A 111,480-nucleotide genomic window follows, 5' to 3' on the forward strand; every position below is an offset into this window, starting at 1 on the left:
TCAATCACCAAAATCCGCGCTTCACCTTGCGGGTGGGCCACATGCTCGCAGCCCACGCCGGCGTGGAAGATATCGCCGGCCTGCAGCAGGGCTTGCTTTTCTTCTCCCGCCTCGCGCCAGTGCATGACGACCATGCCTTGCATCACCGCAAAGACTTCCTCTCCGTCGTTGACATGCCAGATATAGGGCTGGTCCGTCCAGTGCAAACGAACGCTGGTGCCGTTCATCTGGGCAATGTCCTGGGCGCCCCAGGGGCGCTGAGCGGTGAAGTCCTGGCTGCGGATGATGCGTTGCATGGTGTCCTGGCACATAGGCCGCTCAGGCCGTCGCGTTCAGCTCCTGGCTGATCGCCTCGATCTGCTCGGACAGCTCCAGCCAGCGCTCTTCGAGCTGCTCGATCTCGCCATTGACGGCGCTCAGCTGCTTGCCAGCCTCAACGATGTCTGCACCCGGCAAACCCGGGGTGGCGAGCTTGGTCTCCAGCGCATCCCGCTGCGCGTTGAGCTGGGGCAGCTTCTTGTCGATCTGTTCGAGCTCTTTTTTGAAGGGCTTGGTCTTGTCGGCCAGCTGCTGGCGGGCCGCAGCGGCCAGGCGGCGGGCTTCCTTGGGGTCGCCCACGGGCTCGGCCTTGGCGGGCGCAGGCGCAGGGGCTGGCGCGGGTGCCGCAACCGGTGCCGCGATGGGCGCAGCCTCGGCTGCGGGTGCCGGCGCTGCATCCTTGCTGCGCGATTGCATATCGGCCTGGCGCGCTTCCTCGCGCAGGCGCTTGGATTCGTCCAGCAGGTAGCGCTGGTAGTCGTCCAGGTCGCCATCGAAGGGGCCGACCTGGCCGCGACCGACCATCCAGAAGTCCTCACAGACGGCGCGCAGCAGATGGCGGTCATGGCTGACCAGCATGACGGTGCCGTCAAAGTCGTTCAGTGCCATCGCCAGCGCTTCGCGAGTTGCCAGGTCCAGGTGGTTGGTGGGCTCGTCGAGCAGCAGCAGGTTGGGGCGCTGCCAGACGATCATCGCCAGCACCAGGCGGGCTTTTTCGCCACCGCTCATGCTGCCCACGGACTGCTTGACCATGTCGCCGCTGAAGTTGAAGGTGCCCAGGAAGTTGCGCAGGTCCTGCTCACGCGCGCTGTTGCCTTCGCTGCCTATTTCCTTGGCCAGGCGGATCATGTGCTCGAGCGGGTTTTCGCTCGGGCGCAAAACGTCCAGCTCCTGCTGGGCAAAGTAGCCGATATTGAGGCCCTTGCCTTCGGTCACGGTGCCGGCCAGGGCCTTCATCTCACGGGCAATGGTCTTGACCAGGGTCGATTTACCCTGGCCATTGGCGCCCAGAATGCCGATGCGCTGGCCTGCCAGCACCGAGCGGTTGACGCCTTGCAAGATCGTGGTCTGCTTGCCGTCTTCGTCCTCATAGCCAAAGGCGGCATCGGTGATCGCCAGCATTGGATTGGGCAGGTTGGCTGGCTCCTTGAACTCGAAGGTGAACTCGGCCTCGGCCAGCACGGGCGCAATTTTCTCCATGCGGTCGAGCTGCTTGACCCGGCTTTGCGCCTGCTTGGCCTTGCTGGCCTTGGCCTTGAAGCGGTCAATGAACTTTTGCAGATGCGCCATCTTCTCTTGCTGCTTGGCAAAGCTGGCCTGCTGCAGCTCCAGCTGCTGGGCACGCAGCTCTTCGAAGCGGCTGTAGTTGCCGCCGTAGCGTGTCAGTTGCCCGCCCTGGATCTGCAGGGTCACATTGGTGATCGCGTCGAGAAATTCGCGGTCATGGCTGATGGTGATCAGGGTGCCGGGGTAGCGCTTGAGCCAGGCTTCGAGCCAGACGAGGGCGTCCAGATCCAAGTGGTTGGTCGGTTCGTCGAGCAGCAGTAGATCGCTGGGGCACATCAGCGCGCGGGCCAGCTGCAGGCGCATGCGCCAGCCGCCCGAGAAGCTGTTGACCGGGTGCTCCAGCTCCTGGACCTTGAAGCCCAGGCCCAGGATCAACGCCTGCGCGCGCGGCACGGCATCGTGGGCGCCAGCATCGGCCAGGTCGGCATAGGCCTGGGCGAGGGCCATGCCGTCGCCGGACGCCTCGGCAGCCTCGAGCTGGGCCTGTACTTCAACCAGGCGGGTGTCGCCCTCCAGCACGAACTGGGTGGCCGATTCCTCGGTTTCGGGCATGTGCTGGGCGACCTGGCCCATGCGCCACTGTGCGGGAATGTGGAAATCGCCACCGTCTTCCGTCAGCGAGCCGTTGAGCAGTGCAAACAACGTGGACTTGCCAGCGCCGTTGCGGCCAACCAGGCCCACCGATTCGCCTGGGTTGATGGTGGTGGTGACGCCGTCAAGCAGCACTTTGGTGCCGCGGCGCAGGGTGATATTTTTCAGCGTAATCATGAATGGCCTCGATTATCGCCGCCCTGGGCTTGGCACAGCGCTATGCGGGGCATAGCGGACAGGGGTTGACTGTGCGCAGTGCATGCGCAAGGCGCTGTTGCAGGCCCAGGTAGGCCAATGCCGCATGCCCTTGTAGGAGGTAACAGGTGTTGAACGCTGTCACCAGCCTGGGCCTACCCAAGCATGGGCCGCAGCGCCATACTGCGGTCTGCAAACGCCATATGTCAGAGATGGCAACCACAAGGACAGTGCTATGACAACAGCCTCTGAAATGCATGGACGGCCTGGTATCGACCGCCAGTCAGGCACCAGCCAGGATGCTGGCGCTGCACCGCCGGCGCGGTCCCATTGGCAGCTGGCCGACATTCCCTATGCGCAGATCGACCATGGCGCGGTGGCGAACGACGAGGACATGTTCTATTTGCTGATGAGCGCCTCCTTTGTCGAGACCGGCTCGGACACCTATGCCACCAATCTGGGCGCGCACTACGCCCAGTACCCAGATATCCAGCATTGGCTGGAAGCGCGCTGGGAGCATGAGGAGCTGCAGCATGGCGCATCGCTGCGGCGCTATGTGGAAACCGTCTGGCCCAGCTTTGACTGGCAAAAGGCCTATGACAGCTTCTTCGCCGAGTACTCGCTGCTGTGCACGCAAGAGGCTTTACTGGAGGACCCGCGCCTGGAGATGGTGGCGCGCTGCGTGGTGGAGACCGGCACCACGGCCTACTACCACACCTTGCGCGGGCTCAGCCAGGAGCCGGTGCTCACCGAGCTGCTGGGCCATATCCGCAATGACGAGGTCGGCCACTTCAAGCATTTCTTGAGCTACTTCAAAAGCCTGCAGGCCCAGGAGCCCGTTGGCCGGCTGCGCATTGCGAAGGCGCTGTACAGCCGCTTGAAAGAATTGCGCGAGAGTGATTCCGATGTGGCGCTGCGCCATGTGTTCGCCAACAAGGGCGATCTGTTTGCCGACCGGCAGCGCAGCTTTGACGATGTCGCCCAGCGCATCTACCACCTGATCAGCACCGGATTGCCGGCCCAACTGGCAGTGCAGATGCTGCTCAAACCCTTGCTGCTGCCGCCCAAGCTGGAGTCCTGTCTGCACCGGCCGATCAGCCGGCTGGCCTGCAAAATGCTGGCCTACTGATGCAAGCCGAGCTGGGCCTTCAGAGCTGCGTAGGCTGTTCCTGCGTCCAGTGCATCAGCGCTTCGCGGGTCAGCAGCAGCACCTGGTCGTCGCCGGCGCTGGTGTCCATCCAGAACACCGGCAGGCCAGGGAAGGCGGCTTCAAAGTAGGCGCGCTCGTTGCCAATCTCCAGCACCAGCACACCGTCTTCGCTCAGGCGCTGGGGCAGCTCCAGAATCAGGCCGCGCACAAAGTCCATGCCGTCCTGGCCACCAGCCAGCGCCAGCACCGGCTCGGCCTGGTATTCCAGCGGCAGGCTGGCCATGCTCTGGGCGTTGACATAGGGTGGATTGCAGAGAATCAGGTCCCAGGGGCCGCGGGCGTTGGCCATGCCGTCTGATTGAACCAGCTGCACGCGCTCTTGCAGGCCATGCTGGTCCACATTGATGCGGGCCACGGCCAGCGCATCGGCAGACAGATCAGCGCCGGTGACCTGCACATCGGGGTAGGCCATGGCGGCCAGGCATGCGAGGCTGCCGTTGCCGGTACACAGGTCCAGCACCTGGCGCGTCTTGTCGCTCAGCCAGTCGTCAATGCTGCCATCGGCCAGCAGCTCGGCAATCAGGCTGCGCGGCACGATGGAGCGCTCGTCGATGTAGAAGGGGACACCTTGCAGCCAGGCCTGCTGGGTCAGATAAGCGGCTGGCTTGCGGCTGCGGATGCGCTCGGCGATCAGTTGCTCGAGTTTGCTGCGCTGCACGTCACTCACCGATTGGCTTGCGACTGAGTCTGCGCCATCCGGGCTGGTGTCGCTGTCCACCGGCAGACCCAGTGACCACAGCACCAGCCAGCTCGCTTCGTCCTGCGCATTGGTCGTTCCATGGCCAAAATGCACACCGGCAGCGCTGAGCGCTGCTGCGCTGTCATCAATCAGGGTGCGGATGGTGGTCATGGCTCAACTCAGGCAAAAATCAAAGACCGCCATTGTAGGCTTGATGACAGCTGCGTGGCACCAGGCAAGGCTGCCGCCAGGGCTATCTGGGTATTGGCTTTGAACAGGTTCTTAGCGCGCCAGGTTTTCCAGAATGCGGCGGTAGATATTTTTCAGCGGCTCGATATCGGCCACGGCCACGCACTCGTCGATCTTGTGGATGGTGGCGTTCGATGGACCGATCTCGATGACTTCCGGGCAGATATCGGCGACAAAGCGGCCGTCGCTGGTGCCGCCAGTGGTCGACAAGGTGGTCTCCAGCCCCACTTCGTCGCGGATGGCTTGCTGCACGGCCGTCACCAGCACGCCGGGTGTGGTCAGGAAGGGCTTGCCGCCCAGGGTCCACTTCAGGTCGTACTCAAGCGCATGGCGCTCCAAGGTGGACTTGACGCGGGCCTTGAGGTTCTCGGCCGTCGATTCGGTGCTGAAGCGGAAGTTGAAGTCCACCACCATCTGGCCCGGGATCACATTGCCCGCGCCAGTGCCCGCATGGATATTGCTCATCTGGAAGCTGGTGGGCGGGAAGAAGGCATTGCCCTCGTCCCACAGGGTGCTGGCCAGTTCACCCAGCGCGCCCAGCCCCTGGTGGATGGGGTTGCGGGCCAGCTGCGGGTAGGCGATATGGCCTTGCACGCCATGGACGGTGAGCTTGCCCGTCAGGCTGCCGCGCCGGCCGTTCTTGACCATGTCGCCGAGCTTTTGCACGGCGGTGGGTTCGCCCACCAGGCAGTAGTCCAGCACCTGGCCGCGCTGGCGCAGCTGCTCGACGACGACGGCGGTGCCGTCCACGCTCGGGCCTTCTTCGTCACTGGTCAGCAAGAGCGCGATATCCAGCGGCGCTGCAGCGTTCTGGGCGACAAACTCCTCGGCGGCCACGACAAAGGCAGCGATGGAGGTCTTCATGTCGCTGGCACCGCGCCCGTAGAGCTTGCCATCGCGGTGCGAAGGGGTGAAGGGGTGCGAGTTCCACTGCTCCAGCGGGCCGGTGGGCACCACATCGGTGTGGCCGACAAAGACCACGGTCTTGGCTCCCGCCACGCCGCTGCGGCGCAGTGCCCAGAGGTTGCTCACCCGAAAACTGTCGGGGCCGCTGTCCATGCGCTCGCAGGCAAAACCCAGCGGCTGGAGCAGGTCGGAAACCATGTCCAGACAGCCTTCGTCATTGGGCGTCACGGAAGGACGGGCGATCAGTTGCTCGGTCAGTTGCAGGGTGCGGGACATGGCGTCAAAGAAAGTGGGCGGGGAGGTCAACAACAATGCGGCCCGCAGGCCGCATTCAGGGCATATGGCCACGGCGTCGTGGCGTGCTGCCCGGGGGCAACGGCCGCTATCTTACTCTTGGTTCACATCAAGCACGATTTCGGTGAACGAGGCCGCGTCGTCGAGCTCGGGTTTGGCCGCGACCTGGGCCTTGGCGGCATTGGCCGCCATCTGGAAGTCGTTCTGCAGCCGCCACATCAGGTTGGTTGGCGAGTCGGAGTTGGCAAGGCCTTCCTCGCGGCTGATCTTGCCGCTGTGGATGAGCGCGGCCAGTGCGCCTTCAAAGGTGACCGAGCCTTCGGCCATGGACTTTTCCATCGCCTCGCGCACGGCCGAGAAGTTGCCTTGCTCGATCATCTCGCCCACCAGCTTGGTGTTGAGCATCACCTCGATGGCAGCGGTGCGTTTGCCCGAGACCGTCTTGACCAGACGCTGCGAGACCACGGCGCGCAGCGCCGATGACAGGTCACCCAGCATCGTGGGGCGCACCTCGACCGGGTAGAAGCTCAGGATCCGGTTGAGCGCGTGGTAGCTGTTGTTGCCGTGCAAGGTGGCCAGGCACAGGTGGCCGGACTGCGCGTAGGCAATGGCCGCCGACATGGTCTCGCGGTCGCGGATTTCGCCAATCATGATCACATCGGGCGCCTGGCGCAGCGCGTTCTTCAGCGCGGTCTGCAGTGAGGCGGTGTCGCTGCCCACCTCGCGCTGGTTGATGATCGAGCGCCGGTTGGAAAACTGGTACTCGATCGGGTCTTCCACCGTCAGGATATGGCCGCTTTGCTGGCCGTTGCGGTGGTCGATCATTGCGGCGAGCGACGTGCTCTTGCCCGAGCCGGTGGCGCCGACAAACAGCACCAGGCCGCGCCGGGCCATGATGAGGTCCTGGAAGATCTCGGGCAGCTCCAGCTGCTCCAGGCTGGGGATGTCCTGGGGCACATAGCGGATGACCACGGCGCAGCTGCCGCGCTGGTGCATGGCGCTGACGCGGAAACGGCCCACGCCTTCGAGCGGCACGCCAATGTTGAGCTCCCCGGTTTCGTCCAGCTCTTCGATGCGCTCGGGCGGCACGATCTCGGCGAGCAGGGTACGCGGCGCATCCGGTGTCAAGGTCTGGTTGTTGAGGGGGATGCATTCGCCCTGGATCTTGACCAGCGCAGGCGCATTGGCTGACAGATAGACATCCGAGGCCTTGTTGTCTGCCATCAGGCGCAAGATTCGCTCCATGGTTCCCATGTCCGTTCCCTCCAGTAATTTGTGCAGAGATTGTAGGCTTAGCTACGCAGTCAATAAACGATGTTGCGCCCGCGCTGCAACCCAACCGCAAGCCAAACGGCCACAAAAAAGCCCTGCAGCGCAAAGCTTGCAGGGCTGATGGGTTGCCTGGCGAGGGTTATACAGAGAATCCCTGGGCGGCAGATCAGTCGCGCAGCAGGTCGTTGATGCTGGTCTTGGCGCGGGTCTCGGGCGTCACTTGCTTGACGATCACCGCGCAGTACAGGCTGTGGCTGCCGTCCTTGGCAGGCATGGAGCCGCTGACCACCACCGAACCCGAAGGAACGCGGCCATAAGTGACTTCGCCGGTCATGCGGTTATAGATCTTCGTGGACTGGCTGATGTACACGCCCATCGAGATGACCGAGTTTTCTTCGACGATCACGCCTTCGACGATTTCGGAGCGGGCGCCGATGAAGCAGTTGTCTTCAATGATGGTGGGGTTGGCTTGCAGCGGTTCGAGCACGCCGCCCAGGCCCACGCCGCCCGAGAGGTGGACGTTCTTGCCCACTTGTGCGCAGGAGCCCACGGTGGCCCAGGTGTCAACCATGGTGCCTTCGCCCACATAGGCGCCAATGTTCACGTAGGAAGGCATCAGGATGGCGCCCTTGGCCACATAGCTGCCGCGGCGGGCCACAGCGGGCGGCACCACGCGCACGCCGGTGGCGGCGATATCGGCTTCGGACATGCCCGCGTACTTGGTGGGCACTTTGTCGTAGAAGTTCAGGTCGCCGGCTTGCACCAGCGCGTTGTCCTTCAAGCGGAACGACAGCAACACGGCCTTCTTGATCCACTGGTGCACGGTCCACTGGCCCACGCCGTCACGGGTGGCCACACGCAACTCGCCCTGGTCCAGGGCGTTGATCACATGGTCGACCGCATCGACGATTTCTTTGGGAGCCGAGGCAGGCGAGAGCGTCGTGCGGGCTTCCCAGGCGGATTCGATGATGGTTTGCAGTTGTTGCGTCATGGTTTAGGCTTTTTTCCAGGATTGAATGAATTGGGCAATGCGCTGAGCGGCTTCCAGGCATTCGGCCGTCTGGGCCACCAGGGCCATGCGGATGCGGCCGGCGCCTGGGTTGCTGCCGTTGAAGTCACGGGCCAGATAGCTGCCTGGCAGAACCGTGACATTGTATTGGGCATAGAGTTCGCGTGCGAACTCGGTGTCGGACAAGCCCATCTCTGGAGGCACGCCGGCCCAGAGGTAGAAGCTGGCATCGGGCAACTGCACGTCCATCACGGCCGACAGCACGGGCGTGACTTCGGCAAACTTGCGGCGGTATTGCTCGCGGTTGTCTTCGACATGGCGCTCATCACCCCAGGCCGCAATGCTGGCCGCCTGCACCGGCGGGCTCATCGCGCCGCCCTGGTAGGTGCGGTAGAGCGTGAAGGCCTTGATCAGCTCGGCGTCGCCCGCGACAAAACCGCTGCGCAGGCCCGGCACATTGCTGCGCTTGGACAGGCTGGTGAACGAGACCAGGCGGCGGAAATCGCTGCGGCCCAGTTGCGCTGCTGCCTGCATGCCGCCCAGTGGTGGCTCGTCGCGGAAGTAGATTTCGCTGTAGCACTCGTCAGACGCAATGACAAAGCCATAGCGGTCGGACAGCTCAAACAGCTTTTTCCACTCGTCAAGCGGCATCACGGCGCCGGTGGGGTTGCCCGGCGAGCAGACAAAGATCAGCTGGGTGCGCTGCCAGATGTCCTCGGGCACGCTGGCCCAGTCGACGGCAAAGTTCTTGCTGGCGATGCTGGGCACGTAGTAGGGCGTGGCGCCCGCGAGCAGGGCCGCGCCTTCGTAGATCTGGTAGAAGGGGTTGGGGCAGAGCACGACCGGGCCTGGCTTGCTGCTGTCGACCACCGTCTGCGTGAACGCAAACAGTGCCTCGCGGCTGCCATTGACGGGCAAGGTGTGCTTGTGTCCATCCACCTGCAGGCCGTAGCGCGTGGACAGCCAGGCAGCAAAGGCTTCGCGCAGTGCCGGCGTGCCAGCGGTGGCCGGGTAGACCGACAGGCCGGCCAGGTTGTCCGAGAGCGCCTGCTCGATGAAGGCGGGCGTGGGGTGGCGGGGCTCACCGATACCCAGGCTGATGGGCGACTGGTCTGCGGGCGGCGTGACACCGGCAAACAACTGGCGCAGGCGCTCAAACGGGTAGGGCTGCAGTTTCTGGAGCAAGGGGTTCATAAGCCAGCCATTATGGTGCAGCGGCGCTTGTTTTTTTGCGCCGTTCTGTCATGCCCGGTAGGGGCTTGGCGGCCTTTGTCGGCTACCCAGCGCCGCGCAGCCATTAAGACGAGTGGTTGCCGCCTTGTTGCTGCTTGGCTTTGGCCAAAATGGCGGCCAGGATTGCCTTTTTGTCGGCAGCGGCCGGCGCGGCCAGGTTGGCCTTGCTGGCCGCGGTATTTTGCGATGCTGCTGCGCTGACGGCAGCAGCCTGGGCCGCCTGGGCGCTGAGGGCTGCAGGGGCAGCGTGCGGCGTGCCCGCTGGGCTGGCAGTTGGACTGGGCACCTGCGTGCGGTTGGTGCCGTGCAGGCGCTGCTGGTGCCTGTTGTAGCGCAGCCGGGCCTCATCGGCTTGCGCCGGGCTCCAGGCGGCCCAGCCGGTGGCCTCGCCGCTGGCGTTGTCCAGTTCAATGCAATCGACCGGGCAGACCGGCAGGCACAGCTCGCAGCCGGTGCAGGCCTCGGCAATGACGGTGTGCATGCGCTTGTTCGCGCCCAGGATGGCATCGGTCGGGCAGGCCTTGATGCACAAGGTGCAGCCGATGCACCAGTTCTCATCGATGCGGGCGACAACGCGCACGGCTTCGAGGCCGTTGTGCGGGTTCAGCGGCAGCGCAGGCCGGCCGGTGATGGCCGCCAGCCGCGCCACGCCTTCCTGGCCGCCAGGCGGGCATTGGTTGATCGCGGCCTCGCCCTGGGCAATGGCCTGGGCATAGTGGCGGCAGTCGGGGTAGCCGCAGCGCGTGCATTGGGTCTGCGGCAGGGCCGCATCAATGGCGCCAATGAAAACAGCCAGCGCTGAGGCTGGCTGGTCGCTGGTTTTGTGGGTATCGATCACACCGTGTGCAAAGTATTCTGCTTGGAAGTGGCCGATTTTACGCTGCCTGCAGGGCGATCCTCGATGCGGTTGTTGGCGAGGATGAAGTCCTTGAGCATCGGGTAGACCATGGTGCGCCAGCGCTTGCCGCTGAAGATGCCGTAGTGCCCCGCGCCCTTGACTTCAAAGTGCCGGGTGTCGACCGCCTTGAGGCCGGTGCACAGGTCATGCGCGGCCTGGGTCTGGCCCGAGCCAGAGATGTCATCAAGCTCGCCCTCGACCGTCAGCAGCGCGCTGTGGCGGATGTCCTGGGGCTTGACCAGCTCCAGATTGCCTTCGGGCGAGCGCACCTCCCAGGTGCCCTTGACCAGCGCAAAGTCCTGGAACACGGTCTTGATGGTTTCCAGGTAGTAGGCCGCATCCATGTCGAGCACGGCGTTGTACTCGTCGTAGAACTTGCGGTGGTGTTCGGCGCTGTCTTCGTTGCCCTTGAGCAGGTCCTTGAAGTAGTCGTAATGGCTCATCGCATGGCGGTCAGGGTTCATGCTGACAAAGCCCATGTGCTGCAAAAAGCCGGGGTAGACCAGGCGGCCGGCACCGGGAAAGTTGCCGGGCACCGGATGGATCACGTTCGACTCGAACCACTGCAGATCGTGCGTGGTGGCCAGGTTGTTCACCGTGGTGGGCGATTTGCGCGCATCGATGGGGCCACCCATCATGGTCATCGACAGCGGGGTCTTCTCGCCGCGGCTGGCCATCAGCGAGACGGCGGCGAGCACCGGCACCGTGGGCTGGCAGACGCTCACCACATGGCAGTTGCCGTAGATGCCCTGGATGTGGCGGATGAATTCCTGCACATAGTTGACATAGTCATCGAGGTGGAAGATGCCCTCGGTCTGCGGCACCAGGCGCGCATTGGTCCAGTCGGTGATATAGACCTTGTGGTCGGCCAGCATCGTGCGCACCGTCTCGCGCAGCAGGGTGGCGTAGTGGCCCGACAGCGGGGCCACCACCAGCACCACGGGCTGCTGCTTCATCGCCGCCAGGCTGGTCTGGTCGTCCGAGAAGCGCTTGAAGCGGCGCAGCTCGCAAAAGGGCTTGGTCAGCTCCACGCGCTCGTGGATCGCGATCTCATGGCCGTTGGCCTCGATGGTGGTGATGCCAAAGGCGGGCTTTTCATAGTCCTTGCCCAGCCGGTAGAACAGATCAAAGCCCGCCGAGGCGCGCTGGGCGGTGTTCGTCTGGCTGATCGGCCACAGCGGATTGCTCAGCATCTTCGAGGTGGCGTGGGCGTATTCTGCAAAGGGCTCCATCAGGGCCCGCTGGGTTTCATACAGTTGGTACAGCATCAAAACTCCGTGATTGTTGCATCGCAATATAGCAGCAGCGCGCGTCAGAAAGCATGGCCAGCCATGCTCGTAAACACGGGGAGGGTGCTGGCGCTGGGTTCTGCGCCGCTGCCCACTGTGTGCTACACCGGCCTGCCACCCGCATGGCCGCTGCAATGCAGCCACTCGGATGGGCGTAGTTACAAAGATTGATTTTAACTAATGACTGAGGGTCTTGCTAGACTATTGCTCTGGCCCCATGCCCGCGCTTGCCCTGGGTAGACAGGGCCTGTAGATCAGGGCAGGACGCTATGGCCGCTCAGTCTTCGCTGGTGGTGCTGTTGGCGGGCTGGCGCTGCAACCATTCCTCAAAGGCCTCACGCGCAGAGTTGCGCAGCGTTTTGCGAAAGCGCTGCTTGTCCTCCAGGTAAAGGCAGTGGCGCATCACCGTGAAGGGGTTGAAGCTGCTGGACGGGTAGCGGTGCTGGAAATCGGCCTTGTAGTGGCGCACGGTGGTGACATGCTTTTGCACCACGGCAAACAGCCAGCCGGCGTGGCGCACGGCAAAGTCATGCAGCAACTCGTCCAGGAAGAACTCCACCTTCTGCGGGTCAAACTCATAGCCGGGGAAGTGCTTGTGGCCAAAGGCGACAAAGCTGAAGGCATCGAGCGGCTCGTTGTGGTCGCCCAGTCCATCGCCCAGGGGGCCGTCGACCTCGTCCTCGGCGCGCGAGAGCGCCAGCGCCTGGCTGGTCTCATTGCGGATCTGCAAGAACTCGCGGTCGGCCAGTTCAAACAGCGCCGACAGAATGTTGATGCGGCGTTTGAGGTTGGTCGGGATGGACTTCTTGTACTTGATCTTGTGGTCCAGCTCGCTCCAGGAGTCCTGGATGATGGTGCGGATCTGCAGCTCGAAGGCCTGGTCGGCATAGGCCTGGTGCTCGGTCAGCTGTGCCTGCTGCTGGTTGAGCCGCAGGTCCATATGGATGCCCTTGTAGCCAAACTCGGACTCCGAGTCTTCCATCGGTGAGGTCTTGTCGGTGATCTCGATCACATCGAAATATTCGCGCACCCGGGACATGATGGCCGGTGGCTCGTCCTCATAGAGGCAGACCACGCGCACGCCGATCAGGTCGGTGATGTAGTCCTCGATGGCATAGTCCTCGGACTGGTCCTCGACAAAGTTTCGGTACTTGCGCTTGAACTTGCGCACGCATTCGTCAGCGGTCTTCACCCGGCACTCGAACTTGGCGATGTTGACGCCCTCGAGGTTGCTCAAGATGGCGTGGATCAGCGCATTGAACGAGGCCGCCGCAGCCTTGAGGGTGGGCAACTGGGCGGCGTAGAAATCCAGGAATTCCTGTTTGCGGGATTCAAAATCGCGAGCGGGCATGGGGCAGGGCAGCAAAGAAGGGGCAGGCGCCACGCGCCCGCCAAAAGAAGAAGTTACTTGGCGCTATTGTCTACCTCTGTGGTGTCGCTGATGTGGGCCTGGGGTGCAAAAAGATCCCAGACCGCGATGAACAGCGCGGCAATCAGTGGCCCGATGACAAAGCCGGTAAGCCCGAACAGCGACAGCCCGCCCAGGGTGGAGATGAGGATCAGGTAGTCGGGCATCTTGGTGTCCTTGCCCACCAGGAGCGGGCGCAGCACGTTGTCGACCATGCCCATGATGGCGGCGCCATAGGCGGCCAGCACAATGCCTTCGGTGGTGGAGCCGGTGGCAATGTAATAAATAGCAACTGGCGCCCAGACAATGGCTGCACCCACGGCCGGCAACAGCGACAAAAAGGCCATCACCACGCCCCACAGCAGCGAGGCCTCGATGCCCAGAATCCAGAAGATGATGCCGCCCAGCGCGCCCTGGGTGGCAGCCACGGCCAGGTTGCCCTTGACCGTGGCGCGCACCACGGTGATGAACTTGGCGCCCAGCTTTTTCTTGTGCGCGTCATCGAGCGGCGTGGCGGCCAGGATCTTGCGGATCAAGGTCTTGCCGTCGCGCAGGAAGAAGAACAACAGGTAGAGCATGATGCAAAAGCTCACCAAAAAGCCCATGGTGTTCTGGCCGATGGTCAGCACCTTGGTCGCCACATACTGGCTCGCCTGCACCGAGATGCCGGAGATCTTCTCCTGGATCACCTTGGGGTCGTTCAGGTTGAAGCGGGTCAGCAGGTCCAGCACCCACTGGGGCATGGCGTTGTAGATCTGCTGGAAGTACTGGCCGAAATTCATCTCGCCCGAGTGCACGCTCTCGTAGATGGTGGCCGCCTCCTTGGCCAGCGAGATCGACAGCAGGATCAGCGGCAGGATCACCAGCACCAGGCACAGCACCAGCGTAATCAGGGCCGCAATAGTCGGGTATTTGGGGAGGCGGACCAGGATTTTTTTGTGTAGAGGCGTAAACACAACAGCGAGGATCACGGCCCAGAAAACGGCCCCCTGAAAGGGGAAAAGCACGGCAAAAAAGGCAATGGTGACGCCTATTAGCAGCAAGATGAATGCTTTGTCGTGAAGAGAGTGGTTGTTGAACATCAAGCGCATCGGTGTGAATGGATAGCGCAAATGTATCTGCTTCCGGCATAAACCTACGCTATTTCGGGCACCCATCTGCTGGGGCCAAGGCCATCGAAGGACAAGCCCAGGCGGAAGTGGCACAATACCCGTTGTTCGGCCCTTCCCAGCCACAGTCGCATCCGCCAATCGGTTCAGCCGTGTCGCGGAAGGTTGTTTATATGCACCAGCTAATGCTTTCCAGAGGAAAGCGGAGGTCAGCGGAGAAAATGAGCGATACGAATTCTGTGTATCAAGCCTACCAAGGCAACACCTATCTCTTCGGCGGCAATGCCCCGTATGTCGAAGAGATGTATGAGAACTATCTGGATAACCCAGGCAGCGTACCAGACACCTGGCGCGCTTACTTTGATGCACTGCAAAACGTCCCCGCATTGGACGGCAGCAACGCCAAGGACGTCCCTCATCTTCCCGTCGTCAACGCCTTTGCCGAGCGCGCCAAACAAGGCGTGACCAAGGTGGTGGTAGCGTCTGGTGCTGATTCGGAACTGGGCCGCAAGCGCACCGCCGTGCAGCAGCTGATTGCCGCTTACCGCAATGTGGGCGCACGCTGGGCCGATCTGGACCCGCTGAAGCGCCAAGAACGCCCCGAAATTCCTGAGCTCGATCCAGCCTTCTATGGCTTTACCGATGCGGACCAGGAAACCGTGTTCAACATCAGCAACACGTTCTTCGGCAAGGAATCGATGACCTTGCGCGAGCTGCTCAATGCACTGCGCGAGACCTATTGCGGCACGTTGGGCGCGGAGTACATGTACACCGCCGAGCAAAACCAGAAGCGTTGGTGGCAGCAAAAGCTCGAGAGCATTCGCAGCAAGCCCGCCTTCAACGCCGACCAGAAAAAGCGCATTCTTGACCGCCTGACCGCGGCCGAAGGCCTGGAGCGTTTCCTGCACACCAAGTATGTGGGTCAGAAGCGCTTCTCGCTCGAAGGCGGCGAGTCCTTTATCGTCGCGATGGACCAGCTGATCAATGCCGCTGGCGTGACCGGCGTGCAGGAAATCGTCATCGGCATGGCCCACCGTGGCCGCCTGAACGTGCTGGTCAACACCCTCGGCAAGATGCCCAAGGACCTGTTTGCCGAGTTCGACCACACCGCCCCTGAAGAGCTGACCGCCGGTGACGTGAAGTACCACCAGGGCTTTAGCTCCGATGTGTCGACCACTGGCGGCCCGGTGCACCTGTCGCTGGCCTTCAATCCCTCGCACCTGGAAATCGTCAACCCCGTGGTTGAAGGCTCGGTGCGCTCGCGCATGGACCGCCGCAACGACCCGCAGGGCAAGCAAGTGCTGCCGGTGCTGGTGCACGGTGACGCGGCCTTTGCCGGCCAGGGCGTGAACCAGGAAACGCTGGCGCTGTCCGAAACCCGTGGCTACACCACGGGCGGCACGGTGCACATCATCATCAACAACCAGATTGGTTTCACGACCTCCGATCCTCGCGATCTGCGCTCGACCACGTATTGCACGGACATCGTCAAGATGATCGATTCGCCCGTGCTGCACGTCAACGGTGACGATCCCGAAGCGGTGGCACTGGCCATGCAGATGGCTTTGGACTTCCGTATGGAATTCTCCAAGGACATCGTGGTGGACATCATCTGCTACCGCAAGCTCGGTCACAACGAGCAGGACACGCCTGCACTGACCCAGCCGCTGATGTACAAGAAGATTGCCCAGCACCCCGGCACGCGCAAGCTGTACGCCGACAAGCTGGCCACGCAAGGGCTGGGCGAGACGCTGGGCGACGACATGGTCAAGGCCTACCGCGCGGCCATGGATGCGGGCAAGCACACGGTCGACCCGGTGCTGACCAACTTCAAGAGCCAGTACGCGGTGGATTGGAGCCCCTTCCTCAAGCAGAAGTGGACCGACAGCGCCGACACCGCCATTCCCGTGGCCGAGTGGAAGCGTCTGGCCGAGCGCGTCACGACCCTGCCGGAGTCGGTGAACCCGCACCAGCTGGTCAAGAAGGTCTATGACGACCGCGCAGCGATGGGCCGTGGCGACATCAACGTGGACTGGGGCATGGGTGAGACCATGGCCTACGCCTCGCTGGTGGCCTCGGGTTACCCCATCCGCCTGTCGGGCGAAGACAGCGGCCGCGGCACCTTTACCCACCGCCACTCGGTCGTGCACGACCAAAAGCGTGAGAAGTGGGACGAGGGCACCTACATCCCTCTGCAGAACGTCGCTGACAACCAGGCGCCGTTTACCGTGATCGACTCCATCCTGTCCGAAGAGGCCGTGCTGGGCTTCGAATATGGCTACGCCTCCAACGATCCCAACACCCTGGTGATCTGGGAAGCGCAGTTCGGCGACTTCGCCAACGGCGCGCAAGTGGTGATCGACCAGTTCATCGCCTCCGGTGAAGTCAAGTGGGGCCGTATCAACGGTCTGACCTTGATGCTGCCACACGGCTACGAAGGCCAGGGCCCCGAGCACAGCTCGGCACGCCTGGAGCGCTTCATGCAGCTGTCGGCGGACCAGAACATGCAAGTGACCCAGCCGACCACGGCTGCGCAGATCTTCCACTTGCTGCGTCGCCAGATGGTGCGTCCGCTGCGCAAGCCGCTGATCATCATGACGCCCAAGTCGCTGCTGCGTAACAAGGACGCAACCTCGCCCGTGTCGGAATTCACCTCCGGTGGCTTCCAGACCGTGATCGGTGAGCGCGATGAGGCCATCGTTGCCAAGGCCGACAAGGTCAAGCGCGTGATCGCCTGCTCGGGCAAGGTCTACTACGACCTGGTCAAGAAGCGCACCGAAGAAGGCAGCACCGATGTGGCCATCATCCGTATCGAGCAGCTCTATCCGTTCCCCCACAAGGCTTTTGCCGCTGAACTCAAGAAGTACAGCGCCGCCAAGGAAGTGGTGTGGTGCCAGGACGAGCCGCAAAACCAGGGTGCATGGTTCTTCGTGCAGCACTACATCCACGAGAACATGCTCGACGGCCAAAAGCTGGGCTACTCCGGCCGTGCCGCCTCGGCATCGCCTGCCGTGGGCTATTCGCACCTGCACCAAGAGCAGCAAAAGGCGCTGGTCGAAGGCGCATTCGGCAAGCTCAAGGGCTTTGTGCTGACCAAGTAAGCACGACCTCAGCATTTAACGAATACAGAAAGAATTGTTATGGCAATCGTAGAAGTCAAAGTCCCCCAGCTGTCCGAGTCGGTCGCTGAAGCCACCATGCTCACCTGGAAGAAGAAGGCCGGTGAAGCTGTTGCTGTCGACGAAATCCTGATCGAGATCGAAACCGACAAGGTCGTGCTCGAAGTGCCAGCGCCTGCCGCTGGTGTGCTGACCGAGATCGTGCAAGGCGACGGCGCGACCGTTATCGCTGACCAGCTGATCGCCAAGATCGATACCGAAGCCGTGGCCGGCGCCGCTGCAGCCCCCGCTGCCGCAGCACCTGCGCCAGCTGCTGCCGCTCCCGCCCCCGCTTCTGCGCCTGCAGCTGCCGGTGGCAACAAGGGCGATGTGGCGATGCCAGCTGCAGCCAAGCTGCTGGCGGACAACAACCTGGCAGTCGGCGCTGTGGCCGGCTCGGGCAAGGACGGCCGCGTCACCAAGGGTGATGTGCTGGCCGCTGTGGCCGGTGGCGTCAAGTCCACCGCCGCCGTGATACCCACCGGCGCACCGACCAAGTCGCTGCCCCAGGTGGCGTCGCCCGCCGCTGCCCAAGACCTGGGCGAGCGTCCAGAGCAGCGCGTGCCGATGAGCCGTCTGCGTGCCCGTATCGCCGAGCGTCTGCTGCAGTCGCAGTCGACCAACGCGATCCTGACCACGTTCAACGAAGTGAACATGGCGCCCGTGATGGCGCTGCGCAAGAAGTTCCAGGACGACTTCACCAAGGAACACGGCGTCAAGCTCGGCTTCATGTCCTTCTTCGTGAAGGCGGCCGTGCATGCACTCAAGAAGTACCCCGTGCTGAACGCGTCGGTCGATGGCACCGACATCATCTACCACGGCTACTTCGACATCGGTATCGCCGTGGGCTCGCCACGCGGTCTGGTGGTGCCCATCCTGCGCAATGCAGACCAGATGAGCTTTGCCGACATCGAAAAGAAGATCGCCGAATTCGGCAAGAAGGCTGCTGACGGCAAGCTGGGCATCGAAGACATGACCGGCGGCACGTTCTCCATCTCCAACGGTGGCACCTTCGGCTCGATGATGTCGACCCCGATCATCAACCCGCCCCAATCGGCCATCCTGGGCGTGCACGCGACCAAGGACCGCGCTGTGGTCGAAAACGGCCAGGTGGTGGTGCGTCCGATGAACTACTTCGCGATGTCCTACGACCACCGCATCATCGACGGCCGCGAAGCCGTGCTGGGTCTGGTGGCGATGAAGGATGCGCTGGAAGATCCATCGCGTCTGCTGTTCGACCTGTAATCGGGTCGCCGGGCAGTGATGCTACGCGTTCTGGTGGCTGCAGCGTCCGCACTTGTGCTGGGCGCCTGCGGGACGTTGTCCCGTCCTGCAGCGCAGGATGTCGCCACGCAAAGCTGGAGCGGTGACTATCGCTTCCAGTGGGCAGCAGGCACCCAGGCTGCGCGCCGGGGTCTGCCTGCCCCATCACAGGTTCGCATCCGCCCGGTCACCTCCGCCAAGGAGGTGCCCGGCGCGAAGGCGGACGGCAATGGCCCGCAATGGGCCATTTCGTTTGTCGGCGAGCCCGGCGCGCCGCTGCCGCTCATCCCCTTCAAGGCCCAGGGCTATGAAGAGATGGGCTGGGCGGTGATGCGCGCTGGCGGCAAGATTGCATGCCTGGAGTCCGGCTCCTTCATGTTCGTCTGCCGCACCCATCCCGGCACCACCTTGTCGTTTGGTCGTCAAAACGACGAGCAACTGACCACCAAAACGGGCCTCTTCGGTGTGGCATTGCACCAGGGCAGTTTTGAACTAACACCATTGGATTAATCATGAGCAAGCAATTTGATGTCGTCGTGATCGGCGGCGGCCCCGGCGGCTACGTAGCGGCCATCCGTGCAGCCCAGTTGGGCATGCAAGTGGCCTGTATCGACGAGTGGAAGAACGCCGCTGGCGGCCCAGCCCTGGGCGGCACCTGCACCAACGTGGGCTGCATTCCCTCGAAGGCCCTGCTGCAGTCGTCCGAGCATTTCGAGCATGCCAACCTGCACTTTGCAGACCACGGCATCTCGACTGGCAAGGTCACGATGGATGTGGCCAAGATGATTGCCCGCAAGGACACCGTCGTCAAGCAAAACAACGACGGCATCCAGTACCTGTTCAAGAAGAACAAGGTCACCTTCTTCCACGGCCGTGGCTCCTTCGTGAAGGCCGCTGATGGCGGCTACGAAATCAAGGTCGCGGGCAAGGACGAAGAATCCATCACCGGCAAGCAGATCATTGTGGCCACTGGCTCCAATGCCCGCGCTCTGCCTGGCGTGCCTTTCGACGAAGACAAGATTCTGTCGAACGACGGCGCACTGCGCCTGGGCGCTGCGCCCAAGAAGCTGGCGCTGATCGGTGCTGGCGTGATCGGCCTGGAAATGGGCTCGGTCTGGCGCCGTCTGGGCACCGAAGTGACGGTGCTCGAAGGCATGGACAAGTTCCTGCCCGCCATCGACGAGCAAATCGCCAAGGAAGCCAAGAAGTCCTTTGACAAGCAAGGTCTGAAGATCGAGCTGGGCGTGAAGGTTGGCGATATCAAGGCCGACAAAAAGGGCGTGCAGATCAGCTACACCAATGCCAAGGGTGAAGCCCAGCAGCTGGACGTGGACCGCCTGATCGTGTCCATCGGCCGCGTGGCCAACACCATCGGCCTGAACCCCGAAGCCGTGGGCCTGGCCCTGGACGAGCGTGGTGCCATCGTCGTGGACGAGAACTGCAAGACCAACCTGCCTGGCGTCTGGGCAGTGGGCGACGTCGTGCGTGGCCCGATGCTGGCCCACAAGGCCGAGGAAGAGGGCGTTGCCGTGGCCGAGCGCATTGCGGGCCAGCACGGCCATGTGAACTTTGCGACCATTCCATGGGTGATCTACACCAGCCCCGAAATCGCATGGGTGGGCCGCACCGAGCAGCAGCTCAAGGCCGACGGCGTCGCTTACAAGGCTGGCACCTTCCCGTTCCTGGCCAATGGCCGCGCACGTGCGCTGGGCGATACCACCGGTATGGTCAAGTTCCTGGCCGATGCCACGACCGACGAAATCCTGGGCGTGCACATGGTCGGCCCGATGGTTTCGGAGCTGATCTCCGAAGCCGTGGTGGCGATGGAGTTCAAGGCATCGAGCGAAGACATCGCCCGTATCTGCCACGCCCACCCATCGCTGTCGGAAGCGACCAAGGAAGCGGCCCTGGCCGTGGACAAGCGCACCCTGAACTTCTGATCCTGAAGTTTTAGGCGAAAATGGCCTCTGGTGCAGATTGGTTCTGCGCCAGAGGCTATGTCATTTATAGCAACAAGAGATTGAGACACCCATGGGTACAGCGGTAAGAGATGCATACGAGGCCGAACTCAAGGCCAAGGGTTTTCAAAGTGATCCTGCACAGATGCGTGCGGTGGACGCCTTGCAGCGCTGTGCCGACGAGTGGGAGCAGTACAAGAACAAGCGCTCCAACCCGATCAAGAAGCTGATCAACCACCCCGACATTCCGCGCGGGGTGTACATGTATGGCGGGGTGGGGCGCGGCAAGAGCTTCATCATGGATTGCTTCTTCAACGCCGTGCCGCTGCGCCGCAAGGTGCGTTTGCATTTCCATGAGTTCATGCGCGAGGTGCAGCGCGAGCTGACCCTGCTCAAGGGCACGCAGGACCCGCTCGATGTGCTGGGCGCCAAGATCGCCAAGAAGTACAAGCTGATCTGCTTTGACGAGTTCCATGTGGCGGACATCACCGATGCGATGATCCTCTACCGCTTGCTGCTGGCCCTGTTCAACAACGGCGTGGGCTTTGTCACCACCTCCAACTTCACGCCCGATGGCCTCTACCCCGATGGCCTGCACCGCGACCGCATTCTGCCGGCCATCGACCTGCTCAACGCGCGCATGGATGTGATCAATGTCGACAACGGCACCGACTACCGCCGCCGCGCGCTGGAGCTGGCCCAGCTCTACCATTGCCCGCTGGGCCCTGAGGCGGATGCAGCGATGGAGCAGACCTTTGGCCAGTTGGCCGAGGTGCCTGACGAAAAACCAGTCTTCAAAATTGAGTCGCGCGAGCTCAAGCCGCGCCGCCGCGCAGGGGGCGTGATCTGGTTCGATTTCCATGAACTGTGCGTCAACCCGCGCTCGCAAAATGACTACCTGGAGCTGGCCACCCAGTTCCACACCGTGCTGCTGTCCAATGTGCCGCAGATGTTCGTCAACATGGCCTCGCCCGCACGCCGCTTTACCTGGCTGGTCGATGTGCTCTATGACCGCCGGGTCAAGCTCATCATGTCGGCCGCCGTGCCGCCCGAGCAGCTCTACACCGAAGGGCCGCTGTCCCATGAGTTTCCGCGCACCGTCTCGCGCCTCAACGAGATGCAGTCGCAGGAGTATTTGTCGCTGGAGCGACGCGTGGTCGATACCGCGCTGACCTGAGAAGAGAGGGCCCCTATGCCTCGTTTGAACACTGTCACCGTGCTGGTGCTGCTGGCTGCCACCGGCCTGGCCCATGCGGCCTCCGGCAAAACCTCGAATGCGCAGGAGCGCACGCAGGCGCGTGCCCAGATCACGCTGGAGCGCAAGGACAGCGAAGCGCGCCTGGCCAACAACGAAAAGATCTGCTACCAGCACTTTGCGGTGACCGACTGCCTGCAGAAGGTGCGCCGCCAGTACAACACCGAAGAGCGCGCGCTGCGCCAGCGCGAGCTGGCCATCAATGCGCAGGAACGCGACGAGAAAACCGCCAACCAGCGCGATGCCCGCGCCAACAAGCAAAACGATTTTGAGCGCAAGCACCCGCCGCTCGATGGCGGCGCGCTGAGCCAGCCCGATCTGGAGCAGCGCCAGAAAGAGCACGACGAGCAGGCGGCCCAGCGCAGCAGCCATGCGCCCAAGCGCAATGCCCAGAGCATTGCCGAGCAGCAGCAGCGCCGCGAGCAGGATGCCGCCCGCCGTGCCACCAGCCAGGCTGGCAAGGTGGACAGCAAGCAGCGCACGCTGCAGCGCCACAACGAAGACCGGGCGGACAGCATCAGCGAGGCCCAAGAGGAATACGATGCCAAGCAAGAGGCTGCGCAGCGCAAGCTCGAAGCCCATGAAAAGCGCATGAAGGAGCAGGAAGGCAAGCGCAAGGCGGCGCCACTGCCCGTGCCCCAGTAAACCGCTGGAAGACTACGCATCACGCGCCAGGGGCCCTTGCACAGGCTGCCCTGGTGCTGCGGTTGCGACCAAACCCTATAATGGAAGATTCGCGCCCGCACCGCTTCAGGGGAAGTGGGCAGGCGCCACCACTGCATCACACCATGAGTACACCCACTTTTTCCGTCGCTGAGATCCGCAAGACCTTCTTGGACTTTTTCGCGTCCAAGGGGCACACCATTGTTCCGTCCAGCCCGCTGGTGCCGGGCAACGATCCGACGCTGATGTTCACCAACTCCGGCATGGTGCAGTTCAAGGATGTGTTTCTGGGCACGGACAAGCGCCCCTACACCCGGGCAACGAGCGTGCAGACCTGCCTGCGTGCCGGTGGCAAGCACAACGACCTGGAAAACGTGGGCTATACCGCGCGCCACCACACCTTCTTCGAGATGCTGGGCAACTGGTCCTTTGGCGACTACTTCAAGCGCGAATCGCTCAAGTGGGCCTGGGAGCTGCTCACCGAGGTCTACAAGCTGCCGGCCGAGAAGCTGCTGGCCACCGTCTATGAAGAGGACGACGAGGCCTACGACATCTGGACCAAGGAGATCGGCCTGCCCCCAGAGCGCGTGATCCGCATTGGCGACAACAAGGGCGGCCGCTACAAGAGCGACAACTTCTGGATGATGGCCGACACGGGCCCTTGCGGCCCTTGCTCGGAAATCTTCTACGACCACGGCCCGCATATTGCCGGCGGCCCTCCAGGCTCGCCCGATGAAGACGGTGACCGTTTCATCGAAATCTGGAACAACGTGTTCATGCAGTTCGACATGGCCGAAGACGGCTCGGTCAAGCCGCTGCCAGCCCCCTGCGTCGATACCGGCATGGGCCTGGAACGCCTGGCTGCCATCTTGCAGCATGTGCACAGCAACTACGAGATCGACCTGTTCCAGGCGCTGATCAAGGCCGCTGCACGCGAGACCCATATCGACGATCTGGAAACCCCCTCGCTGAAGGTGATTGCCGACCACATCCGCGCGACCGCCTTCCTGGTGGCCGATGGCGTGATCCCGTCGAATGAAGGCCGCGGCTATGTGCAGCGCCGCATCATCCGCCGCGCCATCCGCCACGGCTACAAGCTGGGCCAGAAGACCCCCTTCTTCCACAAGCTGGTCAAGGACCTGGTCGCCGTGATGGGCGATGCCTATCCCAAGATTCGCGAGCAGGAAGCGCGCATCACCGAGGTGCTCAAGGTCGAGGAAGAGCGCTTCTTCGAGACCCTGGCCCATGGCATGGACATCCTGGACAGCGCACTGGCCGGTGGCGCCAAGGTGCTGCCCGGTGATGTGGCCTTCAAGCTGCATGACACCTACGGCTTTCCGCTGGACCTGTCCAACGACGTGGCGCGCGAACGCGGCCTGAGCGTGGACGAGGCGGGCTTCCATGCCGCGATGGAGCAGCAAAAGAGCCAGGCCCGCGCAGCGGGCAAGTTCAAGATGGACCGCGCACTGGAATACACCGGCGCGGCCAATGCCTTCACCGGTTACACGCAGCTGAGCGAGGCCGCCAAGGTCGTGGCGTTGTATGTCGATGGCAGCAGCGTCAACGCGATCAACGCTGGCCAGACGGCCGTGGTTGTGCTGGACACCACCCCGTTCTACGCCGAGTCGGGTGGCCAGGTGGGCGACCAGGGCGTGATTTCGGCCGGTGCCAACCGCTTTGTCGTGGAAGACACCTTGAAGATCAAGGCCGATGTGTTTGGCCACCACGGCCAGCTCGCTGCGGGCAGCCTCAAGGTGGGCGATGCGGTGCAAGCCGAGGTCGATACCGCCTTGCGCGCCGCCACCATGCGTAACCACTCGGTCACCCACATCATGCACAAGGCGCTGCGTGAAGTGCTGGGCGACCATGTGCAGCAAAAGGGCAGCCTGGTCAATGCGGAACGCACCCGCTTTGACTTTGCCCACAACAGCCCGGTGACCGATGCGCAAAAGCGCGAGATCGAAAAGCGCGTGAATGCCGAGATCCTGGCGAACACCGAAACCGGCGCGCGCGTGATGGACATCGAGAGCGCACAAAAGACCGGCGCGATGATGCTGTTTGGTGAAAAGTACGGCGAGACCGTGCGCGTGCTGGACATTGGATCGAGCCGGGAACTCTGCGGTGGCACCCATGTGCAGCGCACCGGTGACATTGGCCTGTTCAAGGTCGTCGCCGAAGGCGGCGTGGCCGCTGGCGTGCGCCGTATCGAAGCGGTGACCGGCGAGAACGCGCTGGCCTACCTGCAGTCGCTCGAATCGACCGTGGACGAAGCCGCTGCCACCTTGAAGGCCCCAGTGGCTGAGCTGAACCACCGCATCGGTGGTGCGCTCGACCAGATCAAGGCGCTGGAGAAGGAACTGGCCCAGCTCAAGGGCAAGCTGGCGTCGAGCCAGGGCGATGAGCTGGCCGGCCAGGCGGTGGACGTCAAGGGCATCAAGGTGCTGGCTGCCACCCTGGATGGCGCCGATGCGAAAGCGCTGCGCGACACCATGGACAAGCTCAAGGACAAGCTGGGCACCGCTGCCATCGTGTTGGCGGCTATCGACGGCGACAAGGTACAGCTGGCCGCAGGCGTGACCAAGGACAGTATTGGCAAGGTCAAGGCCGGTGAACTGGTGAACTTTGTCGCCCAGCAAGTGGGCGGCAAGGGCGGCGGCAAGCCCGACATGGCGATGGCTGGCGGCACCAACCCAGCGGGCCTGGCGCAAGCGCTGGCGGGCGTTCAGGCCTGGGTGGCCGAGCGGGTCTGATAGCCCCTTAAGCCGCTTCGCATCCCCCAACGAGCCTCCTGCAATGCAGGGGGCTTTTTTGCGTACGCACAGCAGCCAGCACTTCGCCACTCTGACCATTTCGCATGGCGGTACGTAGTCGCACTTAACGAAATTGACCTGTCCGCATGAGAAGATCGCCGCGCTTTGAAATTAACGCGAGACAGAAAGGTGACTATGTCGGTGCAATTGGAAGAGAGCCGCTCGGCGCGGTTTGCGATGCGGTGTGCGGCCTGGGCCGAGAAGTGGTTTCCCGATTCCTGGGTGTTTGCGGTCGTGGGGATTGCGATTGTGGTGGCAGCGGCCCTGGCCATTGGTGTGCCGGTGCAAGAGACGAGCAAGGCTTTTGGCAAGGGCTTTTGGAGCCTGATCCCGTTCACGATGCAAATGGCCTTTGTGGTGATTGGCGGCTATGTGGTGGCCAGCTCCAAGCCCGCGTCGCGCCTGATTGAAGCGCTGGCCAAGGTGCCTGGCAATGGCCGCAGTGCGGTGGCCTGGGTGGCGCTGATCTCGATGGTGGCCTCGCTCCTCAACTGGGGCTTGAGCCTGGTGTTTGGCGGCCTGCTGGTCAAGGCGCTGGCCCGCCGCACCGACCTGAAAATGGACTACCGGGCCGCCGGCGCTGCGGCCTACCTGGGCCTGGGTGCCGTCTGGGCGCTGGGCATTTCCTCGTCGGCCGCGCAGCTGCAGGCCAACCCGGCCAGCCTGCCGCCGTCGATCCTGGCGATTACTGGTGTGATCCCGTTTACCGAGACGATTTTCTTGTGGCAATCGGGCGTGATGCTGCTGGCCCTGGTGCTGATCTCGCTGGTGATTGCCTATGTGACGGCCCCGGGCGCTGCCAACGCCAAGGATGCTGCCGCCTGCCAGGTGGACATCAGCGCCGAGGCGCAGCCGGTGACCAAGCCCACGCGGCCCGGTGAATGGCTGGAGCACAGCCCGCTGCTGATCATTTTTCTGGTGCTGCTGGCAGTCGGCTGGATGGTCGAAGAGTTCTCCAGCAAGCCGGCGATCCAGGCGATCTCGGGCCTCAACACCTACAACCTGATTTTTCTGATGGTGGGCGCGCTGCTGCACTGGCGCCCGCGCAGCTTTTTGGATGCGGTCGCGCGCGCCGTGCCCACCACCACCGGTGTGCTGATCCAGTTCCCGCTGTATGGCTCGATTGCTGCGATCATGACCGAGGTCAAGGGCGTCGATGGCCACACCATTGCGCACTACATCTCGACCTTCTTCACCCAGATCGCCACGCATGACACCTATGCGCTGCTGATGGGCGTGTACTCGGCCATTCTGGGCTTTTTCATTCCGTCGGGCGGCGGCAAGTGGATCATCGAGGCGCCGTATGTGATGCAGGTGGCCAACGACCTGCAGTACCACCTGGGCTGGGCCGTGCAGATCTACAACGCCGCCGAGGCACTGCCCAATCTGATCAACCCCTTCTACATGCTGCCGCTGTTGGGCGTGCTGGGCCTCAAGGCGCGCGACCTGATCGGCTTTACCTTTGTGCAGCTGCTGGTGCACATCCCGGTGGTGCTGTTTCTGCTGTGGTTCCTGGGGCAGACCCTGGCCTATATTCCGCCCGTGATGCCCTGAGCATCGTTAGGTGGCAACCGGCCATGACCCGGGCGAGCTGCGGCTCGCCTTTTTGCTGACTTCGCTTACATGACCGGCAGCCATTTCGGGTTAACCTTGGCCCCCATCGAAGACAACAATGAGGACAGAGCAATGCAAAACACCACATGGAGCGGCGCTGCACTGGGCGCACTGGCACTGGCTTTGGCGGCCATCGCCCCCACCGCACAGGCGCAGTATGGGCGCGACGGCGAGGTGACCTGCGAGAGCCAGGACGGGCGCACGCGCGAATGCCGCACGCCGTTTCGCGATCCGGTGGTGAGCGAGACCTTGTCGAGCGCCTCTTGCGTCGAAGGCCGCAGCTGGGGCCACCGCGGTGGCGGCGTGGTCTGGGTGACCGATGGTTGCCGGGCCCGTTTTGCCGATAGCCGAGGCGGCGGCGGTGGCTGGGGTGGTGGCGGTGGCAGTAACCAGCTGGTGCGCTGCGAGAGCAACGACGGGCGCATGCGCGAATGCGCCATTCCGCGTGGCGCCAGGGTCGAGGTTGCCCGCCAGCTCTCCGACGCTCGCTGCGACGAGGGCCGCAGCTGGGGCCAACGCAGCGATATGGTCTGGGTCAGCCGCGGCTGCCGCGCCGATTTTGCCATCAGCAGCGGTTACGGTGGCGGCTACGGCGGCGGCCGGCCCAATCCTGGATATGGCCAGGGCCGGGAGCTGACCTGCAGCAGCGACGACCGCCGCGACAACAGCTGCGACTGGAATGCGCGCTGGGGCCGTCCGGTGCTGCTGGAGCAGTTGTCCAGCGACAGCTGCCGCGAAGGCTATACCTGGGGTTATGACGACCGCGCGCGCCGCATCTGGGTCACGCGCGGTTGCCGTGGGCGTTTTGGCAGCCGCTGAGCCAGGTAAACCACGACCAAGCGGTCGGCGTTAGCTGGCCGCTTTTTTCATGGCGGTTTCCAGCGGCTGCAGAATCAGCAGTGCGCGAAAATCGTTCACATTGGTGTGCGTGGGGCCGGTCACCACCAGATCGCCCAGTGGGCCAAAAAAGCCATAGCTGTCATTGCGGTCCTGGTAGGCAGAGGGCTTTTGCTGCAAGGCGGCGGCGCGGGCCAGGGTGTCGGGGGTCACCACGGCGCCTGCATTGTCTTCCACGCCATCAATGCCATCGGTATCAGCGGCCAGCGCCCATACGCCAGGCACGGCCTGCAGTGCCTGGGCCAGGCCCAGGCAGAACTCGCCGGCACGGCCGCCCCGGCCACGCGCAGCACCTTCGGCTGGTTGGCGCACCGTCACCGTGGTCTCACCGCCTGACAGAATCACGCAGGGCCGGGCAAAGGGCTGGCCATGCAGCGCCACAGCCCGCGCCAGCGCAGCATGCACTTTGGCCACCTCCCGGGATTCGCCTTCGATCTCGTCGCTCAGCACATGGCAGGCAATGCCCGCGTCACGCGCGGCAGCGGCTGCTGCTTGCAAGGACTGCTGCGGGGTGGCAATCAGCTGCACCTGGTGGCCGGCAAAGCGCGGGTCGCCGGGCTTGGGGGTTTCCAGCAAGCCGCTGTGCAGCGCCTCGCGCACCGGCTCAGGTACCGCAATCGCATAGCGCTCCAGGATTGCCAGCGCATCGGCGCAGGTGCTGGGGTCTGGCACTGTCGGGCCGCTGGCGATGATGGCCGGCGAATCACCCGGCACATCGCTGATCAGCAGGCTGACCACCTGCGCCGGATGGCAGGCTGCGCCCAGGCGCCCGCCCTTGATGCGCGAGAGGTGCTTGCGCACGCAGTTCATCTCGCCAATGTGGGCGCCGCTGTCGAGCAGCTCGCGGTTGATGCGCTGCTTGTCGGCAAGGGTCAGGCCCTCGGCCGGCAGGGTCAGCAATGCCGAGCCGCCGCCCGAGATCAGGCAAATCACCAGGTCATCGGCGCTGAGCCCTTCGGTCAAGGCCAGCATGCGCTGGGCCGCTTGCAGGCCGGCAGCATCGGGCACCGGGTGGGCCGCTTCCACCACCTCGATGCGCTGGACCAGGCCCGGCGGGCGCGGCGGAACATGCCCATAGCGGGTGACGACCAGGCCCGACAGCGGTGCCTGCGCGGGCCAGAGCTGCTCGAGCGCCTGCGCCATCGCCGCGCCGGCCTTGCCCGCGCCAACCACCAAGGTGCGGCCCTTGGGTACGGCTGGCAAATGCTTGCGCAGGCCTTCGAGCGGCAGCGCATCGCGCACGGCAACCCGGTACAGGTGCTGCAAAAACTGCAAGGGCTGCAGATGGGGCTCAGGCACGGGCTGGGCAGCATCGCTGCCATGCACATCGATCAGGTGGGCCGCAAAGGCCGCGGAGGCGGTAGAGGTCATGGGGGGAGCCTGTTCAAAGTCGCTGCAAGCGTCGCAGATATGGCCGGGTTTGCCAAGGCGCAGCTTGTCGCCCCTGCATGGGATGGTCGCTGCGCCCCCCGGGGTATGGGCAAGCAGCGATAATGCTGCCCTATGTCATCCCCCAAAGTGTTGTTCGGCTTCCATGCCGTTGGTGTGCGCATGAAGACTGCGCCCAAATCGATCATCGAAGTCTATTTCGAGTCCACGCGCCGCGACGCGCGCATGCGCCAATTTCTGGAGCGCGCCAAAGAGGCGGGGGTGCGGCTGATCGAGGCGGATGCACCACGCATCGCCAAGCTGGCGGGCTCGCATGGCCACCAGGGTGTGGCCGCGCGCGTCGAAGAGATCAAGGATACTCGCACCCTCGATGAGCTGCTCGACGACCTGGAAGAAGCCGGTGTCACCTCGCCGCTCTTGCTGGTGCTCGACGGTGTGACCGACCCGCACAACTTGGGTGCCTGCCTGCGCGTGGCTGATGGTGCCGGTGCCCATGCGGTGATTGCGCCCAAGGACCATGCAGTCGGCATCAATGCCACCGTGGCCAAGGTCGCCAGTGGCGCTGCCGAGACGGTACCGTACTTCATGGTGACCAACCTGGCGCGTACCTTGAAAGAGCTCAAGGAGCGCAATGTCTGGATCATCGGCACCAGCGACGACGCCCCCAACACGCTGTACCAGGTGGACCTCAAGGGCCCCGTGGCCCTGGTGCTGGGTGCCGAAGGCGATGGCATGCGCCAGCTCACCCGCAAGACCTGTGATGAGCTGATCGGCATCCCGATGATGGGCGCTGTCTCCAGCCTCAACGTGTCGGTGGCCAGCGGCGTGTGTCTGTATGAAGCGCTGCGCCAGCGCACGCCTGCAAAGGCCGGTTAAAACGCTGTTTCCGCTGGCTCACCGCGTGAGGCGCGGGGGCATCGAAAAAAGGCTGGACCCTAGCGGGCTCAGCCTTTTTGTTTTGTGCAGACCGCAGCGCGTGCGCGCAAGGGCGAGGGCGACTTAGTCGTCCAGCTTCTCGCGCAGCACCGCACCGGTTTCAGGGTGGATCTTCAGATCCACGCGGAAACCCTGGGCATTGATCGCATCGGCTTCCCAGATGCCGTCATCGAGCTCCAGGTCGTGGATGTGGGTGTAGCCCGCCTGGGTCAGCAGCTGCTGGATTTGCGCCGCGCTCAAGACCGCGCTGCCGGCCCCCGCGCCCGGCGTGGGAGCAGGCTGGCCGGGTTGGGACAGCACATCCAGGCTTACCGGGTGCAGCACCAGCTTTTGCTTAACGCCGTTGGCGCCGCGCACCTTGGCTTCCCAGAAGCCGTCGTCAAACTCTACTTCCTTGATCTGGCCGTAGCCCAGCGACTGCAGCTTGGCAGCGACCTGGCTGGCGCCGGGGTAGGTGCTGCCCAGCTCGGCCTTGCGCAGGGCCACCAGGCTGCCGTCGGCATCGCTCACCAGCACATAGGCGCGGCTGCCGTCTTGCTGGGTAGCCTTGGCAGTCCAGTAACCGTATTGCTTTTCCAGGTCTTGCGCTGCGACCAGGCCGCTGGCGCTGATGCTGTTGAGCACTTCCTGGGCGTTGTAGGCCTGGGCGGCAAACGGCAGGCTGGCAGCGATGCTGGCGGCACCCAGGATGCAGGCGATGGTGGTCTTCTTCATGGTTCAATCCCTTCAATGTGGTGACATGCAAACCAGCAGTTGGCTGATTCGTCATGGACTGAAGTATTGAAAACCTTGCCTAAACGCAGTGTGAAGCGACCGTTCATGGTCTGTTTAATCGTGCTTGTCATAATGCCTGCCATGGCGCAAATTCCCCCCCGCTTTTCTCGCATCGCTGCCTGGCCCCTGGCCTGCAGCTTGCTGCTGGGGGGCGCCAGCCAAGCGGCCGAGCATGACGCGGTACGTGCGGCGGTGGCCACTGGCCAGTACAAGCCCTTGTCCGCGATCCTGAGCGACATTGCCGCGAGCCAGGCCGGCCGCGTGGTGGATGTCGAGACCAAGCGCGGCCCCAAGGGCGAGCTGCGCTACGAGATCAAGCTGGTGGACAGCCAGGGCCTCAAGCAGGAGCTGCTGATCGACGCGGCCAGTGGCCAGACCGTGCAGCGCGTGGCCAAGGACCGCTCGCAGGCGCTGGGGATGCGGGAGCTGGCCCAGTACCTGGCCAAGCTGGCGCAGCAGCACGCCAGCCGCATCACCGATGTGGAGTTTGAGCGCGACAGCCAGGGCCGGGGCGTCTATGAAATCAAGCTCAGCGCCGACCAGCAAGGCTACCGCAAGCTGGTGATGGAGGCCGCGACCGGCCAAGTGCTGCCCCCCGCCCAGGCCAAGGCACGCAACCCGGCGCCGCTCAAGCGGGCTGACGAGGTATTGCAGGCGCTGGCACCGCGCTTCACGGGCCAGGTGCTCGAAGTGGAGCTGGAGCATGACGAGGGCCAGGGCTCTTATTACGAGATCGAACTGCTGCAGGGCAATGGCAGTACCTTGAAGCTCAAGGTGGATGCACGCAGCCTGCAGGTGCTCCAACAAAAGATGGAGGATTGAGCGCTGATGCGAATTCTGGTGGTCGAAGACGATGCGGAACTGGCCGCGCAAATGCAGCAGGCACTGGCGCGTGCCGGTTTCTCAGTGGATGTGGAAGCCGATGGCGATGCCGCATCGTTTGCCGGCAGCACCGAGCCCTACGACGCAGCCGTGCTGGACCTGGGCCTGCCCCAGCGCGATGGGCTGACGGTGTTGCGCGACTGGCGCGAGGCGGGTTGCCACTGGCCGGTGCTGATCCTGACGGCGCGCAACCGCTGGAGCGACAAGGTGGCCGGCTTTGGCGCCGGAGCTGACGACTACCTGACCAAGCCCTTCATGCTCGACGAGGTGGTGCTGCGCCTGCGTGCCATGCTGCGCCGCAGCACTGGCAGTGCGGCCACCGTGCTGCGCGCGGGCTGCCTGGAATACGACGTAACGGCCGGCCGCTTTTTGCAGGACGGCCAGGGTTTGCAGCTGACGGCGCAGGAGCATAAGATTCTGGCCTATTTGATGCACCACCCCAACCGGGTGCTCACGCGCACCGAGATCAGCGAGCATGTCTATGCCCGAGATCTGGACCCGGACTCCAACACGCTTGATGTGCTGATCGGCCGCATACGGCGCAAGCTGCGCCAGTCCGATCTGCTGGTGACCGAGCGCGGCCAGGGTTTTCGGCTGAACGCGCCCAGCTAGCTGCTGCTGTAGCCCCGCCGCACCATGGCCTTCCCTCCCAGTTCTGTCCACGAGCGGCCGCCCGCGCGGCGCTCACCTGCGCGGCGCTGGTCGCTGGCTGCGCGCATGGCCGCCCTGGTCATCGTGCCCAGTTTGCTGGTGATGGGGCTGGGCGGCTGGTGGCTGCGTTATGAGGTGCATGCCAGCTTGCTGGGCAGCATGTCGCGCAGCCTGGAGGAAAAATCCGAGCGCATCCACGCGCGCCTGGCGCTGCTGCCCGATGGCCGGGTGCAAGAGGCGGCGGGCGGCAGCGACGAGTTCAGCGCCATTTTCTCGGGCTGGTACTGGCAGTTGCAGGGCCAGGCGCGCGCGCCCCTGCGAACAGCCGCAGAGCCGGTGGTGCTGGCGCGCTCCCGCTCGCTGTGGGACCAGCCCGACCTGGTGGTGAGCCCAGCCCGGCTGTGGGGCAGCGAACGCTTGCAGCAGGCCCGGGGCCCGCAGCAGGAGCCGCTTTTGGTACAGCATTTTTCGGTGCAGCTGGCAGCGGGCGCCGCGCCGATGCACTTGCAGGTCTTTGGCCCGGCTCAGCCGCTGATGGCCAGCCTGCGCCGCATTGACCAGATTTTGGGAATCACTAGCGCCATGCTGATCCTGCTGATTGGCGCGCTGGTCTGGCTGCAGCTGCGCGTGGGCCTGGCGCCGCTCAAGCGTCTGGTCGGTGTGATTGCCGGCCTGGACAAGCCGCTGCCAGGCGCTGCGCCCGCCACCGAGCAGATTGCGCAGCTGCCGCTGGGTGCCGATCTGCAGCCCTTGCAGCAGGAGCTGGCCGCCTTGCTCGCGCGCAATACCCAGGTGGTGGAGCGATCACGCTCGCATGCAGCCGACCTCAACCATGCGCTGAAAAAACCCTTGTCGCTGCTGATGGCCCATGCCGGCAGCGGTGCAGCCCTGCCGGCGGACCTGGTGCTGCAGCAGACCACGGCGATGGCGCGGCTGATTGACCGCTACCAGGCCCGTACCTTCAGCGATGCCACCCTGGTGCATGGGCCAAGCGCCGGCTTGCCTGTGGATGTGCTGGCCTGCGCGCGGCAGATGCTGGCGATGCTGCGCCAACTGCACCAGGCCAGCGACCTGGACTGGCAACTGGTGGAGGAGGGTGTCGCGCTGTGGTGGCGGGGCGAGCGCGCCGATCTGGAAGAGCTGCTGGGCAATCTGCTGGACAACGCGGGCAAATGGGCAGCCTCCCAGGTGCGCCTGACGGTGTATGGCAGCGCCACCCAAGGCCTGGTGCTGCAGGTGGAGGACGACGGCCCTGGCATGACGGCCGCACAAATGCAGGCAGCCGGCGCGCGGGGCCAGCGCTTTGATGAGACGGTTGATGGCACGGGCCTGGGCCTGTCGATTACCCAGCAAATCGTGCAAGGCTACGAAGGCCGGTTGCAATGGCGCAAGAGCGAGGCCTTGAAGGGGCTGCTGGTGCGCGTGGAGATGGCCGGCGTAGTGGCCTGATACGGCGCAGCGGCTCTAGGTGGGCTTGGTGGCCTTGGTGGCCTTATCAAGTCCCCAGCTGCACGACCGGCATGAATCCGCCAAAGATCATGCGCTTGGCATCAAACGGCATGTTGGCCGGTTGCATGTCCGCCAGGCGCGGGTCGGCCATCACCGCGGCATTGATGCGGTCGCGCTCGGCGCGCGAGGTGTAGACGATCCAGGAAAAGCAAGCGACCTCGTCCGCCTGTAGCTTGACCGCCATCGGAAACGAGGTGACTTCACCATCGGGCACATCGTCGCCCATACATTCCCAGTACTGCAGTGCGCCGTGCTCCATCCAGACCTTGCCGGCCGCCTCGGCCATGGCTCGGTAGGCGTCGAGCTTGGCGCGGGGCACGGGCAGTACAAATCCATCGACATAAGGCATGGTAGTCTCCTGGGCGCTCGAGCGGCGCTGTTATGGGTGGGCGCTACATCGCAGCGCGAGGACGCAACTACAAGCTGGCAGCCAGCGCCACGAGCTGGTCGGTGGCCACGCCCCAACCGGTGTGGAATCCCATCGCCTCGTGCTGCTTGCGGGTCTCTTCGCTCCAATGGCGCACGGTGGCGGTGTAGCGGGTCAGGCCCGCTTCGGGCTCAAACTCGATGATGGCCGTCATGAACGGTTTGGCGCTGGGCACCCAGCCAGCGGTGTAGGCATCGGTAAAGACCAGCCTGAGGTTGGGTACTACCTCCAGGTACACGCCGGCATTGGGGTACTCGTTGCCTTGCGGGTCGCGCATGACAATCTGGCTGCCGCCGCCCACACGCACATCCACTTGGGCGCTGGCAATGGTCCAGGGCTTGGGTACAAACCACTCGGTGAGCAGGGCGGGCTCGGTCCAGCAGCGGTAGAGCGTGGCGGCGGGGGCATGGATCAGGCGGCTGAGCACCAGATCCTGGGGATGGGGTTGTAGAGACATAGGGTGTGGCTCGGTGCAGGTGGTGTGCGGTTGTGCGGTGAGGAGACGAGGGCCTTATGCAGCGGGCTGCGTCTGGACGTTCACCATCCACGGGGTGCCAAAACGGTCGGTCACCATGCCAAAACCGGGCGACCAGAAGGTGGCTGAAAAGGGCATGGCCACCTGGCCACCGTCAGCCAGACCGTTGAAGATGCGCTCGCCATCTGCTGCGGAATCGACACCGATGGACACCCACATGCCTTGGGGTTTGAGATAGCCGCCACCACAGGTCTCGGCGCTGGCGCCAGGCATCGCAGGCATCGTGTCCGAGGCCATGATCGCCTGGCTGCCTACTTGCAGGTGGGCATGCATCAGGCGCGACTGCGCCTCAGGCGGGAGCGGTGGCATGCCTTCGCCAGGCGGCATGTCGCTAAAGCGCATCTGGTGCATGATCTGGCCGCCAAACAGCTGGGCGTAAAAGGCCATGGCTTCGGCGCAATCGCCATCAAAGTTCAGATAGGGGATGAATTGCATTCTTGTCTCCTCGTCGTGGGTCAGCCATTCTGGGCTCGGCCCGTCCATCGTGTCCATCTCCAAATCGTGATGACAGTTTCTGAATGTAAGTCGCTCAATCGGCGCCCTGCGCAGTGATGCTGGACTGTGGCGCTGGAACGCAAGCCTTGCCGTATGCTAGGCAGCTGCTTTTCACCGCACCTTCTATGTCATTTGATCCCTTGGATACCTGCGCAGCGCTGCCGCTTGCCGATACAGAAATTGCCAGCCTGCGACAGCGCTTGCACAATGCGCGGCATCTGCTGGTGTTGACGGGGGCGGGGGCCAGTGCGGAGTCGGGCGTGCCGACGTTTCGTGATGCACAGACGGGCTACTGGGCGCAGTTCAGCCCTGAGGAGATGGCCAGCGAAGCGGGCTTTCTGGCCCATCCGCAGCGGGTCTGGGACTGGTACCAGTACCGCCGCGATCTGGTGCGGCAGGTGATGCCCAATGCCGGCCATGTGGCGCTGGCCCAATGGCAGGCGCGCCACCCCGGCCGGATGACCCTGGTCACGCAGAACGTCGATGGCCTGCACCAGCGTGCCGGCAGTACGCCAGTGCTGTGCCTGCATGGCAATCTGATGGACAACCGCTGGCTGCTGCCGCCCAAGCCCTGCTGCGATGCCCGCTTTACCGAAGGCGATGCGCCGCCGCAATGCCCTGGTTGCGGCAATTACCTGCGCCCGGCTGTGGTCTGGTTTGGCGAGGCCTTGCCCCATGCCGAGCTGCAGCAGGCGCAAGACGCCGCCAAGGCCTGTGACCTGATGCTGGTGATTGGCACCTCCGGCCATGTCTACCCGGCGGCTGGCCTGGCCCATATCGCCGCCCGGGGCGGCGCGCATGTGGTGGTCATCAACCCCGAGCCCACCGCGCTTGACGGGGTGGCCGACCGCTGCTGGCGCCTGCCTTCGGCGCAAATTTTGCCGATTCTGCTGGCCTAGGCTTGTCGCCAGCCTTCGCTCAAGCTTCGGCGCTGGCGGCGTTGAGCGTGGCCATCGCATCGGCATCGAGCTGCAATTGGCTGGCGCGGATCAGCGACTGCAGCTGCTCGAGGTTGCTGGCGCTGGCAATCGGCGAGGCAATGGCCGGCTGGCGCATGACCCAGGCCACGGCCACCTCGCCCATCGGGGCGCCCGTGCGGCTGCTCACCTGTTCGAGCGCGGCCAGAATGCGCAAGCCCCGGTCGTTCAGATACAGCTGGGTGGTCTTGGCGCCGCGCGGGCTTTTGCTCGCGTCCTCGGCCTTGCGGTATTTGCCGGTCAAAAAGCCGGCAGCCAGGCTGTAGAAGTTGATGACGCCCACGCCCTGCGCAACGCACAGCGGCTGCAACTCTTGCTCGAACACGGCACGGTCATAGAGGTTGAAAAGCGGCTGTAGGCTCTCATAACGCGCCAGGCCATGCTGCTCGCTGGTCTGCAGCGCCTCTGCCAGGCGCGCTGCGCTGTAGTTGCTGGCGCCCACGGCACGCACCTTGCCCTCGGCGATCAGCTCGCCAAAGGTGCCCATCACATCGGCCAGCGGTACCTGCGCGTCGTCGTCATGCGATTGGTAGAGGTCGATGTAATCGGTCTGCAGGCGCTGCAGAGAGGCGTCGACCGCCTGGCGGATGTACTCCGGGCGCAGGCCGACCTTGCCTTCGCCCATATCCTTGCCGACCTTGGTGGCCAACACCACCTGCGCGCGCTTGCCCGAGCTGCGCAGCCATTTGCCGAGCAAGCGCTCCGATTCACCGCCGCTGTGGCCAGGCGCCCAGCGCGAGTACACGTCAGCGGTATCGACAAAGTTCATGCCGGCATCCAGCCAGGCATCGAGTAGGTGAAAGCTGGTGGCCTCGTCAGCCGTCCAGCCAAATACATTGCCGCCCAGGCACAGCGGCGAGACTTGCAGGGCGGATCGACCCAGGGAGCGCAGGGATGTTGTCATCGTTTGAAGAGGGGTTAGGGCCCAGCAGGGCGGTGCAAACATTATGCGGCGCGGGCTGGCGCGGCGCCACCCGTTGATGCAGCGCAAACCGCTTGCAACTGCCGCATAGGTGGCAGTGCTGCAGGGCCTGCCAGGTTTGCCGGGCCCTGCGTTTTAGAGTAAGTTATGCATGCAACAACAAAAAGGAGTGACGCTATGTTCAAACATATTCTGGTGCCGGTCGATGGGTCTGCCACCTCCATGCTCGCGGTCAACAAGGCCGCCGGTCTTGCCAAGGCCTTTGGCAGCCAGGTCACTGCGGTGTATGTGATCGATCCCTATCCCTTCACCGGCGTGGGCGCCGATTTTGCCTATGGCCAGGCGCAGTACCTGTCTGCTGCCACTGCCGATGCGCACACCGCGTTGGACGCGGTCAAAACTGCGATGGAGCAGGCCGGTATTCCTGTGGACACCGTCATGGGCGAAGGCCACTCCGTACACGACGGGGTGATGGAAGCGGTCAAAACCACCGGCGCCGACCTCATTGTGATGGGCTCGCACGGCCGCAAGGGCCTGGAAAAGCTGGTGCTGGGCAGCGTGACCCAGCGCGTGCTGAGCGACAGCCTGATCCCCGTGCTGGTCGTTCGCCAGTAATGTCAGCGACGGCACCCGGCTTGGTGCCGTTTTCGTTGAGTGGATGGCTACCGGGCAGCGCTGCGGCGCTGCCCAAAGTTGTGCAGCACGCAATGCTTTTGTGACCGCCGTAAGCTCGCCCGCTTGACGGAGTTTTACATGCAGTCCTTTCCTCCTCCTTATTGTGATGCCGACCAGGTGGACGGCACTTTGCGCGCCTATGGCTATGCGGTGCTCAGCCCCGCCGCCGTGGCGCAGTGGGCAGCCTGCCCGCCCGATGACCTGGCAGCGCTCGGCAGCCACTGGGAGGCCATGCCCCATGATGCCTACCTCAAAGACGGCGGGCGCTACCGCAAGCGCCGCCATTCCTGCTATGTGGTGCAGGATGACCAGGTTGAGTCCGTAGCCCACCGTGCCCATTGGCAGCCGGTGGAGTACAACGCCTTGCATGGCGGCATGCAGCGCTGGTTTGAGCCCGTCGCAGCCAGCACCCAGGCGCTGCCCGCCTGGCGCCAGATCATGCGTGCGCTGGGTCACACGGCGCAGGCACTGTTTCCCAGTGCGGAGCACGCGCCCTGGTATACCGAGGCCCACCAGTTCCGCATCGACACCGCCGAGGGCATTGGCCGGCCCACCCCCGAAGGTGCGCACCGCGATGGCGTGGATCTGGTGGCGGTGTTTTTGGTGGCACGCGAGGGCATCAAAGGCGGGGAGACGCGGGTGTTCGACGCCCAGGGCCCGCAAGGCCTGCGCTTTACGCTCACCGAGCCCTGGTCGCTGATGCTGCTCGACGACGCCCGGATGATCCATGAGAGCACGCCGATCCAGCCGCTGGGCGATGCCCCCGGCCACCGCGATACCTTGGTGGTGACCTTGCGCCGCCAGGCCTTCCAGGGCGACGGTGCCTGAGCGCTGGCATTGCCATTGATCACCATCGGCCCATTGGCCTGGTCATAAAAAAAGGGCACCTGCGAGGTGCCCTTGCCGTATCCCAGCCCTGGGGCTTACTGGATGGTCGCGCCCGAGGCTTCAACAATGGCCTTAGCGTCCTGGAAGTCCTTGTGGAAGAACTTGTCAAAGTCCGATACGGACATGGCCTGGGGCTCGGCGCCTTGGGCCAGGATGGAATCCTGCACTTCCTTTTGGCCCAGTAGCTTGTTGACCTCGGTGTTGAGCTTGCTGACGATGGGGGCGGGCAGGTTCTTGGGGCCAAACAGGCCATACCAGGTGCTCACATCAAAGCCCTTCATGCCCAGTTCCGCAACGGTAGGCACATCGGGCAGCGAGCTGCTGCGCTTGGCCGAGGTAACAGCCAGCGGACGCAGCTTGCCGGCCTTGATCTGGCCAATGGCCGAGGGCACGGACGACACCAGCAGATCGACATTGCCGGACAAGGTGTCGAGCAGCGCGGGGTTGGAGCCCTTGTACGGCACGTGGGTCAGCTTGACGCCGGCCGCCTTCTCAAACAGCACGCCAGCGATATGGATGCTGGTGCCATTGCCGGGCGAGCCGTAGGTGATCTTGCCGGGGTCGGCCTTGGCGGCGGCGATCACATCGTTCAAGGTCTTGAACTTGCTGTTTTCCGAGGTGGCAATGATGACCGGCGAGTAGGCCACATGGGCAATGGGCGTCAAGTCCTTGGCGGGGTTCCAGGGCAGGCCCTTGTACAGGTAGTAGCCCAGCACCACGTTGTCCTTCTGGCCCATGACGATGTCATAGCCCGTTGGCTGGGCCTTGGCGACTTCGCTGATACCGATGGTGCCGCCCGCGCCGGCCCGGTTGTCAGCGACCACCGTCCAGTGGTTCTGTTCGCTGAGCTTTTGCGCGATGATGCGCGAGAGAATATCGGTGCCACCGCCTGGTGGGAAGGGCACGACCATGCGCACCGGCTTGCTGCCGGGGTAGTCCGTCGCCGAGCCCTGGGCCATGGCACCCGAAGCGGCCCCCACCGTCAGCGCCACGGCGGCGCATTGCAGAATGTGTTTCATCATCTTGTTGTCTCCTTGAGGGTCACACCTTCGCATGGCTTTCGCACAGTCGGCCAAGGAGGTAGTTGCATAAACAGTCAAAGGGGTGATGATGTATGCCATCACGCCAGGTGGCATATTCTAGGGGCTGTGGTGTGGAGCGATGGAGCGCAGGCGAAAAACAGAGCCTGCCGCCAATGGCCCAGGCTTGGGGCGTATCTAGATGACAACAGAAGGATCGACTATGAAAGCAAAATTCGTGGGGGCGTTGGCCTCGGTGGTGATGGGCTGCGCGGCGCTGGTCAGCCTGCCCAGCCAGGCGGCGCTGGCTGTTGGTGCCCAGGCACCGATGTTCAGCACACAGTCGGCACTGGCCGGCAAGGTGCAGCGCTTTGACATGGCCGAGGCCTTGAAGCGCGGCCCCGTCGTCCTGTACTTCTTCCCCAAGGCCTTCAGCCAGGGCTGCACGATCGAGGCCCATGCCTTTGCCGAGGCCACGCCGAGCTTTGCGGCCTCCGGCGCGCAGGTCGTCGGTATCTCGCATGACGACATTGCCACGATGCAGCGCTTCTCCAGCGAGGCCTGCCGTAACCAGTTCAGCGTCGCCTCCGACCCCGATGCCAAGGCCATCCAGGCCTATGACGCAGGCTCCGCCGCACGGCCGGGCACCGCTTCACGCATCTCCTACGTGATTGCACCTGACGGCAAGGTGATCTATGCGCATGAGGGCAGCGATCCGCTCGAGCATGTGCAGCAGACCTTGAAGGCGGTGCAGGCCTGGAAGGCGCGCCAGAAGTCTTGAGCCACTTTTTCATGGCGCGGTGGCAGTGTCTGGGCTTGCCAGCCATGTTGCTGGCAGGTGCCCACGATGGCGCCGATCGCCTATGATCGCCTGATGCTGGCAAGTCTGCTTCAACCCCAATGGCCCCACCGGACCTGGCGCACGGCGCGCCGCTGGGCGGTGGCCTGGTGGCGTATTTTTTACCTGGGTGCGGTCGTGCTGGTGATGCTGATGTCGCCCACCAGCTACGGCCCGCAGACCCGCGCGCGGCTGATGCGCCGCATGTATGTCGACACCGCGCCCATCCTGCTGGGCTTTACCGCGTTGGCCGCCTTGCTGTGCCTGGTGGTGGCGCGGATCGTCTTTGTAACCGCCACGAGCTATGGCCTCTCGCGCGTCGCTGTCGAGATGGTCATCCGCGTGCTGGTGCTCGAGCTCATCCCGCTGACGGCGGCCTTGTTTGTCGCGATGCGCTGCTCGATTCCGGCAGGTGCGCAACTGACCAAGTTGCGCGAGGCGGGGCATTTTGAGCGCCTGCGCGAGCACGGCTATGACCCTGTGCGCACGGAGATGCTGCCCCTGGTGGTCGCCAGCATGTATGCCTCGATCACGCTGGCTGCGCTGTCCTGTGTGGTTTCGCTGGTCATGGTCTACCTCAGCGTCTATGGGCTGAGCTGGGTCGGTTTTGACCTGTACACGCGCATGTTTGCCAGCGTGTTCACGCCCATGGTGACCTGGTTGTTTGGCCTCAAAACCCTGCTGTTTGGTCTGGCCGTTGCACTCATACCCACCGCATCGGCCATGTACCGGCCCTACGGCACGCGCCAGGATGAGGTTCTGGGCCCCGATTCGGACCTCAGTGGCCTTGCGCGCATGTTTGCCATCTTGCTGCTCATCGAGGTGGCGTCGTTGCTGGGCAATTATTACTAGGGCGTCAAGCTTGGCAGTGGAGCGAACAGGTCGGCCCGCCATGACAGGCTTTTGGGGTGCTGCTCGGCGCCCTGGCTGCGCAGGATTTAAAATAGCCGATTGCCCGCAGGCGCTGCCTCTGCCTGTGTGGGCCACCACATTCGAGGGCCACGCCTTGGCCGCGCAACCACCATGACTGATTCTCTACCCACAGCCCCTGGCGCATGTCCGTTGCGCCGATGATGGAGCGGACAGGCAAACGAAAAAAATCCCCATAAGTACAAAGACTTATGGGGATTCTCTTTTTCGATGTTGCTTTATTGTTGCACCCGTTCGCCATTTAGCTGCTTCGATTCCTTTACACCGGCTGCTCGTTGAGCATCGATGTAGGTGGCCAGATCAGTGAGATGGATGCCCTTTGCCCCCTTCTGTGAATTGGGCTCGATGCGGATCAAAGGGAGCTTGATTTCGCCCGCTGCGATCTTGCGCAGGAACTTTTGCGTTCCCAGGTGCGGGAAGTAGTCCTTGACTACTTGATCAAGCGGAATCACCGCCATGGCGTTGTACTGAGCCATGAGCAGAAATGCCGTATTAGATGGTGGGTGACATGTTGCGCAAGGCGCTAGGCAAGCTGGGCAGGGAGGAAAAACCATTGCTGCATTCCGACCAGGGCTGGCAGTACCAAAGTCGTGCCTATCGCCGCTTGCTGGCCGATCATGGCCTGGTGCAAAGCATGTCACGTCGGGGCAATTGCTTGGATAACGCAGCGATGGAGAGCTTCTTCGGAACCTTGAAGTCCGAGTTCTTCCACCTCAACAAGTTCAGCAGTGTGGCGCAGCTTCAAGAAGGTCTTCACCACTACATCCATTACTACAATCACCAACGCATCAAGCTAAAACTAAAAGGCCTGAGTCCGGTGCAATACCGGATTCAGGCCTTCAGTCCCTAGCTTCCAACTGTCCAACTTCTTGGGGTCAGTTCACTAGGCGGGTTTGCTGTTTAAGACGGTGGTGATTCAGTGATCACCACCTTTTTTGGAAAAATGCGCGCATCTCGTTGGAGTGCTTGGCATCATGAATAAATGGCGGCACTGACACCGCGAGCAGTAGCGCGGCCAGCGGCACCACACAGAAAAACCCGATGTAGCTGAAGCCAACTGCGCCCGTAATGCTTCCCAGCACGAACATGCCAATCAGACCAGCAGAGGCACGCATGCGCACCCAGTTATGCTGCACACGGTTTGTTGGAACCCTACAAGCAGTGCCACTACGCTTCCAAAAGAATAGCTTGCCCAATTCCATTCCCAGGTCCGTGAAGTTCCCAGTCATATGGGTTGTGCGAATGCTTCCACCAGAGGTCTTTGAGCCCACAGCGTTTTGAAGTCCCATCATGAATGAGAGCAGCAGAACCGTGATGGGAACAGCGAATGGCGTGTTCCAGGAGAGGGTGACAGCGCCCATCAGACCGAAGGGCAAGAGCATCAATGCCTCCAGCATTAGCGGCAGCGCGTAAACGCTGTAGAGATGCTTTTCTCGACCCCAGTTCACCAAAACAGCACAGACGGCTGCGCCGGTCATGAAGGACAAGATGGCGCCCAGCGCATTCAGAAGCATCTTCATGTTTTCCAGGACCAGGCCATCAGCTATCTGTGACGCGAATCCTGTCATGTGCGAGGTGTACATGTGCAGGACTAGAAAGCCACCCGCATTAACTGCACCAGCGTTGAAAGCCAGTAACCATCCAAGAGCCAAGTTGGTGGAATTTGCTCGATGTCGGTTTGTCAGGTGTCGAATTCTTCTCATCAAAAATGCTCCCTGAACCAAGATGCCATATATGCCAGTGACCGACTCGGAAAAGTGACTTGGTCACGAAGGTTGCTTCACATCGATAGCATAGACCCGCACAGGTTTAGGGCCGAAGTGCGGGTGGATGATCGTCTTCACCATGAAGCCGCGCCAAGGAGTTATCAGGCACCGAGCAAGATCGTCGCGGGCGGGGTAGCCCGAGGTCAGGATGATCCGGTCATACGCGCGGTCCTCCAGGCGCTTGGCCCAGTATGGTGTGCACAAGCGGAATTCCTCGAGCTTGGTGCCGTCGCGTATGGCCTCGAAGTATTGGCGCTTGAGCGGTAAGTGCAGGGTGGTCATGGTGCAACCTTGGTTAGGTTTCGTGTGTTTTCCAAAGGAATTTGCATAAAAGCAAAGATGTAATTCGGGAGGGTGTACAGTGGATCAGTTCATGAAAGGTGCTGCTATGTCCACTCCACTGAGTTTTTTCCTCTATTCAAGTCGGCTGGCACCTGACTGCGACCCCACTGAGGTGGGGAACATCGTGAAGGTGGCGCGTGAGTTCAACGCCTCGCACGGCATCACTGGCATTCTGGTTTTCGATGGTGAGCGCTTTACGCAATATATTGAAGGGCCTGCGAGCGAGGTCGATGCGTTGGTGGCTAAGCTCCCCAAGGACAGCAGGCATACAGACTTCCTGCAGCTGAATGCAGGCGACGACCTTGAAGAGCGCCGCTACGCGACATGGTCCATGGGGTACAGCGACGTTAGCCTTGACGAGCTGGACATCGATCTAATGGCCACAATTGATAGCGATGCTGCCTTGAACTTGTTCACTAAGGCTGTTGCTGAGATAGACCGTCTGTAGCCTTTCAACCTTCCTACTTGGCCTGGCCGGCAGCCATGGCGGCGTTGACAATTTTTCTTGCGCTCTCGCGCATGTGCGATCTGCCTTCCTCTGGCATGTGCTCCCAGGGGTAATCCATCCGCTGGGCCATTACCTTTGCTGCGGCTTCAAAATCCAGTGCATCAGCGGGTTGAGCTTGGGGTGCCGACTCACTCGGCACCAAGCAGCGCAACAGGAGCTGGTCCGCATAGGCGTGAGCAAAATGGGCAGGCGGTTGATCAGGGGCTTCGGCTAGGCCAGCGCGCAGCTGGTCCAGCAGTGCCGGGATACGCTCGTCGCGCAGTTTCTGGAAGCGCAGGTACACATCGGCCGGCATGGCCTTACCCATGTATTCGAGGTGCAGTCGGTTTTTGCTGCTCTCCAGCTGCACCAGCTGCTCGATTAAATCCCAAGTTGCAGAGCAGGGTGCAGTCTTGAGGGGAACGGAAGGGGTGGTTTCAGACATTGGGGCTCCAAAAGTGGAAATGCCCGCTCAAGGCGGGCAATGGTACGGGTGAAGCAGGCAGCTACCAAGCAGCTACTGGCAGAGAAAGTACGACGGCCATGGGTTTGACCCAAACTGGCTGGGCCGACAGCAGGAAGGTTTCTCCAGACCAAGCGAGCAAGAGCGTTTCGCCCATGACGTGCGCTATGGCTTCGCCGGCTGCGCTGGGCACCGCGTTGCCGATGCGCTCTCGCCAGGCCTGGTCGCTCAGACCATCCAGTTCCAGCTGCTCTTCAGGGTCTACCAGACTCTGCAGCGCTGCAAGCTCCAGAGTGGTGAATGGGCGGTGCCAGGTGCCGTCTTCGGCCACGATTCTGCAAACCAGCTTTTCAGCAGGCGCTGGCATGGGCCGTGGATCCGCGACCGACCAGCGGCCGTTGTCGTGACAAGCTGATCCGCTGACTGCGCCGGCGGACGTGGCCCAGGGCACTACGCCATAGTGCCCACCAGTGAGATATGCTGCACGGTCGGCATCCATGCCTGAGCGTGGATCTGCCACTGCGTATGCGCCTTCGCCCGAGGTGCTGCCTGCAATCACTGTCCGGGTCGGCCCTGTCCATTCAGTCACATGGCACTTCCCATGCAACAGGGTGGGATCGCTACCGCCGCGCGGGTCCGCCACCGCCTGGCCGCTGCCGTGGGCACTGGTTACTGCCATAGCAGCTTTGTCCCAGCGGACGATGCGAAATTCGTTGCTGTGCTTTGCAGGGCCATAGTGTCGGGGATCGGCAACGCTGTATGCGCCCTGGCCAGGCCCTTGCTGGCCAGCTACTGTGCCGGTGCTGCCATTCCAGCGGCGCACGCCGTAGGCCTGGCCATCCTTCCACAGCGAAGACTGCTCAAAGCGCCACAAGAGCAAGGACGAAGCCATGTTCCGGGCCAGCCTGCCAGGGGTGAAGCTCACCCAGGGCGAATATGACCTCTACATGGACTTCACCTACCAGTTCGGCATCACAAACTGGCGCACGAGCTCGATGCGGCGCAACCTGCTGAACGGTGAATACCTGCAGGCCTGCAACGCGCTGCCCGCCTGGCGGAAGCAAGCGGGCCGGGATTGTTCGCTGCCGCAGAACTGGGGCCCGAAAGGCTGCAAGGGCGTGTGGACCCGGCAGCTAGAAAGGCAAGCCAAATGCTTAGCAGAACAGGGGTAAACATGGTCTACACACATGCTGCTGCTCTCTTGCTTGGGATGGCCCTGGCCGCCATTGGCACTTGGAATGTGCAGGCCTGGCGTGTGGGCGCGCAGATTGAATCAATCCGCTCCGAGCAAGCAAAAGAAGAATCCACCAGGTCAAATGCGGCGCTGGTGGAAAACACGAAAACTTCGATCAAGGAAAGCAAGCATGCCCAAGACACAATCTACAACGCCGACCGACTGGCGAATCTCAAGACGGGCATTGATGTTGATGTGCGCGCTGAGCTTGCCCGTGCTGAGCGCCTGCACCGCGACACCGCCAGTCGAAGTGCCACTTATCGCGCGCAAGCCCAAGCCGACGCAGCTGCCCGCAGCGATCTCGCAGATAAAGCGGCAGCCCTCGACCGCCAGCTTGCAGAAGGCCTCGGTGTGGTCGCAATCCTCGGGAGCGACCTTAGACGAAGAGACTCCGAAGTAGCCGCGCTGCGTGACCAGGTGAACATCGAGCGCCGGCTGAGCGGTGACGACAGCGGCCAAGCTTGCAGCCGGTAAACACGGTCCACATTGCGACAATCCAATTCCAATGAGTTGTGGATAGCGCAGCTCTATGCTCGGGACACCTCTAACAAAAAAAATAGAGAAACAGTTGTTTGTAAATGTTAAAAATACTAAACTGATAACTTATTCCAATTTTTAACTGAGGCGTTCGTATGTATCTCTATCAACGCGGGACATTTCTGGGCTTGTCGATGTTATGCATGGCCGCAGCAAATGCTGCCACTCCTACTTACAACCCTGTAGGTGTGCAGCAAAACGTTGCCGTGCAAACGGTGACAGATGGCGGGTGGTCGGAGTGTTACAAAGAAACATTTGACAAAAACGGGAAATCTATAGAAGAAATATCCACGGCTTGCGGTGGCAAGCAATTGATGATGGCCTGTCGCGCCACCGGGACCAACAGCCTGCAGGTGTTGGCCCAAGCTCCCAAAATCGACGTGATGACGGATACGGGAACAGCCTTTGCTATCACCCACCAAGCCAATGGAGTCGCATGGTATTTCAATTCGAGCTATTCTTGGGGTTTTGCTGCGGAAGGGCAGGCTGTAAGCAGATCAAGTTGTGACACACAAAATTCTTCGGGTGAAGGAAGTGCTACTCGCATGTGTGTTCATACCAATCAAGGCAATTTGAGCGGGGGCTGGAGATGCGGCGGGGCTACTGGGCTGAATGAAAGTTCAGCTTTTGAGCGCGTTTTTTATACCGCCAACGTCACAAGCCCGGACCCTGTTCCGTCCGTGAGTGTTTCAAATGTTGCGGATCGATCGCTGACTGTCACTTGGACTGCTGCTAGTGATAACGGCTCCCCCATCACTAAGTACACCGTGACAGGCGTTCCTGGCGGCTCATGCACAACCGAGATCGTGGCCCCTGCCACCGAGCCAGCAACTTCTTGCACGATCACCGGCTTGACCAATGGTACGCCCTACAAGTTCACGGTCGTGGCAACCAACGCAATTGGTGACAGCGCTCCGTCACCCGAAAGTGCAGAAGCTATTCCACTCGCAGACGTGATGTTTGTGGGTGCAGGTCCAAACATCACGCTCGCAGGCGGTGTTGTTGCAGCGGCATATTCTCAACCTCTGCAGCTAACAGGCGGCCTGCCTCCATACACCTTCTCCGTGACGGGCGAGCTGCCACCTGGGCTGGCTCTCGACACGGCAACCGGCATCATTTCCGGGACGCCCACGACCACTGGCACTTACAGCTTCTCGGTCATGGCCATGGATAGCGCGGTGCAACCAACACTCGCGGCCAAGGCAGTTCATGTCGCAGAACAAACCTTCACCATCGTGATCACTGCTGCACCAGTGGTTCAAGCTACCCCGACACCAGTACCCGCCCTGGGCGGCGTTGGCATGCTGCTGCTCTCCGGGGTCGTAGCCGGATCCATAGGCTTCATGCGCCGACGGAAATCCAGCTGATCCGTGAACCCTCTTCGGAGGGTTTTTTGACATTTGAATAACTGTCGCGTGACGAATGGTTGAAAGCACACGGCGAGAGCCTCCCCGGCGCCACTACGGCACTGGGGAGGCTATTTTTTCTAACGTGTTTTCAAGTCAGTAGATGCCAAACATAAACATGGCCCCATGTGACGTTAAAACCAAGTAATTTGAATATTATCGAATTCCAATGTCCAGGCTTGGGACATGTTATTAGCAAAGACGAGGCCGAAGCTGAAGCCGCTAAGCCTGTTGTTAATAAGTGAATTCTCTTGGTTAATTGTGTCTTGGATTGCAATATTTGCCACCAACTGCCCACTTGGGTTTTTGATTTGATAGGCAAACCAGTTTTTGTCGGCCACATGAATGAATACATCGTACCAAACATTATCTAGTAGCGGACTACCGCAGTTGGCGCCACCCCAGACGTAGTTGGTCGCATTACCGCTCGCTGGATCTATGAACCAGGTCTCAGGCTGGCTTGTTACGCCACTAGGGCAGGGATTAGCTGTTGCACTTAGACCACCTACGATCAAGCCCTTGCCTCGGTTGTACCATCCCGTGCTTTCAGCTCTTGCCATTGCAAAAAAGTGCGCTCCAGGATTTGATGTAAATGTGCCGACAGTTCTGAAACGGAACTTCAATTCTTGCGTTGAAGCTCCAGCTGGCTTTTCAGTTGCAAAAGTGTGATGCAAAAATCCAGAATTTGCCCTGGAAATTCGATGAGCTGGTAAAGTTTGTATGCCCCAAGAATAGGTTTCCCGAACTCGATCTACAGGGGTGCCATTGACAATAGCTCTGGAAAATGTGACTTTCGTCGGGTATTCTGGTTTGACTTGAGCGTTTACGCATTATGAATGCAAAAGCCATGCTAAATGGCACTGCCAACTTCAAAAATGACTTTTTAAAATTCATTCTTCTCTCTCCAATAATTTGTATCGAAGCAGCCAGCGTACATCGCATGCAATCATGCGTCAATAAAAGCGAGAACGAGGCCCGGTGCGCGAAAATCGATTTCGGATGACATCGGCCAGATCCCGGCCCCTGTACCTTGGCGCCAAGAGGCTCCAATGTGCAATCGCTACCACTCACCAGACGAAGGCTATATACAGCAGTACTGGCGGCTGAACCCCCGGCAGCTGGGCCTGGGTGCCCGCGATGTGTTCCCGCGATCACCCGGTGGATTCATCCGGCGCGCCGTGGATGATCCTGGCTACAGCAAAGAGCTTGCCGTGGGGAGATGGGGCCTGATCCCTTGGTTCAGCAAGACGCCTGACATCAAGTACAGCACCAACAACGCCCGTGCCGAGGAGGTGGCGGACAAGGCCAGCTTCAAAGACCCGTGGAAACGCGGCCAGCGCTGCATCATCCCGGCGACCACCTTTGATGAGCCGAACTGGGAGAGCGGGAAAAATGTGTGGTGGCGGTTTGCCCGGGCTGATGTCGACCCGTGGGGCCTGGCGGGGCTGTGGAATACTTGGAAGGATCCGGCAACCGGCGAGCTGATCGAGAGCTACACCATGCTCACGCTCAACGCAGATGAGCACCCGCTGATGAGCCGCATGCACAAGCCAGACCCGAAGCTCACTCTCGACAAGCAAGAAAAGCGGAGCGTGATACCTATCGAGCTGGCTGATGTGGACCAGTGGCTTGAAGGATCAATCAAGGACGCCAAGGCGCTGCTGACGTTGGCACCGGTCGAGGTGTTTGCGGCTGGGCCCGCGCCTAACCCTCGACATCCTCCGCAATCCACTGGTGGATCGTTTGATATGCCTGCCCTGGCATGTCGAGTAGGTGAGGGTGACTGGCCTGCAGGTACTCAGAGAACAGATGGATCTGCTTTCCCGAGTCGTAATACGGGAACCAGCCGTCGCTAAGGTCGCGCATGTTCTGGCGCCAGGGCCGCCAAAGACCAATGACTACACCGCGGCGTTCAGAAAGGGACATCTGGCTCCAAGCTTTCATAAAGGGCCACTGCATCAGAAGACAGTGGCGTGCTGTGCAAGATCATAGTGCCCAAGACCGGCATAGCCTCTGGGAAGTCTGGCTTGATGCCATCCCATCGCTCGTGCTCGGTGGTCTGCAGCCACCCCTGGCCGTTCTTGATGTGCCAGCGCCAGTATCTTGATTGATCCATAGACACCTCCAAAAGACTATATATTTATACAGTAAATGGAGCGAGCAATGGAAGCAGTCAGGAAATTTGCGGGTCAAGATTTGCCAGGGCTATACCTGGGTATGGCGACACCTGGCACTGAGCTAGATTTGGAGGGCAAGCGCCGGGTTGGGTGTGATGCCTATGTGCTTCGGCTGTGCTTCAATGGTGTCTACCTGCCGGCTGAAATACTGGCCAGGCGTGCTAAGTCCATGGGAATGCTGCTCAGTACCGCAATGACAGATGGCAGCTTCCAAACTTGGCTGGTAGATCGCAATGAGCCTATGCGGCTCATCATTCATGGGCTGGAGCGTGTCGAGGTATGGCGGCAACGCCAATCGGGGACTCTCCTGTTACGAGGTTTCGAGTTTGACGAGGGAGAGCTTCAGCGCTGGCCGCAAATTTGGATGTGCGGCACCAATCTCCGGGAGATGCATGAGATCTTGGGGGAGATGCCGCACTGGCTCTCCGCGAGATACAAGGAGGTCAAGCGAGGGCCGCACCCTCATGTTCGACCAGGCTAAAACTCTACCCAGCCAGAAGCTTGGTCTTCCATTCCCAATTTTCGTATCTGTCTCCGACCTTCTTGAACTGGGTGTAGCGCTGCGAGCTCTGCCAAGAGCGATGCCCTGAAACTTGCGCAACATGAGGAATGTTCCAGCCCATCTCAAACAACCGGCTGATCCCTTCATGTCGAAGGTCATGGAAATGTAGATCTTCAATTCCGAGTAGCTTGCATGCTCGAGTAAAGCTCGTGCTGACAGACTCAGCGTTGTAGGGCCAGATGCGACCCTTTGCCACCTTGCGATTCTGAATGAGCTTGAGAGCTTCTGGCGGGAGGAGGGTGGTGACATCGTTGCCTATCTTTTCACCCGGGTTTTTCATGTCGCGAACGATGACCTCAGAGTTTTCCGCATCCACATCCTCGCCCAAGATGCGGCAGGTTTCCTCCTGTCGGCGCGTGGAGAATAGGCTGAACAGTATGATGTAGGTCATCGGGATAGAATCCTCCCGCTTTCGCTCATAGACCGAGTAGTAGGTCATGAGCTTGTTCAACTCCTCAAGAGTTGGGCGGCGTGTGCGCTGCTTTGACCTGGAAATGAGCCCAAGCTTTTCAGCCACCACGCGTGCGTCTTCACAAGCTTGCTTGTCTAGGGGGTAGCCCGAAGCAGGACGGGCCACAGTGAAAATCGCGGAAAGGTGGGAAAGGTAGTTGCCTCGGGTTTGGGGCTGACTGGTAAGGCCTTCTAGGTACTTGATGACCGTCGCACTGTCGATCTGAGAGCAATGTGTCTCACCAAGCCAAGAGTTGGCAATTGTGCGCAGAACCTGATCCTTGGTCTTCCCGTGTGGCTTGAGCTTATCCCCCAGGTACTTCTGGATGACGACAGATAGGATTGGGTCTTCAGGTTTATCAAGGGCGCCAGGTTCCGCAAGCTCTGTCTCGCGCTTCTTGATCCAGGTTTTGGCGGCTGCTTCGCGGTCAAAGGTCTGGGTTTCAGCGTGAACGACCTTGCCCCCTTTTTGACGCGGACTTGGGCGGTGTAGCCCACGCTTCCGTCTTTGCGCTCACGGCGGATTATGGTTCCCTTAGTCTCGGTGCAACATTGAAAAATTGTTGCACTGAATGTAGCACCAAAGTGCTAAAAATGGCATGAAATTAGATCAAATGGCATCGAATCAGACAGTTGAAAAATCGTTGGTTTCCATAGGGAAAACGCCTCTTCATTGGCCAGGACGCATGTCCGTTGCGCCGATGATGGACTGGACCGACCGCCATTGCCGCTATTTTCACCGTCTGCTCACGCGCCAGACCTTGCTCTACACCGAGATGGTGACGACCGGTGCGCTGATCCATGGGGATGTGGCGCGGCATTTGCGCTTTTCTGCAGAGGAACACCCGGTCGCCTTGCAGTTGGGCGGCAGTGAGCCCGCAGACTTGGCCCAATGCGCCAAGCTGGCGCAGGACTGGGGCTATGACGAGGTCAACCTCAACTGCGGCTGCCCCAGCGAGCGTGTGCAGCGCGGCGCCTTTGGTGCCTGCCTGATGAACGAGAAGGAATTGGTGGCCGATGGCGTCAAGGCCATGCGCGATGGGGTGGACATTCCCGTAACGGTCAAACACCGCATTGGCATTGACAAAAATGAGAGCTATGCCTTTGTGCGTGACTTCATCGGTACGGTGGCCGAGGCCGGTTGCGAGGTATTTGTCGTGCATGCCCGCAATGCCTGGCTCAAGGGCTTGTCGCCCAAGGAGAACCGCGAGATTCCGCCGCTGCGCTATGAGGTGGTGGCGCAGCTGAAAAAGGACTTTCCGCAGCTGACCATCGCGATCAATGGCGGCATTGCCGATGACGCCACGGTGCTGGAACAGCTGGACCAGGTCGATGGCGTAATGGTGGGGCGCGAGGCCTACCACAACCCCTGGTGGCTGGCCCGTTGGGATGCGCTGTTCTATGGCGCCGAGCCCAACAACGACATCAGCCGTGAATCGGTCGAAGAGGCGATGGTGCGCTACATGGAGCGCGAGGCTGCCGAGCACGGCACGCACTGGTACGCCATTGCCCGCCATATGCTGGGCCTGCGCCAGGGCATGCCCGGTGCGCGCCGCTGGCGCCAGGTCTGGAGCGACCACCGCATGAAGCATCTGCCACCGCACGAGGTCATGCAAGCGGCACTCACCAAGCCCGAACGCCAAACCGACGCGCCCGTTTTGGTAAATGTTTGATACGGCAATGCCGGCGGCAGCTGGTCGTTGCTGGTCGCTGCCGATCGGTATTGCGCGGCAGCAGAGCGGCGGCATGCCCCTATGGCGCCCTCGCGCAGGCCTGATTTTCTTGCTAAATCCCTCTGGTGCCAAAGCGGCAGCGCCTGCCAACTGAAGCTCCGCGCCCGCTGGCAGCCCTGGCGGAGCCGGTAGCGGTTGCTATACTTCCCGCGATATATGCCGCCTTGGGCAGCGCCAATACGGTGCATGCCTGGGCGGCAAAGTGCAGACCAAACAAAGCACAAGGGATGAGGGATGGGGGAAAAAAATCCGCGATGGGCTCTGGGCCTGTTGTTGGCGGTGGGGTGGCTGGGCGCCCACCGCTTTTATCTGGGGCGTTATGCAAGCGCCGTGGCGCAGCTGGGCATCAGCGTGCTGTGCGCGGCGCTGTGGCTATGGGGAGGTCCCCTTGCACGCTGCGCGCCTTACCTGCTCGGGCCGGTGGTCTTTTGGCTGCTGCGGGATGGTTTTTGGTTGTTCGACTACTTTCGGGTCGAGGAAGACATGGATTCGCGCCTGTCCGCCTTTGCCCAGTCGCAGCTCGATGCGCAGGCATCGCAGCCAGCGGCGAGCGTGCAGGCTGCAGCAGCCCCGGCGCTTGCCTCTGTGGCCCAGTCCCTGGTGGCTGCAGCACCCTTGCCGCACCCCAAGTCCGATCCTGCAGCCGATCTACAGGCCGACAAAAAGTCGCTGGCCATCCAGATGGCGCAAAAGCATATTAGCGATGCGCTGGCACACCGGGATATCCAGACCGCGCATGCCGAGGCGGACACCTTGGTCAGGTACCTGGCGCAGCGTAGCCGTAAACCGCAAAACGATCCCCATTTGGCGATGGCCTATCTGCTGCAGGGGATGACCTTCTACCAAACCGAACACCTCGATGCCGCGCGCAAAAAACTGCAGATGGGGGTGCATCTGGGCGCGGCTTTTGCCGAGCTGGCGCAACCGGTGCAGCAGGCGCAATCCTGTTTGCAGCGCCTGCGCGCGCCCAAGATGGCGCCGGGCACCACTGCCACCCCTGCACTGCAGCCAGGGCAGTACCCGCTGCTGATGCAAGCGCAGGACTGGGCGCAGGCATTGGCACTGTGTGAGCAGACCATTGGCTTGCAGACCGCCCAGAACGGGGATCTGCCCGATCTGGCGCAGCACCATCTGCATGCGATGGAGCTAGCCCAGCATCTGGGCGATACGGCGCGCCAACGTGGGCATGGCCAGGCCTTGCTGGCGCTGGCCGTGCGCGAGGGGGCTGCTGTGCCCGCCACGCTGCGGCGCCAGGCGCTGGAACGCCTGGGAGATGGGTACCAGGCGGAGGGGGAGCACCAGCGTGCTACGCAGCACTATGCGCAAGCGCTGGCGCTGGTCGATGTGCGCAGCGGGGTCAACGCCGCAGCCCAGGCCTTGGCACTGTGCGCGCTGTTGCAGCGCATGGCCGCCAGCCATGCAGCGCTGGGCGAGACGGCGCAGGCGCTGCAATGCTGGCAGCGGCTGGCGCTGTACGTGGACAGCTTTGACCGGCTGGACCAGCAAGGCCAGCGCATGCCCGATCCGGAGGCGGTGTCTGTCATGCTGGCCGGCTACGCAGCGTTTGCCATCCGCCTCCAGCCCGCGCGGGTCAAGCCCCTTGTGCAGCAGGCCTTGCGCATACAGCAGCGCAGTTGCCGGGGTTACTCGCTGGCAGCAGCGCGTGCCTATGAGGTGTTTGCGGATTTTCTGGCGGCGCACGGGCAGACCGATGCCCGCCGTAGCTACCTGAAAAAAGCGCTGCTGCTGGTGCAGATCTGTGACCCGGACAACAGCGCGCATCTGCAACAGCTCAAAACAGCGATAAGGGAGGCGGCATGAGCGTGCAAGGACTTTTTTATGCGCTGCCGCGCCATGGCCTGCGGGGCTTGCTGGTCGAGCCATCGGCGATGGATGACTACCTGCAGCGCAGTGCTGCGCAAGGCGGGCCGCTCGCCATGCTGGACCAGGGCAGCCTGTGGCAGCAGGACATGCAGCGCCTGCCCGAGATCGAGCCCGGTGTGGCGGTGGAGGGCACCTTGGCCCAGCAGTGCTGGGCCTGGCCGGCCGACCTGGTGACGGACAGTGCGCAACGGCTGGCCGCCATCAGCGCAGCCCAACTGGTGCAGCGTATGCATGCCTGGCAAAAGGCGCAGGATGGCAGCGTGCCCGATCTGGAAGCTCTGCGCCTGTGGGTGCGCCGGCAGGCCGCGTTGCGCGGCTTTTGGCAGGCAGCTGCCCAGCGGCGTGATGCCGTGCTGCTTTATGTGGTGTAGCGCGGGCCGCGCTTAGCCCATCAGCGCCATCAACTCGGCGGCAGCGGCCTCGGGGTTGCCTGCGTTGACGATGGCGCGCACCACGGCGATCGATCCGACACCGCTCTTGCGCACCTGCGCAAACTCTGCTGCCGAGATGCCACCAATAGCCACCTGGGGATAGCTGCGCGTCAATGCGGCATAGCGCTCCAAGCGTGCCAAGCCTTGCGGGACGGTGGCCATTTTCTTCAAGGTGGTCGGAAAGACCGCCCCCATCGCGATATAGCTGGGCTGGGCCTGGCTGGCACGCACCATCTCGGCATAGCCATGGGTGCTGACGCCCAGGCGCACGCCGCTGGCGCGCAGCTCGGCTAACTCTTCGGGGCTGAGCGCATCGAGGTCTTCCTGGCCCAGGTGCACGCCATAGCTGCCCGCCGCAATCGCCTGGCGCCAGTGGTCGTTGATAAAGAGCAGGGAGCCGGTTCCCTCAACGGCGGCCACGGCTGCGGCGATCTCTGCAGCAATGGCCTGGGCGTCGTCGGATTTGAAGCGCAACTGCACCGTAGGCACGCCCGCGCGGGCCATGCGGCCCACCCATTCGGCCGTTGGCAGCACGGCATAGAGGCCCAGCCACTGGGGGCAGGGCGCAAAGGCCTCAGGCCCGCCGCTGGTCAGCAGGCCAAAATCGGCGGCTTGCGTGGGCCAGGCCTGGGGATCGAACTGGCCGGTGCGGGCGGTCTGCGCGCTCCAGGCGCTGGCCAGACATTCGGCATCGATGGCGATAAAGCCCAGTGCGCTGCAAGCGGCCAAGGCGCCGGCATAGACGGCATCGTGCTGGCGGTCTGCGGGCAGTGCGGGCGTGGGTTGCGGCGGAAAGCTGGCAAAGGCGGCCTGGTGGGCGGCCGTGATGGCCTGTGCGATCTGGGCTGGGGTGGAGGCGGCGTGCATGGGCATGGCCTTTTAGTTGCTTTGGTGCCAGAACGGCGTGCCCAGCACCGGGGTGCTGGGTTGGGCCATGTCCTGCGCCTGCATCGCGCCGGCGCGGAAGGCGGCGTGGCCAGCGGTGGTGGCATCGGCAAAGGCGCCGGCCATGGCGACCGGGTCTTGCGACAGCGCAACGGCGGTGTTCAGCAGCACGCCGTCAAAGCCCCATTCCATCACCTGGCAGGCATGGCTGGGCAGGCCCAGGCCCGCGTCGCAGATCAGCGGCACATCCAGGCGCTCGCGCAAGGTCTGCATCGCATACGGGTTGACGGGGCCACGGCCCGTGCCAATGGGGGCAGCCCAGGGCATGACGGCCTGGCAGCCCACATCGACCAGGCGCTGGCAGAGCACCAGGTCCTCGGTGCAGTAGGGCAGCACCTGAAAACCGTCCTTGATCAGGATGGAGGCGGCCTCCACCAGGTTCAAGGTATCGGGCTGCAAGGTGTAGTCGTCGCCAATCAGCTCCAGCTTGATCCAGGGCGTCTCGAACACCTCGCGCGCCATTTGCGCGGTGGTGATGGCCTCTTGCAGGCGCATGCACCCGGCGGTGTTGGGCAGGACCGGCACATTCAGGCGTTTGAGCAATGCCCAAAAATCGCTGCCGGTCTCGGCAGCGTTGCTGCCCTGGCGGCGCAGCGATGCGGTGACCATGGCAGGCTGGGCGCGGGCGACGGCCGCTTCCAGCACGGCGGGCGATGGGTAGCGCGAGGTGCCCAGCAGCAAGCGGCTTTGAAAACGCTGGCCATACAGCACCAGGGCGTCGTCGGAGGAGGGAGTGGCGTTCATGGCAAAGGCCTTGGGTAAATACGGGTCAGGGGCCGGGCGGGGGTGGCCCGGGCAGATGGCGCCGGCGCTTAGCCGCCAGTGACGGGCGAGATGACTTCGAGCTTGTCACCGGCTTGCAGCTGGCGGCTGTCGTACTGGCCCTTGGGCACAAATTCGGTGTTGACGGCCACGGCAAACGGCGGGCGCGGCTGCAGCTGCGCCAGGGCCACGGCGATGGTGGCGCCTTCGGGCAAGGCGGTGGCCTGGTTGTTCAAGAGAATCTGTATCGTCATTTGTCTAGGCTCATCAGGGGGCTGCGGGCCATCAGGCGCCCGCGAGCAGGCGCACATCCAGATCGAAGCGCGTTGCCAGGGGTGATTGGCCGGTCAGCAGTAGCTCGACCGCGCAGTCCAGCACCGCTGGCGAGATCATGAAGCCGTGGCGGTAGAGGCCATTGACCTCCAGCACCCTTGGCCGCACCTGGCGGATGGCTGGCAGATTATCGGGCAAAGTCGGGCGGCACTGGGTGTTGATCTCCAGGATGCGTGCCTCGGCAAAGCCGCTGTGCACGGTGTAGGCGGCGCTCAGTAGCTCCATCGCCGAGCGCACGCTGGCCGGCGACATGTCATCGGACTCGATCTCGGTGGCGCCGATGACAAAATGGCGGTCCTGCTTGGGCGCGATGTAGATCGGGTAGCGCGGGTGCATCAGGCGCGTGGGGCGGCGCAGCTGCACCTCTGGGGCATGCACACGCAGCACCTCGCCGCGCACGCCGCGCAGCTGGCTCCACTGGGGTTTGGCGCCCAGGCCGCGGGTGTCGATCAGCAGATCGGGCTGGCCCTGCGCACCGGGCGAGAAGTCATCCAGCTCGCGCGCCTGGTGCCAGTGCAGGCGCACGCCCCGGGCCTGCAGCGCCGGCACCAGTGCGGCCAGCAGTTGGCGATTGTCCAACTGCCCTTCACCTGGCAGGTAGTAGGCCGCCTGAAAATGGCCCGCCAGCGCTGGCTCCAGCTCGGCGATCTGCGCACGGTCCAGCATTTGCAAAGGCGGCAGCTCCGGAATGGCAGCCTGCGTGCGCTGCAAGATGCCATGAAAGCGCTGGGCTTCGGGTGCGTCTTGCCGGTGCCAGACCACCAGGGTGCCCGCCTGCTGCAAAAACACTGGCGCCTCCAACTGCGCAAGCAACGCGGGCCAGCGCTGCAGCCCGTACTGGCCCATGCGCACCACGCCGTGCTCGGTCACGGCCGATTCGGCCAGGGGCGCCAGCATGGCGGCGGCCACGCGCGCTGCAGCATGCTCAGCGTCTGGCCCGCCCCGGTCGTACAGATCGATGGAAAAGCCGCGCCCCGACAGCTCCAGCGCCATCAGCCGGCCCAGCAGGCCAGCGCCCAAAATGGTGATACGGGATTGGGGAGAAATGAAGGGCGGAGAGGACATGTTTTGTGCTTGGCAATAGACAAAACAGTGCGCGCAGCTGCCGAAAACTCCCCACGCCAGCATGACCTGGATCGGGTTGCGGAGCGCTACCGTGGCGGCGCGCTCCAGGGTCTGATCTCAGTCGCGCTGCAGCCAAAGCGCTGCAGGGACACCCCTGTTTCGTCTCAAGCTGCATTAAAGCACAGCGCTGCGCTGCAACCACCGTGCAGTGTCAAGCCGTCGTCACAATCGTGGATAATTTTGCCCAGGCCGGGCCAGTGTTGCCCGGCATTGTTTTTGGACTGCAGCCATGGCCTCACTGACCCCATCTTCTCCTGTCTCTTTGCCCCGTTATGCCCGGGTGCTGTCGATTGCAGGCTCCGACAGCGGCGGGGGGGCCGGTATCCAGGCTGATCTCAAGACCATGTCGGCGCTGGGCTGCTTTGGCATGACCGCGATTACGGCGCTGACGGCGCAAAACACGCAAGGCGTGCGCTCCATCCATGGCGTGCCACCAGTCTTTCTGCAAGAGCAGCTCGATGCCGTGCTGGAGGACATTGGCTGCGATGCCGTCAAGATCGGCATGCTCCACGCGCCCGAGATTGTCGCCGTGGTGGCTGCGGCGATTGACCGCTATGCCTTGCCCCATGTGGTGCTGGACCCGGTGATGGTCGCCACCAGCGGCGACCGCCTGATTGCCGAGGCCACAGTGGCTGAGCTGGTGCGCGAGCTGTTTCCCCGCGCTGCACTCATCACCCCTAACCTGGACGAAGCGGGTTTGCTGCTGGGCCGCAGCTTGGTGCATGCCGACCAGCTCGAGCAGGCGGCGCAGGACTTGCTGGCCCTGGGCGCCCAGGCCGTGCTGATCAAGGGCGGCCATTTGCCGGGCGACGAGGTGGTGGACTTGCTGGCCACTGCCGACGGCGCGCGCCTGCGCCTGGCTTCCACCCGTATCCACACGCACAACGGCCATGGCACCGGCTGCACCCTGTCATCGGCCATTGCCTGCCAGCTGGCCTTGGGGCAGCCACTGCCGGCCGCCGTCAGCCTGGCGCGGCAGTACATTCTGGGCGCCATTGAATCGGGTGCCGATGTGCATACCGGCCAGGGCCATGGCCCGCTCAACCATGGTTGGAACCCGCAAAAGCAGGTCATTGTGCGTTGAACACCTGCGCTTGGCGGGTTCTGTAAGCAGCAGTCAAGGTGGCTGCGCAGTTGATTTTTCGTCCATACTTACGTCTAAATGGCTAAATAATTGACGATTTAAAATCGAAATGACCTGAAAGTTGTCAAGATTACGACGGAATGCAATATTTACTGAACATCAAATGGTGTTGCTGTTAATTTAAGTTACTCTCTACGTTTACGATTTAAGCCATTGATATATATCAATAATATGCCGAAAATGTAGCCGAAATCAAGTTTTTGATACATTTCTCAACGTTGTTTTTCATGGGTTAAATCAACCTAGGTAAACAATGTGTAAACATTTAAATTTCTAAGGCCTGCTGTCAACCGCCTCGTCAGCCCCGGCGTTGAACACCCATCTTTAGGAGATTGTTCACATGACCACCGCAAATGTTTTCAGCATCTGGCCAGAAGACGAACGTGATCGCAAGCGCTAAGCACTGGCGCCAGTAGCTCTTTTTTCCTGCTTGCCGATACTGAATCCGGCAACCCACCCCAGTAGACGGCTCCTCCATGGAGCCGTTACTTGCGAATAGGGCGCGGAAGCTGCACATTCCCGCCCGGGATGGACCAAAGACAGTCCATCCGCTCTCAACATGCACCTCGCTTCAGTGGCCATCTGGCCCCAGAAAGGCGGGGTGTTTGTTTTTCTGGCGCAGTTGTAGGGAGATCAGCCTTTAGGCCAGCGCACCAGGCGCGCTGGTTCAGCAGTTGCAATGGGGTTTAAGTGGCAGAGCTGGCTGTGCTGAGGCTTGGTTGGCCCAGCAGGCTGCGCGCTTGCTGGCCCGCATGGGCACGTGAGGCGGACAGGCGCAGCAGGCGCTCCAAGGCGCGGTCCTGGATGCCCCGGCTCTTGAGGGCCGTGTAGGTGGACTCGGCGTAGTCCAAGGTAGTGCCATAAATGCCGCAGGACTGGGCGAAGATGCGGCGGTAGTCTTCTTCGCTCAAGGTGCCCGTGCAGCGCGGGCTGGATTTGGACAGAGTAAAGGCCAGTGCCTTGACGGGGCCGTCTTCGGTCTGGCAATCGAGCCACTTGGGATCGTAGGAATCGGTGGCCATTTCGCGCTGCCACAGGCGGGGCATCATCTCGGGCACATGCTGGCGGGCGATGCGAAACGCCATGCCCCGGCAGCTGCCACCCGAAAACATGCCGAACACCAGACCCGGACATTCGGGCGTGCCCCGGTTGATGTGGCTCCACATCTTGAGCGCGCGGTGCCAGCCAAAAACCCGCGCGTGGCGGCATTCCAAAAATTCGAACTCCGGGCGCCAGATCAGCGAGCCGTAGGCAAATACCCAGAGGTCGTCTGTTCCTCCCCATTCCTGCATGGTTTGCGCCAACATCTGTTGTGGGCAACGACTGCGGGATGGAGCGACCAAATTCGTCATAGTGCTATCAACCAACAAAGCAAAGTAACAAGCAATTGTTATAGCGCTCGGCGTGAGCCAGCGCTAGCGTTGCCGCGCCCGAGCTTCTAAATTTGCGTTGAAAGCAACAGTCTGGCGGGCGCTGGACGCACTGTGCACAACGCAGCAGGCGGCCAGGGCGATGACAGCGCCCCTGCACCGGCTTGTGCAAAGATTTGCATAGCACGCGGCAGCACGGACGGGTGGCGCAGCCGCCTGTTGTTGCAGGCATGTCGCCAGCTGGTGGGCATGGCAAAAGGCCGAGATTATTCAATGCTATGATGTTCATAGCTGATGCGGTACTCAGCGGTGCTCAGAAACCGGTTTTTCGGTGAATGTTGCCAGCGCGCTGCCGTGTACAGGTGGCTTGCGTGGGGCAAAGCAGCCTGGTTGGCGTTCGACGAGAATGGTCTTCCTATGAATATAGTGATCTTGGACGATTATCAGGATGCAGTGCGCAAACTGCAGTGTGCATCCGTTCTCGACGCCTATTCGGCCAAGGTCTATACCAATACCGTCAAGGGTTTAGGACAGTTGTCGGTGCGCCTCAAGGATGCCGACATCATCGTGCTGATCCGCGAGCGTACGCATATCAACCGCCTGCTGCTCGACAAGCTCCCCCGTCTCAAACTGATTGCCCAGACCGGGCGCATCGGCTCCCATGTGGATTTGACGGCCTGCACCGAGCGCGGCGTGGCGGTGGCCGAAGGCGTGGGTTCTCCCGTTGCGCCTGCCGAGCTCACCTGGGCGCTGATCATGGCCGCAGCACGCCGCCTGCCGCAGTACATTGCCAACTTGAAGCATGGCGCCTGGCAGCAGTCGGGATTCAAGGCGGCCAATATGCCGCCCAATTTTGGCCTGGGCACAGTGCTGCGTGGGCGCACGCTGGGCATCTGGGGTTATGGCCGCATTGGCCAGCTGATTGCAAGTTATGGCAAGGCCTTTGGCATGGAGGTGCTGGTCTGGGGCAGCGATGGCTCGCGCGCCAAGGCGCTGTCCGACGGCCACAAGGTGGCGCCGAGCAAGCAGTTCTTTTTTGCCAACAGCGATGTGCTGACGGTGCATCTGCGCCTGAGCGAGCAGACCAAGGGCTGCATCAGCTTTGAGGACCTGGCGCAGATGAAGCCCTCGGCCACCTTCGTCAACACCTCGCGGGCCGAACTGGTGCAGCCCGATGCGCTGATTGCCGCGCTCAACCGGGGACGCCCCGGCATTGCGGCCGTCGATGTGTTCGAGAGCGAACCTATCCTGCAGGGCCATGCCTTGCTGCGGCTGGAGAACTGCATCTGCACGCCCCATATTGGCTATGTCGAGCAGGACAGCTACGAGCAATACTTTGGCGTGGCTTTCGACAACGTGGTCAACTTCATCAGGGGCCGGCCGTCGAATATCGTCAACCCGGGTGCGTTGCAGGTGCGCCGCTAAGTCGGCTTAGCGCACAAAAAAAGGGCCCTGCGAGGGCCCTTGGTGTTGCAGCAGCGCGGGTATCACTCCAGCTGCAGTTTCTTTTTCGCAATCAAGGCGTTGTACATCTTGCGGTCGCTGCTGATGCGCGTTTGCAGCGCAGCGGGCGACGCGTCCTCCAAGGTCCAGGCCTGGCGCAGCAGCTGATCGCGGATATCGGCGGTGTTGAGCACCTTGAGCAAGGCCTCGCTCAACTGGCTGCGGATGGCGGCCGGCATGCTGGCGGGGGCCATCAGCGCATTCCAGACTTCGATATTCACATCCTGGGCGCCGATTTCGCGCATCGACGGCGTCTGCGGCATCAGCTGCGTGCGCTGGGCCGAGGTGACGGCCAGCGCCGCCAGCTTGCCGCTTTGCACCAGCGGCAGCACCGAAGATATGGGCAGCAGCGCGCAGTCGAGCTGGCCGCCCATCAGCGCGCCAACAACACCGGGCGCACCGGTGAAGGGGATGTGCACGGCCTCGAAATGCAGCGCATCTTTGAGCAGCTCCATACCCAGATGGCCGCCCGAGCCCAGGCCGGTGGAGCCATAGCTGGCGGCATTGCCTTTTTGGCGCAGGCTGGCGAGCGCCTTGTCGGTCTGCGCACCCGCGCTGGCGGGCACCACCCAGGCCAGCGGCGATACGCCCACAAGGGCGAGCGGCGCAAAGTCCTTGACCGGGTCGTAGGGCAGCTTGGCGTACAGCGCCTGCGACGAGGTCAGCGGGCCATTGCCCACAATGCCAAAGCTGTGGTCATCGCTCGCGCGGGCCACCTGGTCAGCGCCGATATTGCCGCTGGCACCGGGCCGGTTGTCGACCACCACGGGCTGGCCCAGGATCTGCGCCAGCGGCTGGGCGATCATGCGTGCCTGCATGTCGGGCGAGGAGCCCGCCGGGTAGCCAACGATAAAGCGCAGGGGTTTGCTGGGCCAATGGGCCTGGGCTGCATGGGCGTTGGTCCAGCCCGCAGGCAGGGCAGCGGCGGCGGCAAAGCCCGCCAGGGATTGCAGCAAATGGCGACGGTCGATGGTCATGAATAACAGGGCAGGGTGATAACTGGCGGCAATCCTACCCCAGTCCAGCCCGGTCCCTGCTGCTCACCTTGTCCGCCAGGCGGCTGCGGCCGGGCGCCAATGAAGCGCGACAAGCCCGCGCGCACAGTGCAGCGGCGTGGCCCGGGCCATGCCAGTATGATTTATGCTTTGTCACCGGCCGTCGCACAGTTTGCTTGCGTAGGCAAAAAATCCTGATCCATGAGCCGTTTACGCACCCGACGCCCCAATTCCTCCTCTTCAGCACAGCCCGCAGGCGCGGCGCATCCATCGCCATGGCCGGGCAGCCCGCAGCCCGCTGGCGGCCCAGGGTCTGTGCGCACGCCACCCGATGCCAGCCGGCGCACGACCTGGCTGCTGCTGGCCATCTGGATTGGCGTGATGTTGGCGATCTACCTGGTGACCGAGGTCTACCGCAAGCCCAGCGAAGGCAAGGTCATGGCCCATGGCGTGCTGGAGATTCCCCGCGACCGCGACGGGCACTTTCGCGTCGCAGGCTCGGTCAACGGCGTGCCGGTGCAGTTCATGGTCGATACTGGCGCCAGCCTGATCAGCATCACCGATACGGTGGCCGAGCGTGCGAACTTGGGCGAAGGCGTGCCGATCAGCTTTCAGACGGCCAATGGCGTGCGCCAGGGCATGATGAGCCGGGCCGAGCGTATCGAAGTGGGGCCGCTGGCCGTCAACGAGTTGCGCGTGGGCACCGGTTACACCGGTGAGAGCGCACGCGATGCGCTGCTGGGGCAGAACTTCCTGCGCTACTTTGATGTGAGCATCTCGGGCAATAGCATGGTGCTCAAGGCCCGCGATAGCGAGTCGGCGCGCTGACTCTGGAGGCCTGCTCAGCCCATGTCCGGCTTGCAGTCAAACGCCGCCTGCAAGCCATTGTTGCCATCGGGCAGGCGCACGGCGGCTGGCGATGCGCTGGCCTCGTACAGGCCCACGCAGTGCTGCGCTGCCAGCGCACGCGCCAATTGCAGTGCGGCCTTGGCCTGCGACGGCTGCACGGCCACAAAAACTATATTGCGGCCAATGCTGTAGTCGGCGAGCAGACTTTTGTCTTCGGGTGGGAGTTCTTCCCGGTAAGGGCCTGACCGGGGGGGAAAGCGCTGCATCATATCCAGGCACCAGGCTTTGAGCGACAAGGTGGCGACGGCCGGGTCCTCATAGTCATGGTGCTCAGGCCATTCGGTCTGCGCCTGGAACCAGAGACCAAAGGCCGACGCCTCCTTGGGCGCGGCAGTGGGCGCAAAAACCAGCAGATGGTAGCTCATGGTGTGGTCTCCCGGCAATGATGCCCCGAAGCCCATTTAACCAAAGCTGCTGCGTGTTGGGTGTGCGATTTGTCCTACGCCCTGCCATGGGCAAGCTGCGGCGTCGTCGGACCTCGCATGCCCAGCGCGCGGTGGGCAGGCGGTGTGGCTGGGCTTACTTGGTGCCGAAGATGCGGTCGCCCGCGTCGCCCAGGCCCGGCAGGATGTAGCCGTGGTCGTTGAGCTGGCGGTCCACGGCGGCCGTGTAGATGTCCACATCGGGGTGGGCGGCCTGCATGGTCTTGATGCCTTCAGGGGCTGCGAGCAGGCACATGAACTTGATCGACTTGGGCTGGCACTTGTCCTTGAGCTGCTGCACGGCGGCGGCGGCCGAGTTGCCGGTGGCCAGCATCGGGTCGACAACGATCACATCGCGCTCGCCCATGTTGTCGGGCATCTTGAAGTAGTACTCGACGGGTTGCAGCGTTTCGGGGTCACGGTAGAGGCCGATGTGGCCGATACGGGCGCCGGGCACCACGTTGAGCATGCCGTCGAGAAAGCCATTGCCGGCGCGCAGGATGGAGACCAGGGCCAGCTTCTTGCCATCGATGACCTTGCCGACCATCTTTTCCATCGGGGTTTCGATCTCAAGATCCTGCAGCGGGAAGTCGCGCGTAATCTCATAGGCCATCAGGGTGGACAGCTCGCCGAGCATGCGGCGAAAGCTGTTGGTCGATGCTTCCTTGCGGCGCATCAGGGTGAGTTTGTGCTGGACCAGCGGGTGGTCGATGAGGTGAACGGTGCTCATGGTAGTTGCCAATGTCATTTTTGGCCGCAATGGTAGCAGTGCCGCTCTGTGGCCGTGCGCTGCCGGTGAATATATTTACCGAATGGTAGGCTTTTGCAGGGCCCATCGTCGCCAATCGCCGCTATTCGCCGCTCAGGCGCTGCCCAGCAATTGCGCGTAGCGGCCCAGGTCCACATTGCCGCCGCTGATCAGCACGCCCACGCGGGCGCCCTGCAGATCGACGCCGCCAAAGCGGGCCCCGGCCAGGCTCAGCGCGCCGGTGGGCTCGACCACCATCTTCATGCGCTCGGCATAAAAACGCATGCAGTCCACCAGCTGCGGGTCACTGGCGGTGACGATGTCGGTCACATCGCGGCGGATGATCGCATAGGTCAGGTCGCCCAGTGCCTGGGTCTGCGCGCCATCGGCAATCGTGCGGGGCGTGGCGATCTTGACGATCTCACTCTTGCGCAGCGATTGCTGGGCATCATTGCCGGCCTCCGGCTCCACGCCATAGACCTTGCACTGGGGTGCCATGGCCTTGGCCGACAGCAGGCAGCCCGACAGCAGTCCGCCGCCGCCCAGGCAGACAAACAGGTAGTCGAGCTGGGGCACGTCCTGGAACAGTTCCATCGCGCTGGTGCCTTGGCCGGCAATCACATCGGCATGGTTGTAGGGCGGCACCAGGGTCATGCCACGCTCCTGGGCAATGCGCTGGCTGATCGCCTCGCGGTCTTCGCTAAAACGGTCATAGGTGATGACCTCGGCGCCATAGCCGCGCGTGGCATCGAGCTTGGCCGCCGGGGCGTCTTCGGGCATCACGATGGCCGCGGGCATGCCCAGGATGCGGGCCGACAGCGCAATCGCCTGCGCATGGTTGCCCGACGAAAAGGCCAGCGCGCCGCGCTGCGCCTGCTGCGGCGAGAACTGGGCCAGCGCGTTGTAGCCGCCCCGAAACTTGAAGGCGCCCATGCGCTGGTAGTTCTCGCACTTGAAGAAGAACTCTGCCCCCGTCAATTTGTCGAGGGTGGACGAGCGCAGGACCGGCGTGCGGTGGGCAACGCCCTGCAGGCGCTGGGCAGCGGCCTGCACATCGTCAAAAGTGGGGAGCGGGGTGGCGGTGGCGTTCATGGTCGATCAGGGTGGCAGAGGCATCGAGGGATTCATGGTAGTGGCTTTTTGGCGGTTTGGTGTCGCTCTGGTGGTCCGCCTTGGGGGTGCTGCAGGCTGCATGCAGCGCTGCGGGTCGCTGCGGCGCCCGACACCTGGCTCGCGAGGCTGGCAGACAAGCTTGTGCGCAACGCTGGCGGGCAGGCTGTAACCACCGTTGCCTATAGGCGTTTACGTATAATCGGCCGCTTGTATCGGCTTATGTTGCTAAAGGTTGGGGTATGTGGAACAAAAAATTTGCGCTGGCCATCGGTGCCGCAGCGGTCTCGGTGTTGGCAGCGGGCGCGGCGCAAGCGCAGGGCCGTGATCTCGTGGTGGCCTCGAGCGCGACCTACGCACCTTTTGCGTTCGAGAACAAAGACAAGCAAATCGTGGGTTTTGATATCGACATCGTCAATGCCATCGCCAAGCAGCAGGGCATGAAGCTGCGCTTCGTCAACACACCGTTCAGCAGCATCTTTGCCTCGCTCAACAATGGCGATGTGGACTTTGTCATCTCCGGCGTGACCATCAACGACAAGCGCAAGCAGAGCTTTGATTTCTCCCAGCCTTACTTTGATGCCCGCCAGCTGATTGCCGTACCCAAGGACAGCACGGTGGCCTCGCTCAAGGACCTCAAGGACAAGAAGGTGTCGGTGGTCAGCGGCTCGACCGGTGACGATGTGATGAGCCGCGAAGTGGGCAAGACCAGCGCCAATATCCGCCGCTTCGAGAGCACACCGCTGATCATCTCCGAGCTGGCCGCCGGCGGCGTCGATGCGGCGATTGGCGACAACGGCGTCATCGCCTACCGCGTCTCGCAGTACCCGGCGCTCAAGACTGTCGATGATGCGAGCTTCCCCAAGGAGCATTTCGGCATCGTCGTGCGCAAGGGCGACAAGGCCCTGCAAGACAAGATCAACGCCGGCCTGGCCGCCATCCGCGCCGATGGCAGCTACAACGTGATCTACAAGAAGTGGTTCAACCAGGACTACAAGCCCCAATAAGGCAAGGCTTGGCGCAGTTGCAATGACGGCCCTGTGGCCGTCATTTTGTTTGAAGGAATGGATTGATGGACAACAACACCCCCGTAGAGTGGTTCGGCTGGTTCCGCCCCGATATCCTGGTGGAATACAAGCAGATGTTTTGGCAGGGTGCCATGGTCACCATCGGCATGACGGTGGCCTGCGTGATCATGGGTTGCGCGCTGGGCCTGATGCTGGCCCTGGCACGCCTGGCCGACACGCGCCACCAGCCCTGGAAGGGCGTGTGCAAATACCTGCTGCGCTGGCCATCGACGGCCTATGTCAGCTTTTTCCGGGGCACGCCGCTCTTTGTGCAGATCTTGCTGATGCATTTTGCCGTGATGCCCTTGTTCGTGCACCCGGTCAACGGGCTGTTCATCAGCGGTGACCTGGCGCGCACGCTCAAGCAGGACCATGGCGCGCTGATGTCGGGGGTCGTGGCCTTGACGCTGAACTCGGCGGCCTATATCTCCGAAGTTTTCCGCGCCGGCATCCAGTCGATCGCGATGGGCCAGAAGCAGGCGGGCATGTCGCTGGGCATGACGCATGGCCAGATGATGCGCTATGTGGTGATTCCGCAGGCCTTTCGCCGCATGCTGCCGCCGCTGGGCAACAACATGATCTCGTTGCTCAAGGACACCTCGCTGGTCTCGGCCATCGGCCTGGCCGAGATGGCCTATGCCGCGCGCACCGTGGCCGGCGCCTATGGCCGCTATTGGGAGCCCTACCTCGCTGTGGCGCTCGCCTATTGGCTGATGACCTTTATGCTGACCCTGGGCCTGCGGGCGCTGGAAAACCACCTGGCACGCACCGATCGCACTTGACTGCGCAGCGCATAAGCGAAAAAAAAGCCGGCATTTGAACTGACCCCAAGAAGTTGGACAGTTGGAAGCTAGGGACTGAAGGCCTGAATCCGGTATTGCACCGGACTCAGGCCTTTTAGTTTTAGCTTGATGCGTTGGTGATTGTAGTAATGGATGTAGTGGTGAAGACCTTCTTGAAGCTGCGCCACACTGCTGAACTTGTTGAGGTGGAAGAACTCGGACTTCAAGGTTCCGAAGAAGCTCTCCATCGCTGCGTTATCCAAGCAATTGCCCCGACGTGACATGCTTTGCACCAGGCCATGATCGGCCAGCAAGCGGCGATAGGCACGACTTTGGTACTGCCAGCCCTGGTCGGAATGCAGCAATGGTTTTTCCTCCCTGCCCAGCTTGCCTAGCGCCTTGCGCAACATGTCACCCACCATCTTCAAGCGCGGTTGCGTATTCATCTGATAGCTCACCACCTCGCCATTGAATAGATCCATGACAGGCGACAGGTATAGCTTTTTACCCAAGACGTTGAACTCTGTCACGTCCGTCACCCATTTCTGGTTAGGCTGCTCGGCCATGAACTGGCGCTGCAACACATTGGCCACGTCCGCGTGCTGCCCGGCGCGATAGGAGCGATATTTCTTGGGCCGAACCAGGGACTTCATCCCCATTACCTGCATCAGGCGCTGCACGCTCTTGTGGTTCACATGACAGCCATTGCGCTTGAGTTCAAGCGCAATACGCCGATAGCCATAGCGTCCTTTGTGAAGCTCGTAGACAGATCGGATCTGAGCCTTGAGCTCAGCGTATTTGTCGCCTCTCCTGTGCACTTGAGCCTGGTAATAGAAGGTGCTGCGCGCCAGCTTACCTGCCCGCAGCAAGTCCTTGAGGTCGTGATCTGGCCTTAGCTCAAGCACTATCCGCGCTTTTTCTGCGCAGCTTGTTTTTTCGCCTGAACCAAGGCCTCCAATTTTTTTAGGTACGCCACCTCCGCGCGCAGGTACTTCACCTCTTTGAGCAAATCTGCGTGCGAACGCGTGTCGTCCGCAGACATAACTGCTTGTGCCTGTGCGGGCTTGGCTGTGGGTGGGTTTGGCATCTTCTTGGAGCGTCCTCTTGGCCGGGGTGCAAGTGCTTGCGGCCCACCGTCGTGATATTGCAGCTCCCAGGCGCTGATGACACCCGTGCCACCCCGGATATCAAACAAGGTAATCGTCTCTCGTGCAGACAGATCATCTCGCCACATCCGCTGCAACACTGCCAGTTTGAAGTCAGCGCTGTAGCGACTGAACTTCTTGCGCAACCCTGATAGGCCATGCTGCTGGTAGCTCTTTACCCAACGTCGCACTGTCGCTTGGTCGAGACCGTGAGCATGGGCCAGTGCTCTGAACCCATGCTGCCCCTGCACGTAGCCCTGGACAACTTCCAGCTTGTAACTCTCGTCGTACTTCGCCATGAAAAACACCCCAAAGGTTGGATGGATGTCCAACTTTTGGGGTGCAGTTCAATTGCCGGCTTTTTCTTTGCCTGCGCCCTGTAAGGCCTGCCAGGTTTGCCAGGTCACACAGGCGGGCAGTTTTATTTTTTGCCACCCATGATGCTGCCCAGCACGCCGCGCAGAATCTGGTTGCCCAGCTTGGTGCCAAAGGAGCGGGCGGTGGATTTGGCCATGGACTGCACGATGCCGTCCTTCTTGCCGCCGCGCGGACCGGTGGTGCCAAACAGGATGTCGTTGATGCTGCCCATCAGGCCGCCTTCCTCTGGGGCTGCGGCACCACCTGCTGTGCCTGCACCGGCCTTGCCGCCTTGCTCTGCCGTGGCCTGTCCGGCTCGTGCCTTCAGGATCTCGTAGGCCGACTCACGGTCCACCGGCGCGTCATAGACGCCAGCGACCAGCGAATTTTTCAGCAAGGCCTGGCGCTGCTCGGTGCTGATGGGGCCGATCTGGCTGCCAGGCGGCAGCACATAGACGCGCTCGGTCACGCTGGGGCGGCCTTTTTCGTCGAGAAAGCTCACAAGCGCCTCGCCCACTGCCAGCTCGGTGATGGCCGCTTCAATGTTCAAGCCCGGGTTGGCGCGCATGGTGGTGGCGGTGGCCTTGACGGCCTTCTGGTCGCGCGGCGTGAAGGCGCGCAGCGCATGCTGCACGCGGTTGCCCAGCTGGGCGAGCACGCTGTCGGGAATATCCAGCGGGTTTTGCGTGACGAAATACACGCCCACGCCCTTGGAGCGCACCAGGCGCACGACCAGCTCAATGCGCTCTTGCAGCACCTTGGGTGCGTCATTGAACAAGAGGTGGGCTTCGTCAAAGAAAAACACCAGCTTGGGCTTGTCGGGGTCACCAATTTCCGGCAGTTTCTCGTACAGATCGGACAGCATCCACAGCAAAAAGGTGGAATACAGGCGCGGCGAATTCATCAGCTTGTCGGCCGCCAGGATGTTGATCACCCCTTGCGTGCCCACCGTTTGCATCATGTCGTCGATGTTGAGCATGGGCTCGCCAAAGAAGTTGCTGCCGCCTTGCTGCTCGACCTGCAACAGGCCGCGCTGGATGGCGCCCACGCTGGCCGAGCTGATGTTGCCGTAGTCGGTGGTGAACTGCTTGGCGTTCTCACCCACATAGGAGAGCATGGCGCGCAGGTCCTTCAGGTCCAGCAGCAGCATGCCGTTGTCATCGGCGATCTTGAAGACCAGGTTGAGCACGCCCATCTGCGTGTCGTTCAGGTCCAGCATGCGGCCCAGCAGCAGCGGGCCCATGTCCGAGATGGTGGCGCGCACCGGGTGGCCTTGCTCGCCAAACACATCCCACAAGGTGGTGGGGCAGGCCTTGGGCGTGGGCAGGTCAATACCACGGTCTTGCAAGGTGGCAGCGAGCTTGCCGCCAATCTGGCCTACCTGGCTGATGCCGGTCAAATCGCCCTTGATATCGGCCATGAACACCGGCACGCCAATGCCCGAGAATCCCTCGGCCAATGTCTGAAGGGTTACAGTCTTGCCCGTGCCGGTCGCGCCGGTGATCAGCCCGTGGCGGTTGGCGAGGCCGGGAAGTAAAAAACACTCCGTTGTGCCATTTTTGGCAACCAGTAGGGGTTCAGCCATCGTAGGTTTCCTCTCCAGCATCAAAGTCAAAAGTAAAATCGCAGTCTAGCTAGATAAAACAATAGCAAAGGAAATTCTGTGGCAGGACACAGCAAATGGGCCAATATTCAACACCGCAAGGGTCGTCAGGACGAAAAACGCGGCAAGGTATGGACCCGTATCATTCGTGAAATTATGGTCGCTGCGCGGCAGGGCGGTGCGGATTTGAGCGCCAACCCGCGCCTGCGTCTGGCGATCGACAAGGCCAAGGCGGCCAACATGCCGGCCGACAACATCAAGCGCAACATCGACAAGGCCACCGGCAACCTCGAAGGGGTGACGTACGAGGAAATCCGCTACGAAGGCTATGGCATTGGTGGCGCGGCCATCATTGTTGACACCATGACGGACAACCGCGTGCGCACGGTGGCCGATGTGCGCCATGCGTTCAGCAAGCACGGCGGCAACATGGGCACCGAAGGCTCGGTGTCCTTCCAGTTCCGCAACCTGGGGCAGCTGGTGTTCGCCCCCGGTGCCGACGAGGACAAGATCATGGAAGTGGCGCTCGATGCGGGCGCCGAGGATGTGATCACCGACGAGGAGGGCGCCGTCGAAGTGCTGACGCCCCCGTCAGAATTCGAAGCGGTGCGCAATGCGCTGGAGGCAGCGGGCTTCAAGCCCGAAGTGGCCGAGGTGACGATGCGCCCCGAAAATACCGTAGATCTGGATGAGGAAGGTGCGGCCAAGATGCAAAAATTGCTGGACGCATTGGAAGATCTGGATGATGTTCAAGATGTTTACCATAACGCGGCGCTATGAAGGTACTTGTGATTGGTGGCGGCGGCCGTGAACACGCAATGGCCTGGAAGTTGGCGCAATCGCCCAAGGTCTCCAAGGTCTATGTAGCCCCGGGTAACGCAGGCACCGCACGCGACAAGCGTCTAGAAAACCTGCCGATCACCGATGTGGTCCAACTGCGCGAATGGGCGCAGGACAACGGTGTGCAGCTGTCCGTGGTGGGCCCCGAGGCGCCTTTGGCCGCCGGCGTGGTCGACGAGTTCCGCGCGCACGGCATGAAGATCTTTGGCCCGACCAAGGCCGCTGCACAGCTGGAGAGCTCCAAGGCTTTTTCCAAGGATTTCATGGCGCGCCATGGCATCCCGACGGCGCAGTACGAGACCTTCAGCGATCCGGTGGCGGCCCATGCCTACATCGACAAGCTGGGCGCGCCCATCGTCGTCAAGGCCGACGGCCTGGCCGCCGGCAAGGGTGTGGTGGTGGCTACCACGGCCCAGGAAGCGCACGATGCCGTGGACTTCATGCTGGTGGACAACAAGTACGGCGTTGCCCATAACGACGGCGGCGCCCGTGTGGTGATCGAGGAGTTCCTCGACGGCGAAGAGGCCAGCTTCATCGTGCTGTGCGACGGCAAGAGCGTGGCGGCCATGGCGACCAGCCAGGACCACAAGCGCCTCAAAGACGGTGACCAGGGCCCCAATACCGGCGGCATGGGTGCCTACTCGCCCGCCCCGGTGGTGACGGCCGATGTGCATGCCCGCGCGATGCGCGAGATCATTCTGCCCACCATCCGTGGCATGGAAAAAGACGGCATTCCCTACACCGGCTTCTTGTACGCGGGCCTGATGATCGACAAGGCGGGGCACCCCAAGACCTTGGAGTTCAACTGCCGCATGGGTGACCCTGAGACCCAGCCGATCATGATGCGCCTCAAGAGCGATCTGGTCGATGTGATGCAGGCTGCGACCGATGGCAAGCTCGACCAGATCGAGCTGCAGTGGGACCGCCGCACGGCCCTGGGTGTGGTGATGGCCGCCCATGGCTACCCGGACGCTCCCCGCAAGGGCGATGTGATCACCGGCCTGCCCGAGGATGAAGAAGAGGTGATGGTCTTTCACGCCGGCACCACGGTGCAGGATGGCAAGCCCGTCACCAGCGGTGGCCGCGTGCTGTGCGTGACCGCCTTGGCCGACAACGTCAAGCAGGCGCAGCAGCGCGTGTATGCCGCTGCCGCCCAGGTGCATTTCGATGGCGCGCAATACCGCCATGACATCGGCTACCGCGCGGTCAAGTGACTGCCAACAAGCCCACAGTGAGCCAGGCCCGTGCTGTCCTCGTCCGTTGACCAAGTGAACGCTGGAACCCAGGCCCTGGCGGTGGCCGCCTATCTCCAGTCGCTGCAGGCCTCGATCACCGAGGCCGTTGAGGCGCTGGAGCAGGAGGCGGGCAGCGCCGTGCGCTTTCTGGCCGACGCCTGGCAAAAGGCACCTGGCGAAAAGCTGCAAGGCCAGGGTCTGACCAAGATCCTCGAAGGCGGCACGGTGTTTGAGCGCGCAGGCGTGGGTTTCTCGCAAGTGCGGGGCCCGCAGCTGCCGCCTTCGGCCACCCAGCACCGGCCGGAACTGGCAGGTGCCCCTTTCACGGCCATGGGCGTGTCCCTGGTCTTCCATCCGCGCAACCCCTATGTGCCCACGGTGCACATGAATGTGCGCATGATTGCCGCAGGCCACCCCGGCCAGCCGGCCACCTGCTGGTTTGGTGGCGGCATGGATCTGACGCCGTTCTACCCGTTTGCGCAGGATGCGCAGCATTTCCACCAGGTCTGCCACGATGCGGTAGCGCCCTTCGGTGCCGAGCTGTACCCGCGCTTCAAGCAGTGGTGTGACAGCTATTTTTTCCTCAAGCACCGCAACGAAGCGCGCGGCATCGGCGGCATCTTCTTTGATGACTTCTCCGAGCTGGGCTTTGAGGGCGGCTTTGCAATGCTGCAGTCGGTGGGCGATGCCTTTTTGAAGGCCTATGTGCCCATCGTGCAGCGCCGCAAGGACGAGGTCTATGGCGAGCGCGAGCGCGAGTTCCAGCTCTACCGGCGCGGGCGCTATGTGGAGTTCAACCTGGTCTGGGACCGGGGCACCCACTTTGGCCTGCAGTCGGGCGGGCGCACGGAATCGATCCTGCTGTCGATGCCGCCCCTGGCGAGCTGGAGCTACCAGCGCCAGGACCCAGAGGGCTCGCCCGAAGCGCGTTTGCTTGCGGACTTTTTGCAGCCGCGTGATTGGCTGTAAACACCGGCCGCCTCAGTCCGCCGGCACCACTTGTGGCAGGGCTGGCGGGGCCTGCCGTCTGCACTGCAAGGCCTTACCAGGGCGCCATTTGGCGCAGCTTGCGTATAATTGACGTTCCGCTGACCGTATTCATGCCCCATCGCAGGCTGTGCGGCAGTATCTCTTGAAGGCCTTGCCCTTTTGCCACGGCGTGTTGACGCGATCAACAATAACTGCAACACGCGCTATAGTACAAACACTTTCATCCATCACCGACTGATGACCACCGCCAAAAAATCCGAATCCACTGCCAAGAAATCTGTGCAATTGCTGCAGCGTGCCATCGTTGATGGGCTGGAAGATGTGAAAGCACAAGATATCCAGGTTTTCAATACCGAGCACCTCTCGCCGCTGTTTGAGCGCGTGATCGTCGCTGCCGGTACCTCGAACCGCCAGACCAAGGCCTTGGCTGCCAGCGTCAAGGACGCCGTCAAGGAAGCGGGCTTTCCCAAGCCACGCACCGAAGGCGAAGACAACGGCGAATGGATCATTGTCGACTGCGGCCCGGTTGTGGCCCACATCATGCAGCCGATGATCCGCCAGTACTACCGCCTCGAAGAGATGTGGGGCGACACGCCCGTGCGCGTCAAGCTGGGCGCTGCCAAGCCCAAGACCGCCAAGCCGGCCAAGGCCAAACCAGAAGCCGTTGCCGACACCGCTGCTGACAGCAAGAAGAAGCCCGCTGCACGCAAGCCTGCCGCTGCTGCCAGCGCTGCCGATGCACCAGTGAAGAAGACCGCTGCGAAGAAGCCAGCGGTCAAGAAGATCTCGGGCACCGTGGCCAAAAAGCCTGCGGCCAAGAAGACCAGCGCTGCTGCCACCGTCAAGACCGTCGTGATCAACAAGCCCAAGGCCAGCAAGCCCGCAGCCAAGTCGGCCGTCGCCAAGCCTGCAGCCAACAAGCCAGCGGCCAAGCGCGCGACCAGCAAGGCCAAGTAACACCCCCTCAACCTGCGGGTTGCAAAGAGCTGTACTGCCAAGCAGGACAGCTCTTTTTCATTGGAGATTTCGCATGAAGATTTTCATTGTTGCGGTGGGCCAGCATGTACCCGATTGGGCGCAGACCGCTTATGACGACTATGCCAAGCGCTTCCCGCCCGAGCTGAAGGTGGAGCTCAAGGCGGTCAAGACCGAGCCGCGCGGCTCCAAGACGGTGGAGACCCTGTACGCCGCCGAGCGCAAGCGCATCGAGGCGGCGATCCCGCGCGGCACACGCATTGTGGTGCTCGATGAGCGCGGCACCAACCTGACCACCAAGGCGCTGGCCCAGCGGGTCAAGGGCTGGCAGCTCGAGGGTGACGATGTGGCGCTGATCATTGGTGGCCCCGATGGGCTGGACCCCGAGTTCAAGGCTGCTGCGCATGAGCGCATTCGCCTCTCGGACATGACCTTGCCCCATGCGATGGTGCGGGTGCTGCTGATCGAGCAGCTCTACCGCGCCTGGTCGGTCAATGCCGGCCACCCCTACCACCGCGAGTAGGCCCAGAGCGCCTGCGCTCGGGTGGGCGAGGGCAGGGCAATATCCCCGCTTGCCAGCGGGATGCCGGATGCGTTATGCTGCAAAAATAATAGCTGCTTGCGCTGGATTGATGGGCACAGGCGCTTTTTTCAAATCAAGGCCTCGCTTCCCACCATGCATCCCTTCGTCTACCTGGCGTCACAGTCCCCGCGGCGCAGTCAACTGCTCGAACAGATTGGTATCGCCCACCGCTTGCTGGTGGCCCAGGACGGCGATCCCGAATCCCAGGACCCTGAAGCACTGGAGCAGGTGCTGCCGCGCGAATCGGCCACCGACTATGTGCAGCGCGTGACCGGGCTGAAGCTCGATGCCGCGTTGGCCCGGCTGCAGCGGCGCGGCTTGGACCCAGCACCGATTCTGTGCTCTGACACCACGGTGTCGCTGGGCCGGCATATTCTGGGCAAGCCCGAGACGCCGCAGCAAGCGAGCGAGATGCTGCAGGCACTCAGCGGCAAGACGCACCGGGTATTGACCGCTGTGGCCCTGCAAAGCGGGCGCAAGCGCTTGACGGCCTTGTCCGTCTCCAGCGTGCAGTTTGCGCCTATCGATGCCGCGCAGATCGAGGCGTATGTTGCCAGTGGTGAGCCCATGGGCAAGGCGGGCGCCTATGGCGTGCAGGGGCGGGCGGCAGCGTATATTGCCAAGATCAGCGGCAGTTATTCCGGCATCATGGGGCTGCCCGTGTTCGAGACGGCCCAGGTGCTGCGGGCTGCAGGGTTTGCCATTTAAGGCCCTCTAAGAATGACTTCTATGCAAAATGATATTTTGATCAATTGGGCGCCGCAGGAGACGCGCGTGGCCATCATTGAGGGTGGCGCCGTGCAGGAGCTGCACCACGAGCGCACCCTGGAGCGAGGCCTCGTAGGCAATGTTTACCTGGGCAAGATATCGCGCGTGCTGCCCGGCATGCAATCGGCCTTTATCGACATTGGTCTGGAGCGCGCCGCGTTCTTGCATGTGGCCGATGTCTGGCAGCGCCAGGAGGGTGGCCTGGCGCCGATGTTTGCGCGCAAGGGCGAGCCCCAGGTACCGATTGAAAAGCAGATCTTCGAAGGCCAGTCGATCATGGTGCAGGTCATCAAGGACCCGATCGGCACCAAGGGCGCGCGGCTGTCCACCCAGATCAGCGTGGCCGGGCGCCTGCTGGTGTTTCTGCCCCAGGACGACCATATCGGCGTCTCGCAAAAAATCCCCCAGAACGAACGTGATGCGTTGCGCGCCCGCCTGCAGGCATTGGTGGGCACGGCGCAAACCGGCGGGGGCGGCGGTTTTATCCTGCGCACCAATGGCGAGGACTCCAGCGATGAGGAACTGGCCGAGGACATCAGCTACCTGCGCAAGGTCTGGAAGCGCATCAAGGACAGCGCTGCCAAGCAAGCCGCCAAGAGCTTGTTGCACCAGGACCTGAGCCTCATGCAGCGCGTGCTGCGCGACATGGTCACGGAAAACACCCAGTCGATCCGCATCGATTCGCGCGAGCAGTTTGTGCTGCTGCAGCAGTTTGGCCAGGAGTTCATGCCCGCCGCGCTCCCCAAGCTGCAGCTCTACAAGGGCGAGCGCCCGATCTTCGACCTGTACTCGGTTGACGAGGAGATTGCCCGCGCGCTGGGCCGGCGTGTGGATCTCAAGTCGGGCGGCTACCTGATCGTGGACCAGACCGAGGCCCTGACCACGGTCGACGTGAACACCGGCGGCTATGTGGGTGCGCGCAATTTTGACGACACTATCTTCAAGACCAACCTGGAAGCGGCCCATGCCATTGCCCGGCAGCTGCGGTTGCGCAACCTGGGCGGCATCATCATCGTCGACTTCATCGACATGGTGCACGAGGACCACCAGGCGCAGGTGCTGCATGAGCTGCGCAAGCAGCTGCAGCGCGATCGCGTCAAGACCATGTGCGGCGAGTTCTCCCAGCTGGGCCTGGTAGAGATGACGCGCAAGCGCACGCGCGAGTCCCTCGCGCATATGCTTTGCACCTCGTGCCCGGTCTGCCATGGCGTCGGTGAAGTCAAGACCGTGCGCACCGTCTGCTACGACATCCTGCGCGAGATTTTGCGCGAGGCACGCCAGTTCAACCCCAAGGAGTTCCGCGTGCTCGCAGCCCCTCCGGTGATCGAGATGCTGCTGGACGAAGAGAGCCAGCACCTGGCCGGCCTGTCCGATTTCATCGGCAAGCCGATCTCGCTGCAGGCCGAAGGGCGGGATGGTTCGGACCAGTACGACATCGTGCTGCTGTAGCTCCAAGTCGGCTGCATCCACCCAGCAAAAAGCCCGGCAAGATCGGTTCTCGCCGGGCTTTTGCTATGGGACGGCTGCTTAAAGCTTGTGCAGGCGCTCCAGCGCCGCCAGCAACGTTTCATCCTTTTTGGCGTAGCAAAAGCGCACCACCTGCTGGTCAAAGCCGTCGCCATAAAAGGCGGAGAGAGGAATGGCTGCAACGCCCAGGTCCTTGACCAGTTGCTGGCAGAACTCCGCTTCGCTGGCATCGGTCACGGCCGAGATATCCACGCATTGGAAATAGGTGCCTGAGCTGGGCAGGAGCTTGAGGCGCGAGCCTTCGAGGCCGGCGCGGAACAGGTCGCGCTTCTTTTGGTAGAAGGCCGGCAGGTTCAGGTAGGGCGCGGGGTCCTTCAAATACTCGGCCAGCCCCACCTGCATGGGGGTGTTGACCGTGAAGACATTGAACTGGTGCACCTTGCGAAATTCCGCCGTCAGCGGCGCCGGTGCGGCCACGGTGGCCACCTTCCAGCCGGTCACATGGAAGGTCTTGCCAAAGCTGCTGACCACATAGGCGCGCGCGGCCAGGCCCGGGTAGCGTGATGCGCTTTCATGGCGCTCGCCGTCGAACACCATGTGCTCGTAAACCTCATCGGCCAAGAGCAGGATGCTGGTCGGGGCCAGCAGGTCTTGCAGCTGCTGCATCTCCTGCGCGGTCCAGGTGGTGCCGCTGGGGTTGTGCGGCGTGTTGATCAGCAGCAGGCGCGTCTTGGGCGTGATGGCTGCCGCGATCTTGCCAAAATCAGGGCGGAAGGTCTTGGGGGTCAGCGGCACGCGCACCGGCACGCCGCCAGCCAGCTCGATATTGGGCACATAGCTGTCATAGCAGGGGTCCAGCACGATGACTTCATCGCCGGGGCTCACGCAGCTGAGGATGACGGTGAGGATGGCCTGGGTGGCACCGGCGGTGACAGTGATTTCGCTGTTGGCGTCATAGCGCTTGCCATAGAGCGCTTCGATTTTCTGGGCCACCACCTCGCGCAAGGCTGGCACACCGGTCATTGGCGGGTACTGGTTGTGGCCGGCCTGCATGGCGCGGCTGACGCTGTCGATCAAAGCCGGATCACAGCCAAAGTCCGGGAAACCCTGGCCCAGATTGACGGCCTTGTGCTCGGTCGCGAGCGCCGACATGACGGTGAAAATGGTGGTGCCCACGTTGGGCAGGCGGCTGGGGAAGGATGGGGTCAGGGCAGAAGCGGACATGGTGGACGGGGCGGGACACAAGACCACGGCCGGCCAGCGGGGCCGCGAACCATGCATCCATCGATCAAAAATGGGGGTGAAAAGGGTTGCGGATCAGAGCTCGTAGTCAGCCACATGGCCGACCATCGCTCGGCCGATCAGATCACGGTTCAAACGGTCGCTGATCAGCTCGGCAAATTTGTAGACGAAATTGCGCATATAGGCGCCGCGCTTGAAGGCCACGCGCGCCACACTCTCGCCAAAGAGGTGACCCATGGGCCGCACGGCCAGGTCCTTGATCGGGTCATCGCGCATGGCCATCTCGGCCACGATGCCAATGCCCAGGCCCAGGCGGACATAGGTCTTGATGACGTCGGAGTCAATCGCTTCGAGCACGATCTTGGGCGTGAGCTGGCGGGCTGCCATCGCCGAATCGATCTTGCCCCGGCCGGTGAAGGAGGGGTGGTAGGTGATCAAGGGCTCGGCCGCAATGTCTTCGAGGTTGATGCGTTCCTTTTGCGCCAGCGGGTGCTGGTGCGGCATGACTAGCACGTGCTGCCATTCGTAGCAGGGCAGGGTCACCAGCTCGGGGTAGTCGGCAAGCGACTCGGTGGCCATGCCCAGGTCGGCCTGCTCATCGATCACCATGCGCGCGACTTCGGCGGGCGTGGCCTGGTGCAGGCTGACCGTCACCTTGGGGTAGTGCTCACGCAACCGCGCCACCGGGGTGGGCAGCACATAGCGCGCCTGGGTGTGGGTGGTGGCGATGGAGAGGGTGCCGCTGTCCTGCGCGCTGTACTGGTCGCCAATGCGCTTGAGGTTGCCGACCTCGCGCATGATGATCTCGATACTGCGCAGCACCTGCTGGCCCGGCTCGGTGATGCGTTTGAGGCGCTTGCCGTGGCGTGCAAAGATGTCGATGCCCAGTTCCTCTTCCAGCTCGATGATGGCCTTGGAGACGCCGGGTTGCGAGGTGTGCAATGCCTTGGCCGCCTCGGTCAGATTGAGGTTGCGGCGCGCGGCCTCTTGCACAAAGCGGAACTGATGCAGGTTCATACAATGATGCGGAATATGAATGTGCATCATTATGCTTGATTGGAATATAAAAAGCAGCCCTTAGACAGAAACCCAAGCGGCGGGGCGGAATTTTGGCACGCCGCGCTTGCCGCGCATCGCCATAGGCGTGGCGTCTAGGCCCATATAGTTCGGCGATGCGACTCGGGCCACTAGCCCTGCAGCTTGCCTTGCAGATAGCCGCCAGCCATGTCCGCCAACAGCTGGATGACCCGGGCATCCTCGCCCATCGCCGGGGCGATGCGCAGCTGCAGCTGGGGGTAGAGGGGAGCAAGCTCCTCAACGAGCGCAGGAATGTCTTCGCTGGCATGCTTGCCCACGCCAAAAAGCAGGGGCCAGATGGTGATGTGGGTCAGCTGCGGATGCGACTGCAGCAGCTGGGCCACGGCGGGGCCGAGCGGCGGCTCGCACCAGTCCAGGTAGGCGCAAGCCACAGCAGCAGCCGGTTGCGCTTGCTGCACCTGGGCGAGCAGGTGTTCGGCATTGCGGCGCCAGACGGGGTCCTTGGAGCCGTGAGACAGCAGGATGAGGCCAGTGGCAGAGGAGGGCGATGGCATGGGGCGATGGTGGTGGTCTAAGGTGGAAAGGTGTTTGCGGCTGTAAAGCTTGGAACCTTTGATCATTATCGCTTTCCCATGGATGGGCGCGATTGGCGCCCGCGCTGATACCGCATGTAGCAAAATGTACAGCTTGCGCGGCCAGGTCCGAAAAACCTGCCCATCCTGCGCAACGCTTTACACTGCCTACATATTTAGCTGTAAAAATAGTAGTTTGCTCTACCTGAAGCCAAAACCGATGATGCCGGATGTTTCCAATTTTTCGCGCCAGTCTCTGGCACCGTTTCAATCTTTGGCAACTGTCGGAAAGCTTTCCTCCCCCTGTACGTTTGGCCAGCTCGCCCGGGTTGGCGCGGTGGTCGCAGCCCTGGGCCTGCTGACTGCCTGCACGGACAAACCTGCGCCCACCGCTGCAGCGCCGCAGGCCCCGGAGGTGGGCATCATCACCGTGCAATCCGCATCGCAGCAGCTGACCGCCGAGCTGCCGGGCCGCACCAATGCCTTCATGATTGCCGAGATTCGCCCCCAGGCCAACGGCATTGTCGAAAAGCGCCTGTTCACCGAAGGTGCCTCGGTCAAGGCCGGTCAGGCGCTCTACCAGCTCGATGACCGGCCCGCGCGGGCCGCGGTCAACAGCGCCGAGGCGGCACTGGCCAAAGCCAAGGCCACGGCGCAGACGGCGCGTAGCAACGCAGCGCGCAACAGCGAGCTGGTCAAGATCGATGCCATCAGCCGCCAGGTGTTTGATGACAGCCAGGCGCTGGTCGCGCAGACCGCCTCCGATGTGGCCGTCGCCGAGGCCGCGCTGGACAATGCGCGCATCAATCTGCAGTACACCCGCATCAGCTCGCCCATCAGCGGTAAGGTCAGCACCTCGGCCGTCACGCCCGGTGCGCTGGTCACGGCCAACCAGGCGACGGCACTCACCACCGTGGTGCAGCTCGATCCGATGTATGTGGACTTCACCCAATCGAGCACCGAGATGCTGCAGCTGCAGCGCGACCTGAAGGCGGGGCGCTTTCAACGCCTCGAAGGCGACCAGATTCCGGTGCGCATCCGCCTCGATGACGGCACCGAATACAGCCATGAGGCCAAGCTCAAGTTCTCCGGCGTGATTGTCAGCGCCACCACGGGCACGGTCACCTTGCGGGCGCAGGTGCCCAACCCCGATGGCGTGCTGATGCCCAATATGTATGTGCAGGCCTTGCTGCCCACGGCCGTGGCGCCCGATGCGCTGCTCGTGCCCCAGCAATCGGTGGTGCGCGATTTGACCGGCAAGCCGACCGTCTTGGTGGTCACCGCCGAGGACAAGGTGCAAAAGCGCACCTTGCAACTGGACCGCGCTGTGGGCAGCCAGTGGCTGGTGGGCAGTGGGCTCAAGTCCGGTGAGCGCGTGGTGGTCGATGGCTTCCAGCGCGTCAAGGACGGTGACAAGGTGCGGGTGGCCGAGGTGGACCTCAAGGCACAGGCCGAGCGCGTGCGCAGCCCGGGACGCGTTCCCGGCCAGGCCGCAGCGCCGGCAGCAGCCCAGTAAGACACCCAGAACCCGAGGCTGCATCCATGGCACAGTTTTTTATCCAGCGCCCCATTTTTGCGTGGGTGATCGCCATCATCATCATGCTGGGCGGGGCCCTGTCCATCTCCAAGCTGCCGCTGGAGCAGTACCCCGAGATTGCGCCGCCACGCGTCACCATCGGCACCCAGTACACCGGTGCATCGGCCGAGACGGTGGAGAACTCCGTCACCCAGATCATCGAGCAGCAGCTCAAGGGCATTGACAACATGCTCTACATGAGCGCGACCAGCAATGCCTCTGGCCAGGCCCGCATCACCTTGACCTTTGCGCCCGGCACCAATGTGGACGTGGCCCAGGTGCAGGTGCAAAACAAGATCCAGGGGGCACTCAACCGCCTGCCCGAATCGGTCAAGAGCCGGGGCGTGTTCATCAACAAGGGCGGCCAGGATTTTCTGGTCACCTACAGCTTCTACTCGCAAGACCCGACGATGACCGAGGTCGACATTGGTGACTACATCAATGCCAGCCTGGTCGATGTGATCGGGCGCCTCGAAGGCGTGGGCGACATCAATGTGTTTGGTACGTCCTATGCCATGCGCATCTGGATGGACCCGGCCAAGATGGAGAAATTCGGCCTGATGCCGTCGGACCTGGCCAATGCGCTCAATGCGCAAAACGCCCAGGTCTCAGCCGGCCAGCTGGGCGCGCTGCCAGCGGTGAACAACCAGCAGCTCAATGCCACGATCACCGCGCGCACCAAGCTCAAGACCGTGGACCAGTTCGAGGACATCGTGCTCAAGGCTGCGACCGATGGCTCGGTGGTCACCATCAAGGATGTGGCGCGGGTGGAGCTGGGCGCGGAAAACCTGAACGTGCAGGCCAAGCTCAATGGCATGCGCGGCGCTGGCATGGGCATCATCTTGGCCGATGGCGCCAATGCGATGGCGGTGTCCGATGCCGTCGCGGCCAAGCTGGCCGAGATGAAGCCGTACTTCCCCAACCAGATCGACTACTTCGTCAGCTCGGACTCCACCCCCTTTGTGCGTGCCTCCATCCATGAGGTGGTCGCAGCGCTGGGCGAGGCCATGGTGCTGGTGGTGATCGTGATGTTCGTGTTTTTGCAGAACCTGCGCGCGACCTTGATTCCGGCCATTGCCGTGCCAGTGGTGCTGCTGGGCACGTTCGGCGTGCTGTCGATTGCCGGTTACTCGATCAATACCTTGACGATGTTTGCGATGGTGCTGGCCATCGGCTTATTGGTGGACGATGCCATTGTCGTGGTGGAAAACGTCGAGCGGGTGATGCACGAGACGGGCATGTCCGCCAAGGAGGCGACCAAGGTCTCGATGCGCGAGATCACGCCGGCGCTGGTCGGCATTGGCGTGACCTTGTCGGCGGTGTTTGTGCCGATGGCCTTTTTTGGCGGCTCCACCGGGGTGATATACCGCCAGTTCTCGATCACCATCGTCGCGGCCATGGCGCTGTCGGTGTTTGTCGCGCTGACCTTGACCCCTGCGCTGTGCGCCACCATCCTGAAGGCGCCCGCGCATGCGGGCGGCCATGAGCGGGCCATTCGCAAGGGCCTGTTTGGCATCAGCGACCGGTTCTTCCGCTGGTTCAACCGCAATTTTGACCGCACTGCCAGCCGCTACCAGGGCATCGTCGCCCGCAGCCTGCGCCGCGCCAAGCGCATGATGCTGATCTTTATCGCGGTGCTGCTGGGTGTGTGGCTGCTGATGCACAAGCTGCCCACGTCCTTCCTGCCCGATGAGGACCAGGGCTTTCTGTACGTGAACGTCAACCTGCCCTCGGGCGCGGCAGATGCGCGCCTGCAGGATGTGCTCGACGAGGTGCGCGAGTACCTGCTCCAGCAACCCGACATCATCAGCTTCAACCAGGTCTCGGGCCTCAACGGCGACCAGAGCTCGGCGCGTGGCTTCATCCGGCTCAAGCCCTGGGATGAGCGCAAGCTTCCATCGCAGTCGTCGGCAGCCATCGCCAACAAGGCCACCAAGGACCTGTCGCGCATCCGCGATGCACGCGTCTTGGTGATTCTGCCGCCGGCCGTGCGCGGCCTGGGTGCCAGCTCGGGCTTCAACTTCATGGTCAAGGACATGAACAGCATCGGCCACGATGGCCTGCTGGCCGCCAGCAACCAGGTGCTCGCCGCGATGCGTGCCAACCCCAATCTGACTGCCGTGCGCACCACCAATCTGGACGATGCGGCCGAGCTGCGCGTCGATGTGGACGACCGCAAGGCCGCAGCGCTGGGGCTGTCGTATGCCGACATCAACAGCGTGCTGTCCAGTGCGATGGGCGGCACCTATGTGAATGACTTCTTGAACAATGGCCGGGTCAAGCGCGTCTACATCATGGGTGATGCGCCGCACCGCATGCTGCCCCAGGACATCGCCAAATGGACCGTGCGCAACAAGAACGGCGAGATGGTGCCCTTTGGCGCGTTCTCGGACAGCCACTGGGCCTATGGCTCGCCCCAGCTGCTGCGCTACAACGGCAGCCCGGCCTATGAGTTTGAAGGCCGCGCGGCACCCGGTATCAGCTCGGGCGCGGCGATGCAGGAGGTCGAAGCCATCCTGGCCAAGCTGCCCGCCGGCCTGGGCTATGAATGGACCGGCGCCTCGCTGCAAGAGCGCCAGTCCGGAGCGCAGGCGCCGATGCTCTATGCGATCTCGATCCTGTTCGTGTTCCTGTGCCTGGCCGCGCTCTACGAGAGCTGGACCGTGCCGCTGTCGGTGATGCTGGCCGTGCCGCTGGGCGTGATTGGTGCACTGGCGGCGACCTATACCCGGGGCCTGACTAACGACGTGTATTTCCAGGTGGGCCTGCTCACCACGGTGGGCCTGGCGGCCAAGAATGCCATCTTGATTGTGGAGTTTGCGGTGCAATTGCAGGAGCAGGGCAAGCAGCTGTTCGACGCGACGGTCGAAGCCGTGCGCCTGCGCCTGCGCCCCATCCTGATGACCTCGCTGGCTTTTGGCTTTGGCGTGATTCCGCTGGCCATTGGCACCGGCGCCGGGGCGGGCGGGCGCAATGCCATCGGCACGGCGGTGCTGGGCGGTATGGTGGCCTCGACCGTGCTCGGCATTTTCATGGTGCCGGTCTTTTTCCTGCTGATCCGCAGCTGGTTCCGCTCCCGCAGCCGCCATGACGAGGCGCCCGCGCACCCCAGCCCCGCGCAGGAGACCGCGCCATGAGCCGTTTTGACACTTTTTCCATGACACGTGCTTATCGTTTGCCGCTGTCGCTTTTGGCAGCGGGCCTGCTGTCCGCCTGCAACCTGGCACCGCAGTACCAGCGCCCTCCAACGGCGGTGCCCGCTACGCTCGACGGCGTGGCGCAGACCTTGCCTGCCGACTTTGTCGTGGAGCCCGCTGTGGCCGATACCTTGGAGCTGCTGCCCTGGCAGCAGTGGGTGGAGAGCGCAGGCCTGCGCCAGTTGATCGAGCAGGGACTGCAGAACAACCGCGATCTGCGCGTGGCGATCGCCAATATCGAAAAGGCGCGCGCGCAATACGGTGTGCAACGCGCCGACCAACTGCCCAGCCTGAACGCCAATGCCCAAGGCAGCCGCACCCGCACCGCAGATGATCTGCGCTCGTCGACGGCGCCGTCGTCCGTGGCCAACCAGGTGAGCGTGCAGCTGGGTCTGGCCAGCTATGAGCTCGATTTTTGGGGCCGGGTGCGCAACCTGAGCGAGGCGGCCTTGCAGCAGTACCTGCTGGTCGAAGAAAACCGCCGCAGTGTGCAGCTGGGCCTGATCACCGATATCGCCAATGCCTGGGTGGCCCTGGCCAGCGACCAGCAGCGCCTGCAACTGGCGCGCGATACGCTGGCCACGCGCGAGCAGGGCTATGGACTGGTGCAGCGCATGCACCAGCTGGGCGCCACCAACGGTCTGGTGCTGGCCCAGAACCAGACGGCGGTCGAGACCGCCCGCAACGATGTGGCTGCCTACGAGTCGCAGGTGGCGCGTGATCGCAATGCGCTGCAGCTGCTGGTGGGCGGGCCGGTGTCGGGCGATATGCTGCCCCCGGCGCCCAGTGCATCGCTCAGCAGCAATGAGGTCAAGAGCGCGGGCTCGGGCCAGCTGCTCGACGGCGCAACGCCACAGGTCAAAGCGCCTGGCGTCGCCACCGCGATGACCGTGGTGCCAACCGGCCTGTCATCGCAGGTGCTGCTGGCCCGGCCCGATGTGGCCGCTGCCGAGCACAGCCTGCAGGCCCAGTACGCCAGCATTGGCGCGGCGCGTGCGGCTTTCTTCCCTACCATCAGCCTGACGGCCAATGCCGGCACTGCCAGTGATGCGCTCTCGGGCCTGTTCGATGGCCGCAACCGCGCCTGGAGCTTTGTGCCGCAGATCCGTCTGCCGATTTTTGACGGTGGCCGCAACCAGGCCAACCTCGATATTGCGCAAGCGAACCGCGATGCCGCGCTGGCCCAGTACGACAAGGCCATCCAGGTCGCTTTCCGCGAGGTGAGCGACGCGCTGGCCGATCGCGCCACGATGCAGCGGCGCCTGAACTCGCAAGTGGCTTTGGTGCAGGCGGCCAGCCGCGTGCTGCAGCTGTCGCAGGCGCGCTTCAAGGCCGGGGCCGACGACTTTCTCACCGTGCTCGATGCGCAGCGCAGCCTCTATGCGGCCCAGCAAACCCAGATCACCTTGATGCAGGCCGAGCAGGTCAACCGCATCAGCCTGTACAAGGCGCTGGGCGGGGGTATCGACAAGGTGTCGTGAGGTCGCAGGCGCTAGGACCCTCGCAAGCTCAGGTGCAAACGCAAACGCGCAATGCTGCGAGGGCAATGCGCGCTGCACTACCATGGCGGCATGACTGACACCTTGCACACGCCTGCTGACCGCATTACCTCTTCCGAGTTTGACGAATCCCAGGCGCAGGCAGTGGATGCGCTGATTGTCGGCGCCGGGCCCGTAGGCATGTTTGCCGCCTTCCAGCTGGGTTTGCAGGGCGTGCAGGCCCATCTATGCGACAGCCTGCCGCAGATGGGCGGCCAGTGCATTGCGCTCTATGCCGACAAGCCCATCTACGACATCCCCGGCATAGCGCTGTGCACCGGCCGCGAGCTGGCCGCGCAGCTGCAGCAACAGATCCAGCCCTTCCACCCCGTTTTTCATGGCCACACCCAGGTCGCGCAACTGCTGCCCCATGGCGATGGCCGTTGGCGTGTGCAGCTGCAGGCCATCGATGGGCTGCAGACCCGCTGGCTGCTGGCCCGTACCGTAGTGGTGACCGCCGGTGTTGGGGCCTTTGTGCCCAAGCAGCTGCGCCTGCCCGGGCTCGACGCCTGGTTGGGCAGCCAGGTCTTCTACCATCCCGCGTTCGATGATGCCTGGCTGGAGCCGGTACTGGCGCGCCACCCCGCGCCGCGCATTGTGATCCATGGCGGCGACGAGGCCGCCGTCGAGGCCGTGCTGACAGCGGCAGGGCATGCCGCTTTGCAAGCCGCGCAGCTGGTGCTGATGCACCGGCGCGACCAGTTCAATGCGCCTGATGCGCTGCTGCAGCGCCTGGCGCAGCTGCGTGCCAGTGGCAGGGTGGAGGTCGTCATTGGCATGCCCCAGGCTATCGATGCGGGGGAACATCTGCAGGCTATCGACTATGTCGATGCCGATGGCGCGGACCAGCGCCTGGCCTGTGACCAGCTCTGGGTGTTCCAGGGCCTCTCGCCCAAGCTCGGGCCCTTGCTCGACTGGAACCTGGCGCTTGCGAAAAAGCAGCTGCAAGTGGCGACCGATACCTTCCAGACCAACGCCGTCGGTATCTATGCCGCAGGGGATATCGTCAGCTATCCTGGCAAGCGCAAGCTGATTCTGAGCGGCTTTTACGAAGCGACGATGGCCGCGATGGCCGCCATAGAATACCTGCGCGGCGATAAACTGCTGCTGGAGTACACGACCACCAGCAAACGCCTGCATGAACGCCTGGGTGTGTCGCACCCGGACTGAGCCCCGCCTTGTTGATACGAACCCCGCCGATGCCTGATCTATCCATTCGCCACGCCCGTTTTCCTGAAGATCTGCAGGCGGTGCTGGCGATCTTTCGCGAGTACATTGCCAGCCCCCAGGCCGACCTGGGTTTTCAGAACTATGAGCCCGAGCTGGCGGCACTCCCCGGCAAATATGCAGCGCCCCAGGGGCGTTTGCTGCTGGCCTGGCAAGGCGATGCGGTGGTGGGCTGCGCGGCGTTGCGCGATGTCGATGGCCAGTGCTGCGAGCTCAAACGCGTCTATGTGCGGCCAGCGGCGCGCGGCCTCAGGCTGGGCCGGCGCCTGGTCGAGCAGATGCTGCAGGAGGCCCGCGCCGCCGGTTACCAGCGCATGGCGCTCGATGTGCTGCCGGAATTTGTCGCCGCCCAAGCGCTTTACCGGGATCTGGGCTTTGTCGATGCGCCGCCGGTGAGCGTCAACCCGGTGCCGGGCACGGCCTTTCTGGCGCGCGTGCTGTAGCGCGGCATTGCGCTGCCGGCAGGCTGCATGCGTCCTTTGGATTCGCGGCGGTTTGGCTAACGCGCCCCTGGGCGACGAGGCCGGCGCGGTGCAGCGGCGATAATCGCCGCCGGGTTTGATCAACAAAGGGCGATGCAGCGATGGCGGTGATGGTGTCTTTGATTCCCGTGGTGCTGTTCATTGCACTGGGGTATGGTGCAGGGCGCATGGGCTGGGTCAAGGCGGCATCGGTGCGCGATCTGTCCAATATCGTTTTTCTGATTCTCACGCCGGCCTTGCTGTTTCACACGATGAGCACGGTGCGTGTGCAAGAGCTCAACCTGCAGACCATTGCGGTCTACTTCAGCGCTGCGGGCCTGCTGTTTGTCACGACCTTGCTGCTGCAGGGCTTTACCACGCTGGGCGCTGCGCGGGCTCTGGCCAACTGTTTCAGCAACAACATCATGATCGGCGTGCCGCTGGTGGGAATGGTGTTTGGGCAAGAAGGCCTGGTCACCTTGTTCACCATCGTCTCGGTCCATGCGCTGATCCTGATGACCTCGGCCACCATCGTGTTCGAGCTGGCCGTCATGCACCAGCAGCAGGGGGCGCAAGGCGGCGCGCGCAGCTACCGCGGAATGGCGATCACCGTGGTCCGGGCGCTGAAAAACGGCATCATCCACCCGATTCCCTTGCCCATCATCTGCGGGCTGCTGTTCGCGCAGACCGGGCTCAAGATGCCCGAGGTGATCGATACCTCACTGCAGATGCTGGCCCAGGCGCTGGGCCCGATCGCGCTGATGCTCGTGGGCATCACCTTGTTTTTCAGCGCAGTGGGCCGCTACTGGCTGCCTGCCAGCCGTATCGCAGTGGTCAAACTGCTGCTGCACCCGGTGCTGCTGCTGGCCATCGGATGGATGTGGGGGCTGCGCGGCCTGCCGCTGGTGGTGCTGGCCACGGCCGCATCGCTGCCGGTGGGGGCCAATGTGTTTTTGTTCACGCAGCGCTATGAAGTGGGGCGCGAGGAGGTCACGGCCAGCATCGCGGTATCGACCAGCCTGGCCCTGGTGACGATACCGCTGATCTTGCTGGGCCTGGCCCAGCTGCTGCAGACGGCTTAGAACCTGTTCAAAGTCTCCTCGCGCCGCGACAGTGTCTTTGCGGGATGGGATGCGAGGGGGGCGCCCAGCCGCGCAATACCGCAGCAATAGCCATGCTATTGCGAGGATTTGCAACGACGCAGACCGCTCCCTAGCCGGGCGCCCCTTCCCGGGCAGCGCAAAGCCACTGTCCCTGCGGGTTGGAGTGAAATCGGGCGATTTCTGCGCGCTGGCCCTTGCTTGCACCCCGGTGCAAGCAGCGTTCCATCCCTTCGAACTCATCCCGATTGCACTCCAACGCGGCTGCGTAGAGACTTTGAACAGGTTCTTAGGCCACAGGCCCTGCGGCAGGATGCAAGCGGTGCTGCATCAGCAGCTCGTCGTGCAGCGCGCCATCGACCAGCAAGGCCGCCGGCTCGGTGCCATAGGCATGGAAGCCCGCTTGCTCGTAGAGGCGAATGGCGCTGGCATTGGCGGCGTTGACGCTCAGGTGGATCTGCACCGCGCCAGGCACCTGGCGGGCAAAGGCGACGGCCCGCGCCAACAAGGCCTGCGCGATACCCTGGCCGCGGAAGGCGGGCGCCACATACACGCCCCACAAAGCCATGCGGTGCCGGGTCTTGAGGCCGTCCTGGCGGCGGATACCCAGCATGCCCACCAGTTGGCCCCCGGCAAAGGCCCCCAGCACGCCCTGGTCGGGGCTGGGCGCCAGGCGCGCCTCAATCAGCGCCAATGCACGGTCTTTTTCCTCTTCGTAGCTGGAGCCAAAGGCGCTAGGCGATGCGCGCAGGCCCGCCAGGCGCAGCGTTTGGAACGCACTGGCATCGGACGGGTTCAGCCAACGGATCTCATAGGCAGCGGCAGCCATCAGCATCAGGGCGCCAGGCGCTCGCGAATCCAGTCGGCGCTGTTTGGCGCTGCCTGACGGTAGCGCAGACGGTCATGCAGCCGGCTCTTGCGGCCCTGCCAGAACTCCCAGGTGTCGGGCACCAGGCGAAAGCCACCCCAGTGCGGCGGGCGGGGGGGCTTGAGCAGGAACTGCGCGCCATACTTGGCGGCATTGGTCACCAGCACGGTGCGGCTGTCGATGACCTGGCTTTGCGGGCTGGCCCAGGCACCAATGCGCGAGTCGAGCGGGCGGCTGTTGAAGTAAGCATCGCTTTCTTCGTCCGAGACTTTCTCCACGCGCCCCTCGATGCGCACCACGCGCTCGAGCTCGACCCAGTGGAACATCAGCGCGGCAAATGGGTTGCCGGCAATCTCGCGGCCCTTGCGGCTGTCGTAATTGGTGTACCAGACGATGCCGCGCGCGTCGTAGCCCTTGATGAGCACGATGCGGGTGCTGGGGCGGGCATCGGCTCCCACAGTGGCCACCGTCATCGCATTGGGCTCGGGCAGTTGCGAGGCGACCGCCTCGTTCATCCAGCGGTCAAACTGGTCGATGGGCGCGGCGCAAGACGCCGATTCGTTCAGCTCTGCGCGTTCATAGCTTTTGCGCAAATCGGCAATGGAGTGGGAGAGTTCGCTCATGGCCCGATTGTGCATCGCTTTAGCGCGGCGCAGCGACAAAAAAGCCTGTGGGCCGCTGGGCGCCACAGGCTGGGGAGCGCAGGAGGGGCTTACTGGATCACGCCGCAGCCCAGACGCGCGCCGGAGTTGCCGGTAGGCTGGGTGGTGTAGTCGTCCTTGTCCTTGTGCACGACCACGGCGCGGCCCTTGATGTCGCTGGGCTTGCCGGTGCCGATCGACAGGTCCTTGGTCTCCCAGACCAGGAACGCGGTGCCCGCGGCATCGGCCATCAGGCTGGGCAGATCGCCCACATGGGCTTGCGGGCCGGCCTTGCCATGCTGGTGGCCGTTCGGGTTGTAGTGGCCGCCGGCGCTCATCGCATCGGGCGAGGAGCAGTTGCCGTTCTCATGCACATGGAAGCCATGCTCGCTGCCGGGCTGCAGGCCCTTGACCTGGGCCATCACGCGCACGGTGTCGCGGTTGACCTCGTAGACGCGGAAGTAGCCGCTGATGTTGTTGCCTTCGGTCGGGTTGATCGTGGCCTCGGCAATGGGCGTGGCGCGATCGGTGTGGGCGCAGGCGCTCAAAACGGCGGCCACGGCAGCAGCGGCTGCGAGTTTGGCGATAGATGGGATGCGTTGAATCATGCGAACTCTCCTGGTGCCTTGTATTAAAGGGTTGTCACAAGCCACCGTTTTTAGCATGCGTGCTGGGCCTGTTTTGTAGTCTGATGGCTAGCAATCGAGGCGGCATGCTTACTGCGGGGGCAGCGTTGTCAGCCGCCTGGCGACCAAATCCCAAACCGCTTGCGCAGCAGCGGGCAGGCTGCGCTGGCGGCGCCGCACCAGCATGATGGCCCTTTGCACCTGGGGCCGCAGATCGCGCACCTGCAGGCTGCTCAAACCATGGGCCGGGATCGCCAGGCCCGGCATGATGCTGATGCCGATGCCCGCCTCGACCATGCGAAAGGCGGTGGTCACATGGCCGACCTCTTGCACGACGGGGCTGTGCTCGGGCCCGCAACCGCTGGCCAGCAGCGCGGCGTCCATCAGGCGGCGGCTGCCCGATGCATGGTCGAGCAGCACCAGCGCTTCGCCGCGCAGCTGGTCCCAGCGCAAACTCGTCGCATCCTGCGCCTGCTGCACCAGCGCGTGCCCGGGCGGCAGCACTGCGACAAACGGGTCATGCAGCAGATTGATGCAGTCCAGGTCACCCAGCTCGGGCGGCTCCACCACCAGCCCAAAATGCACATCGCCGCTGCGCACCTGGGCCAGCACTTCTTGCTGCAGGCGGTCCACCAGCTGCAGCTGGACCTGCGGCAGCTCGCGGTTGCAGGCGGCAATGCAGGCGGGCATCAGCGCGGCAGACAAGGTCGGGCTGCTGGCCATGCGCACCTGGCCGCGCGCGGCGTGGCCCACATCGGCCACTTCGGCCAGGGTATCGGCCAGCTCCTGCAGCAAGGGTGCGGCTTTTTGGGCCAGCAGCTGGCCGGCATCGGTCAGCAGCACCTCGCGCGTGGTGCGGTCCAGCAGCCGCACATGGAGCTGGCCCTCCAGCTCGACCATCGCGCGGCTCACGGCCGACTGGGTCAGGCCCAGGGTCTGGCCGGTCTGGCTGAAGCTGCGGCACTGGGCAACGCAGAGAAACACCTGGAGCTGGCGGAGGCTGACATGCATGGCTGGAAGGGTGATGGGGATATATATGACTTTAAATCATTAATCAATCTTATAAATTAATTTTACTTTCACTAGAGAACGGCGTCCAATGGCGCTCATGAAATTCCGTCCCGACAACTTCACCCTGATGCTGGTGGCTACCGTGCTGCTGGCCAGTTTTTTGCCTGCCACCGGCCAGGTGGCGAGCAGCTTTGAGACCTTGACGACCGCCGCCGTGGCCTTGCTGTTCTTTCTGCACGGCGCCAAGCTCTCGCGCCAGGCGATTCTCGCGGGCATCATGCACTGGCGACTGCACCTGTTTATCGTCGGCAGCACCTTTGTCGTGTTTCCGCTTCTGGGCTGGGCGCTCAAGCCGCTCTTGACGCCATTGGTCTCGCCCGAGCTGTATGTGGGCGTGATGTTCCTGTGCGTTCTGCCGTCCACCGTGCAGTCCTCGATTGCGTTTGTGTCGATGGCGCGCGGCAATATCCCGGCGGCCATTTGCAGCGCTTCGGCCTCGACCTTGCTGGGGGTGTTCATCACGCCGCTGCTGGTGAGCGTGTTTGTCACCGCCCATGGTGCCAGCGGCTCCTTGGTCGATGCGGTGGTCAAGATCCTGCTGCAGCTGATGCTGCCTTTTGCCCTAGGCCATCTGCTGCAGCGCTGGGTGGGCCCGTTCATCAAAAAGCACGGCAAGCTCACCAAGGTGGTGGACCAGGGCTCCATCTTGCTGGTGGTCTACACCGCCTTCAGTGCCGCCGTGGTGCAAGGCATCTGGCGCCAGGTGTCGGTGACCACCTTGGTGGGCCTCTTGGTGATCAGCGCCATCATCCTGGCACTGGCCTTGCTGCTGACGACCTTCCTCTCGCGCCGCCTGGGCTTTAGCAAAGAGGATGAAATCACCGCCGTATTTTGCGGCAGCAAGAAGAGCCTGGTCAGTGGCGTGCCCATGGCCAAGGTGCTGTTTGCCAGCAGCACCGTGGGCATGATGGTGCTGCCGCTGATGCTGTTCCACCAGATGCAGCTGATGGTCTGCGGGGTATTGGCCGCCAAGTATGCCAAGCGTGCGCAGCAGCTCGAGGGTGACAAGGCCTTGGGCACAGCGGCTGCGGGCAAGTAAGCCACAGCGAAAGCCATCAAAAACGGGCCGGGCGCATCAAGCCCCGGCCCGCATCACTTCAGCGCCGGGCTGAAGCGGATGCTGTATTTCTCCAGCGCAGGGCCCACTTCCAGTTGCATCGTGCGGCGCTTGGCCGCGGGCTTGCCACCGGTCACCTGGGCCGTAATCACGATGCCTTTGCCATGGGCCTTGCAGCGCAGCTCCTGCAAGCCCAGATCGGCGTTGTCGTCGTTGATCTCGGCAAAGCCCTGGGTATGGGCGGCCACCCCGCGCCAGTGGGGCGTTTCTTCGGGCTGGTTCATCCACTGCACAAACAAATAGGCCTGGCCGTTTTGCTCGCCCTGCACCACGCGGTAGGGCTGCTCCGCCTTGTTGCTGCCCTGGTTGCGGTTGCCGCACAGCTGTACGCTGGTGACGCTGTCGCTCACAGTGAACCGGTTGGCACGGACTTCTGCCGCCTGGGCGCTGAAAGAAGAGGCCAGGGCAGTGCAAAAGGCCGCCAGGCTGGCAAATTGGCACAAAGTGCGGTAACGCATGGGATCCATCGCTAAAGGGGGAGTGGGTGCGGCGTTCGCCCGGAATGGCACTGCGCTGCGCACCCGCAGGGCAACCATCATAGGCCTGCACCAGACTGCTCCAGCGCAGATAACGGGGCAGCAGCGGCAAATTTGCGCAAAACATCGCAAGCGATTGCAATCAGGCCGGGCTTGGGTTTTCAGATTTTTTCAGCGCGGCCATCGCCTCTGCCAGCCGTACAATGCTGAGCGGGCCGCAGCCCTCGGCTTCGTTGCTGACGGTGACATAGGCCGCTTGCCCCTTGCCGCAGACGCCGGCCAAGGTGCTCGCCAGCAGGGCCAGCGTCGCGGGGTCAGGCTGCTGGATGCGGTCAAACGGCGCCAATTGCTTTTCGGCATCGGCATAGCCATAGGGGCCAAAGACGGGGTTCACATTCCAGCGGCAGACCAGCGGGCCGGGCCACAGCGCGCGCAGCAGCGGCAGTTGCTCGGGCAGGCGCGGCATCTTGGCATGCAGGCCCAGGCAGTAGGTCGCGCCGGTCTGGCGCAGAATCTGGGCCAGCTGCGGGGCGATGTCGGGGCGCAGCCAATCGGCATCGCGCACTTCAAAGGCCACAATGGGCCGGCGCTCTGCCGGCAATCCGGCCAGCTCGGCCTGCACGGCCTGCGCCAGTTGCTCCAGTTCCGCCAAGGTGGGCTGCAGGTTCAGCAGCCGCCCCAGCGGCAGGGGGCTGAGCTGGAACAGCAGCACGCCGAGCTTGTCCAGCAGCCCTTCGCAGGCGGGCCGCACATAGCTGGCAAGGGCCAGCTCCACATTCAAAAAGGCTGGGTTGGGCTCTTTCCCGCGGCCTTCTTCACTGCGCACCTGGGCATCGCAGACGAGCGCCGGCGCCTTGACGACAAAGCGAAAATCTTCTGGCACCTGGGCGGCATAAACCGCGTACTCGGACGCTGCCAGCGGCCGGTAAAAGCTGCGGTCAATGCTGACGGTGCGCAGCAACGGGTGCTCGGCATAGGCGTTCAGGCCGCGCTGCGCAAGAATGCGCTCGCTGTAGGCCTTGTCCCAGACCAGGCCCTGCCAGCCAGGATAGGACCAGGATGAGCCGCCCATGCGCAGCAGCGCAGGCAGGGCGGGGGCCAGGTCCTCCCCCAACAAGGGGTATGCGGCACCGACGGCCTGCGCACGGCTGCGCGTTTTGACGGCAGGAGCGGGTGGAGTGGCGGCTGGAGGAGGGGCGGCTTCGCTGTCTTGCGCGTTGGCGGGCGGCGCCGCTGGGGTGGCTGCAGCAGCAGCCGGCGCGGGCTCGGCGCCAAACAAATCCAAATTCAGGTCATGGTCAGAGGACATCGCGTCCCAGTATGCCATTGGCGGCAGCTGCCCGCCCGATTGGCATTGTTTGACGATTGGCGCGCAAAGCCCGCCGTGAGGTGCCACCCCAGTGCAGCTGTCCTGCCGATCGCTATAAAAATTACATTTTTCAAATCCGGCAACTGTTCAAATCCCCAGTGGCTGCCAGCAGCTATGGCACACTGGCTCTTTTGCCAGAGAAGCATTGGAGCGAGCGTAGAGCATGCAAAAGATCATTGCGCAGATTGCAGCTGAGCTGAAGGTTGCCGAATCGCAGGTGACGTCGGCCGTGGAATTGCTGGACAGCGGGGCGACGGTGCCCTTTATTGCCCGCTACCGCAAGGAAGCCACCGGTGGTCTGGATGACACCCAGCTGCGGGATTTGGCCGAGCGCCTGACGTATCTGCGGGAGCTGCAGGAGCGGCGCGAGACGGTGCTCAAGGCCATTGACGAGCAGGGCAAGCTGACCGATGCGCTGCGCCTGGCCATTGCCCGCGCGCCCACCAAGCAGGAGCTCGAAGACATTTACCTGCCTTTCAAGCAAAAGCGCCGCACCAAGGGCCAGATCGCCAAGGAGTTTGGCATTGAGCCGCTGGCTGACAAGCTGTTTGCGGACCCGAGCCTGGACCCGCAGCAGGAAGCCCGGGCCTTTTGCAAGCCCGCCACCGTGCTCGACGATGGCAAGCCCGGTCCGGATTTTTCGACCCCGTTGGCCGTGCTCGATGGCGTGCGCGACATCCTGTCCGAGCGCTGGGCTGAAGACCCGGCACTGGTGCAAAAGCTGCGTGAATGGCTTTGGGCCGAAGGCCTGCTGCGATCCAAGAAGGTCGAGTCCAAGAACGAAAACGACCCCGAGGTCGCCAAGTTCCGCGATTACTTTGACTATGACGAGCCCATTGGCCGCGTGCCGTCGCACCGCGCGCTGGCCGTGTTCCGGGGCCGCGCGCTCGAAGTGCTCGAGGCCAAGCTGGTCCAGCCCGAGCTGCAGCCTGGCGTGGCGCCCGAGCCGGGCCAGCCCAGCCTCGCCGAGGGCAAGATTGCGCTGCACCTGGGCTGGAGCCATGCCAAGCGCGCCAGCGATGATTTGATCCGCAAGTGCGTGGCCTGGACCTGGCGCGTCAAGCTCAGCCTGTCGACCGAGCGCGATCTGTTCTCCCGCCTGCGTGAAGACGCCGAAAAAGTAGCGATCAAGGTGTTTGGCGACAACCTGCGCGACCTGCTGCTGGCAGCGCCTGCCGGCCAGCGCGCCGTGCTGGGCCTGGACCCGGGCATCCGCACCGGCGTGAAAGTCGCGGTGGTCGACCCTACCGGCAAGCTGGTGGACACCACCACCGTCTACCCGCACGAGCCGCGCCGCGACTGGGACGGTTCCCTGGCCGTGCTGGCACGCCTGGTGGAAAAGCACCAGATCAACCTGATTGCGATTGGCAACGGCACGGCCAGCCGCGAGACCGACAAACTGGCCGCCGACCTGATCCGCATTGCCGAGAAAGCGGACAAGAAGATTGAAAAAGTGGTGGTGAGCGAGGCGGGCGCGTCGGTCTACTCGGCCAGCGAGTTTGCTGCGCTCGAGATGCCCGATGTCGATGTCAGCCTGCGCGGCGCGGCCTCGATTGCCCGCCGCCTGCAGGACCCGCTCGCCGAGCTGGTCAAGATCGACCCCAAGAGCATTGGCGTGGGGCAGTACCAGCACGATGTGAACCAAAGCGAGCTGGCCCGCCAGCTTGACGCGGTGGTGGAAGACTGCGTGAACTCGGTGGGCGTGGACCTGAATACGGCCTCTGCCCCACTGCTCAGCCGCGTCTCCGGCCTGTCGGGCACGGTGGCCAAGTCGGTGGTGCGTTGGCGCGATGCCAATGGCTCGTTCAAGAACCGCAAGCAGCTGATGGATGTGGCGGGGCTGGGCGCCAAGACCTTTGAGCAGGCAGCAGGCTTTTTGCGCATCCGGGGTGGTGACAACCCGCTGGACATGACCGGCGTGCACCCGGAAACCTATGCGGTGGTTGAGCAGATCATTGCGACGACGGGCAAGCCGGTGGACCAGCTGATGGGCCGTGGCGAGGTGCTCAAGAGCCTCAAGGCCGAGCGCTTTGTCAGCGAGAAGTTTGGCGCGCTCACGATCTCGGACATTCTGGGCGAGCTGGAAAAGCCCGGCCGTGACCCGCGCCCCGACTTTGTCGTGGCCCGCTTCAACGAAGGCGTGGAAGACATCAAGGACCTGCGCGAAGGCATGACCTTGGAAGGCACCGTGAGCAACGTCGCCCAGTTTGGCGCCTTTGTGGACCTGGGCGTGCACCAAGATGGCCTGGTCCACGTCAGCCAGATGAGCTACAAGTTCATCGAAGATGCCCGCGAAGCCGTCAAGACCGGCCAGATCGTCAAGGTCAAGGTACTGGAAGTGGATGTGGAGCGCAAGCGCATCAGCCTGACGATGAAGCTGGACGCTGCGCCCCCACGCCGCGATGGCCCACGCGACAACCGCTTTGAAGCGGCTGGCCGGGGCCAGGGCGGTGGCGGCCGGGGCGGCTACACGCAGCCCGCACGCGCCAACCAACCTGCGCAGCAAAACGCCATGGCCTCGGCTTTTGCCAAGCTGCAAGGCCTCAAAAAATAAGCCCAGGCCTATGCCCTGCGCGAACCGCAAGTGCCATCCGGCCTTGCGGTTTTTTGTTGACTGCGGTCAGCGCTCCAAAAAGCGGCCAAAGATGACATCTTCCATCCCGGAAATTGGATCTAATAGCAGCTTGCGTATCCCACCCCTCTGAGCTCTGCACCCCATGCCACCCGACCACCCCGCGCCCGATGATGAGCCTGTAGCCCAGCCTGTTCCCGGGCCCAAACGCTCACAGCGTGCAGAGCTGCGCGAAACGGGACGCAGCAGCGGGCGCTCAGCGGGGCGCCGCCGAGCCGGGCCGTCTACCCAAGAAACACTGGCGCCGCTGTTGGCGATCGTGCCCGGTTTGCGGCTGATGGTGGGCATGGTCATTGCGGCGGTGGTGATTCTGGGCCTGTATGTAGGCCGGGATGTGCTGCTACCGGTGGCCCTGGCAGCGCTTCTGGGCTTTTTGCTGGACCCGGCGGTCAGCCGGCTCAAGCGTTGGGGCATGCCCCGGGTGCTGTCGGTGGCGCTGGTGATGGTGCTGGCCTTGGGCGCGCTGGGTGCGGGCGCCATCTATGTGGGCGGTCAGGTCACCAGCCTCAGCGCCGAGCTGCCCACCTACCAAAACACCATTCGCCAGAAGCTGCGCCATGTCAAACCTTATTTCAATGGCCCGGGCGTCTGGGACGGCGCCGTCAAGGTGCTCAATACCGTGGAGACGGAGATCGGGCAGGGCGATGCACGCACGCGCCGGGTGCAGAAGGTGGAAGTGCAAGAGCCCACCGTCAAACCCATTCAAAAGGCGCTGGAGCTGCTGAGCAAGGTGGCTGAGCCGCTGGCCACCACCGGCATCGTGTTCTTGTTTGTCGTCTTGATCTTGCTGGACCGCAGCGGCCTGCAGGACCGGCTGCTGCGCCTGATGGGCCCCAACACCCATATGGCGTCGGACGCGCTCGACGATGCCGCCACCCGCATTGGCCAGTATCTGCGCATGCAGCTTTTTGTGAATCTGAGCTATGGCGTGCCGATGGCTTTGGGGCTGTGGTGGATTGGTGTGCCTGGCGCGATTCTCTGGGGCATCTTGGCAGCGGTGCTGCGCTTTGTGCCCTATATCGGCCCGATGGCGTCGGCGGTGTTCCCGCTCACGCTGGCCTTTGCGGTGGACCCGGGCTGGAGCCTGCTGCTGTGGACCTTGGCCTTGATCCTGCTTTTGGAGTTGCTCAGCAACAACGTGATCGAGCCTTGGCTGTATGGGGCCAGCACGGGCTTGTCGACCTTGTCCATTATTTTGGCAGCGACCTTCTGGACCGCGCTCTGGGGGCCCATCGGCCTGATCTTGTCGACGCCGCTGACGGTCTGCCTGCTGGTGCTGGGCCGCTATATTCCGGGCATGGGCTTTTTGGAGATCTTGCTGGGCAGCCAGGCCGTGTTTGACCCGCCCGAGAAACTGCTGCAACGGCTGTGGCGTGGCGATGTGGACCAGGCCATTGACGTGGCCTCGGAAAATATTGACCAGGCGCTGTCTCCCAAGCCCAGCCAGCATGAACAGGCCTTGGCTGTCACCCAGTTCTATGACCAAGTGGCCGTGCCGGCGCTGCTGATTGCCGCGCAGCAGTACCGCCATTCCGCCAGCCCGCCGCAACGCCAGCGCCTTTCAGAGGCCGTGGCCATGCTGCTCAGTGGCCTGCAGCGCCACTACCGGCCCGCGGCGCTGCCCCCAGTTGCCGAAGGCCAGCCACCGGCACAGACCGTGGTCTGCGTGGGCATGCAGTGGGATATTGACCGGCATGCCGCCTCGATGGCCGCCCATGCGCTGCGGCTGCACGGCGTGGACAGCAGCACCCGCGCGGTGTCGATCGAGACGGTACTGCGCCAGGGCGATCTGTCCCTCTATGACGGCGTGCGCCATCTGTGCATCTGCAGCTTTCACTCCAACCCGCTGGGCAAGCTTAGCCAGATGTGCGAGAGCCTGCGCTTGCGCTGCCCGCAGCTGCACATCACCGTGATGCTGTTGGGCGCCCCGGGGCGCGGACCCTTGCGGCCTGCAACGCTGGGCAGCATGCAGGCCGATAGCGCCGCTTACCGGATCAGTGACCTGACGGCGCTGGTGGTGGATGAAGAGCCATCGGACAAGGATGCTGCCTGACGAGCGCGCTTTGGCAGGCAGGCAGTAATAGGCGCCCCCAAGCCCGGCAGAGCAGGGCGGTTGTCCATGGTCTGGGTGGCAGCGATCAGTCGCTGAAGGGCTGCGCCCCCAGCGCACCGATCACATGGTCGACAAAGCAGGTGATGCGCGAGGCCAGCGCCGTATTGCGGTAGTACACCGCATGGATGGACTGGCGCACATCGAGCAGCTGGTCGTCAAACAAGGTCACCAGCTGGCCGCTGTCGCGGTCCGCCCGGGTCATGAAATCCGACAGACAGACGATGCCAAAACCCGCCAGGGCCATATGGCGCAGCGTCTCGCCGCTGGAGGACGCAATCGCGGGCTGGATGCGCAGCAGCTCGCCGCTTGCATCACGCAGCGGCCATTCATTGAGCGAATCGGGCTGGGTAAAGCCCAGCAGTACATGCTGCGCCAACTGCTGGGGGCTGCTCGGGGTGCCATGGCGCGCCAGATAGGCCGGGCTGGCCAGCACCCGGATGCGGCTGATGCCCACCGGCCGCGCATGCATGCTCGAATTCTTGAGCGCACCAATGCGAAAGGCGACATCGCTGCGCTTTTCGATCAGATCCACAATGCCTTCGTGCGAGTGCAGCTCCAGCTCCACCTCCGGATATTTCGCGCGAAAGCTGTCAACCAGCGGCACCAGCACATGCAGCATAAAGGGCGTGGCAGCATCCACCCGCAGGCGCCCGGCGGGCCGCACACGCCGGGCGGCCATCAGCTCCTCGGCCTCATCGACGGACACCAAAATCGCGCGTGCTCGTTGCAGGAAGGCGCTGCCTTCTTCGGTCAGCTCCAGGCGGCGGGTCGTGCGGCGCAGCAGGGTGGTTTGTAGCTTTTCTTCCAGCCGGCCCAAGGTGCGGCTGGTGGCGGACACCGTCTGGTCCAGCAATTCGGACGCTGCGGTGATCGAGCCGGTATCGACCACGGCCACAAAGGCCTGCAATTCATCGAGCGTGGTCTTCATTGTTGCCCTGGCGTCAAAATATTTTGGTGGCAATGGTACTTAATCTGCAAATAGTAGCAGGGCACACTAGAGGCTATGAAGTCTTCCGCTGTTTTGTTCGCCTTGGCCATTGGTGCTTTCGCCATTGGCACGACCGAGTTTGCCCCGATGGGGCTTTTGCCTGTTATCGCCCAGGGCGTTGATGTCAGCATTCCGACCGCCGGTATGCTGGTGTCGGCCTATGCCGTGGGCGTGATGCTGGGCGCGCCGGTGATGACCTTGCTGTTCAGCCGCTTTGGTCGGCGCGCCGCGCTGGTCACCTTGATGCTGATCTTCACCGTGGGCAATCTGCTCTCGGCACTGGCCCCCGGCTACACGACCTTGATGCTGTCGCGCCTGGTGACCAGCCTCAACCATGGCGCTTTCTTTGGCATTGGCGCGGTGGTGGCAGCCAGCGTGGTGCCCAAGGACAAACAGGCCAGCGCCATTGCTGCGATGTTCATGGGGCTCACGGTGGCCAATATTGGCGGTGTGCCCGCTGCCACCTGGATCGGCCAGCAAGTGGGCTGGCGGCTGGCCTTTGCCGGCACGGCCGCGCTGGGCCTGGTCACCATTGCCGCGCTGTGGATGGTGCTACCAAAGGGCGAGGCCGGCACACGCCCTGATGTGCGCCGCGAGCTCAAGGTGCTGACGCGACCTGAGGTGCTGCTGGCCATGGGCACCACGGTGCTGGGCGCCGGCTCCATGTTCACGCTCTACACCTATGTGGCCCCGGTGCTGACCGAGATCACCCATGCCAGCCCCGGCTTTATCGCCTTTGCGCTGGTACTCATTGGCCTGGGTTTCACCATCGGCAACAGCCTGGGAGGGCGCCTGGCCGACTGGTCGCTCGATGGCGCCACGCGCCTCATCCTGCTGGCCCTGGCGCTCATCATGGTGGTATTGCCTTGGGCGCTGACCACCCATGTAGGCGCCGGCATCGGTCTGGTGGTGTGGGGTGCGGCTGCCTTTGGCATGGTGCCCCCGGTGCAGATGCAGGCCGCTGCTGAGGCGCCCGGCCTGGCCTCATCCGTCAATGTGGGCGCCTTCAATCTGGGCAATGCCGTGGGCGCGGCCTTGGGGGGTGCCGTGATCGGACAGGGCCTGGGCTACGGGGCCGTAGCTTGGGCAGGTGCGGCGCTTGCCGCAGGCGGGCTGGGCCTGGTATTGATTCAGGGCCGCATGCGCCGTGGTCAGGCTGGTGCTGCAGCGGCGGCTAGCAATATCTAAACATTGCTATTTGGGCCAAAGGCTCCTCGTGCAGACCACAGGCTGCGCGAGGGGCTTTTTTGCTTTCTAGGCCTGGTGAAGCCGCGCACGGAGTGGGTAGGGCTTGATAGTTGATATTTCTTCAAAAGAATATTGTTGATCCAGGGCTTTATCTGCAAGGATGAAAAGCGCAAACTGGTTGCCAATGCGATGAAGACCTGGTTGGAGATCCAAGCGCTGCAGGTCTGCCGCACCTGTCTCTATCTGTATTTTTTCCAAGGAGTTTTTTATGTCTATTCCTCGATTTGGCGTTGGTACTTTCCGTCTGCAAGGGCAGGTGGTCGTCGATTCCGTGCGCAATGCACTGGAGCTGGGCTACCGGGCGGTCGATACCGCGCAGATCTATGGCAACGAAGCCGAAGTGGGCCAGGCTATGGCCGACAGCGGCGTGGCGCGCGAAGAGCTGTTTGTCACCACCAAGATCTGGACCGACAACTACAGCCAGGCCAAGCTGGTTCCCAGCCTCAAGCACAGCCTCAAAAAGCTGCGCAGCGACTATGTGGACCTGACCCTGATCCACTGGCCCGCCCCCGGCAATGGCGTGGAATTGCAAGAGTTCATGACGGCACTGGCAGAAGCCAAGGCCCAGGGCCTCACGCGCCAGATCGGTATTTCCAACTTCAATATCGAGCTGACCCGCCAGGCTATCGCTGCTGTCGGAGCAGGGGAGATCGCCACCAACCAGATCGAGCTCAGCCCCTACCTGCAAAGCCACCAATTGACGGCCTTTCTCCAGGAGCAGGGAATTGCTGTGACCTCGTACATGACCCTGGCCTACGGCAAGGTGCTGAAGGACCCGGTACTGGCCGAGATCGCCAGCAAGCACCAGGCCACCGTCGCCCAGGTCGCCCTGGCATGGGCGCTGCAGCTGGGTTACGCCGTCATCCCGTCTTCCACCAAGCGCGAGAACCTGGCCAGCAACCTGCTGGCCCAGCAGCTGGTGCTCGATGCCGAGGACATGGCCCGCATTGCGCAGCTGGAGCGCAATGGCCGCGAAGTCAATCCTGAGGGGCTGGCTCCGATCTGGGATTGAGGCGGTAGCCGCATTTGCCTGCATGGGCGCTTGGCCGCTTTGCAGCAAACGCGCTGCGTCCAAAGGCGGGATGGTTCTGCAATCTGGCCCATGCTATGGGGTCACCGCCGGTTCCATATCCCTCTCTCGCGCAAGCACAAAGCCGTATTGCTCAACCAACTGGCGCAACTCGGCGATAAAGCGCTGCGCCAGCTGGGACATGGGCTCGAATTTGTGATGCACCAAATTGGTTTGCAATACCGGTGCATTCCTCAAGGGGCGCACCATGACGGGTCGCGAGGCATGCCAGCTGCGCACCGAGAATTCATCGACCAGCGCAATGCCCACACCCATCTCGACCATCGATCCCGCATTTTGCGGCGAGCCCACCTCCACCACTTCGTTGGGCTCCAGCTCCATATCCTGGCAGTACGCCGTCACGCGCCGACCCATCGGCGTGTCGTGTCCGTAGCCAACCATGGGCCATTGCATCAAGTCCTCGGGGGAGACTTCTTCTTTCTCGCACAGTGCGTGGTTGGCCGGCATGATGCACACCAGGCGGTTGGTGCACAGCGGCGTGATGTCGAGATTCGGGTGCTCAATCGCTGAGCTGATCACGCCAAGATCGGCCTGGTGGTTCAGCAAGCGCTCGCGAATCTGCTCGTGGCCGTGGCAGGCAAAAGTCATCTTGCAATCGGGAAACTGCTGGCGAAAACTGGCGACAGCCTGCGGAATAAAGCTTTGTCCAATCGAGGGGCCCGAGACCAGGTTCAGAATGCCGGTGCGGTGCCTGGCCAGGTCGCCTGCCAGGTCGTTGACGCGCTGCACCGACTGGTAGACCTGCTCGACCTCGCCAATCAGGCGGCGCGCCTCCGGCGTGGCAAACAAGCGCCCTTTGATGCGCTCAAACAAAACAAAACCAATGCGCTGCTCGGTGTAGGCCAGCAGACGGCTGACGGCCGGCTGGGAGACAAACAGGATTTGCGAAGCGCCCGCAATGCTGCCGGTGCTCATCACGGCGCGGAATACCTCAATCTGGCGCAAGTTCAGTGCGGCCATTGTGGTCCTTACTAGTCAAGGTGACTACAAAAGCGGCCAAGGTGCTGGGAGACTGCACAGAGCAGGGCGCCACCAGCAAGCCTTAACCTCATGTTAATCAAGACCGACATTTCAGCAATTTCTATGCCACGCGAATACTCGTAAATTGCAGTCATTCCAATTTGTACGAGGCGCGCTCATGTCATCGGCCATTTACGTCGTCAACCCCAACAGCAGCTTAAGGGTCACCCAAGGAATTGATCTCGCGCTCTCGCCGCTGCGCATGCCTGGAGGGCCGCGCTTCGTCAGTGACTGGCTGCCAAGCGGCCCGCCCGGTGTGCAAAGCCAACAGGATGTCGATGGCGTGGCCATGCTCCTGGTGCAGCATTGCCTGGCCTTGCCGGATGACTGCGCAGCAGTGGTGATTGCCTGCTTTAGCGACCCCGGCCTGTACGCCGTGCGCGAGGCCATGCAGCCGCGTGGCGTGCCGGTGCTGGGCATCAGCGAGTGCGCGATGCTGACGGCCCTGTCGATGGGCCAGCGGGTGGGCGTGATTGCGATTTTGGAAACCTCGATAGCCCGCCATATGCGCAACTACGGTGCGATGGGCATCAGCAGCCGCATTGCTGGCGAAGCTGCAATCGGCCTGGGCGTGACTGAATTGGCCGACCAGGAACGCACGCTCTCGCGCATGGTGGAGGTGGGGCAGCGCCTGGTGCGCGAGCAGGGCGCGAACGTGCTGGTGATGGGCTGTGCAGGCATGGCCTCTTACCGCGATGCACTGGCTGAAGCCACTGGCGTGCCGGTGGTCGAACCCACCCAAGCAGCTGCTGCGATGGCCTTGGGCCGTGCGCGGCTGGGCTGGTAGGCCACTGCTCGCCACCCTAGCGGCATGGGCACAAGCCCTTGCACCCTTTTTCCCCTTGGATTGACTTTGATGGCTTGACCTGGGCGTGCGCTGCGCTGCCGTGTCACACCAGGCCTGTTTGTTTTCCTAGCACTTGAGTTCTACAACTATGAAGCGTCTTATTACCGTGGCTGCCGCCCAGCTGGGCCCTATTCAAAAAGCCGAAGGCCGTGACTCGGTCGTCGCACGCATGGTGCGCCTCGTAGAGCGCGCCTACCAGCGCGGCGCCAATGTGGTGGTGTTCCCTGAGCTGGCTTTCACGACCTTCTTCCCACGCTGGTATGTCGAGGACCTCGACCAGGCCGACAACTGGTATGAAGAAACCCTGCCATCGCCCGCCACCCAGCCGCTGTTCGATGCAATCAAGCGCTACGGTATCACCTGCTACCTGGGCTACGCCGAGATCGCCCACGAAGCCGATGAAACCGGCGTGCTGCGCAAGCGCCGCTTCAACACCTCTGTGGTGATTGCACCGTCGGGTGAGGTCATTTTGAAGTACCGCAAAATCCACCTGCCCGGTCACAAGGAGTTCTCCACCATCCGCAAGGTGCAGCACCTGGAGAAGCGCTATTTTGAAGTGGGCAACCTGGGCTTTCCGGTCACCCGCGCGCCTGTAGGTGAAGTCGAAGGCGTCAACATGGGCATGCTGATCTGCAACGACCGCCGCTGGCCAGAATCCTGGCGTGAGCTGGGTCTGCAGCAGGTGGAACTGGTCATGCTGGGCTACAACACCCCGGCCGTGAACCAGGAAAACCGTGGCTTTGAAGCCCACCACCTGCGCAACTTCCACTCGCAATTATCGATCCAGGCCGGTTGCTACCAAAACGCCACGTTTGGCGTGGGCGTGGCCAAGGCGGGCAATGAAGACGGCTTTGAGCTGATGGGCCACTCGATCATCGTCAACCCGCAAGGCGAGATCATGGCGATGGCTACCAGCTGGGACGACGAGCTGGTCGTGGCCGACTGCAACCTCGCGATGTGCGAGTTGGGCCGCACGACCATCTTCAACTTTGCGCAGCACCGCCGCCTCGAAGCCTACCAGCGGCTCACCAACCAAACTGGCAGCACAGCGCCTGCGGTTTGGCTGCCCCAAGGCGCTGTCGTCGCCCAGGAGCAGAACTAATGAATGCGCCCAGCCTGGCCGAGCTGCCCAGCAGCATCCAGCATGAGCTGTTTGGCGTAATGCGCGTGCCCACGTTTGCCGATGTTGAGTTGGCCGCCGAGCGCATTGCGCCCTATATACGCCGCACGCCACTGCTGTTTTCGCGCAGCCTGAGCGAACGCACGGGTGCACGCATCTGGCTCAAGCCCGAATGCCTGCAAATCACCGGCTCCTTCAAGCTGCGCGGTGCCTTCAATGCGATCTTGTCGCTCAGCCAAGCGCAGCGCCAGAACGGCGTGATCGCGTACTCCACGGGCAACCACGGCCAGGCGATTGCCTGGGCCGCTGCCACGCTGGGCGTGCAGGCGACGATTGTGATGCCCGCTGATGCGCCCAAGAACAAGGTCAAAAAGGCGCTGGAGCAGGGCGCCAAAGTGGTGCACTACGACCGCATGACGCAAAGCCGTGAGGAGATCGGCATGCAGTTGCTGGCCGAGACCGACGCAACCCTGATCCCACCGGGCGACTTTCCCGAAGTGCTGGCCGCCCAAGGCACGGTCGCGCTCGAAGCCTTGCAGGACTTGCCTGCCGATGACCTGGCGCAACTCGGTCTGTTTGCCGCCCCCTGTGGCGGTGGCGGCATGATGGCGGGCTGCAATCTGAGCCTGGCCGCCTTGAGCCCGCAGACCCGCTGCGTCGCCGTGGAACCGGCTGCGTTTGATGACACCGTGCGCTCACTGGCCAGTGGCACGCGCCAGAGCAATCCCCAATCGGCCGATTCGATTTGCGATGCCTTGCAGGCCGTCACACCGGCCGAGCTGCCTTATGCGATCAATGGCCTGCGCCTGAGCCAGGCCGTCAGCGTCAGCGACGCCGAGGTACTGGCTGCCATGCGTTTTGCCATCGAAGACCTGCGCTTGGTGGTCGAGCCCGGCGGCGCAGTGGCTTTGGCAGCCTTGCTCGCAGGCAAGTTGCCGCTAGAGGGCCGAAGTGCAGTGGTTGTGCTGTCAGGGGCCAATGTCGACTTGCCTTTGCTCAGCCAGGCCCTGGCTTGATGCCATCTGCCACGTCCCGAGCGGGCCTGCTCTGCGTTCCATGCATTCGCCAGCGCCCGCACCGTCCAGCTATTTCCAGAGTCCATACACCATGAATTTACCTTCCGCTTTCCACTTTGCCTTCAATATCCGCGATCTGGACCAGGCCCGCGCCTTTTACGGCGGCGTGCTCGGCTGCATCGAAGGCCGCAGCACCGACACCTGGGTCGATTTTGATTTCTTCGGCCACCAAATCTCCCTGCACCTGGGCGAGCCCTTTGCCACGGCCAACACCGGCAAGGTCGGCCAGCACATGGTGCCGATGCCGCACTTCGGCATCATCTTGCTCTACCCCGACTGGCGCGCGATGGCCGACCGCCTGCAAGCCGCCGGCGTGGAGTTTGTGCTCGCGCCCCAAGTGCGCTTTGAGGGCGAGCCCGGTGAGCAATGGACGATGTTCTTTCGTGATCCCTTTGGCAATCCAATCGAGGTCAAAGGCTTCCGCTCAGAAGCGCAAATCTACGCGCACTAAGAATGTATTCAGGTTCCCCAAAACGCTGCCCCAAGGCCCCTCCATGCACCAAAGCCGTTGCACTGAGCACCAATCCGGTGCAAGTTGGCATGAAGCCTGCTTACCACCCGGGCATCTGTCTGAACCTAGCTTGAGAAAGAAACGATGCCATGTTTGATTTGACCATCCGCAACGGCCGTATCAGCACCTCCCAAAACACCTTTGTGGCCGATATCGGCATTCAGGGCGGCGCCATTGCTGCCATTGGCGAGAACCTGCCAGCAGGGCGGCGTGACATTGACGCACAAGGCCTGTGGGTCATGCCAGGCGGCATCGACAGCCACGCCCATATTGAACAAGCGTCCAGCGCGGGCGTGATGTGCGCCGATGATTTCTACAGCGCCACGGTCTCGGCCGCGTTTGGTGGCACGACCTGCGTGATCCCGTTTGCTGCGCAGCACAAAGGCCAGCAAGTGCCCGAGGTGGTCGCTGCCTACGCCAAGCTGGCGGCCGAGAAAGCGGTGATCGACTACGGCTTTCACCTGATCCTGTCCGAGATCACCCCGCAAATGCTGGAGCAGGATTTGCCACGCGCGATTGCAGAGGGCATCACCTCGCTGAAGGTCTACATGACCTACGACAAGCTCAAGATCGACGACTTCCAGATGCTGGATGTGCTGGAAGTCGCAGGCCGCGAAGGCGCGATGGTCATGGTGCATGCCGAGAACCACGACGTGATCCGCTGGATCGCCCGCCGTCTGCTGGACAAGGGCCTCACGGCACCCAAATTTCACGGCGTGGCCCACGATGCGATTGCAGAAATCGAAGCGAGCTCGCGCGCCATCCACCTGGCCAATCTGCTCGATGTGCCGATTTTGCTGGTGCATATCTCAGGCCCCGAGGCGATTGAAGTGATTCGCAGTGCCCGGCAACTGGGCAGCAAAGTGCATGCCGAGACCTGCCCGCAATACCTGTTCCTGACCGCAGAAGACATGGACCAGGAGGGCCTGGAAGGCGCAAAATTCTGCTGCAGTCCACCCGTGCGCGACAAGGCCGCGCAAGACAAGGTCTGGCAAGGCCTGCTGGATGGCACCCTGGGCATCTACAGTTCTGACCACGCGCCCTACAAGTTCGATGAAAGCGGCAAGCTGCCCAAGGGCGATGCCACCACCTTCAAGGAAATGGCCAATGGCGTGCCCGGCCTGGAGCTGCGCTTGCCGCTGCTGTTCTCCGAGGGCCTGCTGACTGGCCGCCTCACGCCCGAAGAATTTGTGCGTCTCACTGCCACCAACCATGCATACATGTATGGCCTGCAAAAACGCAAGGGCGATATTGCCGTCGGCCTGGATGCCGACATTGCGATTTGGGACCCCCAAGCCCAGCGCAGCGTGCGCTGGAGCGACCTGCACGACCAGGTCGGCTACACGCCTTACGAGGGCCGTGTGGTCAATGGCTGGCCCATCACCGTGATCAGCCGTGGCGAGGTCGTGGTCGAGGACGCCCAGCTGCAGGCCGAGCGTGGCCGTGGCCAATTCTTGCCTTGCGAATGCCCCGAGCCGATTTTGCAAGCAGCCCAGCAGCCCAAGCCCTCTGATGCCTCGCAATGGCTGGGGCTCAAAGGCAAGGCCTGGCAGCAGTATTGAGTGCCAGATGACGTCGCCTTTTGCGTGCCAAAGCCAGGCCCAGCCTGGCTTTGGCGGGCCCTTAACAACAGGTTAAGGCATACCGATAAAACGGCAGGCGACAGCTTGGCCAATGCGCCCAATAATTTTCTCAAGCTCCCAAGCTTTCAGGCCCAGCCAGTGATGGCTTTTCATCCATGAATGAACCAACTCCGCCCATGAACAACCTTGCCCATACCCTCACTCGCGTCTCCTGGCTGACACTGACACTGGCACTGGCTTTGACCAGCGCCGCCCACGCACAAACTGCTGCGCCTTTGAAAACCGCCTTGGATCCCACCTTTGCCCCGCAGGCCATGGTCAAGATCGGCGGCGGCCTGCAAGGCTTTAACGTCGACATGGGCGAAGAAATCGCAAAGCGCCTGGGCCGCAAGCTCAGCATTGATGCAACCGAATTCTCGGGCCTGGTGCCGGGTCTTAACAGCGGCAAATACGAGTTTCTGCTCGCGCCTGTGACGGTCACGCCTGAGCGCGCCAAAGCCATGCTGTTTACCGAGGGCTACACCGAGACGAACTACACCTTCATGGGCCGAAAAAACGCAGCCGCGCTGGAGTCGCTGGAGGCGCTGAAAGGCAAGGTTGTTGCGGTCAACAAGGGCTCGAACTACGACGCCTGGGCCAAAGAGAACGCCGACAAGTACGGCTTCAAGTACTTCGTCTACGGCTCCAACGCCGATGCGATTCAGGCCGTCTTGACCAAGCGTGCCGACTACAACCTGACCGGCAGCACGGTGGCGGGCTGGGCCGTCAAACAATCGCCTGCGCTGCAGGCGGGCTACACCATCAAGACCGGGCTGGTCTGGGCGATTCCCTTCCGCCTCGACGACAAGGCCGGCCGTGACCAGGTCAGCAACGTGCTCAAGTGCATGAAGGCCGATGGCACGATCGCCAAGCTCGCAGAAAAATGGTATGGCTACTCGCCCGAGACCAACAGCGTGGAGCGCACCGTCAGCCCAGGCCACGGCGTGCCAGGCACCGAGAACTACGACGCCACCCCCGTTAAGCCGAAGTGCTCGTAAGCACGCGATGGCTGTGATAACCCTGAAGTGCTGA

General features: G+C 62.8%; 102 protein-coding genes and 2 pseudogenes (1 of these 104 running past the window's edge). 57 read left to right on the forward strand and 47 right to left on the reverse strand.

Annotated features, from left to right (window positions below; all coding sequences use genetic code 11):
• Nucleotides 1-296, reverse strand: partial view of a cupin gene (locus tag F0Q04_RS13075; protein ID WP_182341136.1) — the 5' portion only. 19 nt of this gene lie to the left of the window's left edge; 296 of the gene's 315 nt are visible here — the first part of the coding sequence; its start codon is at nt 294-296; its stop codon lies beyond the left edge, outside the window.
• 22 nt (nt 297-318) lie between these two features.
• Nucleotides 319-2,373 (reverse strand): ABC-F family ATP-binding cassette domain-containing protein, encoded by a 2,055-nt coding sequence (locus F0Q04_RS13080; RefSeq protein WP_182341139.1) that lies wholly within the window; start codon nt 2,371-2,373, stop codon nt 319-321.
• A gap of 253 nt (nt 2,374-2,626) precedes the next feature.
• Between F0Q04_RS13080 and F0Q04_RS13085 the strand changes: the two genes are divergently transcribed.
• A complete protein-coding gene (locus F0Q04_RS13085; protein ID WP_232539333.1) occupies nt 2,627-3,520 on the forward strand; it encodes a ferritin-like domain-containing protein in 894 nt (297 codons plus the stop codon).
• 19 nt (nt 3,521-3,539) lie between these two features.
• Here the strand turns inward: F0Q04_RS13085 and prmB are convergent, their stop codons facing one another.
• From prmB to F0Q04_RS13130, 9 genes are all read right to left on the reverse strand, one after another.
• Entirely contained in the window at nt 3,540-4,451 is a 912-nt protein-coding gene (prmB, locus tag F0Q04_RS13090) for a 50S ribosomal protein L3 N(5)-glutamine methyltransferase (protein WP_182341142.1), read from the reverse strand.
• A gap of 111 nt (nt 4,452-4,562) precedes the next feature.
• On the reverse strand, nt 4,563-5,711 hold the full coding sequence (gene dapE / locus F0Q04_RS13095) for a succinyl-diaminopimelate desuccinylase (RefSeq protein ID WP_182341145.1): 1,149 nt from the start codon (nt 5,709-5,711) through the stop codon (nt 4,563-4,565).
• 111 nt (nt 5,712-5,822) lie between these two features.
• Nucleotides 5,823-6,983, reverse strand: a complete 1,161-nt coding sequence (locus tag F0Q04_RS13100; protein ID WP_021028493.1) for a PilT/PilU family type 4a pilus ATPase — start codon at nt 6,981-6,983, stop codon at nt 5,823-5,825.
• Nucleotides 6,984-7,167: 184 nt separating this feature from the next.
• Nucleotides 7,168-7,992: a 2,3,4,5-tetrahydropyridine-2,6-dicarboxylate N-succinyltransferase gene (gene dapD / locus F0Q04_RS13105; protein WP_182341148.1), complete on the reverse strand. Its 825-nt coding sequence runs from the start codon at nt 7,990-7,992 to the stop codon at nt 7,168-7,170.
• A 3-nt stretch (nt 7,993-7,995) separates the two neighbouring features.
• Entirely contained in the window at nt 7,996-9,204 is a 1,209-nt protein-coding gene (gene dapC, locus F0Q04_RS13110; protein ID WP_116925565.1) for a succinyldiaminopimelate transaminase, read from the reverse strand.
• Between the two features lie 103 nt (nt 9,205-9,307).
• Nucleotides 9,308-10,078, reverse strand: coding sequence for an RnfABCDGE type electron transport complex subunit B (locus F0Q04_RS13115; protein ID WP_182345681.1), 771 nt, complete (start codon nt 10,076-10,078; stop codon nt 9,308-9,310).
• Nucleotides 10,078-11,409, reverse strand: a complete 1,332-nt coding sequence (locus F0Q04_RS13120; RefSeq protein WP_116925567.1) for a polyhydroxyalkanoate depolymerase — start codon at nt 11,407-11,409, stop codon at nt 10,078-10,080. The genes F0Q04_RS13115 and F0Q04_RS13120 overlap by 1 nt, the downstream gene beginning before the upstream one ends.
• A gap of 298 nt (nt 11,410-11,707) precedes the next feature.
• Entirely contained in the window at nt 11,708-12,781 is a 1,074-nt protein-coding gene (locus tag F0Q04_RS13125) for a GTP pyrophosphokinase (protein WP_182341151.1), read from the reverse strand.
• 53 nt (nt 12,782-12,834) lie between these two features.
• On the reverse strand, nt 12,835-13,920 hold the full coding sequence (locus F0Q04_RS13130) for an AI-2E family transporter (RefSeq protein ID WP_116925754.1): 1,086 nt from the start codon (nt 13,918-13,920) through the stop codon (nt 12,835-12,837).
• Between the two features lie 248 nt (nt 13,921-14,168).
• Between F0Q04_RS13130 and F0Q04_RS13135 the strand changes: the two genes are divergently transcribed.
• The 9 genes from F0Q04_RS13135 (at nt 14,169) to F0Q04_RS13175 (ending at nt 27,487) form a co-directional block, all read left to right on the forward strand.
• On the forward strand, nt 14,169-17,048 hold the full coding sequence (locus F0Q04_RS13135) for a 2-oxoglutarate dehydrogenase E1 component (RefSeq protein ID WP_116925568.1): 2,880 nt from the start codon (nt 14,169-14,171) through the stop codon (nt 17,046-17,048).
• Between the two features lie 39 nt (nt 17,049-17,087).
• Nucleotides 17,088-18,350 carry a 2-oxoglutarate dehydrogenase complex dihydrolipoyllysine-residue succinyltransferase gene (gene odhB, locus F0Q04_RS13140; protein ID WP_116925569.1) on the forward strand — a complete coding sequence of 421 codons (1,263 nt, stop codon included), beginning with the start codon at nt 17,088-17,090 and terminating at the stop codon, nt 18,348-18,350.
• A gap of 75 nt (nt 18,351-18,425) precedes the next feature.
• The gene (locus tag F0Q04_RS13145) at nt 18,426-18,878 is read left to right on the forward strand and encodes a hypothetical protein (protein ID WP_116925570.1); all 453 of its coding nucleotides are present in this window, start codon (nt 18,426-18,428) and stop codon (nt 18,876-18,878) included.
• A gap of 2 nt (nt 18,879-18,880) precedes the next feature.
• Nucleotides 18,881-20,308 carry a dihydrolipoyl dehydrogenase gene (lpdA, locus tag F0Q04_RS13150; RefSeq protein ID WP_116925571.1) on the forward strand — a complete coding sequence of 476 codons (1,428 nt, stop codon included), beginning with the start codon at nt 18,881-18,883 and terminating at the stop codon, nt 20,306-20,308.
• Nucleotides 20,309-20,399: 91 nt separating this feature from the next.
• A complete protein-coding gene (gene zapE, locus F0Q04_RS13155) occupies nt 20,400-21,503 on the forward strand; it encodes a cell division protein ZapE (protein WP_116925572.1) in 1,104 nt (367 codons plus the stop codon).
• Nucleotides 21,504-21,518: 15 nt separating this feature from the next.
• On the forward strand, nt 21,519-22,226 hold the full coding sequence (locus F0Q04_RS13160; RefSeq protein ID WP_182341153.1) for a hypothetical protein: 708 nt from the start codon (nt 21,519-21,521) through the stop codon (nt 22,224-22,226).
• A gap of 143 nt (nt 22,227-22,369) precedes the next feature.
• Entirely contained in the window at nt 22,370-24,994 is a 2,625-nt protein-coding gene (gene alaS, locus F0Q04_RS13165) for an alanine--tRNA ligase (protein WP_182341156.1), read from the forward strand.
• A gap of 195 nt (nt 24,995-25,189) precedes the next feature.
• Nucleotides 25,190-26,608 carry a short-chain fatty acid transporter gene (locus tag F0Q04_RS13170; protein WP_116925575.1) on the forward strand — a complete coding sequence of 473 codons (1,419 nt, stop codon included), beginning with the start codon at nt 25,190-25,192 and terminating at the stop codon, nt 26,606-26,608.
• 132 nt (nt 26,609-26,740) lie between these two features.
• Complete coding sequence (locus F0Q04_RS13175; RefSeq protein WP_182341159.1) at nt 26,741-27,487, forward strand: DUF3011 domain-containing protein; 747 nt, start codon at nt 26,741-26,743, stop codon at nt 27,485-27,487.
• A 30-nt stretch (nt 27,488-27,517) separates the two neighbouring features.
• Here the strand turns inward: F0Q04_RS13175 and F0Q04_RS13180 are convergent, their stop codons facing one another.
• On the reverse strand, nt 27,518-28,936 hold the full coding sequence (locus F0Q04_RS13180; RefSeq protein WP_116925576.1) for a glycerate kinase type-2 family protein: 1,419 nt from the start codon (nt 28,934-28,936) through the stop codon (nt 27,518-27,520).
• A 132-nt stretch (nt 28,937-29,068) separates the two neighbouring features.
• Here F0Q04_RS13180 and rlmB point away from each other — a divergent pair, with 132 nt between their 5' ends.
• The gene (gene rlmB, locus F0Q04_RS13185) at nt 29,069-29,830 is read left to right on the forward strand and encodes a 23S rRNA (guanosine(2251)-2'-O)-methyltransferase RlmB (RefSeq protein ID WP_116925577.1); all 762 of its coding nucleotides are present in this window, start codon (nt 29,069-29,071) and stop codon (nt 29,828-29,830) included.
• A 123-nt stretch (nt 29,831-29,953) separates the two neighbouring features.
• On the opposite strand, the gene F0Q04_RS13190 is transcribed toward rlmB, so the two are convergent.
• A complete protein-coding gene (locus F0Q04_RS13190; RefSeq protein ID WP_116925578.1) occupies nt 29,954-30,604 on the reverse strand; it encodes a PepSY domain-containing protein in 651 nt (216 codons plus the stop codon).
• Nucleotides 30,605-30,745: 141 nt separating this feature from the next.
• Here F0Q04_RS13190 and F0Q04_RS13195 point away from each other — a divergent pair, with 141 nt between their 5' ends.
• The 3 genes from F0Q04_RS13195 to F0Q04_RS13205 are packed head-to-tail and all read left to right on the forward strand — an operon-like array spanning nt 30,746 to nt 33,646.
• Nucleotides 30,746-31,486: a PepSY domain-containing protein gene (locus F0Q04_RS13195; protein WP_182341162.1), complete on the forward strand. Its 741-nt coding sequence runs from the start codon at nt 30,746-30,748 to the stop codon at nt 31,484-31,486.
• 6 nt (nt 31,487-31,492) lie between these two features.
• Entirely contained in the window at nt 31,493-32,158 is a 666-nt protein-coding gene (locus F0Q04_RS13200) for a response regulator transcription factor (protein WP_182341163.1), read from the forward strand.
• Between the two features lie 24 nt (nt 32,159-32,182).
• Nucleotides 32,183-33,646: a sensor histidine kinase gene (locus F0Q04_RS13205; protein WP_182341165.1), complete on the forward strand. Its 1,464-nt coding sequence runs from the start codon at nt 32,183-32,185 to the stop codon at nt 33,644-33,646.
• A 46-nt stretch (nt 33,647-33,692) separates the two neighbouring features.
• Here the strand turns inward: F0Q04_RS13205 and F0Q04_RS13210 are convergent, their stop codons facing one another.
• The 3 genes from F0Q04_RS13210 to F0Q04_RS13220 all read right to left on the reverse strand — a co-directional run bounded on the left by F0Q04_RS13210 (nt 33,693) and on the right by F0Q04_RS13220 (nt 35,103).
• Nucleotides 33,693-34,055, reverse strand: a complete 363-nt coding sequence (locus tag F0Q04_RS13210) for a DUF1428 domain-containing protein (protein ID WP_182341167.1) — start codon at nt 34,053-34,055, stop codon at nt 33,693-33,695.
• 67 nt (nt 34,056-34,122) lie between these two features.
• Complete coding sequence (locus F0Q04_RS13215; protein ID WP_182341169.1) at nt 34,123-34,590, reverse strand: SRPBCC family protein; 468 nt, start codon at nt 34,588-34,590, stop codon at nt 34,123-34,125.
• A gap of 54 nt (nt 34,591-34,644) precedes the next feature.
• Nucleotides 34,645-35,103: a VOC family protein gene (locus tag F0Q04_RS13220; protein WP_182341171.1), complete on the reverse strand. Its 459-nt coding sequence runs from the start codon at nt 35,101-35,103 to the stop codon at nt 34,645-34,647.
• Nucleotides 35,104-35,288: 185 nt separating this feature from the next.
• Here F0Q04_RS13220 and F0Q04_RS13225 point away from each other — a divergent pair, with 185 nt between their 5' ends.
• The gene (locus tag F0Q04_RS13225) at nt 35,289-36,062 is read left to right on the forward strand and encodes an SIR2 family NAD-dependent protein deacylase (RefSeq protein ID WP_182341172.1); all 774 of its coding nucleotides are present in this window, start codon (nt 35,289-35,291) and stop codon (nt 36,060-36,062) included.
• Between the two features lie 19 nt (nt 36,063-36,081).
• On the opposite strand, the gene F0Q04_RS13230 is transcribed toward F0Q04_RS13225, so the two are convergent.
• Complete coding sequence (locus tag F0Q04_RS13230; RefSeq protein ID WP_182341174.1) at nt 36,082-37,044, reverse strand: aldo/keto reductase; 963 nt, start codon at nt 37,042-37,044, stop codon at nt 36,082-36,084.
• Nucleotides 37,045-37,239: 195 nt separating this feature from the next.
• On the opposite strand from F0Q04_RS13230, the gene F0Q04_RS13235 reads away from it, so the two are divergent.
• On the forward strand, nt 37,240-37,677 hold the full coding sequence (locus F0Q04_RS13235; protein WP_021028467.1) for a universal stress protein: 438 nt from the start codon (nt 37,240-37,242) through the stop codon (nt 37,675-37,677).
• A gap of 138 nt (nt 37,678-37,815) precedes the next feature.
• On the forward strand, nt 37,816-38,565 hold the full coding sequence (locus F0Q04_RS13240; protein WP_182341177.1) for a 2OG-Fe dioxygenase family protein: 750 nt from the start codon (nt 37,816-37,818) through the stop codon (nt 38,563-38,565).
• A gap of 95 nt (nt 38,566-38,660) precedes the next feature.
• Here the strand turns inward: F0Q04_RS13240 and F0Q04_RS13245 are convergent, their stop codons facing one another.
• A complete protein-coding gene (locus F0Q04_RS13245) occupies nt 38,661-39,647 on the reverse strand; it encodes a Bug family tripartite tricarboxylate transporter substrate binding protein (protein ID WP_116925586.1) in 987 nt (328 codons plus the stop codon).
• A gap of 220 nt (nt 39,648-39,867) precedes the next feature.
• Here F0Q04_RS13245 and F0Q04_RS13250 point away from each other — a divergent pair, with 220 nt between their 5' ends.
• Nucleotides 39,868-40,425, forward strand: a complete 558-nt coding sequence (locus F0Q04_RS13250; RefSeq protein ID WP_182341180.1) for a peroxiredoxin — start codon at nt 39,868-39,870, stop codon at nt 40,423-40,425.
• Nucleotides 40,426-40,518: 93 nt separating this feature from the next.
• Nucleotides 40,519-41,334 carry an MlaE family ABC transporter permease gene (locus F0Q04_RS13255; protein WP_116925758.1) on the forward strand — a complete coding sequence of 272 codons (816 nt, stop codon included), beginning with the start codon at nt 40,519-40,521 and terminating at the stop codon, nt 41,332-41,334.
• Nucleotides 41,335-41,630: 296 nt separating this feature from the next.
• Here F0Q04_RS13255 and F0Q04_RS13260 read toward each other — a convergent pair whose 3' ends face one another.
• Entirely contained in the window at nt 41,631-41,966 is a 336-nt protein-coding gene (locus F0Q04_RS13260) for a pyocin activator PrtN family protein (protein WP_182341184.1), read from the reverse strand.
• Between F0Q04_RS13260 and F0Q04_RS13265 the strand changes: the two are divergent.
• Nucleotides 41,909-42,262, forward strand: a pseudogene (locus F0Q04_RS13265) (IS3 family transposase); the annotation flags it as partial. The gene F0Q04_RS13260 and the pseudogene F0Q04_RS13265 overlap by 58 nt on opposite strands.
• A 73-nt stretch (nt 42,263-42,335) precedes the next feature.
• Here the strand turns inward: F0Q04_RS13265 and F0Q04_RS13270 are convergent.
• Entirely contained in the window at nt 42,336-43,115 is a 780-nt protein-coding gene (locus tag F0Q04_RS13270) for a YoaK family protein (protein WP_116925588.1), read from the reverse strand.
• A gap of 63 nt (nt 43,116-43,178) precedes the next feature.
• Nucleotides 43,179-43,460 (reverse strand): ASCH domain-containing protein, encoded by a 282-nt coding sequence (locus tag F0Q04_RS13275; RefSeq protein WP_182341187.1) that lies wholly within the window; start codon nt 43,458-43,460, stop codon nt 43,179-43,181.
• Nucleotides 43,461-43,566: 106 nt separating this feature from the next.
• Between F0Q04_RS13275 and F0Q04_RS13280 the strand changes: the two genes are divergently transcribed.
• Nucleotides 43,567-43,968, forward strand: a complete 402-nt coding sequence (locus F0Q04_RS13280; RefSeq protein ID WP_116925760.1) for a BLUF domain-containing protein — start codon at nt 43,567-43,569, stop codon at nt 43,966-43,968.
• A gap of 13 nt (nt 43,969-43,981) precedes the next feature.
• On the opposite strand, the gene F0Q04_RS13285 is transcribed toward F0Q04_RS13280, so the two are convergent.
• Both F0Q04_RS13285 and F0Q04_RS13290 read right to left on the reverse strand, forming a co-directional pair.
• The gene (locus F0Q04_RS13285) at nt 43,982-44,452 is read right to left on the reverse strand and encodes a hypothetical protein (protein WP_182341190.1); all 471 of its coding nucleotides are present in this window, start codon (nt 44,450-44,452) and stop codon (nt 43,982-43,984) included.
• Between the two features lie 61 nt (nt 44,453-44,513).
• A pseudogene (locus tag F0Q04_RS13290) lies at nt 44,514-45,338 on the reverse strand (DNA cytosine methyltransferase); the annotation flags it as partial.
• 22 nt (nt 45,339-45,360) lie between these two features.
• Here F0Q04_RS13290 and F0Q04_RS13295 point away from each other — a divergent pair.
• The 3 genes from F0Q04_RS13295 to F0Q04_RS13305 all read left to right on the forward strand — a co-directional run bounded on the left by F0Q04_RS13295 (nt 45,361) and on the right by F0Q04_RS13305 (nt 47,608).
• Nucleotides 45,361-45,642: a glycoside hydrolase family protein gene (locus F0Q04_RS13295; protein WP_182341193.1), complete on the forward strand. Its 282-nt coding sequence runs from the start codon at nt 45,361-45,363 to the stop codon at nt 45,640-45,642.
• 2 nt (nt 45,643-45,644) lie between these two features.
• Nucleotides 45,645-46,178 (forward strand): hypothetical protein, encoded by a 534-nt coding sequence (locus F0Q04_RS13300; RefSeq protein WP_182341196.1) that lies wholly within the window; start codon nt 45,645-45,647, stop codon nt 46,176-46,178.
• Nucleotides 46,179-46,336: 158 nt separating this feature from the next.
• On the forward strand, nt 46,337-47,608 hold the full coding sequence (locus F0Q04_RS13305) for a fibronectin type III domain-containing protein (protein ID WP_116925593.1): 1,272 nt from the start codon (nt 46,337-46,339) through the stop codon (nt 47,606-47,608).
• 173 nt (nt 47,609-47,781) lie between these two features.
• On the opposite strand, the gene F0Q04_RS13310 is transcribed toward F0Q04_RS13305, so the two are convergent.
• Nucleotides 47,782-48,321 carry a hypothetical protein gene (locus F0Q04_RS13310; protein WP_133248118.1) on the reverse strand — a complete coding sequence of 180 codons (540 nt, stop codon included), beginning with the start codon at nt 48,319-48,321 and terminating at the stop codon, nt 47,782-47,784.
• 375 nt (nt 48,322-48,696) lie between these two features.
• On the opposite strand from F0Q04_RS13310, the gene F0Q04_RS13315 reads away from it, so the two are divergent.
• Complete coding sequence (locus F0Q04_RS13315) at nt 48,697-49,503, forward strand: SOS response-associated peptidase (protein ID WP_116925594.1); 807 nt, start codon at nt 48,697-48,699, stop codon at nt 49,501-49,503.
• Nucleotides 49,504-50,309: 806 nt separating this feature from the next.
• On the opposite strand, the gene F0Q04_RS24040 is transcribed toward F0Q04_RS13315, so the two are convergent.
• Entirely contained in the window at nt 50,310-50,963 is a 654-nt protein-coding gene (locus F0Q04_RS24040; protein WP_232539335.1) for a site-specific integrase, read from the reverse strand.
• Nucleotides 50,964-51,450: 487 nt separating this feature from the next.
• On the opposite strand from F0Q04_RS24040, the gene dusA reads away from it, so the two are divergent.
• From dusA to F0Q04_RS13335, 3 genes are all read left to right on the forward strand, one after another.
• Complete coding sequence (gene dusA, locus F0Q04_RS13325) at nt 51,451-52,509, forward strand: tRNA dihydrouridine(20/20a) synthase DusA (RefSeq protein WP_269780244.1); 1,059 nt, start codon at nt 51,451-51,453, stop codon at nt 52,507-52,509.
• Nucleotides 52,510-52,803: 294 nt separating this feature from the next.
• Nucleotides 52,804-54,390: a TM2 domain-containing protein gene (locus F0Q04_RS13330; RefSeq protein ID WP_182341199.1), complete on the forward strand. Its 1,587-nt coding sequence runs from the start codon at nt 52,804-52,806 to the stop codon at nt 54,388-54,390.
• A complete protein-coding gene (locus F0Q04_RS13335) occupies nt 54,387-54,824 on the forward strand; it encodes a hypothetical protein (RefSeq protein WP_182341202.1) in 438 nt (145 codons plus the stop codon). The genes F0Q04_RS13330 and F0Q04_RS13335 overlap by 4 nt, the downstream gene beginning before the upstream one ends.
• Nucleotides 54,825-54,836: 12 nt before the next feature.
• On the opposite strand, the gene F0Q04_RS13340 is transcribed toward F0Q04_RS13335, so the two are convergent.
• The 4 genes from F0Q04_RS13340 to F0Q04_RS13355 all read right to left on the reverse strand — a co-directional run bounded on the left by F0Q04_RS13340 (nt 54,837) and on the right by F0Q04_RS13355 (nt 57,989).
• Entirely contained in the window at nt 54,837-55,751 is a 915-nt protein-coding gene (locus F0Q04_RS13340) for a thiamine phosphate synthase (RefSeq protein WP_420093959.1), read from the reverse strand.
• Between the two features lie 12 nt (nt 55,752-55,763).
• Nucleotides 55,764-56,573: a thiazole synthase gene (locus tag F0Q04_RS13345; RefSeq protein ID WP_182341208.1), complete on the reverse strand. Its 810-nt coding sequence runs from the start codon at nt 56,571-56,573 to the stop codon at nt 55,764-55,766.
• Nucleotides 56,574-56,641: 68 nt separating this feature from the next.
• Nucleotides 56,642-56,839, reverse strand: coding sequence for a sulfur carrier protein ThiS (gene thiS, locus F0Q04_RS13350; protein ID WP_027011261.1), 198 nt, complete (start codon nt 56,837-56,839; stop codon nt 56,642-56,644).
• Nucleotides 56,840-56,876: 37 nt separating this feature from the next.
• Nucleotides 56,877-57,989 (reverse strand): FAD-dependent oxidoreductase, encoded by a 1,113-nt coding sequence (locus tag F0Q04_RS13355; RefSeq protein ID WP_182341211.1) that lies wholly within the window; start codon nt 57,987-57,989, stop codon nt 56,877-56,879.
• A 289-nt stretch (nt 57,990-58,278) separates the two neighbouring features.
• On the opposite strand from F0Q04_RS13355, the gene thiD reads away from it, so the two are divergent.
• Nucleotides 58,279-59,133, forward strand: a complete 855-nt coding sequence (gene thiD, locus F0Q04_RS13360) for a bifunctional hydroxymethylpyrimidine kinase/phosphomethylpyrimidine kinase (protein WP_182341214.1) — start codon at nt 58,279-58,281, stop codon at nt 59,131-59,133.
• Nucleotides 59,134-59,879: 746 nt separating this feature from the next.
• Here the strand turns inward: thiD and F0Q04_RS13365 are convergent.
• A complete protein-coding gene (locus F0Q04_RS13365; protein WP_116925605.1) occupies nt 59,880-60,545 on the reverse strand; it encodes a gamma-glutamylcyclotransferase in 666 nt (221 codons plus the stop codon).
• A 435-nt stretch (nt 60,546-60,980) separates the two neighbouring features.
• On the opposite strand from F0Q04_RS13365, the gene F0Q04_RS13370 reads away from it, so the two are divergent.
• Complete coding sequence (locus F0Q04_RS13370) at nt 60,981-61,988, forward strand: D-2-hydroxyacid dehydrogenase family protein (RefSeq protein WP_116925606.1); 1,008 nt, start codon at nt 60,981-60,983, stop codon at nt 61,986-61,988.
• 62 nt (nt 61,989-62,050) lie between these two features.
• Here F0Q04_RS13370 and F0Q04_RS13375 read toward each other — a convergent pair whose 3' ends face one another.
• Nucleotides 62,051-63,043, reverse strand: coding sequence for a Bug family tripartite tricarboxylate transporter substrate binding protein (locus F0Q04_RS13375; protein WP_116925607.1), 993 nt, complete (start codon nt 63,041-63,043; stop codon nt 62,051-62,053).
• Nucleotides 63,044-63,262: 219 nt separating this feature from the next.
• Between F0Q04_RS13375 and F0Q04_RS13380 the strand changes: the two genes are divergently transcribed.
• Nucleotides 63,263-63,889, forward strand: coding sequence for a retropepsin-like aspartic protease family protein (locus F0Q04_RS13380; RefSeq protein ID WP_232539336.1), 627 nt, complete (start codon nt 63,263-63,265; stop codon nt 63,887-63,889).
• A gap of 14 nt (nt 63,890-63,903) precedes the next feature.
• On the opposite strand, the gene F0Q04_RS13385 is transcribed toward F0Q04_RS13380, so the two are convergent.
• The 3 genes from F0Q04_RS13385 to F0Q04_RS13395 all read right to left on the reverse strand — a co-directional run bounded on the left by F0Q04_RS13385 (nt 63,904) and on the right by F0Q04_RS13395 (nt 66,232).
• On the reverse strand, nt 63,904-64,335 hold the full coding sequence (locus F0Q04_RS13385; RefSeq protein ID WP_116925608.1) for a hypothetical protein: 432 nt from the start codon (nt 64,333-64,335) through the stop codon (nt 63,904-63,906).
• A 154-nt stretch (nt 64,336-64,489) separates the two neighbouring features.
• Complete coding sequence (gene upp, locus F0Q04_RS13390; protein ID WP_021028434.1) at nt 64,490-65,122, reverse strand: uracil phosphoribosyltransferase; 633 nt, start codon at nt 65,120-65,122, stop codon at nt 64,490-64,492.
• Between the two features lie 132 nt (nt 65,123-65,254).
• Nucleotides 65,255-66,232, reverse strand: a complete 978-nt coding sequence (locus F0Q04_RS13395) for a threo-3-hydroxy-L-aspartate ammonia-lyase (protein ID WP_182341218.1) — start codon at nt 66,230-66,232, stop codon at nt 65,255-65,257.
• 260 nt (nt 66,233-66,492) lie between these two features.
• On the opposite strand from F0Q04_RS13395, the gene F0Q04_RS13400 reads away from it, so the two are divergent.
• Both F0Q04_RS13400 and F0Q04_RS13405 read left to right on the forward strand, forming a co-directional pair.
• Nucleotides 66,493-67,257, forward strand: a complete 765-nt coding sequence (locus tag F0Q04_RS13400; RefSeq protein ID WP_182341221.1) for a basic amino acid ABC transporter substrate-binding protein — start codon at nt 66,493-66,495, stop codon at nt 67,255-67,257.
• Between the two features lie 65 nt (nt 67,258-67,322).
• Nucleotides 67,323-68,099 (forward strand): amino acid ABC transporter permease, encoded by a 777-nt coding sequence (locus F0Q04_RS13405; RefSeq protein WP_116925610.1) that lies wholly within the window; start codon nt 67,323-67,325, stop codon nt 68,097-68,099.
• Nucleotides 68,100-68,167: 68 nt separating this feature from the next.
• Here F0Q04_RS13405 and F0Q04_RS13410 read toward each other — a convergent pair.
• Nucleotides 68,168-69,543, reverse strand: a protein-coding gene (locus F0Q04_RS13410) for an IS3 family transposase (protein WP_182345607.1) whose coding sequence is annotated in 2 segments (ribosomal slippage) — nt 68,168-69,054 and nt 69,054-69,543 — 1,377 coding nt in all. Because the reading frame shifts where the segments join, the coding sequence is not laid out codon by codon here.
• Nucleotides 69,544-69,665: 122 nt separating this feature from the next.
• Nucleotides 69,666-71,186 carry a helicase HerA-like C-terminal domain-containing protein gene (locus tag F0Q04_RS13415; protein WP_182341224.1) on the reverse strand — a complete coding sequence of 507 codons (1,521 nt, stop codon included), beginning with the start codon at nt 71,184-71,186 and terminating at the stop codon, nt 69,666-69,668.
• A gap of 78 nt (nt 71,187-71,264) precedes the next feature.
• Here F0Q04_RS13415 and F0Q04_RS13420 point away from each other — a divergent pair, with 78 nt between their 5' ends.
• The 7 genes from F0Q04_RS13420 to rng all read left to right on the forward strand — a co-directional run bounded on the left by F0Q04_RS13420 (nt 71,265) and on the right by rng (nt 78,044).
• Entirely contained in the window at nt 71,265-71,984 is a 720-nt protein-coding gene (locus tag F0Q04_RS13420; RefSeq protein ID WP_116925613.1) for a YebC/PmpR family DNA-binding transcriptional regulator, read from the forward strand.
• Nucleotides 71,981-73,258 carry a phosphoribosylamine--glycine ligase gene (purD, locus tag F0Q04_RS13425; RefSeq protein ID WP_116925614.1) on the forward strand — a complete coding sequence of 426 codons (1,278 nt, stop codon included), beginning with the start codon at nt 71,981-71,983 and terminating at the stop codon, nt 73,256-73,258. Before F0Q04_RS13420 ends, purD begins: the two co-directional genes overlap by 4 nt.
• A 54-nt stretch (nt 73,259-73,312) precedes the next feature.
• Entirely contained in the window at nt 73,313-74,248 is a 936-nt protein-coding gene (gene hemF / locus F0Q04_RS13430) for an oxygen-dependent coproporphyrinogen oxidase (RefSeq protein WP_116925615.1), read from the forward strand.
• A 258-nt stretch (nt 74,249-74,506) separates the two neighbouring features.
• Entirely contained in the window at nt 74,507-75,226 is a 720-nt protein-coding gene (gene rsfS, locus F0Q04_RS13435) for a ribosome silencing factor (protein ID WP_182341227.1), read from the forward strand.
• A 73-nt stretch (nt 75,227-75,299) separates the two neighbouring features.
• Nucleotides 75,300-75,767: a 23S rRNA (pseudouridine(1915)-N(3))-methyltransferase RlmH gene (gene rlmH / locus F0Q04_RS13440; protein ID WP_116925617.1), complete on the forward strand. Its 468-nt coding sequence runs from the start codon at nt 75,300-75,302 to the stop codon at nt 75,765-75,767.
• Nucleotides 75,768-75,920: 153 nt separating this feature from the next.
• Nucleotides 75,921-76,535, forward strand: a complete 615-nt coding sequence (locus F0Q04_RS13445) for a Maf family protein (RefSeq protein WP_182341230.1) — start codon at nt 75,921-75,923, stop codon at nt 76,533-76,535.
• A 21-nt stretch (nt 76,536-76,556) separates the two neighbouring features.
• Nucleotides 76,557-78,044, forward strand: coding sequence for a ribonuclease G (rng, locus tag F0Q04_RS13450; protein ID WP_182341233.1), 1,488 nt, complete (start codon nt 76,557-76,559; stop codon nt 78,042-78,044).
• A gap of 78 nt (nt 78,045-78,122) precedes the next feature.
• On the opposite strand, the gene F0Q04_RS13455 is transcribed toward rng, so the two are convergent.
• From F0Q04_RS13455 to F0Q04_RS13465, 3 genes are all read right to left on the reverse strand, one after another.
• Entirely contained in the window at nt 78,123-79,286 is a 1,164-nt protein-coding gene (locus F0Q04_RS13455; RefSeq protein WP_182341236.1) for a pyridoxal phosphate-dependent aminotransferase, read from the reverse strand.
• 93 nt (nt 79,287-79,379) lie between these two features.
• Entirely contained in the window at nt 79,380-80,321 is a 942-nt protein-coding gene (locus F0Q04_RS13460; RefSeq protein ID WP_116925620.1) for a CysB family HTH-type transcriptional regulator, read from the reverse strand.
• A gap of 170 nt (nt 80,322-80,491) precedes the next feature.
• Nucleotides 80,492-80,896 carry a sirohydrochlorin chelatase gene (locus tag F0Q04_RS13465; RefSeq protein ID WP_182341241.1) on the reverse strand — a complete coding sequence of 135 codons (405 nt, stop codon included), beginning with the start codon at nt 80,894-80,896 and terminating at the stop codon, nt 80,492-80,494.
• Nucleotides 80,897-81,134: 238 nt separating this feature from the next.
• On the opposite strand from F0Q04_RS13465, the gene F0Q04_RS13470 reads away from it, so the two are divergent.
• The 6 genes from F0Q04_RS13470 (at nt 81,135) to F0Q04_RS13495 (ending at nt 89,995) form a co-directional block, all read left to right on the forward strand.
• Entirely contained in the window at nt 81,135-82,430 is a 1,296-nt protein-coding gene (locus F0Q04_RS13470) for an efflux RND transporter periplasmic adaptor subunit (RefSeq protein WP_420093960.1), read from the forward strand.
• Between the two features lie 26 nt (nt 82,431-82,456).
• Nucleotides 82,457-85,627 (forward strand): efflux RND transporter permease subunit, encoded by a 3,171-nt coding sequence (locus F0Q04_RS13475; RefSeq protein WP_182341244.1) that lies wholly within the window; start codon nt 82,457-82,459, stop codon nt 85,625-85,627.
• A gap of 20 nt (nt 85,628-85,647) precedes the next feature.
• On the forward strand, nt 85,648-87,168 hold the full coding sequence (locus F0Q04_RS13480; protein ID WP_182341246.1) for a TolC family protein: 1,521 nt from the start codon (nt 85,648-85,650) through the stop codon (nt 87,166-87,168).
• Between the two features lie 90 nt (nt 87,169-87,258).
• Complete coding sequence (locus tag F0Q04_RS13485) at nt 87,259-88,395, forward strand: NAD(P)/FAD-dependent oxidoreductase (RefSeq protein WP_182341249.1); 1,137 nt, start codon at nt 87,259-87,261, stop codon at nt 88,393-88,395.
• Nucleotides 88,396-88,424: 29 nt separating this feature from the next.
• Nucleotides 88,425-88,895, forward strand: coding sequence for a GNAT family N-acetyltransferase (locus F0Q04_RS13490; RefSeq protein WP_116925624.1), 471 nt, complete (start codon nt 88,425-88,427; stop codon nt 88,893-88,895).
• Between the two features lie 149 nt (nt 88,896-89,044).
• Nucleotides 89,045-89,995 (forward strand): AEC family transporter, encoded by a 951-nt coding sequence (locus F0Q04_RS13495; protein ID WP_409935153.1) that lies wholly within the window; start codon nt 89,045-89,047, stop codon nt 89,993-89,995.
• 307 nt (nt 89,996-90,302) lie between these two features.
• Here the strand turns inward: F0Q04_RS13495 and F0Q04_RS13500 are convergent, their stop codons facing one another.
• The 4 genes from F0Q04_RS13500 to F0Q04_RS13515 form a co-directional block, all read right to left on the reverse strand.
• Nucleotides 90,303-90,848: a GNAT family N-acetyltransferase gene (locus tag F0Q04_RS13500; RefSeq protein ID WP_232539338.1), complete on the reverse strand. Its 546-nt coding sequence runs from the start codon at nt 90,846-90,848 to the stop codon at nt 90,303-90,305.
• A complete protein-coding gene (gene pdxH, locus F0Q04_RS13505; protein WP_182341255.1) occupies nt 90,848-91,519 on the reverse strand; it encodes a pyridoxamine 5'-phosphate oxidase in 672 nt (223 codons plus the stop codon). The genes F0Q04_RS13500 and pdxH overlap by 1 nt, the downstream gene beginning before the upstream one ends.
• Nucleotides 91,520-91,593: 74 nt before the next feature.
• Complete coding sequence (locus tag F0Q04_RS13510; RefSeq protein ID WP_182341258.1) at nt 91,594-92,130, reverse strand: superoxide dismutase family protein; 537 nt, start codon at nt 92,128-92,130, stop codon at nt 91,594-91,596.
• A gap of 108 nt (nt 92,131-92,238) precedes the next feature.
• Nucleotides 92,239-93,159: a LysR family transcriptional regulator gene (locus tag F0Q04_RS13515; protein WP_182341261.1), complete on the reverse strand. Its 921-nt coding sequence runs from the start codon at nt 93,157-93,159 to the stop codon at nt 92,239-92,241.
• Between the two features lie 88 nt (nt 93,160-93,247).
• On the opposite strand from F0Q04_RS13515, the gene F0Q04_RS13520 reads away from it, so the two are divergent.
• Nucleotides 93,248-94,258, forward strand: a complete 1,011-nt coding sequence (locus F0Q04_RS13520) for a bile acid:sodium symporter family protein (protein ID WP_116925628.1) — start codon at nt 93,248-93,250, stop codon at nt 94,256-94,258.
• A 53-nt stretch (nt 94,259-94,311) separates the two neighbouring features.
• On the opposite strand, the gene F0Q04_RS13525 is transcribed toward F0Q04_RS13520, so the two are convergent.
• Entirely contained in the window at nt 94,312-94,803 is a 492-nt protein-coding gene (locus F0Q04_RS13525) for a hypothetical protein (RefSeq protein WP_116925629.1), read from the reverse strand.
• 151 nt (nt 94,804-94,954) lie between these two features.
• Nucleotides 94,955-96,121: a DUF72 domain-containing protein gene (locus tag F0Q04_RS13530; RefSeq protein ID WP_182341264.1), complete on the reverse strand. Its 1,167-nt coding sequence runs from the start codon at nt 96,119-96,121 to the stop codon at nt 94,955-94,957.
• Between the two features lie 223 nt (nt 96,122-96,344).
• On the opposite strand from F0Q04_RS13530, the gene F0Q04_RS13535 reads away from it, so the two are divergent.
• Together F0Q04_RS13535 and F0Q04_RS13540 are read left to right on the forward strand one after the other, a co-directional pair.
• Entirely contained in the window at nt 96,345-98,735 is a 2,391-nt protein-coding gene (locus F0Q04_RS13535) for a Tex family protein (protein WP_182341267.1), read from the forward strand.
• A gap of 337 nt (nt 98,736-99,072) precedes the next feature.
• Complete coding sequence (locus F0Q04_RS13540; RefSeq protein WP_232539676.1) at nt 99,073-100,866, forward strand: AI-2E family transporter; 1,794 nt, start codon at nt 99,073-99,075, stop codon at nt 100,864-100,866.
• Nucleotides 100,867-100,951: 85 nt separating this feature from the next.
• Here the strand turns inward: F0Q04_RS13540 and F0Q04_RS13545 are convergent, their stop codons facing one another.
• Nucleotides 100,952-101,854, reverse strand: coding sequence for a LysR family transcriptional regulator (locus tag F0Q04_RS13545; protein WP_182341272.1), 903 nt, complete (start codon nt 101,852-101,854; stop codon nt 100,952-100,954).
• Between the two features lie 75 nt (nt 101,855-101,929).
• Here F0Q04_RS13545 and F0Q04_RS13550 point away from each other — a divergent pair, with 75 nt between their 5' ends.
• Together F0Q04_RS13550 and dkgB are read left to right on the forward strand one after the other, a co-directional pair.
• Nucleotides 101,930-103,102 (forward strand): MFS transporter, encoded by a 1,173-nt coding sequence (locus F0Q04_RS13550; RefSeq protein WP_182341275.1) that lies wholly within the window; start codon nt 101,930-101,932, stop codon nt 103,100-103,102.
• Between the two features lie 268 nt (nt 103,103-103,370).
• On the forward strand, nt 103,371-104,174 hold the full coding sequence (dkgB, locus tag F0Q04_RS13555) for a 2,5-didehydrogluconate reductase DkgB (protein WP_116925634.1): 804 nt from the start codon (nt 103,371-103,373) through the stop codon (nt 104,172-104,174).
• A gap of 93 nt (nt 104,175-104,267) precedes the next feature.
• On the opposite strand, the gene F0Q04_RS13560 is transcribed toward dkgB, so the two are convergent.
• On the reverse strand, nt 104,268-105,212 hold the full coding sequence (locus tag F0Q04_RS13560; protein WP_182341277.1) for a LysR family transcriptional regulator: 945 nt from the start codon (nt 105,210-105,212) through the stop codon (nt 104,268-104,270).
• A 178-nt stretch (nt 105,213-105,390) separates the two neighbouring features.
• On the opposite strand from F0Q04_RS13560, the gene F0Q04_RS13565 reads away from it, so the two are divergent.
• From F0Q04_RS13565 to F0Q04_RS13590, 6 genes are all read left to right on the forward strand, one after another.
• Nucleotides 105,391-106,059: an aspartate/glutamate racemase family protein gene (locus tag F0Q04_RS13565; RefSeq protein WP_182341280.1), complete on the forward strand. Its 669-nt coding sequence runs from the start codon at nt 105,391-105,393 to the stop codon at nt 106,057-106,059.
• Between the two features lie 148 nt (nt 106,060-106,207).
• Nucleotides 106,208-107,221 (forward strand): N-carbamoyl-D-amino-acid hydrolase, encoded by a 1,014-nt coding sequence (locus F0Q04_RS13570; RefSeq protein WP_182341283.1) that lies wholly within the window; start codon nt 106,208-106,210, stop codon nt 107,219-107,221.
• Entirely contained in the window at nt 107,221-108,255 is a 1,035-nt protein-coding gene (locus tag F0Q04_RS13575; RefSeq protein WP_232539339.1) for a threonine ammonia-lyase, read from the forward strand. Before F0Q04_RS13570 ends, F0Q04_RS13575 begins: the two co-directional genes overlap by 1 nt.
• Before the next feature lie 91 nt (nt 108,256-108,346).
• On the forward strand, nt 108,347-108,766 hold the full coding sequence (locus F0Q04_RS13580; protein ID WP_182341286.1) for a VOC family protein: 420 nt from the start codon (nt 108,347-108,349) through the stop codon (nt 108,764-108,766).
• A 149-nt stretch (nt 108,767-108,915) separates the two neighbouring features.
• Nucleotides 108,916-110,388, forward strand: a complete 1,473-nt coding sequence (gene hydA / locus F0Q04_RS13585; protein WP_182341289.1) for a dihydropyrimidinase — start codon at nt 108,916-108,918, stop codon at nt 110,386-110,388.
• Between the two features lie 197 nt (nt 110,389-110,585).
• The gene (locus F0Q04_RS13590) at nt 110,586-111,446 is read left to right on the forward strand and encodes a transporter substrate-binding domain-containing protein (protein WP_182341292.1); all 861 of its coding nucleotides are present in this window, start codon (nt 110,586-110,588) and stop codon (nt 111,444-111,446) included.
• Nucleotides 111,447-111,480 lie beyond the last annotated feature (34 nt).

This window comes from Comamonas koreensis (assembly GCF_014076495.1).
Classification (GTDB): Bacteria; Pseudomonadota; Gammaproteobacteria; order Burkholderiales; family Burkholderiaceae_C; genus Comamonas; species Comamonas squillarum.

What these genes read in the sequence shown, in the direction of transcription:
- F0Q04_RS13220 (WP_182341171.1), bottom strand. Translation starts at nt 35,103, where the DNA reads ATGCAATTCATCCCCTATCTGAACTTTGATGGCGATTGCGCCGAAGCC.
- F0Q04_RS13270 (WP_116925588.1), bottom strand. Translation starts at nt 43,115, where the DNA reads ATGAGAAGAATTCGACACCTGACAAACCGACATCGAGCAAATTCCACC.
- odhB (WP_116925569.1), top strand. Translation starts at nt 17,088, where the DNA reads ATGGCAATCGTAGAAGTCAAAGTCCCCCAGCTGTCCGAGTCGGTCGCT.
- F0Q04_RS13470 (WP_420093960.1), top strand. Translation starts at nt 81,135, where the DNA reads ATGATGCCGGATGTTTCCAATTTTTCGCGCCAGTCTCTGGCACCGTTT.
- F0Q04_RS13480 (WP_182341246.1), top strand. Translation starts at nt 85,648, where the DNA reads ATGACACGTGCTTATCGTTTGCCGCTGTCGCTTTTGGCAGCGGGCCTG.
- F0Q04_RS13135 (WP_116925568.1), top strand. Translation starts at nt 14,169, where the DNA reads ATGAGCGATACGAATTCTGTGTATCAAGCCTACCAAGGCAACACCTAT.
- F0Q04_RS13190 (WP_116925578.1), bottom strand. Translation starts at nt 30,604, where the DNA reads ATGAAGAAGACCACCATCGCCTGCATCCTGGGTGCCGCCAGCATCGCT.
- lpdA (WP_116925571.1), top strand. Translation starts at nt 18,881, where the DNA reads ATGAGCAAGCAATTTGATGTCGTCGTGATCGGCGGCGGCCCCGGCGGC.
- F0Q04_RS13160 (WP_182341153.1), top strand. Translation starts at nt 21,519, where the DNA reads ATGCCTCGTTTGAACACTGTCACCGTGCTGGTGCTGCTGGCTGCCACC.
- F0Q04_RS13375 (WP_116925607.1), bottom strand. Translation starts at nt 63,043, where the DNA reads ATGACCATCGACCGTCGCCATTTGCTGCAATCCCTGGCGGGCTTTGCC.
- F0Q04_RS13560 (WP_182341277.1), bottom strand. Translation starts at nt 105,212, where the DNA reads ATGGCCGCACTGAACTTGCGCCAGATTGAGGTATTCCGCGCCGTGATG.
- zapE (WP_116925572.1), top strand. Translation starts at nt 20,400, where the DNA reads ATGGGTACAGCGGTAAGAGATGCATACGAGGCCGAACTCAAGGCCAAG.
- F0Q04_RS13495 (WP_409935153.1), top strand. Translation starts at nt 89,045, where the DNA reads ATGGTGTCTTTGATTCCCGTGGTGCTGTTCATTGCACTGGGGTATGGT.
- F0Q04_RS13545 (WP_182341272.1), bottom strand. Translation starts at nt 101,854, where the DNA reads ATGAAGACCACGCTCGATGAATTGCAGGCCTTTGTGGCCGTGGTCGAT.
- F0Q04_RS13455 (WP_182341236.1), bottom strand. Translation starts at nt 79,286, where the DNA reads ATGTCCGCTTCTGCCCTGACCCCATCCTTCCCCAGCCGCCTGCCCAAC.
- F0Q04_RS13085 (WP_232539333.1), top strand. Translation starts at nt 2,627, where the DNA reads ATGACAACAGCCTCTGAAATGCATGGACGGCCTGGTATCGACCGCCAG.
- F0Q04_RS13365 (WP_116925605.1), bottom strand. Translation starts at nt 60,545, where the DNA reads ATGACGAATTTGGTCGCTCCATCCCGCAGTCGTTGCCCACAACAGATG.
- F0Q04_RS13295 (WP_182341193.1), top strand. Translation starts at nt 45,361, where the DNA reads ATGTTCCGGGCCAGCCTGCCAGGGGTGAAGCTCACCCAGGGCGAATAT.
- hydA (WP_182341289.1), top strand. Translation starts at nt 108,916, where the DNA reads ATGTTTGATTTGACCATCCGCAACGGCCGTATCAGCACCTCCCAAAAC.
- F0Q04_RS13280 (WP_116925760.1), top strand. Translation starts at nt 43,567, where the DNA reads ATGTCCACTCCACTGAGTTTTTTCCTCTATTCAAGTCGGCTGGCACCT.
- F0Q04_RS13530 (WP_182341264.1), bottom strand. Translation starts at nt 96,121, where the DNA reads ATGTCCTCTGACCATGACCTGAATTTGGATTTGTTTGGCGCCGAGCCC.
- F0Q04_RS13400 (WP_182341221.1), top strand. Translation starts at nt 66,493, where the DNA reads ATGTGGAACAAAAAATTTGCGCTGGCCATCGGTGCCGCAGCGGTCTCG.
- F0Q04_RS13200 (WP_182341163.1), top strand. Translation starts at nt 31,493, where the DNA reads ATGCGAATTCTGGTGGTCGAAGACGATGCGGAACTGGCCGCGCAAATG.
- F0Q04_RS13340 (WP_420093959.1), bottom strand. Translation starts at nt 55,751, where the DNA reads ATGCACGCCGCCTCCACCCCAGCCCAGATCGCACAGGCCATCACGGCC.
- dapC (WP_116925565.1), bottom strand. Translation starts at nt 9,204, where the DNA reads ATGAACCCCTTGCTCCAGAAACTGCAGCCCTACCCGTTTGAGCGCCTG.
- F0Q04_RS13465 (WP_182341241.1), bottom strand. Translation starts at nt 80,896, where the DNA reads ATGCCATCGCCCTCCTCTGCCACTGGCCTCATCCTGCTGTCTCACGGC.
- F0Q04_RS13385 (WP_116925608.1), bottom strand. Translation starts at nt 64,335, where the DNA reads ATGAGCTACCATCTGCTGGTTTTTGCGCCCACTGCCGCGCCCAAGGAG.
- F0Q04_RS13570 (WP_182341283.1), top strand. Translation starts at nt 106,208, where the DNA reads ATGAAGCGTCTTATTACCGTGGCTGCCGCCCAGCTGGGCCCTATTCAA.
- F0Q04_RS13195 (WP_182341162.1), top strand. Translation starts at nt 30,746, where the DNA reads ATGGCGCAAATTCCCCCCCGCTTTTCTCGCATCGCTGCCTGGCCCCTG.
- F0Q04_RS13575 (WP_232539339.1), top strand. Translation starts at nt 107,221, where the DNA reads ATGAATGCGCCCAGCCTGGCCGAGCTGCCCAGCAGCATCCAGCATGAG.
- F0Q04_RS13355 (WP_182341211.1), bottom strand. Translation starts at nt 57,989, where the DNA reads ATGTCCTCTCCGCCCTTCATTTCTCCCCAATCCCGTATCACCATTTTG.
- F0Q04_RS13535 (WP_182341267.1), top strand. Translation starts at nt 96,345, where the DNA reads ATGCAAAAGATCATTGCGCAGATTGCAGCTGAGCTGAAGGTTGCCGAA.
- F0Q04_RS13170 (WP_116925575.1), top strand. Translation starts at nt 25,190, where the DNA reads ATGTCGGTGCAATTGGAAGAGAGCCGCTCGGCGCGGTTTGCGATGCGG.
- F0Q04_RS13380 (WP_232539336.1), top strand. Translation starts at nt 63,263, where the DNA reads ATGAGCCGTTTACGCACCCGACGCCCCAATTCCTCCTCTTCAGCACAG.
- F0Q04_RS13565 (WP_182341280.1), top strand. Translation starts at nt 105,391, where the DNA reads ATGTCATCGGCCATTTACGTCGTCAACCCCAACAGCAGCTTAAGGGTC.
- rlmH (WP_116925617.1), top strand. Translation starts at nt 75,300, where the DNA reads ATGAAGATTTTCATTGTTGCGGTGGGCCAGCATGTACCCGATTGGGCG.
- rng (WP_182341233.1), top strand. Translation starts at nt 76,557, where the DNA reads ATGCAAAATGATATTTTGATCAATTGGGCGCCGCAGGAGACGCGCGTG.
- F0Q04_RS13525 (WP_116925629.1), bottom strand. Translation starts at nt 94,803, where the DNA reads ATGGATCCCATGCGTTACCGCACTTTGTGCCAATTTGCCAGCCTGGCG.
- F0Q04_RS13285 (WP_182341190.1), bottom strand. Translation starts at nt 44,452, where the DNA reads ATGTCTGAAACCACCCCTTCCGTTCCCCTCAAGACTGCACCCTGCTCT.
- F0Q04_RS13315 (WP_116925594.1), top strand. Translation starts at nt 48,697, where the DNA reads ATGTGCAATCGCTACCACTCACCAGACGAAGGCTATATACAGCAGTAC.
- F0Q04_RS13460 (WP_116925620.1), bottom strand. Translation starts at nt 80,321, where the DNA reads ATGAACCTGCATCAGTTCCGCTTTGTGCAAGAGGCCGCGCGCCGCAAC.
- F0Q04_RS13255 (WP_116925758.1), top strand. Translation starts at nt 40,519, where the DNA reads ATGCTGGCAAGTCTGCTTCAACCCCAATGGCCCCACCGGACCTGGCGC.
- F0Q04_RS13515 (WP_182341261.1), bottom strand. Translation starts at nt 93,159, where the DNA reads ATGCATGTCAGCCTCCGCCAGCTCCAGGTGTTTCTCTGCGTTGCCCAG.
- upp (WP_021028434.1), bottom strand. Translation starts at nt 65,122, where the DNA reads ATGAGCACCGTTCACCTCATCGACCACCCGCTGGTCCAGCACAAACTC.
- F0Q04_RS13125 (WP_182341151.1), bottom strand. Translation starts at nt 12,781, where the DNA reads ATGCCCGCTCGCGATTTTGAATCCCGCAAACAGGAATTCCTGGATTTC.
- F0Q04_RS13205 (WP_182341165.1), top strand. Translation starts at nt 32,183, where the DNA reads ATGGCCTTCCCTCCCAGTTCTGTCCACGAGCGGCCGCCCGCGCGGCGC.
- rsfS (WP_182341227.1), top strand. Translation starts at nt 74,507, where the DNA reads ATGACCACCGCCAAAAAATCCGAATCCACTGCCAAGAAATCTGTGCAA.
- F0Q04_RS13215 (WP_182341169.1), bottom strand. Translation starts at nt 34,590, where the DNA reads ATGTCTCTACAACCCCATCCCCAGGATCTGGTGCTCAGCCGCCTGATC.
- dapD (WP_182341148.1), bottom strand. Translation starts at nt 7,992, where the DNA reads ATGACGCAACAACTGCAAACCATCATCGAATCCGCCTGGGAAGCCCGC.
- F0Q04_RS13330 (WP_182341199.1), top strand. Translation starts at nt 52,804, where the DNA reads ATGGGGGAAAAAAATCCGCGATGGGCTCTGGGCCTGTTGTTGGCGGTG.
- F0Q04_RS13275 (WP_182341187.1), bottom strand. Translation starts at nt 43,460, where the DNA reads ATGACCACCCTGCACTTACCGCTCAAGCGCCAATACTTCGAGGCCATA.
- purD (WP_116925614.1), top strand. Translation starts at nt 71,981, where the DNA reads ATGAAGGTACTTGTGATTGGTGGCGGCGGCCGTGAACACGCAATGGCC.
- F0Q04_RS13550 (WP_182341275.1), top strand. Translation starts at nt 101,930, where the DNA reads ATGAAGTCTTCCGCTGTTTTGTTCGCCTTGGCCATTGGTGCTTTCGCC.
- F0Q04_RS13210 (WP_182341167.1), bottom strand. Translation starts at nt 34,055, where the DNA reads ATGCCTTATGTCGATGGATTTGTACTGCCCGTGCCCCGCGCCAAGCTC.
- F0Q04_RS13510 (WP_182341258.1), bottom strand. Translation starts at nt 92,130, where the DNA reads ATGATTCAACGCATCCCATCTATCGCCAAACTCGCAGCCGCTGCTGCC.
- dapE (WP_182341145.1), bottom strand. Translation starts at nt 5,711, where the DNA reads ATGTCCCGCACCCTGCAACTGACCGAGCAACTGATCGCCCGTCCTTCC.
- F0Q04_RS13235 (WP_021028467.1), top strand. Translation starts at nt 37,240, where the DNA reads ATGTTCAAACATATTCTGGTGCCGGTCGATGGGTCTGCCACCTCCATG.
- F0Q04_RS13225 (WP_182341172.1), top strand. Translation starts at nt 35,289, where the DNA reads ATGTCATTTGATCCCTTGGATACCTGCGCAGCGCTGCCGCTTGCCGAT.
- F0Q04_RS13240 (WP_182341177.1), top strand. Translation starts at nt 37,816, where the DNA reads ATGCAGTCCTTTCCTCCTCCTTATTGTGATGCCGACCAGGTGGACGGC.
- F0Q04_RS13175 (WP_182341159.1), top strand. Translation starts at nt 26,741, where the DNA reads ATGCAAAACACCACATGGAGCGGCGCTGCACTGGGCGCACTGGCACTG.
- alaS (WP_182341156.1), top strand. Translation starts at nt 22,370, where the DNA reads ATGAGTACACCCACTTTTTCCGTCGCTGAGATCCGCAAGACCTTCTTG.
- F0Q04_RS13260 (WP_182341184.1), bottom strand. Translation starts at nt 41,966, where the DNA reads ATGGTTTTTCCTCCCTGCCCAGCTTGCCTAGCGCCTTGCGCAACATGT.
- F0Q04_RS13520 (WP_116925628.1), top strand. Translation starts at nt 93,248, where the DNA reads ATGGCGCTCATGAAATTCCGTCCCGACAACTTCACCCTGATGCTGGTG.
- dusA (WP_269780244.1), top strand. Translation starts at nt 51,451, where the DNA reads ATGGCATCGAATCAGACAGTTGAAAAATCGTTGGTTTCCATAGGGAAA.
- rlmB (WP_116925577.1), top strand. Translation starts at nt 29,069, where the DNA reads ATGTCATCCCCCAAAGTGTTGTTCGGCTTCCATGCCGTTGGTGTGCGC.
- F0Q04_RS13100 (WP_021028493.1), bottom strand. Translation starts at nt 6,983, where the DNA reads ATGGGAACCATGGAGCGAATCTTGCGCCTGATGGCAGACAACAAGGCC.
- F0Q04_RS13405 (WP_116925610.1), top strand. Translation starts at nt 67,323, where the DNA reads ATGGACAACAACACCCCCGTAGAGTGGTTCGGCTGGTTCCGCCCCGAT.
- F0Q04_RS13475 (WP_182341244.1), top strand. Translation starts at nt 82,457, where the DNA reads ATGGCACAGTTTTTTATCCAGCGCCCCATTTTTGCGTGGGTGATCGCC.
- F0Q04_RS13445 (WP_182341230.1), top strand. Translation starts at nt 75,921, where the DNA reads ATGCATCCCTTCGTCTACCTGGCGTCACAGTCCCCGCGGCGCAGTCAA.
- F0Q04_RS13370 (WP_116925606.1), top strand. Translation starts at nt 60,981, where the DNA reads ATGAATATAGTGATCTTGGACGATTATCAGGATGCAGTGCGCAAACTG.
- F0Q04_RS13230 (WP_182341174.1), bottom strand. Translation starts at nt 37,044, where the DNA reads ATGACAACATCCCTGCGCTCCCTGGGTCGATCCGCCCTGCAAGTCTCG.
- F0Q04_RS13395 (WP_182341218.1), bottom strand. Translation starts at nt 66,232, where the DNA reads ATGAACGCCACCGCCACCCCGCTCCCCACTTTTGACGATGTGCAGGCC.
- F0Q04_RS13345 (WP_182341208.1), bottom strand. Translation starts at nt 56,573, where the DNA reads ATGAACGCCACTCCCTCCTCCGACGACGCCCTGGTGCTGTATGGCCAG.
- thiD (WP_182341214.1), top strand. Translation starts at nt 58,279, where the DNA reads ATGGCCTCACTGACCCCATCTTCTCCTGTCTCTTTGCCCCGTTATGCC.
- F0Q04_RS13130 (WP_116925754.1), bottom strand. Translation starts at nt 13,920, where the DNA reads ATGTTCAACAACCACTCTCTTCACGACAAAGCATTCATCTTGCTGCTA.
- F0Q04_RS13500 (WP_232539338.1), bottom strand. Translation starts at nt 90,848, where the DNA reads ATGCTGATGGCTGCCGCTGCCTATGAGATCCGTTGGCTGAACCCGTCC.
- F0Q04_RS13305 (WP_116925593.1), top strand. Translation starts at nt 46,337, where the DNA reads ATGTATCTCTATCAACGCGGGACATTTCTGGGCTTGTCGATGTTATGC.
- F0Q04_RS13335 (WP_182341202.1), top strand. Translation starts at nt 54,387, where the DNA reads ATGAGCGTGCAAGGACTTTTTTATGCGCTGCCGCGCCATGGCCTGCGG.
- F0Q04_RS13490 (WP_116925624.1), top strand. Translation starts at nt 88,425, where the DNA reads ATGCCTGATCTATCCATTCGCCACGCCCGTTTTCCTGAAGATCTGCAG.
- F0Q04_RS13080 (WP_182341139.1), bottom strand. Translation starts at nt 2,373, where the DNA reads ATGATTACGCTGAAAAATATCACCCTGCGCCGCGGCACCAAAGTGCTG.
- F0Q04_RS13245 (WP_116925586.1), bottom strand. Translation starts at nt 39,647, where the DNA reads ATGATGAAACACATTCTGCAATGCGCCGCCGTGGCGCTGACGGTGGGG.
- F0Q04_RS13180 (WP_116925576.1), bottom strand. Translation starts at nt 28,936, where the DNA reads ATGACCTCTACCGCCTCCGCGGCCTTTGCGGCCCACCTGATCGATGTG.
- prmB (WP_182341142.1), bottom strand. Translation starts at nt 4,451, where the DNA reads ATGACCACCATCCGCACCCTGATTGATGACAGCGCAGCAGCGCTCAGC.
- F0Q04_RS13120 (WP_116925567.1), bottom strand. Translation starts at nt 11,409, where the DNA reads ATGCTGTACCAACTGTATGAAACCCAGCGGGCCCTGATGGAGCCCTTT.
- F0Q04_RS13250 (WP_182341180.1), top strand. Translation starts at nt 39,868, where the DNA reads ATGAAAGCAAAATTCGTGGGGGCGTTGGCCTCGGTGGTGATGGGCTGC.
- dkgB (WP_116925634.1), top strand. Translation starts at nt 103,371, where the DNA reads ATGTCTATTCCTCGATTTGGCGTTGGTACTTTCCGTCTGCAAGGGCAG.
- pdxH (WP_182341255.1), bottom strand. Translation starts at nt 91,519, where the DNA reads ATGCACAATCGGGCCATGAGCGAACTCTCCCACTCCATTGCCGATTTG.
- F0Q04_RS13590 (WP_182341292.1), top strand. Translation starts at nt 110,586, where the DNA reads ATGAACAACCTTGCCCATACCCTCACTCGCGTCTCCTGGCTGACACTG.
- F0Q04_RS13415 (WP_182341224.1), bottom strand. Translation starts at nt 71,186, where the DNA reads ATGGCTGAACCCCTACTGGTTGCCAAAAATGGCACAACGGAGTGTTTT.
- F0Q04_RS13485 (WP_182341249.1), top strand. Translation starts at nt 87,259, where the DNA reads ATGACTGACACCTTGCACACGCCTGCTGACCGCATTACCTCTTCCGAG.
- F0Q04_RS13580 (WP_182341286.1), top strand. Translation starts at nt 108,347, where the DNA reads ATGAATTTACCTTCCGCTTTCCACTTTGCCTTCAATATCCGCGATCTG.
- F0Q04_RS13300 (WP_182341196.1), top strand. Translation starts at nt 45,645, where the DNA reads ATGGTCTACACACATGCTGCTGCTCTCTTGCTTGGGATGGCCCTGGCC.